The sequence below is a fragment of the Chryseobacterium hilariae genome (assembly GCF_051400735.1).
Taxonomy (GTDB): Bacteria; Bacteroidota; Bacteroidia; order Flavobacteriales; family Weeksellaceae; genus Chryseobacterium.
On sequence record NZ_JBLFFJ010000002.1, the window covers coordinates 1 to 115343 of the forward strand.

Consider the following 115343-nt stretch of genomic DNA (forward strand, 5'->3'; position numbering starts at 1 on the left):
CCTTAACCCCTTCTATCACTCCAATCTTTACTCACTCCTGCGCCCCGTTTAACCGGACTGCAAAGATACAAAAAAAATTAAAACCCACAACTTTTATTTATTAAAATATTGTAAAGCTCTTTTCTCCATATCAAGTAAGCTTTTTCTAAATAGTTATGCTTATCTAAAAGCTCTCCTGCGCTACTGAACAACTAGCGTTTTTCAGTGGGGCAAAGATAACAACTTATTCAAACGCAAAACAAACTTATTTAACATAAATATGACATCCTGTTCATATTGGGGATAAGTAGCAATATACCATCCTAAGTATTAATACTTTATAGAGATACCATAGTTATCCACAAGAGACGTGGAGAAGCGGTGTAAAGATTTAAGCTAGAAAAATCGTCTGATTAATACCTTATATATAAAGTATCCAATCAGGCATCCTATAGTATCTGCTACAATATCCAGAGATTCCATGGATCTGCCCAGGCCCATTTCTTCCTGAAAGATTTCAGTAAGGAAAGCGTATATAAGGATGATCTGAAAGAAATATGAAAATTTAATTTTGGGAAAGGCTGCAACGAAGCAGAAACCCAGCATTGCAAATATGCTCACATGTAAAGCTTTATCAATACCGTTGAACATAAACCAGTACTCGTTATTCTCTTCACCCGGCTTGAGGAGCATATAAGTAAGAAATGCCCAATAAATGGGCAAAATCTTACTAAATATTTTTGAAACCTTATCCAATGATTGCCTGGTATTCTTCTGCAGTAAGCAGTTCTGAATGATCTGCACCATCAGCAATTTCTAATTTAATGATCCATCCGTTTCCATAAGGGTCTGTATTTAAGAGCTCAGGCTGATCTTCCAACTCTGAATTAAACTCAATAACTTTTCCGGCAATAGGCAGGAATAAATCTGAAACAGTTTTTACTGCTTCTACACTTCCGAAAACAGCCGCCCCTTCAAGATCATCATCTACAGTATCAACATCTACATATACGATATCGCCCAATTCTCCCTGTGCGAAGTCTGTAATACCGATTGTAGCAACATTACCTTCAATCTTGATCCACTCGTGATCTTTAGTGTACTTTAATTCTGATGGTGTATTCATTTTAATTTTTATTTTGTACAAATGTATTCAAAATAATAAAAGCTTCAAAGAGGTAATGAATATCTTAATTGAATTTTGAAAACAAAATACTCAATCGTTACCAAAGCAGGGATTGAGTATTGTATAATTATTATTTTTTATTGCTTTTAACTCATCCATTTCTTTCATGAGCTTATCATTATTTTCCTGGAGTTTTTTAAGCTGCTTATTTTGCTCAATCGTATACAGTGTAAGTTCTTCGATTTTTTGAAGCAGCTTAATCTGAAAGTCTCCGATATTAACTCCTTCTTTTTCCATCTGTGCTGCCGATGCAATTTCAGGAAGGTGTTTTTTTTCTTTAATATGTTTTTCTACCTCATCTAATCCTGGCAGCCTATACTCTTCATCAAAAACAAAGTCAGCTGTTGGCGTTAAGATTACTTTTACTTCTTTTGCTTCAAATTTTCCATTTAATAAAGCATTTCCGTTGGCTCCGTTAATTACAAATGATTTCTGCCAATCCCAATCGGTGTTAGCTGTATTTCTTGGTGCAATATGTAAGGACCTCCTAGTATCATCTGGAGTGTGGAATATCCAGGAATTAACTCCACTACTAATAAAGTCACTAAATTTGACATCTCCATTAACATCGGCCATTAATAGTTGATTCCAAACTCCCCATTGACTGTCTGCCTGCGAGGCATTTCTATAGAATACCCCTCCATCATTAAAATTAAGCTGGTGTACTTTATTACCTGAACTATCAATCCAAGGTGCCATGGTAAGCATTGATGAGTAGTTCCCTATTCCAGGCACCTGTACTACGTCCCTGAATTTAAATTCTACTTTTGCTATCTGACTATAAGTGGATGGAGGAGAATTCACATCTCTCGTATCCAAAACAGTTAGGCCTGTAGCTTGTTGTGCATGGATAAGACCTGAAAGCATCAGCCCTGAAATCAATATTATTTTTTTCATATAAATTATTTGACAGCAAAGATATTGTATAAACCAAGCTATTCCAAAAAACATAAATTAAAACTAAAATTCCCTTCTTTTACAGAAAGGGGTTCTTATTTTAGTAATTATGTGTTAATTTCTTTCTTAGAAACCACCACCTGAGTCTCCAAATGTAAATGTTGCAGACAGACCGGCTCTAATGGTAGACAGCGGGAATGCCGTTGATATTTTGTATTTGGAAGTCATCTGCTCATAGAATACTCTCAGGTTCAGATTTTCTGAAACGTTATAATCTGCAGAAAGCTTTATATTCATGAGTTTCTGTCCTCCGGTGATCTGTGAATCATTCAACAGGATATTCATGATGGAAGTTTTGCTGTCTCTCAGTGAGATGTCTCCTCTGATGTTCAGGTCACTTCCTTTCCCTCTGGATCCTCTTGTATTGGCCATACCAAGCCTGAAATTTTTAACGATATACCCAAGTCTTACTACATATTCTGTATTGGAATCTTCGGTAAGCGTGTGGTTGACCAACCCTAATAGCATCATCCTGTTTCTGTTATACTGAAGTCCAAACTGCATGTTATTTCTCATAGTAACATCTATACCGATAAGTGGTGAGAAAGACTCTACATAACCAACCTGGGAGAATGTAAACGGATTGATGTAATCATTATTCACATCGAATGCATTTCCACCTGAAATCCTGTTGAAGTAATCAATACTTGACTGGATACCGGTTGCTGTATAGGTAGCCGTATATCCGTGCAGAATATCAAATTTAGAGAACTGACCATTAACGATCGGAATATTTCTTAAACCTGAATAGGTGATCTTCCAGTTTGGAATCGGAAGCCCGGCTTTTTTAGCATTCCCCATCTGCTTAACGGATTTTCCTTCGACTGCCGCCCGGAATGCAGGAATCAATACGTAAGCATTGGCAATACTATAATGATCCGCAAAGCCGTCGCTGTTCAGGACTTCTCCCAGCCCCATCTGCTGAGAAAGTATCATTGCATTTTCCCTGATCGCCTGATAAACGGCCTGAGTTTCTTTGAATGACGTTTTAAGAAGCACAACAGAGTTGGAATACGTTACTTGATCATTGGCAAATGCATAATCATGGTTTGCTGTTCCGAGGTTATTCCGGTTATTAAATCCGGACTGAGAAAAGTTTCTGTTGTAATTATGCAGTGCATTAAGATCAATTCTAAAATCATTGATCGGAACAATCTGTAAATTGGCCCGTAATTCTTTTGTTGACATTTTCACATAAGGATCAGTCATGTAAGGAGAATCACTTACCCATCCATTTTCCAGCACAGTTCTTCTGATATCAGCCTGTGATCCAAAAAGGAATCCCATCGTAGGACCTCCCAGTGTTTGGCCATAACCATACATATTTGGTGCTGAAAGTAAACCTGGAAGTACCGTTCCGTTATTTTCAGAATAATTAATATCTAACTGTTTGAACGATGTTAATGCAAAAGCTGCGCTCTGCAGTATTGTCAGTTTATTTTTGAATTTATAGCTCTTATATCTGTATCTTTTCTTCTCCCACTGCTGTGTATATACATTGTTCAATGAGTCAATCTCCTGTTTACGCTTCTGCAGTTTTGCAGAAATGTTCTTGAAGTATTTAAACTGTCCGAAGAACTTCGGAATATCCGCAGTAGCCGTAGCCTGAATCACGTTTGTATTCTGGCCTACGGAACCTAAGCTTCCTTCAGGACTTGAAAGGAGTGCGGTAGATCTTGCATTCCAGTTGTAAGTAAGCCCATACCCAAGTTCTGCATCAATAAAATCCAAATACGGGAGATACTGGAACGGCAGTTTGTAATTAATCTGTACTCTGTGATTGTACAATACCGGTCTACCTGCTCTGAATACATTTCCAAAGATGGATTTGTCATTCATTCCGTTCACATCTACATTATCATTAAGGGTTCTGGTTGCAGAGTTGATCTCCAGTTTTAATGCTTTTGTAAAGTTGAATCCTAAACCGTACTGCCACCCGAAGAAGAAGTTTCTGTTTTTGATCGCAGCAAAACTGTCACCTGTATTTCCGCTTAGGATTGCTTCTACATTTCTAAACTCAAGCTCATTGTAATTTCTGTCGACTTCAGTTCTGAAAGATAATCTTGTAGGAATCGGGTTGAAATTGAATTCTTTGATCCATCTCAGATATTTTGTAGATTTTGCCGTATCACTGATCATTTTGTTGAACGGCTTAATTACCCACGGTTTGAAAGTATAATTGTAATCAACATAACCTCTCAGATACTGTCTGTAGTTTCTTGAAGTGTAAATATCCCTGTAATAATCATCATTATAAACTGCAGTTACGGAAATGTTCTCAATATCATAGAATTTAGGTTTCTTATTTGGATTTACCCTTTCTTTATGCATATTGACAACGCCAATACTTCTTTGCTGTGTATAAGTTCTCGCTACTTTTTTAAGCTGTTCTTTGTTAGCCGCCTTGCTGAATTCCACATCGGTGTCCAGAGGATTATATTTCGGATCCTCGATAGTCTGTGAGTAGGAATAGTTTAAAGGAATTTTCATTCCGCTTTTTTCAGGAAGGAATTTATCTACATTTACAGCAGTATTAATACTGAATGCAGACTGTGTAGACTGATTTCTTTCTGCCGGCTTTGAATCTATATTACCAAAACCTACAGAGGTATAAGACGCACTCGTATTTACGGTGGCAAAATCTCCAAGGTTAAAATTCAGACTTGCATTACCTGCGTAACCTCCATCATTTTCAATTTCGGAAAGACGGATCTCATTGACCCAGAGAATCCTGGTTACTGGTTCGGTTCGATTTATATTTCTTACTCCGATCATAATGGTCGTGATATTTCCTAAACTTGGACGCCCTTTAATATAAATTCTTTTGGAATTATCTCCGAAAACGGGATCTGGCAACCTATCCGTAATATTCGATGAACTTTTATCTCTACGGATCTTAGCATCTACAAAATTTTGGATTTCAAAGTCTACATTGTTTTCAACAGGCCAGATTTCAAAAGGTGTTGTTGCTATACTTTGAGTCAACATCATATCAGATTCGTACTCGTAATAGTTATCGGTAGCATCACTTCCGAAACGGATGAAGAATTTAGCTTCTTTATCAATACCCTCATCTCTACTGTTTGGAGCCTGATCATGTACAAAAAGTTTAAGTTTCTTGTATCTTCTCATATCCAGGGAAGTATTTTTGAACACCCCTCTTGCTTCTCCTGCAAGATTGTTTACTCTCATGTAAAGTGAAGCTTCGTTCTGTCTCTGTGCCCCTGCATTTCCGCTCAATACCTGTCTGTCAATTCCCGGAGGCAATACATAAGGAGGTTGGTTTAAAGCATTTTCTTCGATATTTACACTACCTACTTCAAAGTTGTTATTATCTGCTAGCCCCGCTCCTTCCTGTTGTGAACTTACTGAAGGACTGGCAATTTTATTTGGATATCTTCTCCAGTCAGATCTTACAAGATCCATTGTCCCGAATCTTAAAGTAGAAGTGTTTTCAAAACCTGCAAGCATTAATCTCGCAAATCTTACGTTGTTAAGGACTGATGCACTTCGCTCACCTTCCGCATCTGTTTCTGCATATTTCGACACAGGAATTCTGAACAGGTACCATTTCACATCAGAAGACTGTCCGTTCTGGAAGGTAGCCTTTACAGTTTTAACGTCTACGATATTGTTCTGTCCTAAGGCAAGGCTCGGCTTATCTAGTTTTACAACATATTCATTATAGCTTTCCGTCTGGTCAAGGTTATAATCTTTGTTGATATCTTCTGCGTCCGGAGTCTGTGAAGCCACTTCCAATGAATTGGCCTGAGAGTTTCCTTCGGGGTTTCTGAAATATTTATATCTCTGAACAAGAGATGCAGCCTGATTCCCTGTAAATTTATCCGACATGAAGAATACAAAATCATCCACAGCAGGGTCAACTAAATTGGTAACCGGGTTAATAAATGTATTTCCGAATCTCATAGATTCCTGATCTGAGTTTAACCCGTCATACCCTAAATCCTGAGATCTTCTGTCATCACCTTCACTTGAAAACGCATAAAGAATTGGTGGCTGTTTCGGCTGTACTCCCCAATTGGAAGTAGTGGTAGTAGAAGGTGCTCCCGGAGTAGGAAGACCATTTTCATACTGCATTTTGCCGTCTTTCAGGATATCTTCTGAAACGTTTCCTAACTGAAGTAAAAGTCTCGCTCTGTCTCCTAAGACAGTTCCATCCGCATAAGGATCCATCATCCAGAATTCAACATATTCTATATTTGAATTAACGAAATTAGAAACACTGATCGGTCTCATAATCCCTGCCCATCTGGAAGCCGCTGTTTCGGAACCAGGATTAACGTTATATGGACCTTTTTCCTGAGGATAGTAAGAAATATCTAAGGTATTGGTGAAGGTCTGCTCACCCGCAACAAAATCTCTGTTATTATAAATTTCGGAATACTGAACTCTTCTGGATGCGTGGTTGGAGACAGACTGCGCTGTAATTCCTGCCGGTGCTCTTCCTCCTACTCCCCAGAATCTTGGGTCAATATTATACCATGATAAAAGCCCTCTTCCGTAACCGCTTGTCACAGCGTCATCACTAGGAGCTCCGTTAAATGGTGCCGCCAGGTTTTTCTCTGGTCTTGAAGCTAAACTCCATGCAGTGGGTTCTTTTAAGGATATTTTAGACGTTGTCTGTTCGAAATCGTCTACATAAGATTGGTCATTTGTTCCTTTATTTAGTCCGGGAAGAAGGTATGCCCCTTCCATTTTAAAGTTCAGGTTCGATGGAGCTTCAGTATTTACAAATGGAATCTTATCTGTAAGCCTTGTCAGGAAAGGAACCTGATTGTTGTACATCATGTTGATCCCGGCCATTGTATTATTAACAGCTTCCTGCCCGTAGTTGACTTTTTGAGTAAGCGGAGATTCGGAATAATTAACAACCGTTCCTCCTATTATAAAGTTTTCATTAAATCTTCTTTCGAGGTTTAATCCTAAGAATCTTTTTCTCTGGGTATTAAAGGTAAGCTGGTTTTCTAATGAGATATTGATAGCCTGTCCGGACTGTTTAACATTTTCATTGATGATTGTCACGGTTCCGAGCATATAATCTACTGTGTAGTCTACCCCTTCTGTCAGCTGAACACCATTCGCGGAAACTTTTACAGATCCCTGCGGAACGTTTACAGCGCCAAGAGAAATCCCTTGTCCCTGTGTTCCTTTGTATCGTCCTTCTATGGTATATCTTTGTGCAAGGTTGCTGGAAGATGCTACCTGCTTCTGTTGTCTGTAAAGATCTGTAAAAACAAACTGCGGATCATTCCCGACCTGTCCCTGCATAAAGCTTCCGAAAGGCTGTACTTTGGTAAAGATAATCCTTCCTGTTTCCGGCCTTATCGTAATTCCGTTAACAAAGTCAAAGATACCGTCTCCCAATACACCACTACTGGCCTGGATATCGCCGTTCATGTTGAGACGGTCCCAGTTAAGCAATTTCAGTAAGTTTTTGTCCTGGACACTGGTTCCGGGAAGATAGTTTACTTTACCACCGGTTTTCGGATCTCTGTAGAACACGTTAAGAATAAAATCATCCTGTGCTACCTGTCCTGCATCCAGAGAATAGATATTTTTCATCATCAGATCCCACATCGGAGATTCTGTATTCACTTTATTGTTAACTCTAAGAACCTTGGTTACCAATACGGGACTTTCTTCGGAGAATTCCCCTACTTTATAGACTTTATTGGTACCATCCGTAAAGGAATACGAAACGGCTAAAAGCTGATTCTCGTTCAGCTTCTGGTTCAGTGAAATATATCCTAACTGAGGTTGTAATGTATATTCATTGGCATTCAGCCTTCTTGCTTTTGTATTAAAAATGAACTGCTCTCCGTTGTCATAAGGCTGCACACTTCCCGGAAACATCTGCCCCTGAAAGGTTGTTGCATAATTTTTACCGGCTTCTCTTGGTCCTATGGCCGCATTAATAGATGGATACAATCCATTCTGAGAGTTGTCCGGCAATCCTGAAGCACCTTCTCCCAAATCTCGGATACCAATAATACTTTTCTGATATGCAAGGTTACTGTTCCCCTGGTCTAGTACCCAGACTTCCAGCCTGGTAATGTTTACCGTGGAATTGATCTGTGGATAATTGGCCAGTGCATTGTCATAACGGTCCAAGAAATAATGTCCCAGGAAAAAGTGTTGGTTATCTTCATAGTCAATAGCATTAACTTTAAAGTTATTCATAACACCGCCGCCCTGTACTACAATATTTCTGGCTTCTCCCTGTTGCTGTGAAAGAACTACTGTTCCATAAGTTTTCCCTAACTGGAATTCTGTTTTTACCCCGAATAATGACTGTGAACCCCGGATAAGACTGGTAGAAAGCGGCATATTAACGTTACCGAATTCTACTCTCTTAATGATTTTATCTTCTCCTCCTTCACTGGGTTTATCTACTTCACCAAGGCCTTTGGTCTGCAGGTCTTTCCAGTTTCCTTTTGCCTGCCAAACAAGATTCATTCTGTTTTCGAATGCAAAACCGCTCTGGGTATCATAGTTGGCTTTCAATTGAAGGTTCTCTCCTACTTTACCCAATAATCCAAGCTGTATTCTCTGGTCTATATCAAAGGTAAAACTGGTCCTGTTCTGTGGCAGGATCAGTGGGTTATCTATTTTCTGGTACAGTCCGGCAAAGTCTAAAGAGGCATATCCTGAAGGAATAATCTCTATTTTATTACTTCCGAAAATAGTTTCAAACAGTCTGTTGTTGATCATTAAAGACGGAATGAGACCTTTCTTACGGGCATCAGTTCTGTCTCTTCTGTAAAGGAGACTGTATTTATCGGATTTTTCCTTGTAGTAAGCTTTTGACTGTGTTGCGAGCATAAATTCTTTATACTCTTCGGGAGACATCGCTGTAGGAGGACCTGTAAATGTATTTCCTATTTTAGGATACACATAATACATCCCTGTTTTTATGTCGTAAAAGGCCTCATATCTTGTAGGATCGGCCAGTTGATAATCTTTCTTTATGATCGCAGTATCACGTACCTGTTGTGCAAAGGCACTTACTGACATGCACAGGAACGACAGGAACAGAAATATTTTCAGATGCTTATTATTCGCCACCAAATGTTAAATGTTTTTTAAAATTTGTTTTATCAATTCTTCTACGGAGATTTCAGGATTTTGCTTCATCATCCTGTCTGCGATCTTCTCGCTCATTCGTTTCGGAATCCCTAAAACTTCTAATGCAGATAACGATTCTTCCTTAACTTTATTATCCGCAAAAGAAGAAATATTTTCTTCTCCAATGCTGAATTTTTGGACTTTATCCTTTAAATCCACGATGATTCTTTCTGCTGTTTTAGCACCTATTCCTTTGGCTTTTTGAATCAGTGCGCTGTTCTTGGAGAGAATGGCCGAAGCGATCTCTTCAAGGCTTAAGGTAGAAAGAAGTATAAGGGCAGAAACAGCTCCTACTCCGTTAACGCTTATTAACAGATTGAACATTTCTTTTTCTGAACGAGTGTTAAATCCAAAGAGAAGATGAGCATCTTCCCGGATGATCTGCTGAGTAAATAAGAATGCCGGCTTATTCAGGGCCAGGGCCTGGGAGGTCATCAAGCTGATACCTACATAGTAACCAACTCCTTGTACATTGATCACTGCGTAAGCGGGTGTAAGTTCTTGAACACTGCCTTGTAAGGAAAATATCATTATTAATTTTTAAAACTCCCAAATATAGCAATTTAAACTAATTAATATTTTCATTTCACGTGCGAATGATTTTTAACTTAAATTTTGATCGTAAATTCAAGGAATTAATATAAAAACAAAAGACTCCAAAATATGGAGCCTTCTGTTATTTGTATGATTATTAAAACTGCCATTAATGACGGTCTTAGAATTTTCAGCTGTTTTTTTCAGAGTTTTTCTTTTCTCTTCTCTGGGCATCAAGAACGGCCACAGTAGCTAAGTTTACAATTTCATCTACACTTGAACGCATCTGTAACACGTGTACCGGTTGTTTTAATCCCATCAGGATTGGCCCGATCACCTGTGCCACTTTCATTCCTCTGATGATCTTGTAAGAAAGGTTGGCACTTTCAAGATTCGGGAAAACGAAGGTATTGGCAGGCGTTGTTCCTAATTTTGAGAAAGGATAATCGCTTAAATGATCTGCATTCATAGCAAAATCCGGCTGGATCTCACCATCAACAACCATTTTAGGATATTTCTCGTGAAGAATGCTTACTGCTTTCGCTACTTTTTTGGATGTATCAGAAATGGCTGCAAAATTTTCAAAACCAAGCATTGCAATTCTAGGCTCTATCGCAAAAGATTTTACTGTAATTTCTGCCATTTTAGCAATATTCACAAGATCTTCTGCCGTAGGATTCTGATTGATGGATGTATCAGCGAAGAAGATAGGTTTCTTTTCTGAAAGTATCATCATCATTGCCGCTATTTTATCTACTCCTTTATCTTTTTCAATAACTTCTAATACAGGACGAAGCACTGAAGTATAGTTTTTAGAGAAGCCTACGATAAGACCGTCTGTATCTCCGTGTCTCAGCATTAACGGACCGAAATAATCTCTCTGACGTACGTATCTTTTCGCTTTGTACTCGTTCATCCCTTTTCTCTGGCGAAGTTTCCAAAGGGTTTCTCTGTATTTTTTTCTGTTTTCTTTCTGATCGTCATCGCTTGGATCTATAATCGGGATATCCAGAGTGATTCCGAAACGTTCCATTTGCTCTTTGATGTATTTTTTATCTCCTAACAGACTTGGGAAAGCAATTCCTTCTTCATAAAGTATCTGCGCAGCTTTCAATACATTGTACTCTTCAGCGTTTCCTAAAGTGATTCTCTTCGGATTAGATTTTGCACGGCTCTGCATCATTCTTACCAGCTTCTCATCTCTTCCCATTCTGTCCAGCAGCTGGTTTTCGTACTCTTCGAAGTCTTCGATGGTTTTTCTGGCAATTCCACTTTCAATAGCTGCTTTTGCTACAGCGCTGGATACTTTGGTGATCAGTCTGTTATCAAACGGTTTTGGAATGAAATATTCCCTTCCGAACTGTAAGTTCTGAACATTATAAGCCAGAATTACAGCTTCTGGTACCGGCTCTTTTGCAAGATCTGCGATAGCATGTACGGCTGCCAGCTTCATTTCTTCGTTGATTCCTTTTGCCTGTACATCCAAAGCACCACGGAAAATATAAGGGAATCCCAATACATTGTTCACCTGGTTAGGATAATCACTTCTACCTGTTGCCATGATCACGTCTTTACGGGTTTCAAGGGCAAGATCGTAAGCAATTTCAGGATCCGGGTTCGCCAAGGCAAAAACGATAGGGTTCTCATTCATGCTGGAAAGCATTTCCGGAGTCATTACGTTTCCTTTTGACAGACCGATGAAAACATCTGAACCTTTTACGGCATCTTCAAGTGTTTCAATATCTGTATTGGCAATAAAATCTATTTTTTCAGGCGTAAGGTTTTCTCTTTTATGATTGATCACTCCTTTGCTGTCGCACATTAAAACATTTTCTCTTTTCAGACCCAAAGAAATATATAGATTGGTACAAGCAATAGCAGCAGCTCCGGCTCCGTTTACCACCATTCTTACTTCTCCGATATTTTTGTTAGCGATCTGAAGAGCATTGATCAATGCAGCAGCTGAAATAATTGCCGTTCCATGCTGATCATCGTGCATTAAAGGAATATCCAGCTCTTCTTTCAATTTTTGCTCGATATAGAATGCTTCAGGAGCTTTAATATCTTCAAGGTTGATTCCTCCGAATGTAGGAGCGATCCCTTTTACAATCTGAATAAATTTATCCGGATCCTTTTCATCGATTTCAATATCAAAAACGTTGATATCTGCAAAGATCTTGAACAAAAGACCTTTTCCTTCCATTACTGGTTTTGAAGCTTCTGCTCCAATATCTCCAAGCCCTAATACTGCCGTTCCGTTGGAAATTACAGCTACAAGGTTTCCTTTACCCGTATAATCGTACACGGTTTCGGGTTTATCATGGATCTCCATACAAGGAACTGCCACCCCCGGTGAGTACGCCAATGACAGATCTCTTTGAGACGAGTGCGGTTTTGAAGGGATAACTTCGATCTTTCCTTTAGGTTCGGCTTTATGATAATCTAACGCGGCCTGATTAAAGTTCTTTTCGTCGCGGTGGGTTTTACTTGACATAGAATTTTGTTTTTTTATTAAAGTATATACTTAATATGGTAGTCTACTAAACTTTCGATAGGTTTCTGGACAACGTGGCCCACATGTAAATGAAGTTCTGCCGCAACAGAGCGGAGAATAGCTTCGTAATAATAAGCGATAGAGCCGATGAAATTGATCTCGGCTTCTTTTGATTCTTCGTAAGGGATTACCTGGTATTCAAAGAAGTTCTTCATTTCTTCGTATACCATATTTTTAAAGTAAGGATGATCCTTTCTTTCAATTACAAATTTGTTGAAATCTGCCAGCCAGGCATTGGGTCTTGGGCTGTGATACATATTGTTCAAAGCATCCTCAATCTTCAGTCCGTAATTCTGCTCGAATTCTGTATGAAGATCTGCAGGCAGTTTTTTCATAAAATACCTGCGCACGAGCTGTTTCCCGATAGCACTTCCGCTTCCCTCATCTCCCATAAGAAAACCCAGGGAGGGCAATTCTATCTTAAGATTTTCTCCATCAAAATAGCAGGAATTCGACCCTGTTCCTAAAATACATACCACTGCCGGCTTTCCACTGTATGCGGCATAAGCTGCGGCCATAAGGTCTTCTTTCACAACGATTTTAGCTTTTGTGAATATCCTTTCAAGCTCTTCTTCAATAGTTTCGCAGTTTTTTTTCACACCGCATCCTGAGCCATAAAAGAAAATCTTCGTTATGGAATTTTTGACTAATATAAGGCTGCTGTTCTTTTCTATTTCAGGAACAATAAGTTCTCTGTTGATAAAATTGGGATTAAAGCCGATGGTTTCTGTTTTTAAAAACACTTTTTTGAAATCATCCAGTATCACCCAATCTGATTTGGTAGACCCACTATCAACAATAGCAACCATATTTTACATTTTAGTTTAAGGATGCTAAATTATGAATTTATCTTCAAATAGCGTTTAAAAACAGACTGGAAGCTTCTAATGTTTTATATCAGCTTTTTGATTATCAAACTTGGTGAGCCAGTCTTCAATTTCATCTTCAAGATAAGAGCTCTGAAGCATAATGGCATTGATAAAATCATCAGGCACGGGTTCATTGGTAGAATTTTCAAGGTTCCACAATTCGTCTGCCATATTTTCATATTCTGAATACACTCTTTTGAAGCGGGAATTTTCTCTCTCAAGAGCTTCAATATTTTTTTGCTGAAGCTGGAATTTTCTGTATTTGTTTTGACTTTTCATACAAATATTGTTATAATTTGGGTCGTAAAAATTATGGTAGTATGCGTTATACCGCACATTACAAGATAGAAAAAACCATCAACACAAGAAGTTGAAAATGAATTTATTATCAGGTTATAATTACATCATTCTGAATATTAAATTTAGAAATTATTTTGGTTCAAAAAAATAATTTAACAACTTTTTTCATTGTTTAACATATGCTTATCGCAATATTATATTTCTCAAACTTTCAGATTCCTTTAGCCATCCCTGTTAGTCTTGTTTTAGGTTTCTAAAATGATAGAAAATATATTTTCTATTCATTATGAATAATGATAATAAACAGATAATCACACGCTTATTTGTTAATAATACATTTCTACACACACTTAAATAACCACCTATTTAACTACAAACCAATCCTTTATATTAATTTTTTATTTTAAAATAACCTTTTATTCTTACATTATTGACATATAGTTATAAATTTGCACCTCATATCTATTGAATGAGAGAATTACTAATACGTCAGAAACAGGTTTTGTTCTTCATTATTGCCGGTGGGCTCAGTGCTATTGTAGAGATCGGAAGCTTTAAAGCATTCAGCACTTACCTTCCGCATATATTCGCCAGAGAAACCAATTTTCATGGCATTCATTATCCTTTAAGTAATATTTTCTCCACGAGCTGCGGGATTATCAGCAACTATTTCCTAAGCATCTGGTTTGTTTTTGAAAGAGGAAAGCATTCTAAAAGAAAAGAGTTTGCTTACTTTATGGGTGTTTCCTTCATTTCAACTTTATTAAGCTTAGGCTTTTTCCAGGTTTTTTACAGCTTTATATTTAAGGACAATATCAATTTAATTTTTTATACCTTAAGCCCTGAAATGATCAGTAAGATTGCAGCGATTCTGCTGGTTTCCATACTTAATTATTCTGTGAAAAAGAAAGTAATTTTTAACGGTTAAGCAGTGACGAAAATTTTAAATTATCTCTGGAGATTATGGCTGCTGATACTGGCGTTTGTTTTAACAGTCACATTGGGGATCCCTGTCTATATTTTATCCTTTAGTAAAAAGCATTACAAATATGCTTATAAATTTATCCGTATCTGGTGTTTCGGAATGTTTTATGGCATGGGTCTGAGATATGATCTCACCAATCTTTCCAGCCAGAAAAAAGACAAAAATAAACAGTACGTTTTCATTTCTAACCATACTTCCATTATGGATATTATGCTTACCTGCATCCTGATGCCTAATCATCCGATCTGTTTTGTAGGCAAAAAAGAACTTGTAAAGATTCCCATCTTCGGTACCATATATAAAAGGATTTGCGTGATGGTAGACAGAGGCAGCGCAAGAAGCCGAGCAGATGTGTACAGAAGATGTGCAGAAAAGATGGAAGAAGGAAACAGCATTGCGATATTTCCTGAAGGCGGCGTTCCGGATGATACTTCTGTTATTTTAGATGAATTCAAAGACGGAGCATTCACTTTATCTTCCAAACATCACTCTCCAATCGCAGTGTATACTTTTGTAGGCTTAAAGGAAATTTTCCCTTTCGACAGTGCAAAAGGATACCCGGGAAAGGTAAAAGTATATTTCAACGGAATCATGGAACCATCAGATTCTCCGAGAGATCTGAAAACAGAAGCTTATAAAGAGATAAAAAAAACATTGCTGGAACATTCTATTTAAAAGAAATAGTTATATTTGTTTGCGAAATTTTTAACAAACATGTCAAATTATTCTAAACAAACCAATTGGGGACAGTTTATTCCCTTGGTTACTGTGTTTTTTTTCTGGGGATTTGTTGCAGCAAGTAATGACATTCTCATACCAGTTTTCCAAAAAGCCTTTAAATTAAGCCAGACTGAAAGTATGCTCGTACAGATTTGCTTTTATGTGGCATATACCGTAGGTTCTTTAATTTATATGGCTGTTTCAAAAGGTTTGAAACAGGATCTTATTAATAAAATAGGTTACAAAAACGGCCTTATTTTAGGTCTCCTTATTTCTGCCTCAGGGACTTTACTGTTCTACCCGGCAGCTAATCTGGCATCGTTTCCGTTAATGATCTCCGGTCTGTTCATTGTGGGGCTTGGCTTCTCATTACAACAGATTGTGGCGAATCCACTCGCTATTGAAGTGGGACCATCTGAAACGGGGTCTCAGAGACTTACAATGGCTGGAGGAATTAATAACCTTGGGACAACCATCGGACCGCTTATCGTATCATTTGCTATTTTTGGTGCTGCGTCTGCAGCCAATACAGAAGCAAGCATCGAAAGTGTAAAGATTCCTTATCTTATGCTTGGAGTTGCATTTGTGCTGGTGGCCATCATGCTTAAGTTCTCCTCTCTTCCTGCAATTACTCCTACCATTATAGAGGATACGGACGATGTTATTCCGGGAGATCACAAAAAATCGGCCTTCCAATACCCTCAGCTAGTGATGGGTATGATCGCAATTTTTGTCTATGTAGGCGTAGAAGTTTCTACAGCAAGTAATCTTCCTGCTTATATGGAAAAAAGCTTAGGTTTCGAAACCAAAGATGTAGCGCCTTATATTTCTTTATACTGGGCTTCATTGATGATTGGCCGTTGGACGGGTGCTGTAGAAGCATTTGACCTGAGTGCCGGATTCAAAAAGATTCTAAGATTCCTTGCCCCTTATCTTGCATTCGGTGTATTCTTGTTGGTGAATGCGATTGCAAAACATGACCTTTCTCCATTCTATGTTTATGGTGCTGTTATCATTGTGATGATCATCTGTGACATTATGAGTAAAGGGAACCCTGCAAGAATGCTTTTGATTTTCTCTGTAGCAGGCATAGCTGCCTTACTGATAGGAATGTTTACAACAGGAATGGTATCCGTATATGCTTTTACCAGTGTAGGCTTGTTCTGTTCTACTCTATGGCCTTGTATTTTCGCCCTTGCCATCAACGGTCTCGGAAAGCATACCAACCAAGGTTCCGGCTATCTGATCATGATGATCATGGGTGGTGGTATTGTAAGCTTTATCCAGGGATATATTGCAGATAAGACCGATATCCAGTTCAGCTATATCGTAGGTGTTGTATGTTTTGCTTATCTTGCATTCTATGCAATCCGTGTAACGGGGATCTTAAAATCCCAGGGCATTGATCTGGATAAAATCTCTAAAGGCAGTGGTCACTAATACAACAAAAATAATATATAAGAAGAGATTTTGGGCAGGTGTATTACTTGCCCAATTTCTTTTGTTCTATGGCTTCTCAAAGTCCAGAACAATGATCTATTTCTTTGATCGTTTTTTTGAATTCCAGAAAAAGATCCATCAGATACTTTTCAGCTGGATTCCTTTTTCTTTCGGGGATCTCATCTATATTCTCTTGGGAATTTACATTGTGTATTGTCTTGTTCTCTGTTTTAAAAAGAAAAGCAGAAATGGGGCTGTTTTGAAGCTTCTGGCTACGATTAATATCTTCTACTTCATCTACCAGATCATTTGGGGAATGCTGTATTTCCAGACTCCTGTTATCAGGAAGCTTTCCAGTCAGAAAGAACCAGAAATCGGCAAAGCAAAGACATTAGCCTTACGCTATTTAGAAAAATGCAAGACTACCCGCCAATCTGTGCAGGAAGATAAAAACGGAGTATTCATTATGACGGACCTTACCTCTATTCAAACAGAAATTTTATCTCAACAGGCACGGTTACCAAAATATATATCGGATAAAAGTGCTCCACAGATCAACGCTTTCAAACCGAGCCTTTTTAAAACTGTAATGAATTTCACCGGCATACTGGGATATTACAATCCTTTTACGGCAGAAGCCCAATATAATGCTGAACTTCCCCACACCTTCATTCCGTTTACCTCTGCACATGAAAGTTCTCACCAGCTTGGTTTTGCCAGAGAGCAGGAAGCCAATTTTATAGGTTATCTGATTGGTGTTAATTCTAAAAATACAGACTTAAGGTACAGTACTGAATATTTTACGTTAAAAAGTCTTTTAAGGTTTATTATTGAGGAAGATCCTGAATTTGTGAAATCAGTCCTCAATCAATATTCTCCGGCAATGAAAAGAGACCGGATGTACGAAAGAAATTTTATTTTCAGGCATCAGGGCTGGCTGGATGATTTCTTCGGGTTTACCAATAATTTGTTCTTAAAAAGCAACCAACAGGAAGGTGCAGTTACCTATTCTTACTTTATTAATCTCCTTTTAAACTACGAAAACTAGTAAATAAAAAAGAATCGTATCAGGCGATACGATTCTAAAAACACAAATGATGAAAAAAAATTTATTACCTTGACTTGTTCCCTCATTCAAGGCGATGTAAAAGTACAACATATTTTATAAATACAAAAACATTTATATTGTTTTTTAAAACTTTAAGAAAACTTTATGACTTTTTAAGTTTTTTTGTGTTCAACACTGAAAACTAGAACTTTAACAAAAGGTAGATTTCAATACCCAATTAGCACCAAAAAACCTGATTAAACTAATAAAAACTATAAAATCAAAACAAAGTTTAGGAATAAAATATTGGATTTTTTACAAATTTTATACATCAAAAAATTAGAGTTATTTTCAAATAAGCAAGATAAAAATGAATAAAAAAGGACGTGAAATTATAGTCTAAAAAATATTCCTTACCATAATAGTCTGTTGCCTCTATTATCTTTCAATTCATACAACCAAAAATTGCCATTTTCACGTCAATCCGTTCAAAAATTAATCAATATTTATTTCTTTATCTTCTCTTTTCAAGTTAAAAACATTCTATTTTAGATTAATGGTTCTGTTTATGTTGTTTTGAACTTAATATTCTGAAGCCAAAATTACAGGGATACTTTACACCACAAAGTATTAAGCAGCTTCACAAAGTCTTTGTTGACATTTCAGTGTTCTTATAACAGAAAATAGATCCCAAGTTTCAGGAACTTATATATTAAACAGGAAAATGTAAGGAAGACTAATTGTTTTATTGAACTTTCTAAGGCAGTACAATATTCTTAGATTAGATTACGAAATCGGCTTCATTTTATACTAGTTAAAAGAAAAAATATAACAATAATTACACAAAATCAAGTATTTAACAATAGTATATCACTAGCAAAAGAAAAAAAACTTGTTTTTTTAAAACATCTACGTATTTTAGTTAAAAATATTACTATGATTTTCGACAAGCTAATTAACTATCTAAAACTCGATAAACAGGAATTTTCTTTCCAGTTTAATTCTCATCCAAATTATCCTTCTGCATTGGCTTTTAGCGATACGCTTAACTTTATGGGCGTAAAAAATGATGCTTACGAACTTGATAAGGAATATTGGGATGAGTTGCCTGAAGAGTTTATCGCGATCGTAGATAACTCCTTTTCTCTGGTAAAGAAATCGGGAGCCAGTTATTTGGTTTATTCTGAAAAAGCTAAGACACTTAATAAAGAAGAGCTTCATAAAAAGTCAACAGATTTCGTGCTGCTTTTTGAAAAAACTGAAAATGCAGAAAATAAGGCAGCATTTAATTTTAAACCTCTTCTGTATGTTGTTTTTGCTATCATTCTGGGCTACTCTTTTTTCACCCAAACGATATTCGAGGCTGTTTTTAATGTCCTTTCTCTGGCTGGTGTCTATATTTCGTTGGAGATTTTCAACCAGAAATTCGGGAATACTTCTACAGTAATTGGAAGTATTTGCGGAGACACCTCTGCCAAACAGACCGCCAATGCATGTGACAAGATCATCAAGCAGGATAAAACAAGTATTTTTGGTTTAAAATTCTCAGATTTTTCTCTGATATATTTTACAGGGCTTGCTGTACTAGGGCTTTTCCTTCCTGCAACTGCTTACATCGTAAAAGGATTTACACTTGTTTCTGTACTGGCAATTGCCTATTCATTATATATCCAAGCTTTTGTGGAAAAGGCTTTCTGCAGAGTCTGCCTTCTGATTATCTCAATTTTAATCGGGCAATTAGCGCTCAGTATTCTGTTTTTCCAGAGCACACCGTTCAGTATAGGAGCATTGTTATTAACAGCTGTTCTGTGGATCCTTGTGTTTTCTGCTGTTTTATATTTCAGCAACATCCTTTCTCAAAAAGAAAGCCTTCAGAAATCAAATGCTAAAAACCTTAGATTTAAAAGAAATTATGAGCTTTTCAAAAGCCAGCTTTTAGAAAATGAAAAAATAGAATTCCAGGATACGGAAACTTTTACATTGGGAAATAAGGACTCCAAGCTTCGCCTTTCAATTGTATCCAACCCCTACTGTGGTTTCTGTAAAGACGGCCATAAGATCATGGAAGGACTTCTTGAAAAATATCCTGATGACATTTCTGTACAGATCCGTTTCAACTATTCTCCGGAAAGGGCTGATGAAAAATACACCAAATTACTTTCAGCTTTTAAATACATTTATCACAACAAACCTCAAAAAGAATTTTTGAAAGCTGTTGAAGAATGGTTCGAAACAAGAGATGAAAACAAGATCGTCTCTCTATCAGGATCATCTACAACGGAAGATCTGACACCATTTATTGAAATGACGAAAGATAACAGCAGCTCCGGATTGAACTTCACCCCCATTTTCATTCTGAACGGACACCAGTTTCCGGATAAATATGATCGTGAAGATATTTGGTTTTTCGTTGATGAATTAATGGAAGACGAGGACTTTCAATAAGAATCTTTCCGGAATTGAAAAATTCACTATCTTAGGAAAAAATAAAAGCGGATTCTGAAAAGCTTTAAAAGAGTAAGAAAACAAAACTTAATAACACTATGAAAAATCTAAAGAAACTTTCAAGAGAAAGCTTGAGAATATTTAGAGGAGGTATTACAGAGCAATGTGCCCGTATTCAGTCCTCTGCCAGCTATTGTGTTTTTAAAACGCAGGGCCAGTGCTCAACAGCTGATCAGGAAATGTTCATCTGTGTTGATGCATGCAATAAGTGGTGCTATTATTAGCCGATGATTAGTTAATTATAACAATGAATAAAGTAAAAATGTCGTCATATCGTGGCGGCATTTTATAATGAGTATAAATTTTGAAGAAATTTCCCTTTTATAAACAGCCGGATGCTAAAGACTGCGGACCAACCTGCCTTAGAATCGTAAGTAAATATTACGGCAGAAGTATCTCTCTGCAGCAGATCCGTACACTTTCTGAAACCACCCGTGAAGGAAGCAGCCTTTTAGGACTAAGCGATGCATCAGAAAACCTAGGATTCCGTTCCCTTGGAGTCCAGATCGATTTTAATACCCTTGCGGAAGAAGTTCCGTTCCCGTGTATTGTTCACTGGAACAAGAACCACTTCGTTGTGGTCTATAAAATTGATAAGAATAATAAAGTCTATATTTCAGATCCGAGCTACGGACTGATCACCTATAGCCGTGAAGAATTTATTAAATTATGGATCGGGGAAAATGCCAACGAAAATACAGAAGAAGGCATTGCCCTTATTCTTGAAACAACGCCCTCATTTTTTCAAACGGAATTTGACACTGCGGAAAGTAAAGCCAGTTTCTCTTTCCTTTCGAAATACCTGCTTAAATACAAGTCACTTGTTATACAGCTTGCCGTAGGTCTTTTGGCAGGAAGTTTACTCTCGCTTATTTTTCCGTTTCTTACCCAAAGTATTGTAGATGTCGGGATACAGAACCAGGATCTCAACTTTATTTATGTTGTGCTTCTTGCCCAGATTATGTTATTCTTAGGAAGAATGGGTATTGAGGTGATCCGAAGCTGGATTCTTCTCCATCTTTCCGCAAGGATTAATATTTCAATCATCTCAGATTTCTTCATCAAGCTGATGAAACTCCCTATAAGTTTTTTTGATACGAGAATGACGGGAGATATCATGCAGAGGATCAACGACCATCACAGAATAGAACAGCTTTTAACGAGTTCCTCGTTGAATACCCTGTTTTCGCTTGTCAACCTTATCATCTTCAGTATTGTCCTGCTGTTCTATGATTACAGACTTTTTATTGTTTATCTTGTAGGAGCAGCTTTATATATTGGATGGATCAGTTTCTTTCTTAATAAGAGAAAAGAGCTCGATTATAAAAGATTCTCTCAGGTTTCACAGGAGCAGAGTAAGGTAATTGAACTCATCAACGGTATGCAGGAAATTAAAATGCATAATGCAGAAAAGCAGAAGCGTTGGGACTGGGAATTCCTACAGGTTAAACTGTTTAAAATCAGAATAAAATCTCTATCCCTGGAACAATGGCAGTCTGTAGGAGGAAATTTCATCAACCAGATGAAAGATATTCTGGTTAGTTTCCTTTCTGCCAAATTGGTTTTGAGTGGCAATCTTACCTTGGGGATGATGCTTTCGGTGCAGTACATCATTGGACAGCTGAACAGCCCTTTGCTGCAGCTTATCGATTTTATCAAACAGACCCAGGATGCCAAGATCTCCCTGGAAAGATTGGGCGAGATCCATGACAAAGATGATGAAGAAGACAAAAATGAACAATATGCAAGTGAGATCCCTGAAAAAGACATTGATGTCAGCAATATGTCATTCAGGTACATTGGGTCTGATGTTCCTGTATTTGAAGATCTCAGCCTTACCATTCCTTACCAGAAAACTACAGCTATCGTAGGGGCCAGCGGAAGCGGCAAAACCACTCTTTTAAAGCTTTTGATGAAATTTTACGAACCTAATTCGGGAGAAATTAAGCTTGGAAATACTCAGCTAAGAAATATTTCTCCTAGATTCTGGAGAGATCATTGCGGAGTGGTAATGCAGGAAGGATATGTTTTCAATGATACTATCGCCAATAATATTGCAGTGGGGGAAGATTATGTTGACAAACAGAAACTGAGGCGTGCTGTAGAAATTGCCAATATCAAAGATTTTATTGAAAGCCTTCCGTTAAGCTATAATACAAAGATAGGAAACGAAGGTGTGGGAGTAAGCGGTGGCCAGAAGCAGAGACTTTTCATTGCCAGAGCCGTTTATAAATCCCCGGAATTTATCTTTTTCGATGAAGCTACTTCTGCTTTGGATGCCAATAACGAAAAAGTCATCATGGAGAATCTGGAACAGTTCTTTAAAGGTAAGACAGCGATTGTAATTGCCCATAGATTATCAACAGTAAAACACGCCGACAAAATTATAGTTTTGGATAAAGGCAAAGTAGTAGAGGAAGGCAATCATGCTGAGCTGGTTTCCTTAAAAGGAGAATACTACAGGCTGGTGAAGAACCAGCTGGAATTAGGAAATTAAAATACTCTCCCTGAAAACACAGGGAAAATTCTATCTTAGAAACATGAAAGAAGACATTTTAGACAATATTGAACTTCGCTCCGAAAGTGTTCAGGACATTCTCACTCAGCCGCCTCATTGGATGATTCGTTGGGGAAACAGCATTATATTAATTATACTCCTGCTTATCCTTGTGATGAGCTATATTATCAAGTATCCGGAATTTGTTTCTGCCCCTGTTATCGTTACCTCACAAAATCCGCCTGAAAAAATAGAAGCCAGAACCAACTCGAAAATTGAAAAGATCTTTATTAAGGATCATCAGGAGGTTAAGAAAAATGATGTATTGATGGTGATGCAGTCCACAGCAAATTATAAAGATGTGCTGGAATTGAAAAAGCTTGTGGATTCTATTGCTCCCAATCAGCTCAGCTCTTTTCCGATTGCGCAGACATCCAGGTTCAAACTTGGCGAATTGCAGGGTGATTACAATAGCTTTGCAAAAGCTTTTCAGGATGAAGAACTTTTCACCAGGCTTCAGCCTTATGCCCCGGAAAATATTGCAGCCAATCAAAGTATCTCAGAATACAGGGGAAGAATAGCAACTTTAAAACAACAAAAGAGCCTGGAGTTAGCTAAATATGAGCTATCAAAGAAAAGCTATCAGAGATCTCAGGAACTCTTCAACCAGGGGGTGATCGCTTCCGTAGAACTTGAAAACGAGAAAATAAAATATCTTCAGGCACAGCAGAATCTTGAAAATCTTAATATTTCCATCTCGCAAATGGATGAGGGAATTTCCAATCTGAATAAAACGAAAAGCGGCACAGCCATTAATACCGAAAAAGACAAAATTACTTACTCTTCACAGACTTTACAGCTTTTTGAACAGCTTCGTAAATCTTTAAAACAGTGGGAACAAAATTATCTTGTTATATCATCCACAGATGGTATGGCCAGTTTTCAACAGTTTTTCGGAGAAAATCAATTTGTAAAAGTAGCAGAACCTATTCTTTCCATACTTCCTACTAACAAGGAAAAACTGGTAGGTAGAATGTCTGTTCCTACCGTTAACTCAGGAAAGGTTACTACAGGTCAGAAAGTATTGATTAAGCTTGATAACTACCGGTTCCAGGAATATGGTATCGTAGAAGGAAAGGTTCAGAATATTTCCCTCATTCCAGACGATAAAGGAAATTACTATGTAGATATTACTCTTCCTAAGGGATTAAAAACAAGCTATAATAGAAACCTTACTTTTGATAAAGAGCTTAGGGGTAATGCAGAGATTGTAACACAGGATTTGCGGCTTATTGAGAGATTTTTCTACCAGATCAGAAAATTATTAGGTTACCAAAGTTAGTCCACCCTTTTAAACATATGAATAAAAAACCGTAGCCGTTATAAGCTGCGGTTTTTCTATTTATGATATTTATAACCTGAGTTGGAATAAAGTTTTTTTATGTTGTCAGGAAGTTGGAAGCCAGAAGAATGAAGTTGATAGCATAATTGCCGGTCATTTCTATCTTAAACTACCCGAGACGCTTTGGAACGGAAAAGAAACTGTATTGGAGTAATAAGTCACTGAAAACTTATAGTAAATAGTTTTAATCCATCTCAAAAAAATAGAATTAATGGATTTCATTCAAAATAGAAAAGGGAAAGCAATATGTATTACTTTCCCTTGTATTGTAGCGAAGACGGGAATTGAACCCGTGACCTCAGGGTTATGAATCCTGCGCTCTAACCAACTGAGCTACCTCGCCGTTTTGGTGGTGCAAATATAGAAAATATTTGTTTACCACCAAAATTATTTTAGCTTAAAATATTCCAAAACATTGCCCACGTGGTCTGGCTTATTGATTATCTTATTGTTAGCATCCAAAATAAAATAGGTGGGAGTTGCATGAACATTATAAGTATCTACATAACTGCTGTTCCATCCTCTTAATTCAGAATCATTGATCCAAGGAAATGCAGCAATCTTTTGGGTATAGGAATTCTTATCCGTATCTAAAGACAGCCCAATAATCTGTATATTTTTTGCTTTTAAATCATTGTATTTTGCCAGAAGCTGGGGCATCTCGCTTTCGCAGTGAGAACATGTAGATGACCAGAAAACAATTACTTTCTTATCAGCTTTCACATCATACAACGATTTTGCAGTTGTATTGACCGGTGACTGGAATTTAACATTAGGAAATGCTGCCCCCATCTCCACATTGGCATTGGTTTTTAAAGTTGTTGCCAACCTGTCATTGATGGTGCATTTAAGGTTTTTCGCAAGCGTAAGATATTTGGTTTTGAGCTCTGTCATATCATAGGCATCAAAAATATCAATCAGCTCCGACAAAACAGTCTGTCCCCTTGGAGTTTCGACTTTCAAACGGTCTAAAAGGGTATCTACTGAGCCTGCAACGTTTGTATTACCTCCTGAATTAAGATATGAGACCAAAACAGGCCTTAAAAGCGAAGAAGATTCAAGCATGTCGTTGGATTTATCCAGGAAGTTGACCATATCATCCTGGCTGACTTTTTTAGCAGGATCTGTGGAATTAGATAGAAATTTATTATAGTTGGTATTATAATAAGAAATAAATGGGTGCTGGGCCGCATCAATACTGTTACTCATTCCGGCAAGTTTTTCTATTTCATTTTTCAGCGCTTTTCCGAATTCAGTATTATCTTTATAATATTCTTTGATCTGTGCCAATGCCGGGAGGATAAGCTCTTTTTTTTGCGAACCTTCCTGTTGTTTGCTCATCAGGTCATTAACTTCATCAAGATAAACAACATCTTTGAGTTTATTATTCTGAACATCCATTTTAATACTTACATTTTTGTTTTCCGAAACAAAGCTTACCGCATTATTTGAAGCCGGAAAATATACCTTCATCATTCCCATATAATGATTGGGGTATTTGAAAGTCCATGTATTATTTTTGCTCTGTTCTTTGGTAACGATTATATCCTTCGACCCGTTTAGTGTATATAGAATGGCATCTTGATCTTTAAATTCTGCAGGAGCCTGAATTGTAACAGTAAACTGCGCCTGCAAAGAAAATGCAGATAATACTGCAGATAATATATAAATCTTTTTCATAAAGTAAAAATAAAAAAACTCTCTGACTAATCAGAGAGTTTAATGTTATTTTAATAAAATTTTAGGCTTTTTGGCTCTTCAATTTCTTTGTATAGTATATAATAAATACAACTGCAATAATCGATAACATATAAACATACATGTCAATCGGTGATGCAACCCCTCCGGGTCCTACCCCTCCTGTACCACCATCTTCTGGTGCTGGGGGTATTTCATCAGCTGCCTTGACCAGTAAGGTCCCAAAAAAGAATAGAGCAAGTACTAGTTTATTAATAGTTTTCATAATATTTATTTTAAGATTTTAGTGTTAACAGTTTCTCCTTTATCAGAAACAATTTTTACAACATAAGAATTTTTAATTGCTCCATTAAGCTCAATTACAAAATCCGTAGATGTATCAACTGCCTTTTTAGAGATAACTAGTTTACCGCTCATATCATAAACTTCAATATCTGCTTTTTTCCAGTTTGGATCGAATCTAACAATGTAGTTGGTAATTTCTGGATTGTATACCACCATTGTTCTTGAAGGTGTAGCTGCATCTGTTTGTTTTGCAGCCAGCACTGCATTGCTTGGCTCACCATAATATAAATCATAAGATGCAACAGCATTAGGTGCAATACCATCCTGTATTGCAGGCTGTACAGTACCGTCTGATGCTTTATAGTAAAAGCCAATACCTGCAGATAGCAAGTGCGTTCCTGCTGGAACTAACTCCCCATTTTCTCTTATTTCAAATTTGTAAGACTTTACTTTACCTGTATCATAATTTACAAGTTTAACATTCTTACCTTGAAAATTACTTTCGTTGGCTTCATTAATGTATAACCAATATTTTGCAGTATAGTTTGTATCATAACCACCAGTCAAAGCTTCTTCAAATGTACCGATGATGTTTTTTCCTGCTGTTGCCTGAACTGTAGTTGCTACAGAAGTTTGATGACCTGTAACAGCATTAGGTGAAACTACATAATAAGTTCTTGCAACTTCATTCCCTGAGGCATCTAAGCCAATTACCCCAAGCTGTTTTATTGTACCATCGATTCTTGCTCCGTTTCTAGCAGCAGTAACACTATAGTCAGTAGTTGCAGCTCTAACAGTCGAGCTAAATCTTCTTAGAGTATTAAAATTTAATGTCTGGGAAGAATTGTCTCTCAACTTCAGAACAAAAGTCTGCATCGGCTTGATGATCATACCAACATCTCCAACTGGAACTCCATTTACATCATAAGTCTGAATCAATGCTCCAGTACTATAAGCATTGCCTTGTGAGCCTACAACAACAGTTCCCGGGTCATATCTTACACCCCATATATTAGTAATGTAGTTTCCGTCATTAACTGCACCAACCCCTCCCGGTTCTTGCTGCCCTATTCTTGATAAATCAAGGTTAGTAAAGAAAGGGTTTCCAAACTGGTAAATATTCTTACCATAAGTAAGAGTCCAAGGAGTAATTGAGGTTTCAAACTGATCCTGCAGATAAGTATTGTACCTTTCATTATATCCGTTGATGGCAGTACCACCTGTCCCAAAATTAACATTCCCTGCATTCTGAAGAGTTACATTAGAAGCAAATGCTGCATAAGGACGGCCATTAAGAGTATGCATAGAACTACTTACATCTAAGTTGTTATTGTTAGATCCAAGCATGTAGTACGCAGAACCATTACTGGTTGTAAGGGCTAAATTAGGATAGTGATCAGCTATAGCTGCAGTATTGTTCCATTTTAAAATTTCGTTTTGGCTTCTTCTTATAGTGCCAAATGTTTTACCCAATTCAGTGGATAAAGTGCTCATGGTTTTACCAAAGAAAGGCAAACCAACCTGTTGATAATAATTTCCGGTACCATTCTTTTTGGTCCTGAATTCCTTACTTACGATTCCAGTAATCTGTGCTTGGCTTAAACCATCAACATATAACTGTCCGTAAGTAGACACGTCATCAGTAGCAGTGGGAGTATTTAGCCTTAAAACAATATTTCCACCGTCGGTTTTATCCGTACCTGTGGCAGTAATTGTTTTAAAAGCATCTCCGACTGTACCTACAACCATAACGTTTCCATGTACATCCAAAAGGCCATTACCTCTTGTCTGTACACCTCCACCGCTATAAACAAGGGTGCCTTCGCTCACATACATATTAGCATTAGTGTCAACATGACATAGTATCTGCGCCTGAACAGAGTAACTAATTGCTAAAAGACCTATAGCAAATAAACTTTTTCTCATTGTATAAATTATTTGTGTGTTAATACAATCTCACCTGCAAAGGTAAGATTTTTTTTTAAAGAAAAAAAAATATTTTATTTATTAACAAAAATATTATCTTCCGTTAATATAATTTCTTTCTCTTCACCTATTGAAAACATATAGTCCTCCAATACCTTTTCGGTTGTTCCTCTTAAACCTCTGGCGCCCAATCCTTTTTCGATAGTCTCTTCTACAATCTTTTCGATAGCACCGTCCGTAAATACCAAATTCGTGCCATCCATTTTGAAAAGTTCTACAAACTGATTGATGATCGAATTCTTAGGTTCTTTCATGATTCTTACCATGGTCTCTTTAGTGAGTTTGTCAAGGTAAGTAATGATCGGAAATCTTCCTAAAAGTTCAGGAATTAAACCAAAAGAGCGAAGATCGATTGCGTTAATATGTGTCAGTACATATTCATCTTCATCAGTCTTATTAATTTTTTCCGAACTGAAGCCTATGGCCTGTTTGTTCATTCTTCTTTCGATGATCTCTTTGATTCCGTCAAAAGCACCTCCTGCAATAAACAGAATATTCTGAGTATTTACCTGGATATATTTCTGATCCGGATGTTTTCTGCCTCCCTGAGGCGGGACATTGACAATGCTTCCTTCCAGAAGTTTCAGCAATCCCTGCTGTACACCTTCTCCGGAAACATCTCTTGTAATACTTGGATTATCTGATTTTCTTGCAATTTTATCGATCTCATCAATAAATACAATTCCTCTCTCTGCCTTTTCTACATCATAATCTGCAACCATCAGGAGTCTTGAAAGGATACTTTCCACATCTTCCCCTACATAACCGGCTTCTGTAAGGATAGTAGCATCTACGATACAGAAAGGAACGTTAAGCTCTCTTGCAATGGTTTTTGCCAGAAGAGTTTTTCCTGTACCGGTTTCGCCTATCATAATGATATTTGATTTTTCCAGCTCTACTTCCCTGTTTTCGTCCTGAGCGTGAAGCAGTCTTTTATAATGGTTGTATACCGCGATCGAAAGCTGCTTTTTAGCCTGATCCTGCCCAATTACATATTGGTTAAGGAATTCTTTGATCTCTTTCGGTTTCTTAAGTTCGTCTATATTTGCTGCAGGAGAAGCTCCTGTTTTAGAAACGCTGTCTTTAACAATGACATGCGCCTGTTCGATGCAGTTCTCGCAGATAAAGCCACTCTGCCCGGAAATAAGCATTTGTACTTCATTTCTTTTTCTGCCGCAGAAAGAACATTGGTTTGAATTCATACTAAATAATATATGTTAAAGAAAATCGTAAAAAATTTCTTTTTTACGATTTTATGCTTTTAAGAATTAATAATTGAGTTTTGGATCTCTTTATATTCTTCGTCTGTTAATTTAAGTCTTTCATTTCTGAAGTTCATGTCTTCCATCTTGTTTAAGGGAATAAGATGAATGTGTGCATGGGGAACTTCAAGTCCCACTACAGCTACTCCTACTCTTACGCAGGGAATAGCATTTTTAATCTTTTTGGCGACCTGCTGGGCAAATCCCCAAAGGTTTTTATATTCTTCACTTTCCAGATCAAAGATCAGATCAACTTCTTTTTTAGGAATTACCAGGGTGTGGCCTTTCACCAAAGGCATTGCATCAAGGAGTGCTATGAAATTATCATCCTCAGCAATTGTGTATGAGGGAATTTCACCGTTGATGATCTTTGTGAATATACTGCTCATTTTTATAGAAGTTAGAGGTTAGAAACTAGAAGTTTGATTCAGGATTATAATTAGATTATAGGGTGATGTCTAATACTTCGAAGGAAAGTTTATTTCCGTTCGGCAATGTAATATCGGCCGTTTCGCCTATTACTTTTCCAAGTAATCCTTTTGCGATCGGTGTATTCACAGAAATCCTTCCTGTTTTCAGGTCGCTTTCGTTATCCGGTACTAATGTAAACACCTGCTCCTGATTGGTTGCATTGTTTTTAAGTTTTACAGTAGTAAGGATGGAAACCTTTGAAGTATCTAATTGACTTTCATCTATGATCTTGGAAGTTGCGATAATATCTTTCAGCTTGGAAATTCTCATTTCAAGCATTCCCTGAGCCTCTTTAGCTGCATCATATTCCGCATTTTCAGATAAATCTCCTTTATCTCTTGCTTCTGCGATTTGCTGGGTAATCTTTGGTCTTTCTACAGTTTCTAACTGTTCCAGCTCAGCTTTCATTTTCTCTTGTCCCTCCTTTGTTACATAGCTTGCCATAATTTTCAAAATTTAGGTTTGGTATAAAAAAATAATCCGACATTTGCCGGACAATGTTTTACGTGTTATAATCGTTTAACTTTTACAAATATATAAAAATTTAAATTGAAATGAAAAAAACTTTTTCAATCCTATCTATTTTAACGTTACTGATTTTCAGCAATTTAACCATAAACTCATGTGGAAGCAGAGAAGATACTGTCAGCTGTTTCCCGAACAATCCTGTTAATGTAACCTTAAATCTGAATCTGCCCGCTTATAACAATCTCAACTATGATGGAGGCTGGATTTATGTAAACGAACAGCAGGCCGGAACAAGAGGACTGATTGTGGTCCGAGTAGGAGACTCTTTCAAAGCATACGACAGGAATGCCCCGCATATTTGCCCTGATGTGAATACCACTCTCGAAGTTAAAGACAATATCAGTATTCTGTGTCCTAAAGACAATACCCGCTGGATCCTGAGGACAGGACAGCCTGAATCAGGAGCTGCCACTTCCCTGCCTCCTAAAACATATCCTTACAACTATGATCCTTCCACCAAAACTTTAAATATTTATTATTAAAAAATGAAGATCGTTATACAAAGAGTTTCTGAGGCGCATGTAAAGGTAGATGGAAAAATTGTCGGTAAGATTGGAAAGGGGCTGATGCTCCTTACCGGGATTGACGAAAATGATGAAAAAGCAGATGCAGACTGGCTTGTCCAGAAGATCTTAAATCTAAGGATTTTTGGTGATGAAGATGACAAACTGAATCTTTCTGTGAAGGATATTTCGGGAGAAATCCTGTGCATCAGCCAGTTTACATTAATTGCAGATTACAAAAAAGGCAACCGCCCTTCTTTCATTAAAGCGGCAAAGCCGGATAAAGCGATTCCTCTTTTCGATTATTTCAAAGAGGAGCTTGCCCAATCAGGATTAAAAACTGAGAGTGGAATTTTCGGGGCAGATATGAAGGTTTCCCTGGTCAATGACGGACCTGTAACAATCGTTATGGATTCGATCACAAAAAGCTAAAACAACAGATCATATAAAACTAAACCTTACAATTCATGTTTCCGAATCTTAAATTAATATCAGGCCTTGTCTTAACTGTTAGTATTAATTTTATCAGCTATGCCCAAACCCGTGAAGAACTTTTAAAGTCAAAACTCGATTCTGCATTCTCCCAATTGTTTAAAGCAGACGAGCCAGGTGGTGCTATTCTGATCCAGCAGGGAAATAAGGTATTGTATGAGAATTCTTTTGGGTTGGCGGACCTAAAGACAGGTGAAAAGTTTACCAGTAAAACGGTTTCCAATCTCGGCTCTATCTCCAAGACTTTTGTATCGTATGGAATTTTGATGCTTCAGGAGAAACAAAGGCTTTCAACGGATGACAATCTGCTTAAATTTTTTCCAAATTTTAAAAATAAAGAACTGGCCTCTAAAATTAAACTCCGGCATCTGCTCACCCATACTTCGGGACTTCCTGATCTTAGAAACGTGGATAAGGATAGTGTTTTTTATCTTACGGCAAAAGATGAAGAGAATTTCAGGCCTTTACAGTCTGCGGATTCACTGGAATTTGAACCGGGAACAAAATTCAATTATTCAAATCCGGCTTATAATGGTCTGGCTATGGTGATTGAGAAAACGAGTGGGATGAAATGGCAACATTTTATCAATCAAAATATTTTTAAGCCAGCCGGTATGAAAGCCAGCCGTATTACAGATGGCAGCTTTCCTGATAAAAATGTAGCTCATGGCTATATCCTGAAAGATAAGACTTACCGGGAATATGATTATGGGGAATGCCCTACTTTTACTGCTGCCGGAAACGGAGGTGTCTGGAGCTCTATTGATGACCTGAAAAAATACATTGCTGCGATTAATCAGTGTAAGTTTACTAACTGCTCTGTTATTAAAGTTTCAAAAACAGTATACAGTCCGTCTGACTGGAATGGTAAAAAGTCAGCCTATCATACCGGAACCTGGTTTGTACATACTGGCTTTTATGCTGATACAAAAACAGAAGAAAGCGTAAGCGTCATAGAACATGCCGGTGATCAGGGTGGCTTTAAGTCGCACCTCATCATGATTCCCGAAAGCAATATTTCTATTATCTGGCTCACCAATAATAATCAATTCATTACGGGCCCTATCCGGAGAACGCTTCTGCAACTGAAGTATATTAATTAAAATTCATTATTTTTCTTTTAATTTGAATCTGGAAGCAGTAGGACTAACGGCTGCTTTTTCAAGGCTCTCTCTGAAAATAACATAAGCTGTAATGTAGTAGCCGCTTATTACCATGATCATATTTTCATCAATAAGAAAGATACCGAAAAGGCCATTGAAGTGCTAACAAACTATCAGAATAAGCCGGATGTTTAAGAAATACGATTAAATCAACAAAAAAGGTTGTCTTTTCAGACAGCCTCTTATTTTATTTTGCACAAAAATTACTGCGCAGGAACGCTATTGAAATTAAGTGCTATTTTAAGCGTCATATCTGAACTTGTCTGATTTTTCAGCTCATATACTGTTCTAACTGTAAGACCTGTACTTTTTACCACCTCATCCAAATATCCTGTATCATTAAGATCCAGATTTAAGCTGGAAGAATCTGTTGTAATATTGGAACGTGAAGCAATAAGCTTTTCACCTGTTCCGTTGGAAGAAACATAAACTTTCACGGATTTCAGCGCACTCAGGTTTCCGCCTGAAGGAGAAACCACAGAAATTTTGGCATCAGAGATTCTTACATCTTTAATCTTCGCATTATTATTTCCTCCAAACCATGTCTGTACATTCGTGGCCGTAGCCGTAGATGAAACTTCTTTATTGGCAGGCACTCCCGTAGAAACCAAAACATTGGCTGTATAAGGGAATGTATTCTGAACCAGTGACTGTACAGTTCCACAGCTTACTACTACTGCTGAAACTGCTGCTGTCATTAAAAATATATTTTTCATAATTTTAAACTTTAGTATTGATATTGAGTTTGCAGAAATTATACCAAAATGGTCAATTTTATTCCACACTTACATTAAAACCTCCTTTTGTGTTTCCGGAAGCCATATTACTTTTCCCTATGATCAGCCATACTTCACCTTTTCCTTTGGTTTCATAGGTAATTTCTCTCCCGAATGGCCCGTCATAATCTCCATTTGGAAGCCTGATTTGGTTAAATCTGATATTAAAGTCTTTTTCATTGGTTGAAATTTTTGCTTTAATATTGGGTTTGTCATAATGGGTCAGTTTTAAAACCAGTTCCTGACCATCTTTTGTAAATTCTTCTCCCAATGTGAATGGAAGCTGCGATGCATCTGCCGTTCTTATGATCTGGCCCTCTTTTTCGGTTCTCATCACACCTTTTCGCAGTACTTCTTTGGTGACAGGAGCATTGTTAATGATTGAATCTTTCTTTCTAAGGGCAGCAGAATCTTCTTTATCCGTAGAATCCGGCATTTCTGTGACTATAGCAGAATCCCTGTCAGGGGTTTCAGTTACAGCAGGTTCTTTTTTACATGAAATAATAATCAATGGGATTAACAATAAGGATTTTTTCATAATACTTAATCTTTTAATGTTTCAAAGTAAAGAATCTTTGAAAGGAAAGGTTTTGATTTTTCTTGTTTAGCTTTTTCCAGTACTTTCTTTTTAAGCTGCAGATCATTTTTTTCTTCTGCATACTTCAACAGTCCTCTTTCACTGAAGTTGATTTGTTCAAAGTGATAGTTTACCGCAAAATCTTTACGTTTCATATTCTGGGAGGTAATAATTCCACCCCAGTTCACATAACTGCATGCTAAAATTGTTCCATAAAAATACCAGATCATTGTATTAAAGAGGAATGCATTTCTTTTTTTCTTCTGAATTTTAATGAAGGTAAGTGCCAGCCCGATGAGTGCCAACAGGAGAAAAGCAAATACACCGAGCCTTTTGTAAGTAAATCCGTAACTGATAATATATTCGTAATTTTTCAATGCTGCTGAAAATACAAGAATGACATTCAGGATGATCCAGATCCTGGCCAGAAGCTTCATCAGCTTAGCTTTAGGATCAAAATTAAAACCGGATTTAAAATAGAACATGATCACCAATACAGCCATAATGATAGACATAATCACAGCATTTACTCTTTCATGGGTCTCTTCTGAAAGCTGAACGGGAGTTTTTGAAATTTCATAGAACTGCTCATAATTGTAAGTGATAATAAAAAATACGAGTAAAATATTCAGGCAAAAGAAGGAAATGACACCGCTGGTTCTCTCTGCATCCAGATCAAGAAAAGAATATGTTGATTTCTGCACCTTATAATTATCCGGAAAGTTATCATCCAGCAGGGAGTTCTTTTTGTATATCAATCTTTCTACCGCATAGTTCCAGTAATTGAAAGCAATAAAAAAGCCTAAAACTGAAAGAGCCAGTACCTGCCATATATTAATATCGAGTTCGTAATCTCTGAAAACAGCCGCAAAATGATCACTTCCCACAGAATATATTCCGAAAAATATGGAGATAAACAATAGTGGAATAAGGATGAACGCTAAAGTTTTCTGCCATACCCCTGAAATATTTTTTTTCGGCAGCCATGAGTCAAAGCTGAAAAACCGGAAAAGCGAGGTGAAGCTGTTGATGATAAATACGGGAATGAGGAAAAGTATTTTCAGCTTTCTGTTTCTTGAGCGATAGCCTAATAGCAGAAGGGAACTTACAACCGCCAGCAGGGACGGAAAGTCTCTGAACCATGCAAAAGCGAAACATGACAGAATACTTGTAACGAAAAGTATCAGAAAAGTTCTGGTCCTGTTTCTTTCAGGAGTTTTGAATAAAGTCAGCAATGCATAAACGATACCCAGAATACCGAGATTCAGTCCAATGTCCTGATCATAAAAGACAATGACAAACAAAGCGGCTGTAAGAAATATATGATGATGTGTTTTCATAATTGAGATTTAAGAATTAAATGATTTAAAGATTTAACCATTAAGAAAGAATAAGATTTTCAGAATATTAAGATGAATGAGGAGAAAAGTATTGCTGCCGGGCTATTTTTTTCATAGCCGTTCATTAATATAATACCGGCGTTTCTTTCTGCTGGATATAATCCTTCAGGTGGTCGAAATTCTGCCACAGCAGGCTTTCAAAATCCCAGTGATAAAATGGTTTCATGCTTTGCCCTTTTCTGTATGCTTTCATATATAGTTTCATGTATTCCGGAAGAATAAATGTTCCCAATACAACGGCTGCCAGGAGATGGGCATTGAGCTTACCGTTTCCAAGGAGAAGGTACTGCATGGCGATTTCATCTTCGAATTGGGTTCCGCATCCGGTGATCAGGTGATGTACATCATGGTTTTCCATTTTAGGAATCATAGAGAATCCATGCTTTTTATAGAATTCCCCCAGTTTTCTTCCGAGAGAATCTTCCTGAAATTTCAGCAGCTGCTCTTCATTGAACTGCCATTGTCTCTTTTTCTTTTTAAAATATTTCCTGTAAAGTTTCTGAGTTTTATCATAGACAAAAAGCAGAAATTGAACACGTACTTTTTTCATAAGTTTTTACTATTAGATTATGTTAAGTCCTATTACGGTGTAAAATATGGCTATAGGAATATTGATCATCATTATGCCTATAGATTTGTGACAGCTATCAAACTTTGATTTATAAATAATTCCATAAATCAATAATCCCAGCGCAGTAAGAAGATTTAAAGCAGTTCCGAAAATAAGAAGGAGATAACCTCCTATTGCAAAATCCACATGTTTTGTTATTAAATAGCCGAAAAGACAAATATTTCCGAGCAGAAAGCATAATCCGAAAATATATTTCCCGATGTTTAGTATTTGATGATCTTTCATCTATATTGTATTTTAAGCTTGAGTTAAAGTAAAGACGGTAATTTCCGGGCGTACCATAAATCTTATCTGAAAAGAATGCCCAATAGCCCTGTTGATGTACAACCTTCTTCCATCCTGAAAATCTATTTCCCCTGATATATATTTCTTATTTTCAACGGGGAGTACCGGTGTGATAATACCTGGAATTCTGCACTGTCCTCCATGAGTATGTCCGCTTAAAATCCAGCCCTGATAACCGTTCCATATATCTCTGTCGCAGGCATCCGGATTATGGCAGAGTATAATATTGGCTTTTCCGGGGTCATAATCATTCATTACTTCCTCAGGATGGAAATTAGGCGACCACAGATCTTCAAATCCTATAAAATTCAGTCCGTGACTTTCTTCGCTGCTGTTTTTAAGCATACTGATTCCAAAATCCCTGAGAATTTGACAGATATTTTCTGAGCAAATAATATCGTCCCAGTTCTCTCCGTAGTCATGGTTTCCGAGTATTCCGAAGGTTGCCAGCTTTCCGTAGACTGCCTGCTCCATCACTTTCTTCAGATCTTCCTGGTCTTCTTCAGTTCCATGGTTCACGAAATCTCCCGTGTAGACTACAAAATCCGGATTAAACTGTTGTGCTTTTTGAAAAGATTCGATCAGGAAATTCCAGTCGAAACGGTCTCCGACATGCAGATCTGATATCTGCATCAGGATTTTTCCCTCCAGGGAACCTGGCAGATTCTTTACGGGTAACTTTCTCTGAACAAATTCTACCCAGAAAGGCTCTACCTGCCACGAATACAGAAAAGGGAACGCGCTCACTGCTGAAAGCTGAAAAAGCCGCTTAAGAAAACACCTTCTTGTCATCATTCTTTAATTCAGTTACAATTAACTTCCGGCGAAAGGGGTTCCGAAAATTCCTACTGCCAATTCTGCCCAGACAAGCAACAGCAATATAAGAATGGCTCCGCTTAACAGGATTTTGTATGTTTTGTTTTTAACGATCCGCTGAATCAGATCGATGATAAAAGCCGTTCCAAAAAGCAAAACGGCAGCAATTACAAAATCTACCGGTGACCAGTCGAATTCCTCGGAGAACATATTCCCCAATAACGGAATGCATAATAAAACCGCCGGTGTAGCGTAAATAAGGATTGTTTTTTGTTTTTGTGTCATCATTTTTTTAATTTTAAATTTATAAAGTACTTTGTGTTTCAAAGTTGTTTTTCAAAAAAATATAGCTTTATCTTCCTAATAATTTTTCAAGGGCATCCAAATGTTCGTTAAAAGCCTGTCTCCCGTTCTGTGTAACACGGTAAGAAGTTTTTGGCTTTTTACCTACAAACTCTTTTTTTACTTCGATATATCCGGCTTTTTCCAAAGCATTGCTGTGGCTCGCCAAATTACCATCTGTGATATCTAAAAGCCCTTTCATTTCAGAAAAGTCAACCCAGTCGTTTACCATAAGAACGGACATTATACCCAATCTCACACGGCTTTCGAATTCTTTATTGAGTTGATTTATCTTTATCATAATAGGTCGCTAACTGCAGTTTTAGAGAAGCTGTTCTAACAAAAGCTGCAAATTTAATCTTTATTTATATTTTTTATGCATGATCAGGCCATACACAATATGTAAAATCCCAAAACCGATGGCCCAAAATACAAGCCCCCATCCTAAGAAGAAAAGAGAGATCAATCCCAGAACAATTTGACAATATCCTAAATATTTAATATCTGTTAAAGTATATCTTTCTGCACTGACCAGGGCAATTCCATAAAATATTAACGTAGCCGGGGCTATCCATACAAAAAGATGATGGAAAAGAAGTGCAAGGCAAAAAACTCCGCCAGTTACTAAAGGAACTGCAAAAGTTAAGAGTAAACGTTTTGTCGTACTATCCCAGATCTTAAGGCCTTTCTTTTTGCTTTTATTCGCTGTGAAAATATATCCGCTGAGTACAGCTGCCAGTAAAATTACTATCCCTACAATTACCAGCTCTCTGACCAATGCCGGAGCAAAGAAATTCCTGTCACCATCAAAATAATCAATTCCTTCCCTTTGGAAAATAAAATAAACATATCCTGCACCGATCAGCGCAGCCAAACCGGCAAAAACTCCGGACAGTCCGCTCAATGAAATGAACCTTGAAGACCGCTCCATCATGGAACGGATGTGTGATAAGTCTTCGTGATAGTTTTTTGAATCCATAAAAAGAACTTTGAATTACAAAGTTATAATTTATTTTTAATCTGCCAATTATTTTTTTTACATTTTAATGATAATTTTTCTCAACAAATTCAATACACTTCTTAACTTTAAGAAATGACCTACTATGACTGAAGTTTTAATAGGACTATTCACAAATACAATTACAGGAAAATATTTCTTTAAGTGAGTTGTGATTATCCTACTCGACTCTTCAAATCCAAAATCTTAAAGCATTTACTCAAAAATTCATTTCTTTAACTTGATAGATTTTATTGGTATATACTATTTTCGTAAGCAATAACGCATTTTAAATTTGATTAAAGTGAATAATTTACTTTAAAATAAATTATTTAGCTAAAATTATTCAAAATAACTACATAAAAAACTCATATTCATCAATTATTTAACTTTAAATATTTAATAATTAACATAAATTTAAGATTTAAGGCAAAATACCATTGCAGTTTTAAAAAAAAACAACATATTTGTACAAAATATTTATTAAATTCTGTTAATATGAATGTGAAACTAAAAATCCTATCTACTGCAGTAGTATTTTTTACGGCCCAGGCTGTGACTGCGCAGAAAGACTCGACGAAGACTAAAGACATTGACGAAGTAGTAATTGTTGCCTACGGTAAACAGAAAAAAGGGACCATTACCGGATCAAATGTTCAGGTAGATGCAGCAAAAATTGAAAATCGTCCTATTTCCAATGTTTTACAGGCATTGGATGGAGCTGGAGCAGGTATTCAGATTGCTGCAGGTACAGGCCAGCCAGGTGAAGGCTCATCAATAAGAATTAGAGGAACAGGTTCTTACCTTGTTTCAAACGAACCACTTTTAATTGTTGATGGAGTTCCTTTCCCTGGGAATTTAAACTCATTGAATCCTAATGACATTGAGAGTTTAACTGTGTTAAAAGATGCATCATCAACGGCTCTATACGGCTCAAGTGCTGCTAATGGAGTTATTATGGTAACGACTAAGAGAGGTAAGAAAAATTCCTCAAGATTTACACTTAATTCTAATACAGGTATAGTAAGCAGATTTGTACAGGAATATGACAGAGTAGGAACAGCAGATTATTATGTCCTTGCGTGGGAAGCCATGCGTAATGGCAGAAGGATTACAAATCCTAATGAGACGCTTGCTGCCTCAAACGCATGGGCGAGTACTAATTTAATTTCCGGAAATCTAAAAACCAATGTCTATGATGTACCAAATGCACAGTTAGTTATTGATGGAATACTTAATCCTTCGGCAAAGCTGCGTTACAATGATTTTGACTGGGCCGATCCTTTAATAGGTGTAGGCATAAGACAAGACCATAGTATCAGTTTTTCAGGTGGAAATGATAAAACTACATTGTTCAGTTCATTAGGCTATACCAATGAACAAGGATATATTGTAAAATCAAGTTTTGAACGTCTTAATTTAAGAATCAATGCAGATTCACAGGTTAGAGACTGGTTTAAAATTGGCACAAGCTTAAATGGTGTTATTACGAGCCAAGGTTTAGCAGTTAATGGAGCAGACAATAATTCCGCTTATATAAATCCTTATGCATGGACGCGTGGTATGGGACCAATTTATAGCCCATATCAACATGATCCTGTTACTGGAGAGAGACTGTATGATGTAAATGGAGGGGTTCTTTATGATGATGGTTCTTTACGTGGTGTTGATGCTGCTGCAGGTAGAAATGTTATATGGGAAACATTACTAAATGATGATAAAACCAATTCATACAACCTCCAGTCTAATGTATATGCAGAGTTTAAACTTTTACCGGAATTGATGTTCCGAACCAATGCAGCGTATAATTTTAGAGGAACATTAAACAAAGCATATGGGAACAGACTGATCGGGGATGCTTTGGGAATTGGCTCTGCTTCCAGAACAATGTATCTGACCAGAGATTTTACCTGGAATCAGGTATTAACTTATAATAAAAAATTGGGAGGTCATGATGTAACTGTTCTTGCAGGACATGAAAATTTTGATTATAAACAAGACTACTTATATGGTTATAAACGAAATCAGGTATTGGATAATTTCTACGAATTCGGAAACTTTGTAGATAACAATACCCTTAATTCATATCTTAGGGAAAGGACTAAAGAAAGCTGGTTTACAAGATTGAACTATAATTACAATGAAAAATATCTTTTAGAGGGCTCAGTAAGATGGGATGGTTCTTCCCGTTTTGCCACAGATGTAAGATGGCAATCATTCTGGTCAGCAGGTGCCGGATGGGTAATTTCAAAAGAAAATTTCCTTCAGGATAATAGATTCGTTAATTTCTTAAAACTAAGAGGTTCTTACGGAGAAGTAGGTAACGACGCTTTAGATACAAATTATGCTTATCAAACCTTATTTTCTTTAGGTTACAACAATGGTACAGAACCAGGAATTTTGCTGACTACTGTAGGTGATCCATTGATTACCTGGGAAACTAAAGCGCAATCTGATATTGCCTTAGAATTTGAATTATTTAATAAAAGATTGCGTGGTACTGTAGAGTATTATAATTCTGAAACGAAAGGATTGCTTTTTCCATTTCAAACTCCTATAAATGCAGGTATTCCTGGTAATAGTATTGACAGAAATGTGGGCAATCTGGTAAATAAAGGATATGAAATCACCTTAAGCGCAGATATTATCAAGAATCAAAACCTGAAATGGACTGTATCAGCCTATGGAACTTCATATAAAAATGAGATTACCGCCCTGTCGCAAAACGAATTCATCAGTGGCACTAAAAAGCTAATGGTAGGTAAAGATTTATATGCCTTCTGGTTGAGATCATGGTATGGAGTGGATCCTTCTGATGGATCACCACTATTTGTCTTAGATCAGGATTTATTTACTGATACTACAGCAGCAGATATTAGAACTGTAAACGGAGTTTTGGTTACCACTAATCAGAATAAAGCAAAATATGAATATCACGGATCTGCCATTCCTGATTTCTTTGGAAATTTTTCAACCACGTTTAATTTCAAGAATTGGGAGCTTTCCGCATCCTTTAATTATCAGTTTGGAGGGAAAATATACGATACTAACTATGCAGGTTTAATGGATGCATTTCCTCAGGGTGGAGCATCACATACTGACATTTATAACCGTTGGACTACTCCCGGGCAGATCACTGATGTACCTGCTCTAAATTCGTCAACAGTGGCTGCTTCAAATGCTGCTTCATCAAGATGGTTGGTAGATGCCAGTTATCTACTGTTGAGAAATGCCTCAATAGGCTATAGCTTTAATCCTGACATTGTAAAAAGTGTAGGAGTCAGCAGTTTAAAATTGTTCGTGAGTGGAGAAAACCTTTGGGTTGCCAGCAAGAGAAAAGGCTTGGAGCCTTACTCTACATTTAACGGTACTGTAAGTAACAGATATTCACCTTCCAGAATTATTACTTTCGGTTTAAGTACAACTTTTTAAAATTATCAAAATGAAATTTATTACAAATAAAACACTTTTAATTTCCGGTCTTTCCATATTAAGTATTCTATCATCCTGTGAAAGAGATGATCTGGAGAAAGATCCAACAGAAGCAGCGAGTGAACTTTTAGTAACCTCAAGTTTGGATAACTTAAATATTGCCATTAATGGGATGCATAGAAATATGTATTACAGACAAAATAGCAGCCAGGGACAGAATGGTGCTACCGGAGTAATGATTTATATGGATGTAATGGGAGAGGACTTGGTTTTTCCTACTACAGGTAACGGATGGTTTGTAACCACTCTACGATGGCTGGATAATGCTAATGCCTCTTCTACAAATTTATTTTATCCATACGATTTTTTCTATGGACAGATAAGAATTGCAAACATTATCATAAAGGCAGCTCCTAATGTTACAGGAGATCAGGCATTGAAAGACAAGGTAATGGGCGAAGCTCATGCTTTCAGGGCATATTGCTATTTTATGCTTGCCCAAATCTATGCAAAAAGATACGTAGAGGGAACAACGAATTCGCAACCTGGAGTGCCGCTTAGGCTGGATGATTCTTTCAATCCCATTCCAAGAGCATCTTTAGAAGAGGTTTATACTTCAATAAATTCAGATTTGGCACAAGCTTACACTTATTTAAACGGTAAAACAAGGTCGGATAAATCTCACTTCAACGCGAATGTTGTAAGAGGTCTAATGGCAAGGGTGGCTTTAGTACAAGGGAAATATGCTAACGCAGCTTTATACGCAAAAGAAGCAAGACAGGGGTTTGCATTGATGAACAATACTCAGTATAAATCAGGCTTCAATAGTTATTCTAATTCAGAATGGGTATGGGGCTACAAACCAATTGATGCCACAACCGACTTTTTTGGAAATTTTATGGGTTATATGTCCAGAAATTATAATTCAACACAAATTAGACAGGCTCCTAAAGTTGTCAATAATTTATTATATGCGCAGTTTCCGTCCACTGATGTGAGAACACAGGTTATTGATCCTACTGGATTGCATCCTACACTGCCGTTAGCTTCTACCTACAGCAAATTTCCTTATACTTCGCAAAAATTTCTTTCTGTAAATGCATCAGGAGCTGTTGATAACAATACAAGCTTAGGTGATATCCCATTTATGAGAGCTGCAGAAATGTATCTTATCGAAGCTGAAGCATTGGCAAAAGACAATAAAGAAGCAGATTCTAAAATTGTATTTAATGAGTTTACAAAAAACAGAAACCCGGCATATACTGGTGCTACAACTACAGGCCAGGCTTATATTACTGAAATTTTAAACAGCAGAAGATTAGAACTTTGGGGAGAAGGCTTCAGATTTCTTGATTTGAAAAGATTAAATCTTCCTTTAGACAGGACGGGTTCCAACCATGTTTCTGCTGTTACTAATAATTTAATGACTGTTCCTGCCGGAGACAAGCGATGGACATGGTTGATTCCTCAGGCAGAGATCAATGCATCTCAAAATTTAGTACAACAAAACGAACTTTAATTCAACATTCATATTAACTGCAGGGGATCCGTTTCGTAATTGAAGCGGATCTCTTTTTTTGTTAAAAATCAAATTTCCAAATTTTTAATAAAAAGAAAGATTAACCTTTTTGGATAACCTTTCTTTTTTTATGTTAAGCAAAAATTATTTTACTCTCAATCTCTCTTTAATAGACTCAATGCTTTTCTTTGCAGAGTCTTCAAGAATAAGACTTGCACTCATATGAATTCTGGCAGGCATCAACTCATTGAAATGATCCGTACCTTCCCAGGATACTTTCTTAATTAATGCTAATGCTTCACTGCTCCTGGAAGCTAAAGTCTGTAAAAATTTTTCCAGCTTGCGATCCATTTCTTCAATATTTTCGGAAACGGAATGATAAACATTGTGCTGTTCTGCCCATTCTGCGGATCTGAAATCCGCATCAATAGCCATTGCGGAGAACTGTGATTTCCCGATTTTTCTTTCTACGTAAGGTCCGATCACGAAAGGTCCGATTCCTAAATTGATTTCTGTAAGTGCTAATGCCGAATCTTTAGTAGCAAAGCAGTAATCTGCACCACAGGCAATTCCCACTCCTCCACCGGTTGTTTTTCCCTGAACTCTTACTACAACTATTTTTCCGCAGTTTCTCATCGCATTCAGAACTTTTGCAAATCCACCGAAAAATTTTGTAGATGCTTCCAGCTCTTCAATAGCTAAAAGCTCATCGAAGCTTGCTCCTGCGCAGAACGCTTTTTCACCATCACTTTTTACTAAAATAGCTTTTACTTGTTCTTTAGCACCTTCATCCAAGATGGTCTGAGCCAGCTTTTCTAAAATGGCACCCGGAAGAGAATTGCTTTTTGGGGTTCCGAAGGTAATTTCGGCAATATTATTTTTGATTTCTGATACTACGAATTCGTTCATTTTTTATTTTAATTAGATTGTTACAAAAATACTAAATACCAATCTTCCTGAGCAAATTATGGGGCCTAAATTACGGATTAAAAGGTACCATATCCTATCGTCTAATGAATTCTCTGTAAAAGGAAATGCAGATATCCGTTACGTATAAATACGGACTTCCCAATTTGGTATTTTCTACTCTAGTACCGCCTTCTTATATATTGTTCCTTTGGCTTAATAAAAAACTAACAACCACAGGCGGAATCCGAAAAGCCAAAAAAGAGTAGGAAAATTTAACAACTGAAAAAACTATTTATCATGGAAGAGTACATAGGAATTGTAAAATTATTTGCAGGAAATTTTGCCCCTAGAGGCTGGATGTTCTGTGACGGAAGTTTATTAAGAATCTCAACTAATTCTGCATTATTTTCAATTTTGGGAACCATTTATGGCGGTGACGGGGTCACTACTTTCGCCCTTCCCAACCTAAAAGGAAGAATGGCCATCGGTGCCGGAAATGTGAATGGTAATGAATATTATCCTCTGGGAGCTGCTGCAGGAACTCCACAAAATACGATCATGGCACAAAATCTTCCAAGCATTGGATCCGGTTTTCAGCTGAAAGTGGCCAATGCCAATGCAACCGTACCTGCCCCATCTGTTAACACCTCTATTGCGATTACAGGAAATCAGATAGGAAGAGATTTTACGGCGATTCCAAGCTTTGTACAGGCTGATCCTGATACAGCGCTTAATCCAAGATCTATATCCTACGTCGGACAGAATCTTCCGATGAACAATATGCCGCCTTATTTAGGGCTTAATTACATCATTTGTGTAGAGGGAATTTATCCTCCACGTGATTAAAAACAACTTATTTAAAACCTAAATCATGAAAAGATCTATTTTTTTTACTATCTGCAGTCTGTTCATATCTTTCTTTTCTTTTGGACAGACGAGCACGGAGCAATTTGAAACGGAATCTCACGGCAGCCCGAGTTTTACCGATAATGGAATAATATTCAATGTTATCTCTCATGTTGGAACTTTTGACATTCAGGCTAACTATCCGGGTACGGGCTGGAATGGAACCTCTGTTGACAACAGGTATATTGACAATTCCAACGATGCTGCATCGCCACCGTCTTTCAGCATTAAAACCACATCGAATCTATTTAAGGTCAACAGGTTTTGGATGTATCTATCTGCTCTTAATCTGGATTTGACGGTACAAGGAACGTTGACTGTTACAGGAAAACTGAGTGGAGTAACCAAATTTACCCAGACAAAAACTACAGGTTTTGCTGCTTCCATGACACCTACGAACGGATATACCCTTATTGATCTTACGAATTTAAACGGCCAGAATTACTCAAATATCATTATTGATGAGCTAAGAATTACATTAGGCGGAAACTACAGATATGCGGGACTCGATGCTTTCACATGGGTAAAAGACACGGGTATCGTATTGGCAACGAATGAAGCTGCTGTTTCAAAAAAAGGTATAAGCATTTATCCTAATCCTACCAGCGGACCTCTTTCTATTAAAACGGAAGATAATGCTCAAGCTGAAATTTACAGTCAGGATGGTAAATTGCTGAAAAATTTTGAAATAAGAAAAGGGACTAACCAGGCAGATATCTCCGAACTTCCGAATGGTGTTTATATCCTCAAAACCTCATCAGGATCGTCAAAGATCATTAAAAAATAAATTCCACAAGTGGTTTGTACTGCGAAAAGATTCTAATGCATAAATGATAAATTTCCCTGAATGATCAGGGAAATTTTGTTTTTTTCAATGCTAAAATATATTTGTCGATATACAGCTGCTTTTCTTTTGTTTTATACTGCTGGATATATCTTGGATGTTCAAGAACAGTCATCTTTTCAAATAACTGAGCCTCTTCATTCAATGCTGAAATAAATTCTGAATTCTTTTTTCCTAGCACAAAAACTTCGGAGGTGTCCACGCCCAGACTGATATGCTTCTTCAGCGAATCGATCATAAAATCTTTTACAGCTGCAAAGAGTTTTTTATCATCATAATAATTTGCGTTCAGCCAGCCGGTTTTTGTTTTTCTTACAATAGCCAGCGGAAAGGGTGAATTGATATAAACATCTTGATAAAATTCTTCTGCACCACCATATTCAGCGATCATGTCGTACATGAAAACCGAAGAAACTTCATGGGTATGAGCCGATTGCATTTTAATTCCACAGACAGCTTCCAGCCTTTTAGTATCGGTAAACGGAACGCCTGTCACTCCCGCTCCATGCCGGCTGGGATTGATCCCAATCATAAATTTCCTTGGATTTCCATCATTGTAATATTTGTGATAAAATCCTTCCATAACTTTCATCGTTTCGGGGTTGTCCAGATACGGATTCATGGCTTCAAAGCCTTCAGGAAGGTTTCCTGGAAACTGCAGGTTTTTATTGAATTCTATGACTTTATCTGCAAATGTTTTATTCATTCTCTTCGTCTTCATCATCAGACAATGCCAATTCTATATCAATAAACTGGATATACAATCCGCAGATCTCTCCTTTTTCATCATATGCAAAATAGACAGGATAACCTCCATCTCCGAAACCGCTTGCAAACATTGGAATTTGATATTCTGTATTGGGAACCGTCCAGTTGATCCAGTCTCCCAGTTCTCTCTGGTTTTGCGGATGCTCTTTGTAACTCTGTGCAAACTGTTCTGCGAAATAATCATCGTAAACATTTTCTACATTCACTTCGGTAAGGAATTTATCAAAATAAGGCAGCAATTCTGCATCGGTGATACATCCCAGACCAGCATCTACCATGAATCCGAAATAATCACCTTCATTTAAATCTTCAAGATTTTCTATCCCGATAAGTGCTTCTCTGTAAAGAACCGGCTTTTCCCTGGTGAATTCCACTTTTACGGCAGCATAGCGATTTCCCCATTCTTCTGATTTTACAACTGCAATTTTTACCGGAAAATCTCCTTTCGGAGCCTGTACGAAATAGGGTTTCTCTCCCGCATTAAGAAATACCAAAGGATCTCTCACGATCACTTTTCCAGACGGAAGGGAAATATTACCAATCTCCATTACTTCCATTTTCTGCTCCATAATTTCATCTGAAGTAAAATAGGTTTCCAAATCCACGGGACATATAAGGATATCTTTTATCTCTTCCCATTTTTGCATCCAGCTTTCGTTCATTGTTTTATTTTTTGTGATCTTGATTTAAAGTTTAAAAATTCCTGTTTAGTTATTCACTGTCAAATTCATCTTCATTTTTGAAAGTTTCAAAGTCTTTGAAAAATTGTAGTTCCATATTTTGTCTTAAATAAATGAGAGTAAAAGTAATTAAAATCCCTTTCAGTAAACCGAAAGGGACTACTATACATTTATATTTTATTTTTAAGAATCAGCACATATATAACATGCTCGTGGAATATCCGGCCATCTTCCAGGAAGACAACAACTTTCCGGCGGGCAAGAATTAGGCAAGCAAGCCCAGTTTGGACCGGCGCCTTTAACAGATCTCAATTCGTTTCTTGAAAGTTTTTTAAATTTTTCATAGCAATTAGTTTTTAATTTTTTTTCCTACTCTATATGCTTTTCGGATTTCGCCTATTAAAGTTAATAAATTTAATATAAACTTTATTTTAAGCCGTTGACTTCTTCAACCCTTGTCAAGGTTTTGAACCTTGACAAGGATCATTAAAAAATCCCTTTCAGTAAAAACCAAAAGGGACTATAAATTTAAATTATTATATTTTGAATCAAATCAATCCAAACTGCTCAAAGTGGTGCGTAAAATGCTTTTTGTGCATCAGCTCCCACATTTCTTTATTCAGTTTTCCGAACACAAAATTCATATGCTCAGCCTGTGGATTTTCTCTGTAATAGACTGTAAATCTCTGTAAGTTATCCAGGAAAGACTGTTTTGCAGCTTCCAGATTTTTATGCTTTAATTCCAGTAAGTTTTCATCCTCAGCCAGGAATGGAGCAGGGAAATCTTTCGGCATTTTTCTGTGGTTATAAAGGGAATCCTGCCATTTTTCCAATTGCTCTTCCGGTGTGAAACATTTATTGGCTTCCGGCTCACCTAAACTTACCAGAACTCCATGTTCCAAGTGTTCAAGCATTTGCTGAGGAGACATTTTACCCCAATTTGACGATGTCATTTCTGTTAAACCACTCAATATCTTCTGAACATTTTTCACATTTAGATCGATGAAAGGAGATTGTTTTGCCACCAATGTTAAGATCGTCGCTACACAAACGATCTCGTCTCTCTGATTAACAACTTCCACCAGCCATTTTACAACACCTGAAGGAATATTTCTTCCTTTTACTCCTCTGTTTATTTTTTCTTTTGCAGTTAAATAAACGGTGATCGTATCTCCTGCATATACCGGTTTAAAGAATGAACAGTTTTCCAAACCGTAGTTTGCAATAACAGGTCCTTTTTTCCCTGAAACGAACAGTCCTGCTGCTGCAGAAAGGATGAAATATCCGTGGGCTACTGTTTTATCAAAGATAGTTCCCGTTAAGCTTGTAGCATCGGTATGAGCGTAAAAATGATCCCAAGAAACATTGGAGAAATTAACGATATCTGCATCAGTAACCGTTCTTCCGGCCGTTTCCAGGGAATCCCCTACTTCCACTTCTTCGAAATATTTCTGGAACGGATGCTTGTCTGAGAATTTTTTCTCGGCACCCTGCTGATATACTTTTGTAATCGCTTTCAACACATCCGGAGAACCCTGAATCGCTGTTTTTTGTAGAAAGAAATGAAGACCGTTCAATCCGCCCATTTCCTCGCCTCCACCAGCTCTACCGGGACCACCATGCATCAATGTAGGCAGCGGTGAACCGTGACCTGTACTTTCTTTGGCATTATCTCTGTTCAAAACAAAAATTCTACCGTGCTGGGAAGCCATTTTCCATGAAGTTTCTGCGATAAAGGTTTCGTCGTGGGAAATAATAGATCCCACCAAGCTTCCTTTTCCTCTTTTAGCAAGAGCCGCTGCCTCTTCGGCATCTTTGTAAGGCATTAACGTAGAAACCGGTCCGAACGCTTCTACATCGTGAGAGATATTTTTCTCGAAAGGTTTATCGTTTAAGAACAGTTTCGGGCTCATAAATGCTCCGTTATCATAGTCTGCATCTACAAGTTCATGTTTTCCGTCGTAAACTAATTCTGTTTCTGATTTTAAAATATTTACTTTTCTAACCACCTCATCATACTGCTGTTTTCCTACCAGGGATCCCATTCTGGTTTCTCTGCTCAACGGGTTTCCGATTTTGGTTTGGTCTAAAGCTTTAGACAAAGCATTCTGAACATCTCCGATCAGGTGCTCAGGTACAATGATTCTTCTGATTGCTGTACATTTCTGACCTGCTTTCGTGGTCATTTCATTACGTACTTCTTTGATGAAGAGATCAAATTCAGGAGTTCCCGGTTTTGCATCCAGACCTAAAATGGAACAGTTCAGGGAATCTGCTTCCATATTGAAACGTACTGCATTTCCAGCGATGGAAGGCATTGATTTCAATTTTCTTCCTGTATGGGCAGAACCTGTAAACAATACTGAATCTCCATCCTGAACATAATCCAGGATATTTCCAGGCTCACCACAAACCAATTGAAGGGCACCTTCCGGAAGGACACCACTTTCGATCATATCCTGAAAAACTGCGTTCGTAAGGTAAGAACCGTAAGGAGATGGCTTTACTATGGAAGGAACACCCGCCAACAGGGATGTTGATAATTTTTCCAACATTCCCCAAACCGGAAAATTATAGGCATTGATCTGGATAGAAACGCCTTCACTTGGTGTCAGAATGTGAGTTCCCAGAAAAGTTCCGTTGGCAGAGATTTTCTGAGTTTCGCCATCCACCCAGAACGGAGTGTTTGGAAGCATTCTTTTTGCCAATCCGGAATAGGTAAAGAAGGTACCGAAACCTCCTTCTATATCTACCCATGAATCTGCGTGGGTAGCTCCGGTTTTATATGATAATTCGTAATATTTTTTCTTTCTTTCCAAAAGATAAAGAGCTACTTTTTTCAGCATCTCTCCTCTGTCATAAAACGTCATGGAAGAAAGGTTTTTGTAGCCTACTGTTCTTCCGTAGTCAAGAGCCTGCTCGAAATTAAGCCCTTCTGTATCGGAAACAGCAACCTGCTCGCCTGTGACGGCGTTGTATAAAGGAATTCCGTTTCCGGAACCTTCTACCCATTCTCCGTAGATGTAATTTTTCAGTTTTTCCATATTATTTTTTACTTTTTACCTGACTTTTATTTTTTAACAATGAGTTGTACTATTTTTCGTCCTGCAACAAACAGTAACAACAGAATAAGGGAAAAATCCAAGATCAGGATTGCATCCATAAACAGGGTATATAAAAAATCCTTCTGTTTCAGCTTTCTGATCACCTGTTCTGATTCTACATGTTCCAGCGCATCGGAAATACCTACTAATTCCCATAACAGACAGAACCCCGCATAATTGATTCCGATAAGGGCAATCAACAGGAAAATCCAATATTTCTTTAGACGGTCTATCATTTATTTCTTTTTCTGAAGCTCCGGTGCTTCTTTATATGTCTGAAATTTTATTATTTGCCTTTGACTTTTAAAACTTCATCCAAAGTATAATTTTTAAAAACAAAACTCTTTCCATAGAGACGCTTTGCATAACTTTCCACCGAATCTTCAAAACCGGCTTCTTTTCTGAGTTTGTTTACGTTTTTAACATCTTTAATAGGCCAGATAATAGGCTCGCTTTCTTTCTCTCCATCGTAAGAAGAAAATCCCTGAGTTCCGTAGATCTGCTCTTTCCCATCATTCATTAGTTGTCTGTCCAGCATCATGGCATACAATCTAAACGGAATTTCTTTATGATCAGCAGCCGTTTTAATAATTGGCATATATTGATTGATTTTTGGAGAATGCTGAATGACAAACCATGCTGTTTCATTTTCAGGTTCTCCTACCAGAGATTTTCCGGGATAGCCATATTCTGATAATTTTTTCAACTTTTTCAAGATTGATCTTATCCTGCTCATCCATCAGTGTCCATAATCTGTCCGTAATATCTTCCTTACTAAGATTTTTTTCTTTCATGACCTTTTCCTTTTGCTCCTGGGAAACGTCAGACTGCATCAGTTCACGGTAGATTTGATCATCTTTTTGAATCGTGGCCAATTCATTTTTAAGCTTTATATTAATTTTCTTATCCTGCTTTTTCTGAGCACTGATCAAAACTGAAAAGAAAATGGCGAAAAATAAATATCTCATGATTCGTGTTTTGATGGTTTACTTTTTGGGTTCTTTATACGGGAATAATTTTACCAGACCTTCATACAAACTTCTGTGAAGAATGGTAGCATGATTGTCTGTTTCCATTATTTTATATTCCACCGTCCAGTTCTTTTTATCTGCCTGTTTCAGTACATCGTAAAGAGATCCTGCATCTTTTACCATTACAGGATGTTCTTCTTTTCCTACAGAAACGTAAATAAATTTCTTAGTATCCGGGCTTTTGGAAAGCCATTGAGGAGCCTGTTTCAACAAACTCTGATCATCCCACCACAAACTTGGGCTGATGATAAAATAATTATTGAACATTTCCGGCTTTTTGAAAAGGATTTCTGTTGCAAGAAGCCCACCCAGTGACTGTCCAAAGATATATTTCTCTGTTGTTTTATACTGCTTTCCTATGTAAGGAAGTAATTCTTTATCCAGAAAATCAATAAACTTATCTGAATGTCCTGTCGTAGGATAATCCTGCTGTAAATCTTTCAGATCTGTATGAAAGGTAAAATCTCTCTTTCTGTCGATATTGGCAATTCCCACCACGATGGTTTCAGGCATGGCATACATTTGATTAAAGAATTGTACCAATCCTGAAACGTGGATAAAGTCTTCATTCATTGAGCCATCCAGCAAATAGATCACCGGGTATGATTTTGTTTTATCAAAACCTTGCGGCAGGTAAATGTTTAAAGTTCTGTCTTCATTTAAGATCTTAGATTTAAATGTTCTGACCTCTCCGATAGTCAACGGTTTTACTGTTTCATTCTGGGCTAAAACCATGAATTGAAAAGCAAACAGCATACTACAGGCAATGAGCATCTTTTTGATCATATTCGTTTTCATTGTATTATAAAACCTTATAATTTTGAAAAGGTTTAAAAGTTTATTTTAAATCCGCCCAGATACTGTAATCCACAGTTTTGGTAGCGGTCTGTTCTACATATTCTGAGAACGGTTCACATGGCAGAATAGCCTCTTTTCCTTCTCTTGCCAGCTGTTGGTACAGTTTGGTTCCTTCTGTTTTCCAGTGGGTCATTTCATCGGAAACATCACGAATGATTTTTGCAGGGCTTCCCACAATCAGTTTTCTCGGTCCGCAGGTGAAATTAGCAGGAACAAAAGCCAATGCTCCGATGATACATTCATCACCGATAACAGCTTTGTCCATCACTACGGAGTTCATACCTACAAGGCAGTTTTTACCGATATGTCCGGAATGGATGATCGCTCCATGCCCGATATGCGCTGATTCCTCAAGAATGGTTTCAATATTCGGGAACACATGAAGGGTACAGTTTTCCTGGACATTGGCTCCGTCTTTAATGATAATTTTTCCCCAGTCGCCGCGGATCACAGCATTGGGTCCGATATATACTTCTTCACCGATTTCCACATTCCCGATGATCACTGCCTGCGGATGAATATAGGCTGAGGGCTTGATGATGGGGCGGATACCGTGGTATGAGTAGATGTTCATAATTTTTTTATTAAAAAATTAATTTAACAATGTATCAGTATAACAATGTAACAATGATTGTTACACTGATAAATTATTATATTGTTACATTTTTATATTGTTACATTATTGAAAAAACTATACTTTTTCAATGACCATTGCATAGCCCTGTCCGACACCGATACAAAGGGTACACAATGCATATTTCTTGTCTTGCTTCTGAAGTTCAATAGCGGCAGAGCCAATGATTCTTGCTCCCGAAACTCCCAGCGGGTGACCGATAGCAATAGCTCCTCCGTTTGGATTCACTCTTGAGTCATCATCTTTCAAACCTAAGCTTCTGGTCACAGCTAATGCCTGTGCTGCAAACGCTTCGTTCAGTTCAATGATATCTATATCATCCAGAGAAAGATTTAATCTTTTTAATAATTTCTGAGTGGCTTCTACAGGTCCTATTCCCATAATTCTTGGTTCCACACCTGCTACGGCAGATCCTAAGATCTTAGCTTTTGGTTTTAAACCATATTTTTTTACGGCTTCTTCACTTGCCAGGATAAGAGCCGCTGCTCCGTCATTCATTCCTGACGCATTTCCTGCCGTTACCGTTCCTTCTTTTCTGAAAGCCGGACGAAGTTTTCCTAAACCTTCCATAGAAGATGTAGGCTTGATGAATTCATCCTGATCAAAAATTTTAGGCTCGCCTTTTTTCTGAGGAATTTCAACTTTTACAATTTCTTCCGCCAGTCTTCCGCTTTGCTGAGCTTTTGTGGCTTTCTGCTGAGACCAAAGGGCAAATTTATCCTGATCTTCTCTGCTGACATTGTGCATATCCGCTAAGTTTTCAGCGGTGTCTCCCATTCCGTCAACCCCGTACATTTCTTTCATTTTCGGGTTAACAAAACGCCATCCGAAAGTGGTATCAAACATCTGGCTGTCTCTTCCGAAAGCAGTACCGGGCTTAGACATTACGTAAGGTGAACGGGTCATATGTTCCACCCCACCGGCAATATAAATTTCACCTTCTCCCGCAGCAATAGAACGGAAAGCATTAGCTACCGCCGACATTCCCGAAGCACAAAGTCTGTTGACCGTCTCTCCACCAATTTTGTAAGGCAATCCAGCCAATAAAAGGGCCATTCTCGCCACGTTACGGTTATCTTCTCCCGCCTGATTAGCGCATCCGAAAATAACGTCCTCAATTTCCTCAGCAGGAACTTCAGGATTTCTGGCCATAACTTCTTTAATAACCACTGCTGCCAGATCATCAGCTCTTACTTCTGATAATCCGCCCTGCAGTTTTGAAATTGGTGTTCTGACGTAGTCTATGATGTATACGTTGTTCATAATACTTTTAATGTAAAAATTTAGCAATGTAACAGTCTAACAATGCTAAATTGATGGATTTTTATTTAAACTTGTACTTAATATTTTATAAATAATTTTTCCCAATTCTATAATTTGACCTTCTAATTTTTCATCAAAAGGATAATTTTTGGAATGCTTACACAGATATAGCCAATATTTGGTTTCTTCCAATTCTTTGGCTGAAATTTTCATCTTATTGATAAAATCATTTTTACTGTGAGGGTTTTGCGCTTCAAATGCATTGGCTCCAATGCTTGTTCCACAACGTAATAATTGTTTCGCAATAACAAATTTCCTTTTTTCTTCTAACAATTCACAATATTCAATAATATCTAATGAAAATTGAATCGTTTTAGTTATTAATGGATTATTTTCAAAATTGATCATCATTGTTAGATTGGTAAATTATTACACTGCTACATTGAGCTTATAGCTCCGTTACTTTTTTTCCGATTTTATAAACGGTTCCGACGAATTTTGCGATCAGCTCATTGTTTTGATTGGTGATCTTGATGTCGTAAACGGCTGTTTTTCTGGTAGCATTGACCAGAATGCTTTCTGCTCTGAAAACATCACCTTCTTTACCGGCTTTGGTAAAATTGATGATACAGTTCAGGGCAACAGCTGCATCTCCTGTATTGTTGGAAGAAAATGCCAGCGCAGAATCTGCAAAAGCAAATGTAACCCCTCCGTGAACCGTTTTCAACCCATTGATCATCTCTTTCTTGATGGGCATTTCTATTAAACAATAATTTTCTCTAATTTCGATCATTTTGATATTCATCCATTGGGAAAAATAATCCTGACCAAACATATAATCTGCAACTTGTCTTGGATTCATCTTATTTCATTAAATCTTTTCGAACGGGCTCTTTTAAATATTTTTTGCCATCTTTATCAAAACTCCAAACATTTGAAATTTCTCTTAACTGATAAAAATTAAAATCACCTTTACGAATTTTTGCTTTATTCAGTTTTCTTAATTTTCTATTAGCTTCTAATTTATCCTTCTTTTCTGTCTCTGCAGTAGTAATTCCTACTATTGGCATTTTTTTTCTTGACCTACTCATAAAATAAACTAATGATAATTATTACATTTTACGAAGTAAAGGACTTTGTCTGTATCTTTCCTCCTGGTATTCTCCATAAAGGTTTTGCAGGGTTTCGGAGATTTTTGAATAACCGATTTCTTTTCCCCATGCCAATAATCCTTTTGGATAATTCACTCCTTTCTGCATCGCCAGCTCGATATCTTCATCATTCGCAACACCTAATCTTTTGGCTTCTACAGCTTCGTTGATCAGCATTGAAATAATTCTTAAAAAGATCTGCTGATATAATGCATCGTCTTTCTGAGCAACTGGTTTCTCCGCACCTTCTGCGTAATCATAAAATCCTTTTCCGGTTTTTCTGCCGTGAAGTTTGGCTTCAGACATTCTTTGCTGAAGCAGAGACGGTTTGTATTTCGGATCGTAGAAATAATCTTTGTAAACGGTTGTAGTTACGGCAAAATTGACATCAACACCAATTAAATCCATGAGTTCAAAAGGTCCCATTTTAAAGTTCCCGAGTGTCCTCATAGCTTCATCTACCTGTTCAGGAGTTGCAATGTTTTCTTCAACAATTCTTAACCCTTCACCATAATAAGGACGGGCAATTCTGTTAACGATAAATCCAGGAATATCCTTAGCAATCACAGGCATTTTCCCCCATTCTTTCATGAGGTTATACATTTTTTGAGCTAATGATTTTTCTGTTAATAATGATGGAATGATCTCAACCAAAGGCATCAATGGTGCCGGATTGAAAAAGTGAATTCCGATGAAACGCTCCGGTTTCTTTAATTCTGCCCCAAGAGAGGTGATAGAGATGGATGATGTATTGGAACCGATGATACAGTCTTCGGAAACATAGGTTTCAAGCTCTGTAAATACTTTAGTTTTTATGTCTTTGTTTTCGATGATGGCTTCTATGACAAGATCTGAGTCTTTCAGATCCTGTAAAGCTTCACCTTTAACGATATTGGTTCTGATTTCTGTGGCTTTTTCCTGAGAAATTTTAGCTTTATCCACTAATTTCTGAAGTGTTTTCTCTAAGCCTGATAATGCTTTATCAATCTGCGGAGCATTTGCATCGAATAAAACGACTTTGCATCCCGCTGTTGCAGCTACCTGAGCAATTCCTACGCCCATGGTTCCTGCCCCAATAATTCCGATATTTTTCATTTTTTATAGATATTAGAAACTAGAAGTTAGAAGTTAGGTCGCATACTTACTAATATCTAACTTCTAATCTCTAGCTTCTATAATTTATTTTCCTTTATAATCAGGTTTTCTTTTCTGTAAAAAGGCGTTTACCCCTTCGATGAAATCTTCTGTCTCTGCAGCTTCCTGTTGTAGATCGCCTTCCAGTTCAAGTTGTTCTTTTAATGTGTTGGTATAAGATTGAGCAAAGGCTTTTTTAGTTAATCTAATAGCAGCAGTCGGCATATTTGACATTTTCTCAAGAATCTCCATAGATTTAGGAGCAAATTCTTCTTCTGTGAACACCTCAGCCACTAAACCGTAAGATTTAGATTCTTCAGCTGATAATCTTTTACCTGTAAATGCTAAATAATTAGCCAATTGTCTGCCTAATAATTTTGGAAGGAAATAAGTTCCACCTGTATCAGGAATCAATCCGATATTTGAAAAAGCCTGAGAAAAATAAGATTTATCTACTGCCAAAACAAAGTCACAGATTAGCGCCAACATCGCACCTGCTCCTACTGCAGGGCCGTTTACCAATGCCACAACAGGTTTTTTACAACGCGTGATTTCTGTAACCAGAGGATTGTAGTAATCCACCACAATTTTTCTGATGATATCGTTATCATGGTGCTCATTACCCTGTACGAAAGCATCATCCAGATTCTGACCGGAGCAGAAAGCTCTTCCTCTTCCCGAAATCGCCACACATCTTACAGTAGGGTCTTCACTACATTCTTTAACAAAATCTTTCAGATCTGATAAAGATGGTTTTGTAAGCGCATTCATCGTTTCAGGCTGATTGAGGTAAGCAATTTTCAGTTTTCCGTCAAAATGCGTTTCGATATCAAGTTGTGTATACATGGTTTAAATTTAAATTAAATGATTAAAGAATTGAAAAATTACACTGCCCTAATTTAACAATATAAAATAATGTGGCAATCGATCAAATGTAACAATCTAACAGTTTAACAATGCTGTAAATAAATCTAACAATGTATCAGTTTAACAATGCCCGAATAATTGTTACATTGTTAAACTGGTACATTGATTTATTGGTACATTAATTAGTGGCATTTAAAATAATCAAACGGCTCCAGACAGTCTAAGCATTGATAAGAGGCCTTACACAAGGTAGAACCAAATCTGCTGATCTGTTTTGAATTCATAGAACCGCAGCGCGGACATTTTTTCGGTTTCCCGATGTGATGTTCGTCTGCTCCTTTTTCGGGAGGTGTGATTCCGTAAACACGAAGTTTTTCTCTCGCCTCATCCGTTAACCAGTCTGTTGTCCATATTGGAAACATTTTGGTGACCACTTTGGCATCCCAGCCGTTTTCCTTCATGATCTTCATGATGTCTTCCTCAATGGTAAACATAGCGGGACAGGCAGAATAAGTAGGTGTAATCGTTATTTCACAAGCATTCTCGCTGGTAACTTTTGCTTCTCTTACAATACCTAATTCCACGATATTGATTACCGGAATTTCCGGATCGGGAACCATTTCTAATATTTCTAAAGGATTTTTCATTTTTAAAATGTACCTATTTATCAATCTAACAGTCTAGCAATTAATTGTTACATTGCTAAACTGCTAGATTGTTACATTTGGAATTACCATGTACATCCCGGATACGCTCTCTGCATATACTGAAGTTCGCAAAGAATAAATCCGAAGTATTCTGTATGATATCCTGTTCTGGATTTAGGCTGCATGAAAGGATTTGCCGGATATTCCAATCCATATTCTGCAAAATCTTTTTGTGTGATGGATAGAAATTCTTTGTACAGTTCGTCTCCGTCCGGAGCAATGTTTAAAGCAATTAAATCATCTTCTCCTTCCACTTTTGCAAATAAACCTTTTGTGTATTCCCAAATATTGTCAAGGGCTTTTACCAAACGTTCACGGCTTTCTTCTGTTCCTTGAGCAAAAATTTTCATCCAGGAAGAAGCATGAGTGTAATGATATCTCACCTCTTTTAAAGATTTCTGTGCCAAAGCTGCAAGCTCTTCATCCGCAGAATTCGACAATGCCTCATACATCAGTTTCTGATATACTGAAAATACATATACTTTAAGAATCGTCTGCGCGTAATCTTCATTAGGAAGTTCAACCCAATGGGCATTGACATATTCGTGCTCGTACCTTAAGAAGGCCAAATCATCTTCACTTTTACCGTTATCGATAACTCTTGATGCGTACACATAAAAGTTATTGGCCTGGCCAAGTTCGTCCAATGCGATGTTTGTCAATGCAATATCTTCCTCCAGGTAAGGACCTTCGCCACACCATGCAGACAGTCTTTGTCCCATGATGAAGCTGTCATCAGCAAACTTTAATAAATAATTATATAATGAATTCATTGTTTAATAGATTTCAGATTTCAGACACTAGATTTCAGATTAGACATTGTCTGGTATCTGATATCTCACATCTTAAAGTCTTTATTAATTACATATTTTTTACATCATTAGGAATATCGTAGAACGTTGGGTGACGGTATAATTTGTCATCTGCCGGATCAAAGAAAGCTTCTTTGTCCACTCCTTCTGAAGTCACGATATATTTACTTGGAACTACCCAAACGGAAGTTCCTTCTTTTCTTCTGGTGTAAACGTCTCTTGCGTTCTGCAAAGCCATTTCTGCTGTTGGCGCCTGTACTATTCCTGCGTGTTTGTGAGATAATCCCGGTTTAGTCTGAATAAACACTTCCCACATATCTAAATTTGCCATAGTCAAATTCTAAATTTAACAATGTATCAGTGTAACAGTTTACCAATGAAATACTTCGACAAGCTCAGCATGACAATGATTGTTACATTTTTACATTGGTATATTGTTACATTATTATATTACTTCTTTTTGTTGTTTCTCTGCAAAAGCTATTGCCGCTTCTTTTACCCAGGAATTTTCTCTTTGAGCTTTTCTCTTGGTTTCGATACGTTTCTTGTTACAAGGTCCATTTCCTTTTAGAATTTCCATGAATTCATCCCAAGGAAGTTCCCCGAAATCGTAATGCTGCCTTTCTTCATTCCACTTCAGATCCTTATCCGGAACGGTTAATCCTAAAAACTCAGCCTGAGAAACGGTAACGTCGATAAATCTCTGACGCAGACTGTCATTACTTTCTCTTTTTACTCTGTAATTCATTGAAATTTTAGAGTTTGGAGAGCTGTCATCATTTGGGCCAAACATCATCAAAGCCGGCCACCAGAAACGGTTTAGAGAAGCCTGAGCCATTTCTTTCTGCTGTTTTGTTCCACGACAAAGTGCCATCAGAATTTCGTAGCCTTGTCTTTGGTGGAAAGATTCTTCTTTACAGATTTTCACCATCGCTCTTGAATAAGGTCCATAAGAATTCCCCATCAGCATCACCTGGTTCATAATGGCTGCACCATCTACCAACCAACCGATCGCACCGATATCTGCCCAACTCAGCGTAGGATAGTTGAAAATACTTGAGTATTTCGCTTTTCCTTCCAACATATCTTCGTAAGTGGCGTCTCTGTCCGCTCTGATGGTTCCGTTTCCTAAAGTTTCGGTTGCAGAATAAAGGTATAAACCGTGACCTGCTTCATCCTGAACTTTAGCTAAAAGAGCCATTTTTCTTCTCAGTGAAGGCGCTCTGGAAATCCAGTTGGCTTCCGGCAGCATTCCCACAATCTCAGAATGTGCATGCTGTGAAATCTGACGAACCAATAGTTTTCTGTAATCATCGGGCATTACATCTTTTGGCTCTACTTTATTCTCGTCGTGAACGTATTGAACAAATTTTTCTAAATCCATAATTTTCAATTTAGCAATGTATCAGTTTAACAATGTACCAATGATTGTTACACTGGTAATTATTACATTGTTACATTAATTTTTACACATCATAATTAAGCATCACCACATTCGTTGTCGGGTGACATTGACACGTCAGAACATAGCCTCTGGCTACTTCATCTTCGGTAAGCGCGAAATTTTTCTCCATGAAAACTTCTCCTTCCAAAACCTGCGCTTTACACGTACAGCAAACTCCTCCCTTACATGCGAAAGGTACCGGAAGATTGTCTTTTAATGCTTTATCTAAGATACTCTCTTTTTTAGAATTAAGGTGGAACGAATATTCATCATCATCAATGATCACAGTTACCATGCTTTCCAAATTGGCAATTGCCTTGAATTCGTCGCTCATTTCCTCCGAATTTTCCTCGTCCGGAGCCGTAAAATATTCAAATAAAACCTGAATAGCAGGGACTTTCTTTTCTTTCTTTAAATAATCTGCGATCCCCTTGATCATTTCAGCAGGCCCACAGATAAAATAAGTAGCTTCCTTTACATCAATCTCTGCATATCTTTCAAATAGCTGCTCTAATTTTTCGGCAGAAATTCTTCCTTCAAATACTGGATCTTCATGCTTTTCACGGCTTACCAAGTAAATAACTTTCAGTCTTCCGTTGAAATGTTCCACCAATTTATCGATCTCAGCTCTTTTCATCACATGGTTCATGCTTCTGTTGCTGTAGAAAAGATAAGCACAGCTGTTCGGCTCCTGATAAAGGCTTTCCTTAAGGTTTGATAAAACAGGGCTGATACCGCTTCCCGCCGCCAAACCTACATAGGTTTTCACATTGGTAGGGTGATAAGAAGTATTGAAACCACCCATAGGAGGCATTACTTCCAGCAGCTCATCCATATGAAGATGCTCATTGAAATATCCTGAAACCTTTCCGCCTTCCAAAAGCTTCACCAAGACTTCCAGTGTATTGCTTTTTTCGCTCGGGGCGTTGCAGATAGAATAAGAACGTCTTTCTTCATTCCCGTTGATCATCATACGGAAATTAAGATACTGCCCCTGCTTGAACCTGAATTTATCCTTCAGCTCCTCAGGAACTTCTACTGCTACGTTCACCGCATCAGGAGTATCTTTCTGAACCTTTACCGTTTTAAGTTTATAAAATGAATTCATTATTTTTTAAGTATTCTATTAATTTTTCCACCTTCACACTTGGGCAGGCTGTCCTGAGCATGAATTGTTACTTTCGTGGTAATCCCTACCCTCTTTTTTATTTCGTTTTCTATGTTTTTTCCAAAGTTGCCGACAAAATTAAAATAATCATCGGTATCAGCATCTATTTTTTGAAGTTTCACCAGCTCATCATCAATTTCTACATCGATATCCAGTGCTATACACATCTGCTCTTTTTCAACCGGGGTAAGATAATAGTTCGGAACCACTCCTTTTACGTGTGAAAATGCTTCTTCAATCTGGCTTGGATACACATTGACACCTCTTACGATCAGCATATCGTCTGCTCTTCCTTTGATAGGTCTCATCTTCACCATGGTCCTTTTGGCGTTTCCATCATAATACAGGCTTGTGATGTCATTCGTCCAATACCGTAAAAGCGGCATGGCTTTTTTCGTTAAAGTGGTAATCACCAAGACTCCTTCTTCTCCGAACGGAACCGGCTGTTTTGTCACCGGATCTAAAATTTCAGGATAAAAATGATCTTCCCAGATATAAGACCCTCCTTTTTCTTCAAAATCTTCCATGGATACTCCTGGCCCGATAATCTCGCTTAATCCGTAGATATTAGTCGCATGAAGTCCCAATCTTTCTTCAATATGGCTCCTGATAATTTCCGTCCATGGCTCTGAGCCTAAAACAGCATATTTCAGACTGATCTGGTCTGCAGTAATTCCTCTTTTAGTAAATTCATCAGCAATAGTCAATGCATATGATGGTGAACAACAAATTACTTCCGGTTTAAAATCGATAATCAAATCGACCTGTCTGGCAGTCATTCCTCCCGAAATCGGAAGAACGCTCATTCCTAATTTTTCTGCTCCGTAATGAAGTCCCAGTCCGCCGGTAAAAATTCCGTACCCATAAGCATTGTGCAATTGCATTCCCGGTCTTGCTCCTGCAGCATATAATGATCTTGCGACTACTTCACTGAAAATATCAACATCTTCTTTCGTGTAGCCAACTACGGTAGGTTTTCCGGTAGTTCCGCTTGAACAATGAATTCTCTGGAGTTCATCTTTCGGAACAGTAAAAAGCCCGAATGGATAATTGTCTCTTAAATCCTGTTTGTAAGTTATAGGAAGTTTCGTGATATCTTCAATGGTCCTTATATCCTGTGGAGATATTCCTGATTCATTAAATTTCCCTCTATAAAATTCTGATCTCTCTCCAAGATAGCCAACCAATTCTGTCAACCGGTCAGACTGAAGCTGTCTCAACCGGTCGAGCTTTACATATTCAACTGAAAAATCCATACCTACTAACTAACATTTGTTAGGTGTAAATTTAAAAAGAATTTCTATGCTGACCAAATTTTTATGATTTTTGTCATTTTTTGAATGATTCTAAATAGACAAGTAGTAATGAGATAAGCTATTTAGTCCTTTAAACAATACAAATATTTAGAGTTGATGGGAAGGAATGAATAAGAGTTAAGCAATATCAAAGGTATTTTTTTAAGCAAAGTTCTAAATCTGCCCGCAGATTCTTAATAAAACTTTTATGCTTTTACAGCAAAAAATATTATTTCTGATTCCCTAATAACCCATACAAAAGCTTCGCCCGTATTTCATCGGTAATTTCAGTAGTAGATTCCGTATTTCTTTTGAACCAGAAATAGGAATTGTTGAGAGTATGAAGAATAAATCTTGTGGTAAAAGTAGGTGATTTCAGCTCCCAGTTTTCTGCTTTGTAAATTTCAGTGATTAATTGCTCCACTTCATTCTGATAATTCTTCCGTAGCTCTATAAATTCCGGAAGCCTTTCTTCAAGATGCCTCCATTCGTTGGAATAGATATGGGTGACATCACGGTTTTGTAAAACGACAGAAAGGTGTTTATCCAGAAATAAGTTGAGCTTTTCTTTTGGAGCGATGTCAGTACTTTTTATTTCCTGGAGCTCATCAAAAAATTTCTGAGCTATTCCGAAGCATATCCACTCCAGGATTTCTTCTTTAGACCGGATATGAGCATACAGTGACGCAGCCTTGATATTAAGCTTTGTGGCAAGATCTCTAACTGAGCTGCCCATATAACCTTTCTCTTTGAAAAGCTCTACGGCTACGTCTAAAATTTTCTTTTGTTTTTCTTTAAGCTCCATCTGGTAAAATGCAAAAGTAATTATTCTGAGGTTAATATGTTAATTTAAAGCTATGATTTTAAACAAAGAAGCGGCAGTTTTTTTTAAACCGCTCCGGCAAATCTTCTATTTCACCCTTCCAGCGAAGGGGAATTTCAGGTTAAGATTATATAAAAAGCCTTCAAATACTAAAATTCCTCCTTCTTTTCATTTTCAGTTTTTCCCAGAATATGACGGTTTTTCCATTATTTCAAAGTTAATATAAGGGAATCGGAAATTTTGTCAAGTTAATTTAACGTTAAAAATAGACAATTCGGAAATTTTGTCCATATTTTTTGTAAATTTAATAATTGAACGATTTTTGAAATAAACTAATCGATTAAATGATTAAATAACTTGATGGCATTAAGAAACCGGGCCTTAAAATTTGGTTTCTTGGTGTCTTTTTAAAACTGAACCAAAAACAATTTATTACCAAAAACATAAAAAATATGAACTTAAACCAATATACTGTAAAATCACAAGAAGCCATCCAGGCAGCACAGCAGACTGCTATGGAATTTGGTAATCAGAGTATTGAACCACAACATATACTTGAAGGAATTTTTCAGGTAGATGAAAATATTTCACCCTTCTTATTAAAAAAATCTGAAGCAGATGCCAATCTGGTAAGGGAAAGAAACAGAGAAAATATTGAGAAGCTTCCAAAAGTTCAGGGAGGGAATATTTATCTTTCACAGTCAGCCAACAAAGTTTTGCTGGACGCCCCGAATATTGCTAAAAAAATGGGTGACGAATATGTCACCATCGAACATCTATGGCTATCATTGCTGGAAACCAGCTCTGAAGTATCCAAAATGCTTAAGGATATGGGAGTCACTAAAAGTCTGTTGGAAGGTGCCATTAAAGAATTAAGAAAAGGAAGCAAGGCTACTTCTGCCAGTTCGGAAGAGACTTACCAATCCTTAAATAAATATGCTAAAAACTTCAACGAATTAGCAGCGGAAGGAAAACTGGATCCGGTAATCGGGCGTGATGAAGAGATCAGAAGAGTGCTTCAGATCCTTTCGAGAAGAACTAAAAACAATCCGATCCTTATCGGAGAACCGGGTGTAGGTAAAACAGCCATTGCTGAAGGTATTGCCCACCGAATTATTTCGGGAGATATTCCTGAAAACCTGATGGACAAAACGCTGTATTCTCTGGATATGGGGGCACTAATTGCCGGAGCCAAATACAAAGGTGAATTCGAAGAACGTTTGAAATCTGTGGTGAATGAGGTAATCAAGTCTGAAGGGCAAATTATTCTTTTCATCGATGAGATCCACACTCTGGTAGGAGCCGGAGGCGGTGAAGGTGCAATGGATGCGGCTAACATCCTGAAACCGGCTTTAGCAAGAGGGGAATTAAGAGCTATCGGTGCGACTACTTTAAATGAATACCAAAAGTATTTTGAAAAGGATAAGGCACTTGAGCGACGTTTCCAGAAAGTAATGGTGGAGGAACCGGATACGGAATCTGCGATTTCTATTCTTCGAGGGATTAAAGATAAATATGAAGCCCACCATAAGGTAAGAATCAAAGATGAAGCGATTATTGCTGCGGTTGAAATGTCTCAGAGATATATTTCAGACCGTTTTTTACCGGATAAAGCGATTGACCTTATCGATGAAGCTTCGGCTAAATTGAGAATGGAAATCAATTCAAAACCTGAAGAACTGGATGTTCTAGACAGAAGGTTAATGCAGCTGGAAATTGAGCTGGCTGCTATTTCGAGAGAAGGCAACCAGACAAAAATTGACCATTTAAAAGAAGATATTTCAAAAATTTCTGAAGAAAGAAATGAAATCAATGCTAAATGGCTAAAAGAAAAACAAAAATCTGAGGATTTAACATCTATTAAAAAAGATATTGAATCTCTGAAACTGGAAGCAGAAAAAGCTTCAAGAGCTGGAGACTATGCCAAAGTAGCAGAAATCCAGTACGGAAAAATAAAGGAAAAGGAGGATGCTTTGCAAAAACTCGAATTAGAGATGCAAAACCATCAGAATGAACTCATTAAGGAGGAAGTTACTTCTGAAAACATTTCTGAAGTGATTGCAAAATGGACAGGAATTCCTGTTACCAAGCTGCTTCAGTCTGAAAGAGAGAAACTTCTGAACCTTGAAACTGAACTTCACCATCGTGTTGTAGGACAGGATGAGGCCATCGGAGCAGTAGCAGATGCCATCAGAAGAAACAGAGCGGGACTAAGCGATGAGAAAAAGCCTATCGGATCTTTCTTATTCTTAGGAACAACTGGTGTTGGTAAAACTGAGCTGGCTAAAGCCCTTGCGGAATATTTATTCGATGATGAGAATAATATGACAAGGATTGACATGAGTGAATACCAGGAAAGACACAGTGTCTCCAGGCTGGTAGGTGCTCCTCCGGGATATGTAGGTTATGATGAAGGCGGACAGCTGACGGAAGCTGTAAGAAGGAGGCCGTATTCCGTGGTTCTTCTGGATGAAATTGAAAAAGCACATCCTGATGTTTTCAACACGCTCCTGCAGGTTTTGGATGACGGACGTCTGACGGATAATAAAGGCCGTGTGGTGAACTTTAAGAATTCGATCATTATTATGACCTCTAATTTAGGTTCGCATCTGATTCAGGAGAATTTTGAAAATATCACTGAGGAGAATCAGGATGAGATCGTCGACAAGACAAAAGATGAAGTCTTTGATCTTCTGAAACAAACCTTACGTCCGGAATTCCTGAACAGAATAGACGAAGTGGTGCTGTTCCAGCCTTTAAATAGAAAAGAGATCGGAAAAATTGTTCAGTATCAGCTGAGAGGTTATAATGAGATGCTTTCCAGACGAAACATCATGATGACCGCTACTCAGGATGCCTTGGATTACCTGATGAACAAAGGATATGATCCTTCTTTTGGAGCCAGACCTCTGAAAAGAGTGATCCAGCAGGAAGTATTAAATAAATTATCCAGAGAGATTCTTGCCGGAAAAGTAAATGATAGCGACAGAATTACTTTAGATTATTTTGAAGAAACAGGTTTGGTGTTCAGGCCGACAGATCAGTAAAGTAGTTTTTTTCATATATATTATTTTTGTAAGTAAGTGGTGCAGCCCAATCTGCATCACTTATTTTTTTTGCCTTTTTATCAAAGGTATGTGAAATATTAGTACATTTATAATTCAAAAAAAATTACTAACTAAAACAAAATCAGTATGAAAAAGTTAAAAAGAAGTTCATTGAAAACTATTTTAGGGGGAAAAATCGACTGCCGTTGCAATATATTAATTTACCCTGACGGTTCTACCAGCGGAACGTGTGCTACGGAAAGATGTTCACAGATTAATATCAATTGCGGTCAGGCCGAATGCAGACCCAGCCTTATTGATTAACCTTTAAAATTATCGTATGAAAAAGTTAAAAAGAAATGATTTGAAGAGGATCAGCGGTGGCTTATCATCTTCACTTACAGAATGCGACATCGATATGAACTGCCCTGTAGGGCTTTGCTGTTCAACAGGATATATCTGCAGGGACCCCAAAAGATATCCTTGCATTTAAATTTAAGCTATAAGCCGGAGTAAATTTCCGGCTTTTTTTGCTTTTTAGCAAACTTATTATTTTTCGACTAATTTAAAAGATATAGTCTATCAATTTACTATATTAATAAAACAATTAAAATATTTCATTTAAATAAACAAATCAACGAATAATATAAACAAACATAAAAATATCAAATAAACAGTAAAAAGTGTTAAAATGATAAATAATAATCAATGAATATATATTTTTTATACATTTGTAACACATTTGAATAACAAAAGATAATTTTATGAAAAAAACAGTATTAGGAGTATTGATTACTCTTTTTGTTTCATGCGCCAATGAAACAGAAAATCTCAACACTGAAAAAGCAAACGCGAACACTGACCAACCTACAATGGCAGATAAAGGAGCGATTTGCGGCTCTGATGTTGTGAGGCAAAAATTCCTTTCAGAGAACCCTGACGCTGCTCAGCGTATGTTTAAGATTGAAAACAGCACGGCTGAATTTATTGAACAAAAAAAGATGGGTAAGGTTCTTGCCGACGGAAGTGTTGAGATTCCTGTAATCTTTAATGTACTTTACACGAACACAAGTAATAATATATCCGATGCAAGAATCAATTCTCAGATTGAAGTACTGAACAAAGCTTTCGCATCGACACACGCTAATGTTTCCAATATTCCGGCAGAATTCCAGACGCTAAACGCCGGAGATACAAAAATCAAATTCAGACTGGCCCAGATCAACAGAAAATCCACCACCAAATCCAGATGGGCCCCTGACGATAAAATGAAAAAAGTAACGACCGGAGGAGTTGATGCTACTGATCCTACAAAATATTTAAATATCTGGGTGGTAGATTACATGCCTTATCAATCCGGATATGTATTAGGATACGCCACTTTCCCTGAATCTGCAGGACTTTGGAATGACGGGGTAGTCATGATGGATGAATATGTAGGTGAAGGCGGACCGATTGCTACTCACAACAAAGGAAGAGTAACGGTACACGAAGTTGGTCATTATCTGAACCTGAGACATATCTGGGGTGACGCTAACTGTGGAAACGATTTCGCAGATGACACTCCACAACAGATCACTCTTCACAGAGGAGTTCCTTCTTATCCTAAAATGGAAACATGCGGAGGCGTATCCCGATCTGTAATGTTCATGAATTATATGGATTATTCTGATGAAACTACTTTATTCATGTTTACAAAAAACCAGAACGACAGGATGCAGGCATCTGTTTCAGCTAACGGACCTAGAGCCGGATTGAGAATATTATAAAGCATAATATCTATAAATACAGAGCCTCCAATGATTTGGGGGCTCTGTTATTTACAGCTTATACACAATCCGTAAAAACACGGAAAATAAACAGGAAAAAACACATCTGTTTACCTCGAAATTTTTACGAGATTTGCACTACTAACTAACATTCTTTTATAAAACTAACGTTATGAAAACAAAAACTACTTCGGAGGCCGGAGCAAGCGAGACTGTTTCAGGTGTAAACACCATTCCTTCAGAGCTTGTTCGGCAGTTAATAGGCAACTACAGAAACAATCAGATGCAGGCTGTTAACAAGGAATTAGGAATTACCGATTCTCATGCCATATGGTTTGACCTTCCTAAACTGAAAAAGTTTATAGCATGTGTAGAAAATGAAGCCAAAAAAGCAAATCCTGATGTTTCTGAAGAGGATTTAGGCATCAGGTTCTATTATGCCGCCTATCCAAAAGCTGAAGACTGGGCCATTATGGAAAGCCATCCTGTAGAAAAGGAATACGCAGAAAGACATACTTTAGTAATGATCCCTACCCTAAAAAAAGCGGATGAAACCGGGGAAATGCTTAACTATGACTTTTGCCCGCCAAATTCAGGATCAATATTAGCTATGGCCTCAAAAAACGGAAAGTCGGCTTGCCCTGAAACTCTTGCGGAAAACCATGGAACACTATCTCCACCGCAGGATCCAAAAGTTGAACAATTCCCTTAATTCAATAATTTATTTTATCCCACAACAAACATGACTGATTTTCAGAAGATACTGCAGGAGTCTCTAATCTGGGTAGAAGGACTTACTGCCATAATATCCATTATTTACTACAACCGTGGTAATACGGACAGATATTGGAAATATTTTTCTTTTTATCTTATTCTTATGTTTTTGTGTGAAGTAGTAGGTAAATGGGGATATCTGCTTATAGAATATAACAAGCCGAAGTTTTTTAATTACTTCGTAATTCCTATTGAGTTTCTTTTCTTTTACTGGCTTTATGCTGCAAAATCCCTAGGCAGGCCAAAATTATTCTACATCATGTCCCTGCTGTATCTTTTGTCATTTTTATCAAGTGAATTCTTCTTCACCACGAAAAAGATCATTTTATCCTTTAACTATACAGTAGGCTGCCTACTTTTAATGGTGTTGGTGATCATGGAATATTACAAACAGATCAATTCTTCTGAAATCCTGAACTTCAGCAGGAACAAGATGTTTTATATTAATCTTGGAGTGACGTTATTCTATATAGGAACGCTTCCATTCTGGACATTCTTTAATCTTATTAGGGAATACAGAGAAATACATGATATTTATTTTTCTTATTTTCTTATGTCAGGAATTATAATGTATCTATTATTTTCAATTTCATTCATATGGGGAAAACAGAGCTCATCATCGTATTAATTTTGTTTAATATCTTCTTTGTATTGTTTGTATCAGCAGTAATAGTTTACATCAGAAAATACAAGCAGCGCAAGAGAGAATATATGAATGAAATTGAAGTAAAAAATGAAGTCCACAAACGGGAACTCCTGGCCACACAGCTTGAAATCCAGCAGGCCACCATGCAGCAGATAGGACGTGAGCTTCATGATAATATCGGCCAGAAACTGACACTGGTAAGCCTCTACACCCAACAGCTTCTTTACGAAAACAGAGTTCCTGAAGTAATTGAAAGAATCGACCAGATTTCACAGATCATTAACCAGTCGCTGCAGGATCTCAGAAACCTCTCAAAAACACTGACGGACGACAATATAAATCAGAAGGAAATCGTAACTTTGATTCAGGAAGAGGTAGACAATACCAATACTTTCAAGAGGTGCCATGTGAGTTTTAAACATAACTTTAGGCAGCTTGATCTTGGATTTGTCCATAAAAATGTACTTCTCAGGATCATACAGGAATTTATCCAGAACAGCATCAAACATGCCAACTGTAAAAATATTTTTATCAACCTGAATACTTCCGAGGAGATACTTTGGGAGCTTAATCTCAGGGATGACGGTATTGGATTCGACAGTACTGAGGTAAAGTCCAACGGTATTGGCCTGACGAATATGAAAAACAGAGCAGCAATCATAGGCGCAGATTTTAATCTTGAAAGCCAGAAAAATACCGGAACTACACTCAATATTATTTTAAAAAAACAGCCATGAAAAAAACAATAGTAATTGTTGATGACCACGTACTCATTGCCAAAGCACTGGAGGGGATTATTGATAATTTTAATGAATTTGAAGTGATCTATGTTTGTGAGAATGGCAAAGATCTGATTCAGAAGCTTGAAGACAACGGTAAAATCCCGGATATCATTCTTCTGGATATCAGCATGCCAATTATGGACGGCTTCGAAACTGCTGCCTGGCTTACTCAAAATCATCCGGAGATTAAAGTAATGGCACTAAGCATGCAGGGTGATGACAACAGTGTTATTAAAATGATTAAAAACGGTGCAAAAGGATATTTATTAAAAAACACCCACCCTAAAGATCTGGAAACCGCATTAACAAAATTAAATTCTGACGGCTTTTTCTATCCGGAATGGGCTTCAAAGATTATATTTTCCAATTTAAACAAAGATAAGGAAACAGCAAGCACCATAAGAATTTCGGACCGCGAAAAAGAATTCCTGAAATACACTGTTACCGAGCTGAGCTATAAGGAAATTGCAGACAGAATGTGCTGCAGCCCGAGAACCGTAGAAAGCTACCGCGACCAGCTCTGCGATAAACTGGACCTGAAAACCCGGGTTGGCCTAGCGGTTTTTGCTATTAAAAATGGTTTTGCAGGGTAATCTGGCGAAAAGAAAAAACTTTAAAATATAAATAATTTTCAATGATTAAATAAATATTTTTAACTACAATAATTTCAATTGAAAAATATTTAAACACAAATTATAAAAACAATTAAAATTCAACCAAAATCAACAAAAACAAAGAAAAACTCAATAAACATCGATATTTGATGTAAATTATTCAAATAATTGTGAATATTTTTTGTGTATTAATTTTTTATAATATAAATTTGGAGAGCAAACCATTTACAATATATTATGAAAAAACTACTATTCGGAGCTCTCGTTCTGGGCTTCATGTCAGCTTGTACCAGTGATAATATTTCCAATCAGGAGGATGTATCTCAGGATCCGGGAAATCTTTCAAGCGCAATGGCATCAAAAAGAGCCTGTCCTTCTGACCTTATAAGGGAAAAGGCACTCAAAAGCGATCCGGCATTAAGAGCCAGATTTGAAGCTAATGAATTACAGTCTGAAAAATTCTCAAGAGACATTATGATGGGTAAGGTGCTCCCAGACGGGACGGTAGAAATTCCGGTTGTTTTCAATGTAATCTATAACACTTCTACACAAAATATTTCTGACGCAAGAATCGCAGAGCAAATCGCAGTATTAAATGCAGACTACTCTGCTACTAATTCTGATATCACTAAAATACCTGCGGCATTTCAACCTGCTGCAGCCGGAAATGTAAAGATCAGTTTTAAGTTGGTAGCGACAAACCGTAAGCAAAGCACAAAAACGGCATGGAGATCTGATCTGGAAGAAATGAAAAAATCGACTACCGGAGGTATTAACGCAACGGATCCAACCAAAAACATGAATATCTGGGTGGTTAATTCTATCCTAGATGAGAATAACCAGCCCGGGACATTGGGATATGCCTATTACCCTGAATCTGCCGGTCTTTGGTATGACGGTCTTGTAATAGGCTATCAGTATATTGGTAAAACAGGCGCTTCCGCTCCGTTCAATTTAGGCAGAACAGTTACACACGAAGTAGGGCATTATTTAAACCTACCTCACCTTTGGGGATCTTCCAATACAGGCTGTCAGACGGATTACTCCAGTGACACACCTACTTCTCCAGGGCCTAACTACGGAACACCATCATATCCTTTAAACAGAGTTTGTGGAGGGGTAAGCCGCTCTCAAATGTTCATGAATTATATGGATTATGTAGATGACAAAGCAATGTTCATGTTCTCTGCCAACCAAAAAACAAGAATGCAGGCAGTAGTGGCTTCAGCTGGTCCAAGAGCAGGATTAAGACAATAGACATCTAATAAACTTAAATAAGATAGTCTGGATTAATTTTTAATTCAGGCTATCTGTTTTATAATAATCCCGTAGTTCCACGATGTATTATATATAAAAATTAAATTCAAAAATATGAAAACGGGAACTTTTTCCAAAAATAACTACTGATTAAAACCAACTCATTATGTTTTATTAATAGCTTAATAATAAATAAAATAATTTATTCAAAAATTACATAATTTAAAATTACGTTATATTTTAAGAAAAATAATTCAATTAATTTAATACTTTATAAATTAACAATAAATCAATATTAATCTATATAACATATGAAATACATAATATTTTAAATGAAATGTTGATGTATTTTTAATAAAATGTTAAAAATATGTTGCATAATAATTTCAAATAATATAAATTCACCGTCAGAAATTATAGAAAAAAAGAGCTTATGAAAAAATTATTATTTGGAGCAATTGTATTAAGCTTCATGTCAGCTTGTAACAGTGACAATATGTCAAACCAAAGCGAAAACCCTGCAAATGAAGAGGTTTCTTCGGCCGACATGTTCAAAAGGGGTTGTGCCTCTGAAGAAGTAAGACAGGAAGCATTAAATAGTGATGCACAACTTAGACAAAAGTTTGTAACACTAGAAGCGAATACAGAAAAATTCGCTAATGAATTAAAACTTGGAAAAGTTCTGGCAGATGGTACTGTTGAAATTCCGGTTGTTGTAAATGTATTATATAAAACTACTGCAGAAAATGTATCTGACGCAAGAATCGCGGAACAAATAGATGTATTAAATGCTGATTTCACAGGAACAAATAGTGATGCCAGTAAAATTCCTGCTGAGTTTCAGACTGTAAGTGCCGGTGATACGAAAGTAAAATTCAGATTGGTAAATACCATAAGAAAAGCTACAAGCAAGACAAGCTGGGCAACCAATGATGATATGAAGAAAGCATCCAAAGGAGGAATTGATGCTACAAGCCCGGCAAATTACTTAAACATCTGGGTTGTAGGTAAAATGACAAGCCAGGGAAGAACTATTCTTGGATACGCTACATTCCCTGAATCTGCAGGATTATGGAATGACGGTGTAGCCATTGCCGCTCCATATTTTGGAAAAACAGGAGCAGCTTCACCATTTAATTTAGGAAGAACCGCAACACACGAAGTGGGACATTATTTAAACCTTAGACACATCTGGGGAGATGCAAGCTGTGGTAACGATCAGGTTACAGACACCCCTACGCAGACTACTGCTAATTATGGAAAACCAACGTATCCATTATACAACACATGTAGCGGTGTTCAAAGATCTGTAATGTTTATGAATTATATGGATTATGTAGATGATGCTGCCATGTTTATGTTCTCAGCTGGACAGAAAGCAAGAGTTCAGTCGGTAATTGCTTCTACAGGAGCAAGATCCGGATTAAGACTTTACTAAAATTTAAATTAACCTCATAAAAAAGCCTGAATTTTCTATTCAGGCTTTTCTTTTTATAATGATTTCGTATTATTTTCAGGTGTATAATCCATAAAAATATCTCCGTCTAAAGTCACCGATTTTACTTTCTTTTTAATAGGAATGGCAAGATCTGCCTGCTTTTGGTTCTTTTCCCACAAAGAAGGTGAAAAATGAAGCTTTTCAACTGATCCGTCTTCGTAATTTAAAACAGCATCAAAAGGAATCGCAAATCCTCCAACATTATCCACATTGACTGTAAGAAGATCGTTTAGCTGTGAAATATCAGTTATTTTCAGGTCAATATAGTTATTGGTATAAAACCAGTTTTGAAAGAACCAGTTCAGGTTTTTTTCGGAACCAGTATTCATTGAGTGAAAATAATCCCACGGTACCGGGTGTTTTCCATTCCAGTTGTTCATATAATGCAGAAGTGCTTTCTTGAACAGTTCGTCTCCTAAATAATCTTTCAAGGCAAGATACGAAAGAGATGCTTTCACATAGGAATTGTTTCCGTATCCGGCTCCGCTTACCTGCGTACTCATTGTAATAATAGGTTGGTCCTGTTCCGCAGAAGGGTCATTAATCCATTTTTTAACCCGGAAATTTTTATAGAATTCTTTGGCTGCAGCTTCACCGTTTTCATCAATGCCGATCAAATACTCAAGGGTAGTTGCCCAGCCTTCATCCATAAAAGCATAACGGGTTTCATTAATTCCCATATAAAAAGGGAAATAGGTATGGGCAATCTCATGATCTGCGGTAAGCCTTGCATCACGAAGATCATCAGGAATACTTGTATCATTAATCATCATTGGGTATTCCATATCGGCATATCCCTGAATCGCAGTCATTACATTATAAGGGTATTCCACGCCAGGCCATTTCTTCGAAAACCAGTCCAGATTATAGCGCATCCAGTCTACATACTGCTCAAAATCTTTAGCTCCGGCTTTATATCCTGCCTGAACACTTGCTCTTTTTGTTTTTAACTGAACACTTGCCGCATCCCAAACATAGTGGCTGCTCAATGCAAAACAGAAATCCGTAATGTGACTGGCTTTGAATTTCCAGACATTCCATTTGTTCTGCTTGGTTACTTTTCCGGACCGCATTTCCTGCTCGGAAGCAATATGAATTACCTTGTCGCTTTTAAGAGAAGCTTTATATCTTTTTAAATATTCCTGCTGAAGTACTGCTTCAGGATTCAGAAAATCACCGGTAGCCCATACTACAAAATTTTTAGGCGCAGAGATGGCAAAGCTGTAATCATTAAAATCATTATAGAACTCCTGTCTATCCGAATGGGGAAGCATATCCCAGCCATTATAATCATCATAAACGGAAATCCTCGGGAAAGAATAAGCTACATAAAAAGTTTCAGGATCTATCTGCCCTTCCCTTCCGCTCTGCACGGAAAGCGGATATTCCCATTCTATTTTCACGTCAGCTTTTGCTCCGGCCTTAAGCGCTTTATTCAACTTTACTTTTTCTACAGTTCCCCAATTATCGCTGTTTACGGTATATTTCTCACCATTGATGATCAATGATTTAATATAAAGCCCTGAAGACAAAAAATCTTGGGATACGAAACCAGATCTCGGAGACTGCGGCTTATGGAGATTATTCACAAATCTGATCGCAAGTTCGTGAAGTTCATCGGGGCTGTTATTAATGTATGTGATCGTTTCTTTACCTGAAACCGTTTTGCTTCCGGCATCCACTTTTACCTCAACATTATAAATCCCTTTATTCTGCCAATAGTTTTTACCCGGAGCGCCGGAAATATCACGGGTTCCCTTTTCATAGGCTTTCTTAATATTTCTTGGCATATACAGCTCCTGGGCAGCGATCTGCTGCATCGAAACAGCGACTACCAAAGCGTAAAGAAATAGTTTCATATCTCTAATTTTAAAAAATAAGTATCAAAATTAGCGAAAATGTCACACAGAAAAGGAATTTCTTTTATAATAATGTTTTATGGATATTAGTTTTATTTTTAGAAAGGAAGACAGATATTGAGAGATGAAACTTATTACATCCTTATGAATTTCTAAATCAATCAGTAACAATAATTTCTACAATCTATCCGCTTCATCTGTTTTCTTAATAGTCCTGGCATTCTTCACCGACTGGTTCCCGAAATTAAATTTCAGAGAAAGTGTGAATCCCTGGGTATCTCCGTAATCCAGGAAATAATTGTCCTGATTGGCATATTTTGTACTTATCTTCTGTCCCATACTCCGGAAAATATCATTAAAAATAAATGAAGCTTCCAGTTTTTTATCAAAGAATTTCCGGTTCATTACAAAATACGCAGACCATGCACTGGAAATTCTGAAAGTTCCCTGTATCCCGGGCGAATAGTATTTGTGACCCACTTCCATTTTCCAGTCATTACTTTTATCTAAGGTAATTGCTGTTGAAACATTAGATACCCAGTTCCAGACCTTATTTTTATACAGGACACCATCAAGCCCTTTGAAATAATTTTCGTTATGTTCCAGGTTTTCTGAAAGAATCATCGTCCACCACGGGTTGATCTGAAAGTTCTTGTACAGGCTGGCTCCAAAAGCCTGACCTTTTTCAATATTGGTAAAATAATAGATCAGATTATTCGTACTGGGTTCCTGATATGAAATTTCCATAGACGGATAGATCTCCTTTCTGTAGTACAAATCCAGATTCCAGCCTTTCCAGGAATAGGTCAGATTGAGATTATGAATAATGGTGGCTTTAAGTTTCGGATCTCCCTGATAATAGGAGAATAAATTGTAATACGACTTCGCCGGATTCAGCCATGAATAAGAAGGCCTGCTGATTCTTTTCCCATAGGAAAACCCAAATTCATGCTTACTTTCTGTAGAATACTGAACATAGAAAGTGGGAAAAAGACTCCAGTATTTATTTTTGTTGCGTTCGTAAGGCTCGGACACTACCCCTTCCAGATCCGTCATTTCAGCGCGAAGGCCACCTTTAAAATTCCACTTTCCGGGATTATAAGCCAGTGAAGAATAGACCGCAAAATTATGTTCCTTGTAATCAAACAGGCTGCTTTTCTCCGGACGCAATTGAAGTGAGCCGTTTTCGTTATCTGAAAAATCCAGTGCGCTCATTGTTTTCACAAAGCTGTACTTCGCTCCGGACTCTATTTCAAACTTTTTATCTTTCCACTGATAATCGGCCTGCGTGGAATACAGCTGAACATCCGTTTTATTTTGAGTGAAAAAATTATCATCCCTTGGCGTCTCCCCTGCAAAATTTAGGTGAGTGAGTACATTCTGATATTTTTCCACATTGTTTCCGGTAAAATAACTGATCCATGAAATACTTGCCTTCTTACCAAGTTTTCTGTCGACCTGAAAGCTCAGTGAATTATTAATCGTCCGGGAATGATGATCGTTAATGGTTGTATAATCCGATTCAGCAATATCCTGGTTATTGTAGATCAATGTGGGCACCACGTAAGTTCCAAAAGACTTCGGGCTGAAATACCCCGAATAATTCAGGCTCAGATTGGTCAGGCTGTCAATTTCATATTCCACATTGAGGTTGATGGTATTCTGTGCTTTGTTCCTGTCCTTTCTGTTCATGGTGCTTACCCATTTCTTCTGGCTTTCCTGGTAATTTACATAATCGGTTCCCTCACGGTAATATGTCCCAAAACCTCTGTAATAACTTCCCATCAATGAAAGTTTATCTTTTTTGTAATACTGGGAGATGCCTACAACCCCTTTTGCATACTGGGTCTGCACATATTTTGATGAAACAATTCCGCGGTAGCCTTCGATCTTATTTTTTTTCATCACAATATTCAGAACTGCGCTTCCGGATGCTTCATATTTTGCAGGTGGATTAGTGATGACTTCTACCGATTTAATTTCGTCTCCCTGTGTGTTTTCAAGAAAATTTTTGAGCTCATCACCAGTCAGCATTACCTTTTTATCATTGATGGTTACCAAAATTCCCGTTCCTCCTTTGATGGCGATCACATCATTGTTTATCGTAACACTGGGCGTCTTCTTCAATATCTCCCATGCATTAAGCGAAGAAACATTACTATTTTCAATATTGAATTCCAGGCGGTCTATTTTTCTGGTGACCATCGGTTTCTGTTTGGTCATGACGACAGCTTCTATTTCCTGAGTTTCCTTCTTAAGAATGATTTTTAAAAATCCGTTATCCTTTTGTAGATCCATTATTCTTTCAAAAGGAGTATAATCTGTTTTTCTAACAATTATTTTTACGGAATCAACAGCTATTCCTTCTAAATGGAACTGCCCGTCAGTATCTGTTTTCAGTGTTTTGATCAGCTCATTTTTTAAATTATAAATTCCGATATCCGCAGAGGATATCTTTCCATTCTCAGTATCCGTCACTGAACCTTTTATAATCTGCAGCTGTGCGGACAAGAGCATTGGGAAAAACAGGAAAAGAAAAACTTTATACATAATTGATTTTGAAAAGCATGGATGTTACTTTACTTGACGGTTCAAAATTCTGTATTTACCGAGAGAATTTCGGTTAATGGAAGGTTAATGATGGGTTAATACCGGCAAGGGAAAGACTAAAGTTTTATCTTTGTTTCAAATGATATCCAAAAGTAAGTATCTTATTGCCCTCTTCGCTGCCCTGTTCCTGCTTCTGCTCGGAATACAGGCGTATTTTATGTACAAAACGTATCAGGTAAAGGAACGGGAGATCTACAGAACCGTACACGAAGGACTTACCAACTACACTGATAAACTGGAAGACCTTGGCGGCATAGCAAATAAAACAGATGATTCTATCCAGAAGATTCTGATCAGATATCATGACAAAAAAATGAGCAAAAAAGACTTTTTAGCTTATTTTGAAAAAAACAGAAAGGCCAACGAAAAACATTTAAGCAATTATGTAGACAGCCGTTTTAAAAAAGAAGGGTATAAAATTGCTACAAAAACAGAATATATTTCTATCATTTATATTCCTGACAGCACCCACCTCATCAATCAACCCATCACAATATACGAAACCAGAAATAAAGTCACTACTCCCAAAATTTCCAATACAGGCAAATGGGAAACAACCTCAAGATCCAGTACTAAAGATGGCGGGCCCGGCCGAAACGATTCTTTTCTTCTAAAAAGCAACACTGGCTTTGAAATCTTAAACATCAAAACAATTATATTTAAAGAGCTTGCCCTGCTTACCATCTGTTGTGCCGGCATTCTTTTAAGTGTACTTTTAATTTATATTTTTACCGTTAAAAATTTAGCCCGTCAACAAAAACAGATAGAAATTCTCCACACCGTGGTGGATAACATATCTCATGAATTTAAAACTCCGATTGCCACTTTAAAGATCGCATCAAAGGCTTTAAAAAAGGAATGGAATCCCGAAACCCTACCACTCATCGACCGGCAGATCAACCGCCTTGAAAACCTGATGTTTCAGCTTCACAAAGATGAAACTGCTGAAGAACTTCTCTCCATAAAGCCTGAAGATTGGAGCTTTTTTGTAAAGGATCTCACCTTCACCTATCCTGAGACAAATTTTGAATTGACCAGCCAGGTTCCGGAAGAGCTTCCTTTTGACAAAAACCTCATGGAAACCCTGATTAAAAATCTTGGCGAAAACAGCGTGAAATATGGAGCCTCTCATATAAAAATTAATATCAGCGATAGTTCTCAACATCTTAAAATAGAAATCAGTGATAACGGTTATGGTATAGAAAAAAAAGAGCTCGATCATATTTTTGAAAAATTTTACAGGATCCAGTCAAATAATATTCATAATACTAAAGGTCTTGGATTAGGACTTTATTTTGTCAGAAAGATTGTAACGAAATACCTTGGCAGCATAGAAGTTTCCAGCCGCCCAAAAACTGGAACTACCTTTAAAATATCTCTTCCCCATGAAAACTAAGATCCTTTTAGCCGAAGACGATCCGGATTTCGGAATAATCCTGAAACAGTATCTGGAGCTGGAAGATTTTGAAGTAACGTGGTTTCAGAATCCGGAAGACATTGTCTGTCTTTTAAGGACAGATTTTCCTTTTCATATCGGCATTCTGGATATTATGATGCCTACAATCGACGGTTTTTCTTTAGCGAAAATGATCTTACAGGAGAAAAACAATTTTCCCTTACTTTTCCTGTCTGCCAAGAACCAGAAAATAGACCGTCTGATGGGACTAAAGATAGGAGCAGATGATTACATCGCCAAGCCCTGTGACCCAGAAGAGCTGGTTTTAAGGATCAAAAATATCCTGAAAAGGACCCAGCCTGCTGTTTCACCACAAATAAAGATCGGAACCTATTCTTTAGATACTGAAAAGCTGCTGCTTTCCCATCCTGAAGGAAATATTCGTCTTACAATTCGGGAACGGGAACTTCTTCTGTATCTTCTGAAACATAATGGTACAATGATTAAAAGAGATGACATCCTGGACAGCCTTTGGGAAACGAATGATTATTTTACGGGAAGAAGCCTTGATGTATTTATCAGCCGGCTCCGAAAATATTTTATGAATGATCCCCAAATAAAAATCCAATCCCTGAGAGGAATTGGATTTGAAGTTGATTTTCCGGTAAGCTAATCCCGAATTAATAAGAAAGCTCTGCCAATACCGGAAAATGATCCGATGGGTACAGCAGATTTCCCCTTCTGTCGTTGATGTGCCTCTGGGACTTTATTTTAAAGCCTTTTACAAAAATATAATCGATTCTGTCTTTAGGAATTTCATTCACATTAAAAGCGGTAAAGGTTCCTTTCGGCCCGTAAGGTTTTGTTTCGGAATGATAAAAGCTGTCATTCAGATTCTGGGAAAGGATCTTTATCGGCTCAGAATCTTCTGTTAAATTAAAATCCCCACATAAAGTTACGGGAAGGTTTTTAGGATTCATCTCTTTGATCTTCTTCAGAATAAGTTCAGAAGATTTCACTCTTGCCACATTTCCGATATGATCAAAGTGTAGATTCATGGCCAGGAATTCTTTCTTGGATTTTTTATCTCTAAAAAAAGCATAGGTACAGATTCTATTAAGAGCTGCATCCCATCCTCTGGAAGGTATTTCCGGTGTTTCCGAAAGCCAAAATGTCCCGGATTTCACCACCTGAAGCCTGTTTGTATCATAAAAAATAGCCGAGAACTCTCCTTTTTCCTTTCCGTCATCTCTTCCTACTCCTACATAATCGTAATTCTTAAGGCCGGCCTTAATATCTTTCATCTGCTCGGGAAGCGCTTCCTGAACTCCGAAATAATCGGGATGATAATAATTTAACAGATCCACAGCATCCTGTTTTCTTTCTGTCCAGGCATTTTCTTTATCTGATGTAACCTGCAGCCTGATATTGAAACTCATTACTTTAAGATCCTGCGAAAATCCCAGTGCAAATAACAGCAGGGATACGATTGAAAATCTGAAATTCATAATCTTATTTTAATTAGAATAACAAAAATAGAATATCTTTTTGAGAGACCATGAAGGTTGGGGAATACATTATTATTAATTAATTTAACTACGAATTCGATAAAGGCTTTAATAAACACATGGATAAACAAAGATTTTAAAGTATAAAGTTGATCAGCCGTTTCACTTATACATAGCAATATGTAGGAAATATTTTGTATTCCTTTGCTGAATGAAATGCCTCTGTTTTCCTTATTATACGTGAACTCAGGTTGAATAAAAAAAGAAATTAAAGCAGATGAAAGTGAAGAATCACAGTTTAATTTTATAAATATTTAATCATATACCCGGCAATCATTGAGCTAAAATCCAACAGTACTTCCACCTATCTTACTTATCAAAAGACCTAAACTTCAAGCGAAGTTCAGGTCTCTCAATAATATTTAAAGCTATGTTTTATTCTTTGGTAAATTTATATTCCCTTCCGGCCTGTTTAAAAATAAGATCCTTTTTATCCTTACTAAATACCAGTGTTATTCCAGCTTCATTAAAAGTAAACTGATTACTTCCTATATATTCTAGGGGAAATTCCGGCTGATTTCCTGCTTTAAGATAAAGCTGGCCGTTTTTATCGGTAAAGACCAATTTGATGGGGTCACTTGCAATTCCATATGTTCCTGCAAAATCTTTTGTATTGATCTTTTCAATGGGCTTTGTCTGTACCGAAGGCCAGATATTATTTTTCGGATTAACATCAGGAACCAGAGAATCCGGATCCAGCATTACCTCACTAATTTCTTTACCTGAGTTTATATTGAACAGCCATTCCGTATTGCGTTTCCAAACTTCGACCGGGATTTTTACAACCTGTTTCGTACCGTCTTTAAATTTCACCTGAACCGTTGTAGGCATGGGAAGCTGTCCAAGATTTTCAACTGTGATCTGGGCTCCGTTTTTAAAATCCCCGTTGATGTATTTTACCTCTTTAATAGACTGATCGATCTTCCATTTATTGATAAACCACCCTCTCCAGAACCAGTTCAGTTCTTCTCCGGAAACATTTTCCATCGTATGGAAGAAGTCCCAAGGTGTAGGGTGCTTGAAAGCCCATCGGTCGATGTAGGTTTTGAATGCTTTATCAAATTTTTCAGGGCCTAAAATTGACTCTCTTAATATCTGTAGCCCCATCCCAGGCTTAAAGTAAGCCAGAACTCCTATGCTTCTCTCCTTCATATTGTCTGGTCCTACCATGACTGGTTCAATATTATCCCCCATCATAAAGCCTCCACTCTTGGCAATATCTTTCTTCTTATAGTATTCTCCGTTATTAAAAGCTTTTGTCGACAGCTCATTGATAAAGGTATTAAAGCCTTCATCCATCCATGCAAACAGTCTCTCATTGGAACCTACAATCATCGGAAACCAATTGTGCCCGAACTCGTGATCCGTAACTCCCCAAAGATCTTCACCGGCGGAATTCATATGACAGAATACAATTCCGGGATACTCCATTCCACCTTCATTTCCTGCTACATTGGTTGCTGCCGGATAGGTGTATTCATACCATTTTTGAGAATAATGCTCGATAGCAGCTTTTGTATATTCTGTAGATCTTCCCCACGCTTTTTCGCCTGCGCTTTCCGCAGGATAAGCAGATATAGCTACAGATTTTTTACCACTCGGAAGGTTTATTTTTGCTGCATCCAGAATAAATGCAGGGGATGAGGCCCATGCAAAATCACGGGTCTGATCAATTTTAAATTTCCATGTTTTTGTCCCTGAAGCCTGATTTTTCCCGATTTCGGATTCCGGACGGATCATGACAGTTTTATCGCTGTTTCTGGCTTGTTCCCAACGGTTATTTTCTTCTTTACTGTATACTTCTTTATAATTCAGAAGTTCTCCGGATGCTACTACATAATGATTGGCAGGAACTGTAATATTAGCGGAAATACGACCATATTCCAGATAAAATTCTGAAGCTCCAATGTAAGGAAGGGTGTTCCAGCCCATAACATCATCATATACACACATCCTTGGATACCATTGGGCTATAGTAAATATTTTACCGTTTTTAGTATTCTGAACTCCCATTCTGTCCGATCCATATTCTGGCGAAGTAAAGGAATATTCAATTTTTATTTTAGCAACACCGCCTTTAGCTTTCAGTTCTTTAGGAAGATCGATCTGCATTCTGGTATCGGTAATCGTGTATTTTACGTCTTTACCGCCAAGCTTTACAGATTTAATTTTATAGCCTCCATCCAGTTCTTCACCGTGAGCTCCGTTTCTGCTTCCTGACGGCGGAACAACTGCGTTGCCACGGGAATCTTTTGCAAATAAATTCTGGTCAAGCTGCAACCATAAGAAACCTAACTGGTCGGGACTGTTGTTGGTATAGGTTATTTCAGCTGTTCCGGTAATTTCGTTTTTTGCATCGTTAAGGCTTACATTCAGGTCATAATCTGCCGAGTTCTGCCAGTAAGCATGCCCCGGCTGTCCACTCGCAGAACGGGTTTCTGTACCGGTCTGGGGATAAAAGAAAGGCTTGAATGCCTCTACATAACTGTATTTCGGAGTCTCCTGTGCTAAAGCAGATCCTGAAAACAGGAAGACTGCTGCCGCTGCGATAAGGCTTGGAAGTTTATAATTCATTGGAATAAGTTATATTATTTCTGTGATAAGTTATAAAAAAACCCGGAATCGTTACAACTCCGGGTTCATTTTATAGATATTTTAATTAGTTTGTTTTTTTAGCTTTAATCATCGCTTCCAGTGCATCCCACATTTCTTTTGGAATATCTTCAAGCATATTGAACTCTCCGGCTCCCTGAAGCCACTCGCCACCGTCAATAGTTACTACTTCCCCATTCATATATGCAGAATAATCTGAAACCAGATAAGCGGCAAGGTTAGCCAGCTCCTGATGTTCCCCTACTCTTCTCAAAGGAACTTTTTTTCTCATATCGAATTTTTCCTGAAGATCTCCCGGAAGAAGCCTGTCCCATGCTCCTTTGGTAGGGAAAGGTCCCGGTGCAATTGCATTGAAGCGGATCCCATATTTTGCCCACTCTACCGCTAAAGATCTGGTCATTGCCAAAACTCCTGCTTTGGCACATGCTGAAGGAACCACATAAGCAGACCCTGTCCATGCATAGGTTGTTACAATATTTAAAACAGTTCCCGGGCTTTTAGAATCAATCCAATGCTTACCGATGGAAAGGGTACAGTTTTTTGTTCCCTTTAAAACAATATCCAAAATAGAATCAAAAGCCGAATGTGTCAGTCTCTCTGTCGGAGAAATGAAGTTTCCAGCTGCATTGTTCAGTAAAATATCTATTCTCCCGAATTCTTTCAATGTAGCTTCTTTCATAGCTTCCACCTCATCCCAGTTTCTCACGTCACAGGCAACACACAGGACTTTACCGCCAGTCTCCTCTTCCAGCTCTTTTGCAGTCCCTTGTAATTTCTCCAAATTACGGGAAGTAATTACCACTTTTGCTCCCAGTTCCAGAAAATATTTGGTCATTGCTTTTCCAAGGCCGCTTCCGCCTCCCGTTACAATCGCGACTTTATCCTGTAATGCACCTTCGCGCAACATTGGCTGTGTATATAAATTCATATGATCTTATTTTTTCCTAAAAATACTAAATATTGAATGGATGCGGTTTAAAATAATGGGATAAATAATAATGTTATAAATAGTTATTCTCCCGCTATATTTAAAATCATAAAAAAATAACCCTGTAACGGATTACAAGGTTATTTTTTATAATGGCCTGGTCGTAAAACTTTTATTATGAAACTACTCCTTTGAACGAAAGTGTTTTCGGAGTTTTGCTCTCGCTGGTCGTAACATTCACTGTTTTCATAAATGCACCTTTGCTTGCCGCATTATAACTGGCTTCTACAAATCCTTTTTTTCCAGGAAGAATTGGTGTTTTAGTATAATCCGCTGTTGTACATCCACATGAAGGAGCTACATTCTCAATAACAATCGGCTTTGAAGAAGTATTGGTAAATTCAAATCTGATTAGCTTAGGTTTTCCCTGAGGAATGGTTCCTACGTCTATAGATTCTGATTTCCATTTAATAGCATCAGCAATCATTTTTACTACTGAATTGCTTTCAACAGGAAATACATTGGCATAAAACGGAGAGAATGCCAAAACTGCCAAAAGGGCTGTGATTTTTAATTTTTTCATGAGTATAAATTTTAAGAGTTACAAGATTTAAAAGAATCAGTTATCATCTTTTGATACAGCAAATGTAAAGCGGATTGTCCATACAACTTGTTAATCACTATCAAACATTTGTTAACGAGTTGTTAATGATAAAAAATTAATAGATATTTTTGGATAATATTGCTCCAGAAATGGAAATTAAAAAACTCAATATTATTATAACGCTCGGGCTCTTTGCTATCATTGGAATTATGACGGCTCAGCTTTTATGGACCCGGCAGGCCTATAATCTTGAAGATAAAAAATTTAACCAGAAGGTTAATATCGCTTTACTGGAAGTTGTGGAAAAATTATCCGGTGGAAAAACTTCTTTTACTGAAAATCCGGTACAGAATATTGCCAACGATTACTACGTAGTGAATATTAACAATGAATTTCATCCCGCAGTTCTGGAACACTATCTGAAGACAGAATTTACCCGTTTTCAAATCAATACAGATTATACGTATGCCTTATACAATTGCCGCAGCGATAAAATGATATACGGGAAATATATTTCGAGCCATCAGGAAAGTCCCGATAATAAGATGATTAATTTTCCAAAACATAAAAACCTGATCTATTACTTTTCCATACGTTTTCCTGATAAAACGACCTACCTGATAAGTTCATTACGGTTTTGGTACTTACTTACACTGGCACTCTTCATCATCCTTCTTGTCTATGTTTATTCTATATACACGATTATCCAGCAAAAAAAATTCTCAGAACTGCAGAGGGATTTCATCAATAATATGACCCACGAGTTCAAAACCCCTTTATCTTCAATACTTTTAGCATCAGAAGCTCTTAATAAACAAAATGTAATTCAGGAAAATCCCAAACTGGAAGCCTACACCTCCATCATTATTAATCAAAGCTACAAGCTCAATAACCACATTGAAAAAATATTGAATATTGCGAAAAATGATGCTTCGGGGTTGTCATTAAAGCCTCAGAAAATTGTATTGCTTCCATTTATTCAGGAAATTGCAGATACCTTACATCAAAAGAATGAAAACCTCACGCTCCATATAGATATTGAAGATAACCTCTCAATTATCGCAGACGAATTTCACTTTACAAATATCATTTACAATATTTTGGACAACTCTATTAAATATTGTGATACGAAGCCCGATATTACCATTTCAGCAAATAAAGATTCAAAAGGTTTATATTTAAAGTTTAAAGATAACGGAATGGGGATTCCTGCTAAAAACATCCCTCATATTTTTGACAAGTTTTACAGGGTCAGCACAAAAAAAAGTGATGAGGTCAATGGTTTTGGGCTAGGCTTATTTTATGTTAAAAAAATTGTTCAGCAGCATCAATGGAAAATTTCGGTTGAAAATAATCCGGATAAAGGAATTACCGTCACTCTGTTTTTTCCGTTTTAAATTAATAATGGTAAGCAATGGAAAAATCTAAAATTTTATATGCAGAAGATGACAAAACTATAGCTTTCCTCATCCAGGACAGCCTGGAAAGCTATTATGATATAGACCATTACCCGGATGGAAAATCTGCCCTTGAAGCTTTCAACAGCCAAAATTTTGATATCTGCCTGCTGGATATTATGATGCCTGAACTCAACGGATTTGAGCTGGCACAGCACATTCGTAATAACAACTCCGAAATCCCTATTATTTTCATTTCTGCAAAAGTGTTGAAAGAAGACAGAATTAAAGGCCTCAAGATAGGCGCTGATGATTATCTGGTAAAACCGTTCAGTATAGAAGAATTAATTTTAAAGATTGAGGTTTTCCTGAAACGCACCAGAAAAACTGATATCTCTCCGCTAAAATACAAGGTGGGGAAATATGATTTTGACCCTAAGAACTACACTCTGAAGGATACAGGAAGTACCATTACCCTTACACAAAGAGAATCTGACCTGCTCTTATATTTTATCCGCCACAAAAACACGGTTGTAAAAAGACAGGATATACTGAAGGCAATCTGGGGAGATGATGATTACTTTATGGGACGCAGTCTGGATGTATTTATTTCCAGATTACGAAAAGTTTTTGCGGACGAACAAAATATAATCATTGAAAATCTACACGGAATTGGTTTCCGGTTTTCTGAAAAATAAATGAAATACACATTTGTCTTACTGATATAAAACGAATTGCCTTGCTTATCTGTAATTGAACGGATTGCTTTCCAAAAATCTTTGCCTATCCTTGCGATAATTAAAACACAAAGCAATACAAAGATTTATAGATTATTCTTTGATTTTGATTACTTTTATCATTCGAAAATTTACTTATTCATGAAAAATTCGGGAACTTCTGTTTTTCTATTATTTTTATTATTTAGTTTAAATTTTAAAGCTCAACAATTCGAAAAGCTCTATCAATATGTAAACCCGTTAATAGGAACTGAAAAAATGGGCCATACCTATCCAGGTGCTACCGTTCCCTTCGGAGCTGTACAGCTGAGCCCGGAAACTGATACCATTTCGTATGAACTCAATGGAAAATACAACGGTGAGGTTTATAAATACTGTGCGGGATACCGCTATGAAGACAAAACCATTGTAGGTTTCAGTTCAACGCATTTCAGCGGAACGGGACATTCTGATCTTGGAGATTTTCTGATTATGCCGACGGTAGGGAAACTACAACTGAATCCGGGAACAGCCTCACACCCTGAAAACGGCTACCGAAGCAAATTCTCCCATGAAAACGAAAAAGCTGAAGCCGGATATTATAAAGTAAAGCTCGACGACCATAATATTCTTGCAGAACTGACTGCCTCAACAAGAACCGGAGTGCACCGGTATACTTTTCCAAAATCTGATCAGGCGCATATTATTTTAGACCTGACCGCAGGAATTTATAATTATAAAGGTAAAAATGTATGGACTTATGTACGTGTAGAAAACGACGGTACTGTTACCGGTTATCGGCAGACGAATGGTTGGGCAAGAACAAGAACGGTTTATTTTGCTATGAAATTCTCAAAGCCATTCAAATCATACGGGCAGAAAAACTTTGACGGACCGCAGGTCTACAGAGGGTTCTGGAGAAAATTCGACCAGAATAAAAACTTTCCTGAGATCGCCGGCAAAAACCTGAAAATGTATTTTGATTTCGATACTCAAGAGAACGAAGCTGTCGAAGTAAAGCTGGCCATTTCTCCCGTAAGCCAGATCAATGCATTGGAAAATCTGGAAAAAGAAACCGGGAATTTATCTTTTGATCAGATAAAAGCAAAAGCCCAGGAAAACTGGGATAAAGAGCTGAATAAAATTGTCATCAAAGGTTCCGAAACAGAAAAGACGAACTTTTATACGGCAATGTACCATACATTTATCAGCCCTACCACTTACATGGATATCAATGGGGAATATAAAGGATTAGACCAGAATATCCACAAAGCAGAAGGCTTTACCAACTATACGACTTTCTCTATCTGGGATACGTACCGTGCCCTTCATCCTTTCTTTAATATCATTCAGCCAAAAAGGAATAATGATATGGTGAAATCCATGATGGCCCATTATGATCAGTTCTCTATGAAAATGCTGCCGATATGGTCCCATTATGCCAACGACAACTGGTGTATGAGCGGATACCACAGTGTAAGTGTAGCAGCCGATGCGGTGATCAAAGGAAATTATAACGGTGACCCCAAAGAAGTATTGAAAGCCTGCATCGCTACAGCTAATAAAAGGGATTATGAAGGCATCGGTTATTATATAGATATGGGGTATATTTCGGCTGAGAAAAACGGAACTTCAGTTTCCAATACCCTGGAATATGCTTATGATGACTGGGCGATCGCTCAGCTCGCAAAACATTTAGGCGAAACCGAAATTTACAATCAATTCATCAAGCGTTCTGAAAACTGGAAAAATAATTTTGATCCGAAAGCCGGTTTTATGCGTCCCCGTCTAGCAGACGGAAGCTTTAAAAAAGATTTTGATGTCCTGAGCACCCACGGGCAAGGCTTCATTGAAGGTAACTCATGGAATTACAGCTTTTTTGTCCCGCAGAACCCTGACGGGCTTATGCAGATGATGGGTGGAAAGAAAAAATTTGCTTCAAAGTTGGACGAACTTTTCACAATGCATCTTCCTGACGAATTTTTTGCAGATACAGAAGATATTACCCGTGAAGGAATCATCGGTGGCTATGTCCACGGAAACGAGCCGGCTCACCACGTCGCGTATTTTTACAACTGGGCAGGACAGCCCTGGAAAACCCAGGCTCAGATCCGACGTATTTTGGAAATGCAGTATAAAGCTACACCCGATGGACTCGGTGGAAACGATGATGCGGGACAAATGAGCGCGTGGTATATTTTAAGCTCGCTAGGATTTTATCCTGTAGCACCGGGTTCTGAAGATTATGCGATTGGAAGTCCAGCCGTAGATCATGCAGTTTTGAATCTGGAAAACGGAAAAACGTTTGAAATTGAAGCCGTTAATCAGGGCCCGAAAAACGTATATGTTGAAAAAATTCTTCTGAATGGTAAAGAGATTAAGAATTTTACCCTAAAACATTCTGAGATTACAGCTGGTGGAAAACTAACGTTTTATATGAATGCCAAGCCTAAGAAATAGATCTTTTTTTTAATCATAAAAAAGGCAATATGCTATACACATTTTGCCCTTTTACTATTTCATTTTTGCCTTTCAATTATGCTTCTGCTTCAAAGAGAAGTCTTTCCCCAAATTTTCCTTCAGCAATTTTTCCGTTGTCATACACAAGATGTCCATTCACAAAAGTCTGGGTCACTTTAGAGTGTAAATTCATTCCTTCCAGCGGGCTCCAACCACATTTGTACAAAAGATTGTCTTTAGCTACAGTCCAGTCTGCATTTAAATCAACCAAAACAAGATCTGCTTTATACCCTTCTCTTACAAAACCTCTTTTCTCAATTCTGAAAAGTATCGCGGGATTGTGGCACATCTTTTCAACGATTTTTTCCAAGGAAATTTTTCTGGAGTGATAATTTTCCAGCATTACCGGTAAGGAATGCTGTACCAAAGGCGCACCGGAAGGGCATTTTGTATATGGATTGAGTTTTTCTTCGGCCGTGTGCGGAGCATGGTCTGTAGCAATTACATCAATTCTGTCGTCCAGAAGAGCTTCCCACAGTGCATCCTTATCTTTCTGAGTTTTTACGGCAGGATTCCATTTGATCAGAGAACCTTTAGTTTCGTAATCATCGTTGGTAAACGTCAAATGATGGACACATACTTCAGCTGTAATTTTTTTATCTTTTAAAGGAATATCATTTCTGAACAGCTCCATCTCTTTTGCTGTTGAAAGATGGAATACGTGAAGCCTCGCTCCTGTTTTTTCCGCCAATTCAATGGCTTTGGAAGAAGATTTATAACAGGCTTCTTCACTTCTGATCAGGTGATGGAACTTTACAGGAATATCTTCTCCATATTCATCAAGATATTTCTGGGTATTGGTTTTGATCGTAGCTTCATCTTCACAATGAACAGCGATCAGCATTTTTGTGCTGCTGAAAATATTTTCAAGAGTTTCCGGATTGTCTACCAGCATATTTCCGGTAGAAGAACCTAAGAATAATTTAATTCCCGGAACATTTCTCGGATTGGTCTTTAGAACTTCCTCAAGATTATCATTCGTTCCGCCCATCATAAAACCGTAGTTCGCGTATGCTTTTTTAGACCCTATTTCATATTTATCGGCCAGTAATTCCTGAGTAACAGCATTAGGAACTGTATTTGGCTGATCTATAAAGCTTGTAACACCTCCTGCAATGGCTGCTCTGGATTCAGTTTCAATATCTCCTTTGTGCGTTAGTCCCGGATCTCTGAAATGCACCTGGTCGTCTATTACACCCGGCAGAAGATATTTTCCGGAACCGTCAATGGTTTGATCTGCTTCCTCAGAAATATTGGGGCTTATTGTAGAGATAAGGTCATTTTCTATTAAGATATCGCTTTCGAAGATCTTACCTTCGTTCACAATCTTTACATTTTTGATTAGGGTCTTCATTTTTACTTTTTATAGAAATTAAGGTTAGATTATTAGAAGTTAAATGTCAGAAAATTTTTAAGCCAAAAATTATAAGTGATTGGTAAACTGCAATCACTAATTTTTAATTTCTGATATCTAACATCTATAAAGAGCAAAATTAAGGTTTATGAATGAATTTTAATGTTGTCGATTATAAATCAATTTCTAAATATTTACATTTGCATAAAATTTTCGAGTTTGTATAAGAAGTTATTCGGCCAGACCGCCGTATATGGGCTTAGTTCAGTATTAGTCCGTATTTTCCCGTTCATCATTGCACCAATTGTTACAAAGGCTTTCGGGCCTGCTGCTTCATCGCCTTTTGTAGACTGGTACTCCATCGCAGGAGTGATTACGGTGCTCCTTACCCATGGTATGGAAACCTCTTTTTTCAGGTTTGCACAAGAGGAAAGCATTGACAAGAAGACATTAATTTCGACATGTTCGGTAAGCATCATCAGCATTGCCTTGATCTATCTTGGTTTAGGATATGTCTTCCGGAACGAACTTGCAGTAGCTTTTGAAACTCCGGATCAGGTCAATTATCTCGTTATATTTTTATTCATCCTCTCCCTGGATGCCTTTTCTACAATTCCTTCGGCTATATTAAGGCTACAGGGGAAAGCATTTAAGTATATGTTTTCCAAAGTGGCCGGATCTGTAGTTTACTTTTTACTGGTTATATTTTTTATCCAGTGGCTGCCGAAACATCCGGAAGGAATTCTCGGTTTAAAATACGATCCGCAATTAGGGGTTGGCTATGTGTTCATCGCCAATCTAGTACAGAGTATTATTACATTATTAATTGTAGGAAAAGAATTTTTCAGTTTCAGTATTTCCAAATTTGATTTTAAATTATGGAAAAGAATCATGAGCTATTCTTGGCCTGTAATGATCGCAGGACTGGCAGGAATCGTTAACCAGACTCTTGACAGACAGTTTCTGAAATATCTGCTTCCTCCTGACGAAGCACGCCACCAGATCGGAGTATATGGGGCAGTTTATAAAATCGCCACCTTTATCACGGTTTTCCGGCAGGCCTATCAGCTGGGTATTGAACCTTATTTCTTTTCAAGTTTTAAGAATAAGGATTCACATAAAACCTATGCTGTATTAATGGATGTTTTTGTGATATGCAGCTGTATCATTTATATGGGACTCATGGTGAATCTTCAGTGGATTTCAGAAAAATACCTGAGTAACCCGCTTTATTATGAAGGCATTGAAATCATACCATTCGTAATGCTGGGTGCTTTATTCCTGGGGATTTATCTTAATCTTTCCATATGGTATAAATTATCCGACCAAACCAGAGTCGGTTTATATATTTCTGTGATAGGAGCCTGTATTACCGTTTTCATTAATTTTTTCTTTATCCCTGAATATGGCTATTGGGCAAGTGCCATGGCTGCGTTGATCACTTTTATGTCAATGATGGTCATTTCATACGTCTGGGGACAGAAGCAATATCCTATTCATTATAATACAGGGAAAATTGCCCTTTATCTGATCTTTACAATCACATGTTCACTGGTATCCTTTTACTTTTTCAGAACCAATTATGTGATAGGAAATTTACTTCTACTTCTTTTTATTGCTTTGGTAGCCTATAAAGAAAAGCCTATTTTATCTAAAATACTGAAGAGATCTTAAGATATGGCCTCTAATTTGATACTATTGAGTTCTTAAAAAAAATTAAACAGAAGATTGATAAAGATGATAAATATTACGATCAGCAATGATTTTAATTATTACCTTTAGCCTAATCAAAATAACAAAATAACAAAATAACAAATAAACATTGTCATATTATTTATGAAAATAATTGTTCCTATGGCTGGACGTGGTTCCAGATTACGTCCACATACACTGACAGTTCCAAAACCTCTTATCCCGATTGCAGGGAAGCCCATTGTACAGAGACTGGTAGAAGATATTGCTAAAGTGGCAGGCGAAAAAATTGAAGAAGTAGCATTTATCATTGGAGATTTCGGACCGGAGATTGAAAAATCTCTCCTTCAGATAGCCGAAAAACTGGGAGCAAAAGGCAGTATATATTACCAGAATGATCCGCTTGGAACAGCACATGCCATTAAATGTGCGGAAGATTCCATGCAGGGAGATGTGGTAATTGCTTTTGCAGACACTCTTTTCCGTGCAGATTTCCAGCTGGATAAAAATTCGGACGGGGTGATCTGGGTAAAAAGTGTAGAAGACCCATCAGCTTTCGGAGTGGTAAAATTAGACAATTACGGTTTTATTACCGATTTTGTTGAAAAACCTCAGACTTTCGTTTCAGATCTTGCCATCATCGGTATTTATTATTTCAACAGTGCTGAAAAACTGATGAACGAAATCAATTATATTATGGATAATAATATAAAAAATGGTGGTGAGTACCAGCTGACAACAGCACTGGAAAACCTTAGAGCAAAAGGAGCAAAATTCACTTTAGGAAAGGTAAATGACTGGATGGACTGCGGAAACAAAAATGCCACTGTAGAAACCAACAGCAAAATCCTTGAGTATGAAAGAGAAGCAATGCTTAATCACCCTGCATCAGCAGTTATTGAGAACTCATTGATCATTCAGCCTTGCTTTATCGGTGAAAACGTACAAATTTCCAACTCAAAGATTGGCCCTGGCGTATCACTGGGAAATAATACAGTTATTGTCAATTCCAATATTGAAAATTCCCTGATCCAGGAAAATACCAGAATCAACCACGGGAATCTTTCCAACTCAATGATTGGAAATTCCGCACAGTATTTTGGAGTTTCCAGAGAAATCTCTTTGGGTGACTACTCAGTTTTAGATTTTTTATCTAAATAAGATCAGAAATAATTAATATAAAATAAGATACATCCAAACCACATAACATCTGTTGTGTGGTTTGGCGTTAATATTGCAGCGTATTTTTTTTAATCGAAAGACAAAATACATGAAAAACTGGATCCCGATACTTCTCCTTTTGCTTACCCTATCATCCTGTAAAACAAGAAATGCAGCTAAAAACAATGGCAGCAATCAGGATAGTACCGCTATAGCAGAAGATAATAGAAATCCCAAAGATGCCAATGAGCCGGTGAGAGACAAGCTTACCTTCTACGAGCATGTACTTCTTCCACCAAAATTTGACCAGATCAAAATCAACAGTAAAGTAAATGTGGAAACCGGAAACTTTATCCCAACCCTTGATGCTGTCATCTATATTGAAAATGATAAAAAAGTATGGATGAATCTTCAGGCATTTTTATTTACTGTAGCAAGAGGTATTGCTACCCCTGAAGGAATCAAAGGACAGGACAAAACCAGTAAGACTTACATTGATTCAGATTTTGATTATTTAAATAACTTGCTAAATGTAAACTTCATCGATTACAAATCGCTGGAAAAAATATTGATGGGGAGAACCTTTGTGAAGATCAGTGATTCCCAGTTTACCCTGACCAAAAACATGCAGGGCTTTAAAATGGTTTCCAATACCAACCAAAAAATTGTCACAGACCAGAAAACCAGGGAGTACAAAATTGAGCTTCAGTATGGTGCCAATTATGATCTGCTGAGTGTGAATTTAAAGGATGTTTTATCTCCTGATGAACTGGAAATCTCTTACAGCAACTGGGATGAATACAATGGAATCCGTCTTCCAAAAAATGTTAAAATAATTATAAAAGGTTCAAAATCTAGCCAAATTTTACTAGAAAACACGAAATTTGACTTTTCGAGGATGGAAACAGCTTATTCTGTACCATCCAGTTACAAGAAAATTGAGATTAAATGATTAAAAAATTTAGCTTTTTAATAGGTATTCTACTGTTTGGCCTGCATCAGGGACAGCAGAACAAGGAACAGCTTCAAAAACAGAATGCCGATCTTAAAAAACAAATTGTACAAATAAATACAGACCTGGCGAAAACCAGAACTGAATCTAAGCTTTCAGTAGCCTATCTTAATAATGTCAATAAAAAATTAACCTTAAGAGAAAAGGTATATACCAACACTCAGAAGGAAAAAAGATTTATTGAAGATGAGATCTATCTGCGTCAGCTGGAAATCAACCGTCAAAACAAAGAACTGGCAGTTCTCAGAAAGAATTATGCTGAAGTTCTTGTCAATGCATACAAAAACAAAGGGGTACAGAACAAGGTAACCTTCATTCTTTCGTCCAAAAATTTGGGTGAAGCCATCAGAAGAGTTCAGTACCTGAAACAGTACGCGGACTATCAGGATAAAAAAGCTGCAGAGATAAGCAATGCAGCTGCACAGATCAAAAAATCAATCGCACAGAAACAGAACTCCGCAAGAGAGAAAGAAAATCTTCTGGCCAACCAGCAGAAAGATCTAGCAACCATTAATGCAGAAAGAGCACAGAAAGAACAGCTGCTGGCAGATTTCAAGAAAAACGAAGCCAAGCTTACCGTGGAGCTTAAGCAGAAGCAGGTTCAGTCTAAAGCCTTAGAAGGTCAGATCAGAGCCATTATCGCAGAAGAAATCAGAATAGCAAAAGCAGAAGAAGAAGCCAGAAGAAAAGCAGAAGCAGAAAAAATCCGTATGGCTAAAATAATTGCGGAAAGAGAAAAAGCCAGAATTGAAGCTGAAGCAAAAGCCAGAGCTGAAGCATTGGAAAGAGAAAGAAAACTCGCTGAAATTGAAGCTAAAAAAGCAGCCGATCTTGCCGCTAAAAGAGCTGAAGAGGAGAAAAAACGTAATGAAGAGGCCGCAAGAGCAGAAGCCAGTGCAAAAGATGAAGCCAGAAGAGTGGCTGCAAAAAAAGCATCGGACGAAGCTAATGCAAGAGCAAAAGAAGCATCTAATAAACTCATTGCAGCAAGAGCAGCAGAAGCCGCACTGAATAAGAAAAAAGAGGAAGAGAAAAAAGCCGCTGAAACCAAAGCAATGACCAGCTATGGAGTGACTACAACTACAGGTAGCAGTTTTGCAGACAGCAGAGGAAAACTTGGCTACCCTGCAGACAGGGCCGGGCAGGTAACCCACCGATTCGGAAGACAGCCACACCCGGTTTTCAAAAATATTGTTGAAGAAAATACAGGTATTAAAATATCAGTGCCATCCGGTACCCGTGCAAAATCTGTATATCCGGGATCCGTCTCCTCCGTATTGGCAAATAGTGACGGAACAAAAACTGTTATGGTAAAACACGGAAGCTATTTTACAATCTATTCCAACTTAGGAAGCGTAAGCGTATCCAAAGGGCAGCAGGTTTCTTCCGGTACTCCCGTAGGTACTGTAGCTCAGGATTTCGATGGTTCTTATACCCTTGACTTCCAGGTATGGAACGGAAATACGCCAGTTGATCCATTAGGTTGGATTTCATATTAAAAAAAGCGTAACTTTGCAAAAATCTTAAGAGATGAACACACTAACAATACTTGCCTTATCTTGGCAGCACATCCTTATCGTAGCTATACTTTTGGTATTGCTGTTCGGAGGAAAGAAAATTCCGGAATTAATGAGAGGAGTTGGTTCAGGAATCAAAGAATTTAAAGATGCGGTGAAGGAAGAAGACAAACCAGGTTCTGAAAGCAAAACCTCTTCTAACAACAATAATAATACTACCAGCAACTAAATTCCTCAGCAATAATGAATTTTACTGAGACTGCATGGAAAGTCTTCAATCAATCTATTGAAGATTATCACGTGTCCGATGACGTTAACACTCTAATTAATAACCCTTTCGAAAAAGACAGTTTGGAACGGATTTTGTATGCAAAGAACTGGATTGATACCGTTCAATGGCATTTGGAAGATATTATTAGAGATGAAAATATTGATCCTGCTGAAGCTCTTCAACTGAAGAGAACAATAGATGAATCCAACCAGAAAAGAACAGATCTGGTAGAATTTATCGACAGCTGGTTCCTTACAAAGTTTGAAAATATAACTCCAAAACCTGATGCAAAAATCAATACAGAAACACCCGCTTGGGCTGTAGACAGATTATCAATTCTTGCATTAAAGGTTTATCATATGTCATTAGAGGCCAATAGGGAATCCGCTTCTGAAGAGCACCGTGCCAACTGCCAGGCTAAACTGGATGTACTGCTTACTCAGAAAGAAGACCTGTCAACTTCTATTAATCAGTTGCTTACTGATATTGAATGCGGTAATGTTAAGATGAAAGTATACAAACAAATGAAAATGTATAACGATGATAGTCTTAACCCGATCCTTTATCAAAAGGGGCAACAGAAATGAGAAAACTATTTTTTTTTGGAGTACTACTATTAATCACAACTTCCTGCGCTACGGAGAAGCTTAATCTTTCCCCGTTGTCAAATAATTTTTATAGCGAAACTAAAGGTTCTGATTCCGACAGAGGGGCAAAAAAAGGCTTTGATATCAATATCAAAGAAAATGTAAACGCTTCTGAAATTTCAAATCTGATTTCTACTTTTCCAAAGTTTAAGAACAACAGTTTGAATGATGAAGTGACAAGCTTGAAATACAGCCTTCAGAATTATTTATATGCCATTGATGCCAACAATTCGCCGGGAAAGGGCAGAGCCATTAAAAGCTTCGAAAAATCATACAAGAAAATTCAGAAACTCAGACAGCAGCTTGACAAAGATGATGATGAAGTTCTTAACAGATACCTGGTCCGTCTAAAAACCAATATTTCTGTAATCGAAGATTCTTTAAAAGGAAATTAAAAACTAACCACTATTAATGATTAAAATTCAGGCAGAAGCCAATGTTCCTACAGAGCACGGCTCTTTCCGAATGATCGCTTTCTCTGAAAACGAAAACGACTGGATGCCACACATGGCCATCGTAGCAGAAAATACAGATTTTTCAAAACCGGTGAACGTACGTTTCCATTCTGAATGCATTACCGGAGAAGTTTTCCATTCAAAAAAATGTGAATGCGGGCAGCAACTGGATGCCGCAATGAAATATACCCAAGAGCACGGAGGAATTATTGTTTATCTCCGTCAGGAAGGAAGAAATATCGGGATTATCAATAAACTGAAAGCATATTCACTGCAGGAAAAAGGTTTTGATACCGTTCAGGCCAATTTAGAGCTTGGACTTCCAGCAGATGACAGAAACTTTGGAGTAGCTATTGAAATCCTTAACCTTTTAGAGGTAAAAGATATTAACCTTCTGACCAACAACCCTGAAAAGGTAAAATATGTGGTCAACAGTAATATTAACCTCAACTCCAGGGTTCCTTTACAGATTCCTGCTAATGAGATGAGTAAGGGCTATTTAAAAACAAAAAAAGACTTCTTTGGCCATCTCCTGGATGACAATGATAACTAAATAAAAAAGCTTCAGAAAATTCTGGAGCTTTTTTTAGCGATTTCTTTTCTTTCTATAATTTTCTCTACACTAAAAAGGACTGATAGCTGAAAGAGTAAGGGCATGAATCCCTATCAAGGTTTAAAACCCTGACAAGGACACTACTCAAACGTTGCCTCTGGATGGTTTATTAAGAGAATAAAACAGTCTTACAAATAATGTTTTTGCACACAATAATTCCAAACTTCTGGCAGTCTTCTTGACGACATTACCTTATCCTGAACAAAGGCTAAATACAATAAAAGCTCCGGAATTTCTCCCGGAGCTTTTTTAATAATTATAAAAAACTGAAAAGATATTCTTATTTAGTGACTTTGGTCTGAATTTTAGACTCGTCAATATTGTAATATTTAATTACGCTGTTGTAATCTTCATAATTAACTGCTGCTTTTGCACTCTTTCCTGTTTTAGCAGGAATCACTACTACTCTGAAGTTTTTCCCCTGGTAATAACTAGGATTAGCTGTTAAGCTAAAAGTAGGTGTAGAATTTATATTAATCGTAATTCCAAATTTGCTGAAATCAAACAAGTAATCTACAGCATCGTTTGTTACATTTCCTACATAATAAGTGTACGGAAGCAGTTTCCAAACCGGTGCGCCGCCATCTGTACCATTTTGCATATAAATAAGCACTACATCAGATTCTACTAACGGGCTGTTAAAATCATCACTGAATCTGTAAAGGTTATCATTTACTCTGGTAAAGCTTGGGCTAATATCATAGGCTGTTGAGTAGGTATCGTAGTCCACTGGATTTTGTACAACAACATCATCGTCATTATTGTCACAGCTATAAGCAGTAAAACCTACAGCGCCCAGGAATAAAAAGAGAAGTATTTTTTTCATTTTTAGAAAAGTTTAGTTATTATTTATAAAGCGTATTCAAATCATATACCAAAAATTGCAAAAACTTTGTTTTCATCATTTTTTTAATTGTATTTTTGTTCTTATTCAAAAGATCATGAAGAAATTGTTATATACTTCCCTCTTTATTTTTTCATTAATAAGCTTTACAGCCCAAGCTCAGTACCAGCCTAAAAACATTTCCGAAGAAGACTTGAAAAAGGCTCATCATTGGGTAAACAAAACCTACAGATCGCTTTCTCAGGATGAAAAGCTGGGCCAGCTGTTTATTGTAGCGCTTTACACAAATAAAGGTGAAGACTATATTAACCAGATCAGAAATATTGTGGTTAATGATAAGATTGGAGGATTAATTTTAATGCAGGACGATGCTGCCAGAGAAATCAACCTGGTTAATGAATTTCAGCAGAAATCAAAAATTCCGATGATGATTGGAATGGATGCAGAATGGGGACTGTTCCAAAGAATCGCCACAGCACATAAATTTCCCTGGGCTATGACCCTTGGAGCCATCCAGGATAAAAGCCTTATTTATCAGATGTCCGCCAAAATAGCAGAAGACTGCCACAGAATGGGAATCAACTGGGATTTCGCACCGGTTGTTGATGTGAATACCAATCCGGATAATCCTATTATCGGAAACAGAAGCTTCGGTTCAGAAGTAGATAATGTGATTAGTTCTGCTTTATCCTATTCCAACGGCCTTCAGGATAATATGATTCTTGCGGCTATCAAACATTTTCCTGGACACGGTGATACCAGTACAGATTCGCATCTGGACCTGCCTGTTGTTTCACATAGTTTAGACAGGTTAAATACCGTTGAGTTGGCGCCTTTTAAAGCCTTAATGAATAAAGGGATCGGCGGTGTGATGGTAGCTCACTTATATGTCCCAAGCCTTGAATCCGGCAAAGGAATTCCTGCCTCAGTTTCTAAAAATATTATTACAGGCGTATTAAAAGACAAGCTAGGCTACAAAGGATTAATCATTACTGATGCTCTGAATATGGGAGCCGTAGCCAATAAGTATAAGCCGGGCCAACTGGATGCCCTTGCTTTTAAAGCTGGAAATGATATTATGCTTTTCTCCCAGGGAGTTTCGGAAGGAAAGAAATTAATTCAGAAAGCTATTGAAAACGGTGAAATTCCACAATCAAGAGTGGAAGAAAGTGTCAAGAAAATTTTACTTACAAAATATTTTTTGGGTCTTAATCAATACACTCCAAAAAACCCCGAAAATATCAACAGCGACCTTAACAATGATTCTCACAAGACATTGATACAGAATCTTTACGCGAATGCACTGACTTTATTAAAAGATGACCAGAAACTGCTTCCTATCACCGGAAAGCAGGTTTATTATGTTCCGCTGGAAGAAGCTCCACATCAAACTTTTGCTAATCAGCTGGGACCAAATATTATGATCAAAAAAGCAAACGAGATTAATACAATTCCTGCAGGATCCACAGTAATCGTAGGATTCCACAAGGATAATTCAACAGCATATAAACCCTATAAAATTTCAGCAGAATCAAAAAGAGTCCTTGCTGAGCTCACCAAAAACCAAAACCTTATCTTAAATGTTTTCGGAAGTGCTTACGCTTTAAAAGACATTGATATCACAAAAGTATCTACCGTCCTTGTCGCTTACGAAAATAATGATGATTCTATGACGGCTGCAGCCAATGCTCTGCAAGGAAAAACAAAAATATGGGGCAGACTGCCTGTTCTGGTCAATGACCAGCTGAAAGCAGGTATGGGAATCGACAGTGTTCCGGCTTCTGCTTCAAACATGAATACAACAGTTTTTACAACACCAAAACAACAATAATCTAATGAAAATAGGCATACTTTGCTATCCAACATACGGCGGAAGCGGAATCGTAGCAACAGAGCTCGGGATGTCTCTGGCCAATAAAGGCTATGAGGTTCATTTTATAAGCTCTGCACTACCCGCAAGGCTAGACATTACCAACCCGAATATTTTCTTTCACAGGGTGAATGTACAAACCTACCCGCTTTTCCAGTATCAGCCTTATGATATTGCATTAAGCTCGATGATCTATCGTGTAGTAAATCTTTATAAGCTTGATCTGCTACATGCCCATTATGCCATTCCCTATGCCTATGCTGCATTTACAGCCAAGCAGATGCTGAAAGAGGATAATAATGATATTCCATTGGTGACCACGCTGCACGGAACAGATATTACCCTTGTAGGGCAGCACCCAAGCTATAAGCACGCTGTAGAATTTTCGATCAATCAATCAGATGCTATTACTTCGGTTTCTGAAAGTCTGAAAAAAGATACACTGCAGTTTTTCAATATTAAGAAGGAAATCCAGGTGATAACCAATTTTATTGACAATTCTGAATTTGATGACTGCACGGAATGCCAGAGAACCCAGTTTGCCAATCCTGACGAGAAAATTTTGATCCATGTTTCTAACCTTCGTCCTGTAAAACGTGTGGAAGAAGTTCTTCAGATCTTCAAGAGCGTTGAAAAAAAGGTAAAATCCAAACTGATTATCATCGGCGAGGGACCTGATATGGAAAAAGTGAATCAGTTTCTGGAAGAAAATCCTGAGCTTATTTCAAAAATCCGTCTGTTAGGGAAAGTGAATGATCTGTATAAGATTCTGCAGCTGTCTGATGTATTCTTACTTCCTTCCGAGCAGGAAAGTTTCGGTCTGGCCGCTCTTGAGGCTATGGCCGCTTATACACCTGTAATCAGCTCCAATGCGGGCGGAATTCCTGAAGTAAATATCCAGGGAGAGACAGGATTCTTAGCTGAAATCGGAAATGTAGAGGCTATGAGCAATTACACTATCAAGCTGCTAAGCAATGATGAGCTTTTAGCCAAAATGAAAAAAAATGCGAAAGATCAGGCTATAAAATTCGATTTGAAAAACATTCTTCCAATATATGAGGAAATGTATAGAACGACTATAGAAAACTTCAAAAAAGAGCCGGCGAAAGTATAATATTTCCATTATATTTATCGTCACTATGACGGAAAAACTGCTTCAATATCTTTGGAACTATAAGGTTTTCAAACATTACAACTTCAGGGATATTGAAGGGCATTCCGTTGAGATTATCAGCTTTGGAAAATGGAATACAAATGCAGGGCCTGATTTTCTTGATGCAAAAATTAAAACAAAAGACCTGGTTATTGCCGGAAATATCGAGCTGCACCTTCGCGCCTCCGACTGGGTATTCCATAATCATTCTCAGGATCCTAATTACCAAAATGTTATCCTTCATGTTGTTTATCAGAATGACATTGAGATCACCGACCTCATCTCTAAAAATATTCCCACTCTGGAACTGAAAGATCATATTGATCAGAATATTCTCTGGAAATACGAAAAAATGATCAATGGGACTCAGTTTATTCCCTGCGAAAATATTTTTGATCCCAATAAAATCCCTCTTCATTTTCACGAAGCCAACGTTCTTAAAAAGCTGGATGAAAAATCTCAGGAACTGGAAAAAAACTTAGAAAAGTATAAGAACAATTTTGAAGCGGTACTTTTTCACAGCCTGGCCTACTCTTTCGGATTAAAAATAAATGCTCACATATTCAGACAGATTGCGGAGTCTATAGATTTCAGTGTCGTCAACAAAATCCGCCAGAATGAATCACAGATTGAAGCCTTATTATTTGGTATCTCAGGGTGGCTAAACCATCCAAAAGATGAAAAAACAGCAATGTGGAAAAGGGAATTTGAATTCATCAGAAAAAAATTCAGCATCCCGGATCTGACATTACATCCGAAGTTTTTAAGGCTTCGTCCTCCAAACTTCCCCACGATCCGTCTTTCACAGCTGGCAGATCTTTATTACAGGCATCAGAATCTGTTTTCAAAGATCATTAAAGCTGATAGCATAGACAAACTGTACGAAGTCTTTGCGCCGGTAAAAGCTTCAGAATATTGGGATTTTCATTTTAATTTTGGAACTGTTTCAAAATTCCAGCCTAAAACATTGAGCAGGGATTTCATTGAACTGGTCATCTTAAATACTGTGCTTCCTTTAAAATATACTTACCACAAATACCATAATGAGGAAATTGCAGAGGAGATACTGGGACTGTACAGAAACATTACCCCTGAAAAAAATTCTATAACCTCCGGGTGGAAAAAGCTTGGGCTCAGGGTTAAAAACGCGCTGGAAAGCCAGAGCCTTATTTATCATCATAAAACCTCGTGTGAAGAAAAAAATTGCTTAAATTGCAGTATTGGATTTAAACTTTTAAAAGAATCTTCAAATGTTTGATAATATCCGCCACAAAATGGAAAGAGAATGGTTTGGTGTCCTTACGAGAACAGGAGCTAAACTGGGGATCCCGGTATCGAAATTAAGGGTCTTCTTCATCTATTCTACTTTTGCAACTGCCGGTTTTTTCTTTCTGATCTATCTTGGACTGGCGTTCACGCTTTGGATCAAAGATATTTTTATTACAAGAAGACCTAGCGTTTTTGATTTATAATTATGGAATTTTTACCGATAACTTCTGCCGAAGACTATAGAGTTCGGGACATCTATACGTCTTACTCCAGCACTTTCCCCACAGATGAGCAAAGGGACTGGAAACAATTTACCACTTTATTTTCAAATCCTCATGTGAAAGTAATTTCAGTGCTTCATGAGTCCCAGGCTATTGGCTATCTTATTATCTGGGAACTGAGTTCATATGTTTTTGTAGAACATTTTGAAGTTTTTGAGGCATTCAGAAGCCAGAAACTGGGATCACATATTACCGGATATCTGTTTAAAAATTATCCGAGGATTATTTTAGAAATAGAACCTGATCATTTGGGTGACGATGCGAAAAGACGATATGCTTTCTATCAGAAAAACGGATTTACCCTGATCGATGAAATGTATGTACAGCCAAGTTATGGTGAAGGAAAAAAGCCTCTTGATCTTTGGCTGCTGGCCAATTATACACCTGAAGATCTGAAACGGGTAAAAGATGAAATTTATGATGTTGTGTATCATTAAAATATAAAAACCGCCGGAAATTCTCCTGCGGTTTATTTTTTTGACCACCCCGTCAGATCTTCGATCTGCCAATCCTCCGGAGGAGGGGAATAGATAGACGGTTATTTACAGAGGTTTTTAGTTGACTTCGTATTCCAGTTTTATCGTAATATTGGCTTCTTTTTCTTTGGAAGAAGTATTGAATGTTCCACCGTAGGAATAATCTTCATTGGAATTTGGCTCGGTAATTTGGATCACACCCATAGTAGCCTTTTTAAGATTTCCCAGGCTGCTTCCTGAGTTTTCTGCAATTTTCTCAGCTCTTTCTTTAGCATCTTTGGTTGCACTGGCGATCATTTCCTGTTTTACTGTGGCCAGTTTAGTATAAAAATATGACGGTGCCGAAGAAGTAAATTCAATACCGCGGTTAATAATCTCCGTGATATTTCTGGAAAGGTTTTCTATCTTTACAACCTCTTTGCTTTCAATAGAAACCTTCTGGGTAAGGTTGTAGCCTGAAAACTCACCCTGCACATAGTTTCCGTTAGAATCATTATAGCTTCTGAACTGTTTTTGTATATCTACAGAAGAAAACACGATCTCATTCTGTTTGATGCCCTTTGAGACAAGATAATCATTGATTACCTTTCTATCTATGGCTAGCTCATCATAAGCCGCTTTTAAATCGGAATTATTCTTGGAAAAACTTCCGGACCACGTAATCAGATCAGAAGTAAATTGCTTAGTCCCCAATCCTGTTACGGAAATAGTGTTTTCAGATTTATTTCTGTTTTTAATGGCATTTCCTAAAAAGCCAAGCCCAAGGACAAATCCCAGTGCTCCGACTGCTACTGCAATAATATTTTTATTCATAAAAATTGTGATGGATTAATTTAAGTAACAGTACATCAATTTCTATTCCGAATTTTAAGAATTTCTTAACATTATTCCTGTATTTTTTTCTGCTTTAATCTTTCCAGATAAACAGGCATGGTTTCTTCCATTCTCAATAATACTCCGGATAAATTTTTTGCTTTTACATAAGTGCGCATCTGGGGCTTAGCCTCAAAGGAATACTGTATAAATTCTGAAATTCTTTCTTCCGGGATTCCCGCCTGAGTAAAGTATTCATTATCCACTCTGTTTCTTACCCATGCAATATGTTCCTGCAGATCATCATACCTGTATTGTCTTTTCTGGCGCCTTGCTTTTCCGCTGATCAGATCATAAGCTCCCTGTACATCCAAGCTCCCTAAAAGTATCGGAATAAGCACCTGCTTTACTTCTGCCGGTTTTTCCCTCATTTTCCCAACGGGTTGGGGTAAGCCTACTGCTTGTCGTATAATCTCACCTTTATCTACTTTTGAAGCCAGCCTGGAATCCGTTTCAAAGTCACCGGTCGGTTTTTTAACTACCTTTACTTCTTCAATTTCTTTTGGGATCGGAATCAAAACAACCAAAAGCTGGGCACTGAATCCATTAGCCGGAACGTTGGCAGAAACCCTTCTGAAATCTGCTTTTACAAATCTCAGTTCATCATTTGGATTGGCTTCAATAGAGAACATTCCCGTGGAATTGGAATACGTTTTTTGGTCAGTAGACATGTTGATAACAATCACTGAACTCAGGTTTTCGCCACTGTCATCGGTAATACGGCCCGTAACTGTCTGCTGTGAGAAGTAAATATTGAACATAAAAACAAGGAGAAACGAAACTTTCTTCCAGTCATTAATGCTTATATTTCCACCTGTAAAGTTCATGTTTTTATTCCTAAGATTAAATATTGTCCAGTTTATGGGTTTTCTTATATTCTGCAAAGGCTACCTTTAATTCATATCCTATAATATCAACCTTAAAGTTTTTCCTGTATTTTTTTGCCATCATACGGGTATCATTGGCATAGATTAAAAAATGATCTATCTGCTCTTCATCCATACCATATTTTCTCAGAAACTGTAAGTCTATTTCTTGCTTGATTCTTTTAAGAAAATCCTGTGTTTCCGTAAAATTGGCTTTGGTGATTTTAAGTTCTGTCGCTTTTTTGAACAGTCCTACAGCAGCATCCAAAACTCCTAAAATGCTTACGTGCCCCGCATTATAATCAGGTTTGAAGGTTCTCGAAACCGTATTATCCGGTAAAGCTTCATTCAGCGGACTTTTCATATAATCATCCAACTCTGATCTTAAAGAAACCACTTTTCTGGATTCATTAAGATGCATGTTATCCCGCTCCAGGTTACCGGTAGGTTTATAGGCAATTTTTACTTCGGGGATCTCTATTTCAGTTTTGTCAAGGCTTATCATCAGAGGAGAACTGAAATCTTCTTTCCTTATTTTTTTATCGAAACGGTAATACCCTTCTTTTACAAATCTAAGTTCATCATTTTCCGATGCTTCTATCGTAAAGTTCCCCGAAGTATCACTCAATGTGCTTTTCCTGTTGGAAATATTGATAATTAAAACAGGGTTTATATTTTTTTTGCTGTTATCTGTAACTATTCCTGCGATCTGCTGTTGGGCTAAAATTTCTGTCGTGACAAAAAACGGAATTACGTAAAGGCTGTTTTTGATATAAGTTCTCATTCCTGCTTATCTTTGAGTCTGTGGGGCGCGGTAAGAGGAAATTCTCGTCAGCACAAAACGCTGAAACCTGTAGAGGTCAACATCACTGCAGAAACCATATTTCAGGATAGCTTTCCTTTCAAAACCGCCTGCGAGAACATAGCTTATAAAATGATCTATCTGAGACTTTTCGATTTTTAAATCCGTAAAATATTCCTCACCAAGAGCTGTTTTCAGATAATTGCCCAAGTCAATATCATCCCACTTGTTTTTCACTTTCCCGATAGAAAAGCCCTCTCCTTTCGGCTGTACAAATTCTCCGGGTTTTGCTGCCAGTATTCTTGGATCTGATTTCTGCGCAATATACCCGTCAATATCTTTTATCAGCTTTTCTACCTTTTTAGGTCTGTTAAGGTTTTTGGCATCAACCTTAAGATCCCCGGTAATTCCTTGCTTGATTTCTACTTCGGGAATCAATATGGTGGCTCTTTCTAAAGTGATATTAATGGGAGATTCTATATTTTCCTTAGAAACTTTTTTAACGAGGCGTTCGTAGCCTGCCTTTACAAAGCGAAGCTCATCCCCTGCTCTTCCGGAAACCATAAAGTGCCCGTCCCGGTTGGTAACCGTTCTTTCATCAGTTCTGATATTAATTACAGTTACATCTGGAATTTCTGACCTGCCCTCAGAGATTACTTTTCCAAAAATATAATTCTGGGCATGAGTATTAACGAAAAAAAGGGTGGTTAAAAAAAAGAGTAGTTTAAATTTCACGGACAGTTTTTTATAGAGCAAATCTAAAATTATTTTTAAATTAAATGGTAAGTTTAACCACAGTTAACGTGTTTTAGGATTTCTTTTTGATTTTTGCTCAGTAAACTGTTAAATCACCACTCTGAATTGTTAAAATTTCACTTAAAAATTAGCTAACTTGCAGTCTCAATTCTAAATTCAGCAATGCAAAATTCTTATACAGTGATCAATGCTTCAGCCGGGTCGGGGAAAACATATGCCCTAGTCCAGAGGCTTTTGATGATCTGTCTCCGCTATCCCAATCAGCAGCAGTCGATCAGGAATATTCTCGCGCTTACCTTTACCAACAAAGCGGCTAACGAGATGAAGGAGAGAATTCTATCCTGGCTGGGGAATTTTTCTGCGGACAATTTTGCGGAAAACAGCGATCTGAAAAACATTCAGAAAGCATTTGAGGCTGATGGACTGAAAATAACGATTGATGAGCTCCATAGCCGTTCCAAAAAATTACTGGATTATGTACTTCACAATTATTCAACGCTGAACATCGGAACGATTGACCGTTTTAATTCAAGGCTGGTGAGGAGTTTCTCATACGAACTGGGTTTAGCAAAAAATTTCAATCTTGAAATCGAGGCTGAACCGTTTCTGATCGAAGCTGTAGATAAAATGCTGGACCAGATTGGTGAGAACGAAAATATCTCTAATTCTTTTATGGATTATGTAGATTACAGCCTGGAAAACAATGAAAGGATCAATCTTAATAAAAACCTTTATGATTCTGCTAAGGAGTTTGTAAAAGATATTCACTACGAACATCTGAAAAGCAACAAAAGCTTTGATGATACGAATTACGAGACTATAAAAAATACGCTCAGAAAAGAAATCGTTCAGAATAAAAAGCGGTCTGCTGAACTTGCTGCTCAATCTATTGATCTGTTCCGGTCCAAAAATATTGACATCGAAGATTTTGCACAGGGTAAAAACGGGATTGGAGGTTTTTTTACCAAGGTTCAGGATTTTTACAATCAGAAAAGGCCCGGGTTTCCGTTTCCCACAACGCTTGAAGAATCTGTAGTCAACAATTACAGAAAGGGAGCCTCTTCAAAATCTAAAAGTAAGGAACCTGAGATCTTTGAGATCCTGGATCAGCTTCTTGATAACAGAATGCAGCTGATTCTTTTATATATTGAAACCCAGAAGAAGGAAAAGATCCTGTCTGCGCTTCTTCCGTTGAAAGTGAATAAAGACATTCAGGATGAGTTAAAAAAAATTGAGGAAGAGAATGATCTTGTCCTGCTCTCAAAATTTAATATCCTGATCAATGAAAATCTTAAAAACGAACCGTCAGCCTTTATTTATGAAAAGGTAGGTTCACAGTTTCAGCATTATTTCTTTGATGAGTTCCAGGATACTTCGGAACTGCAGTGGCAGAATTTTGTTCCGTTGCGCGATCACAGCGTTTCTACGGAAAATACTTCTTTTACGCTTGTAGGAGATCCCAAACAGAGTATCTACAGATTCCGGGGTGGGGAAAGCAAGCTGATGCTGGATATTATTAACAAGAAAGAGTTTTCTCCAAAGGAAGCAGCTCTTCTTGTTTTAAAGGATAACTGGCGAAGTGCTAAAAATATTGTACAGTTCAATAATGAGCTGTACCGGTATCATTCAGAAGGTCTGGAAGATGAACACCGGAATATTTTCGGAGAAGATGCTGAACAAAGCTCAAGATCCCTGATCGAAGGCCGCGTAAAGGTAAGCCTGATCGACAATCTTACGAATGAGGATTTTTACAATGATACTTCGGAAAAAATGAGGAAGGATATTCAGGAAAGCCTGGATAATGGTTTTAAATTTTCTGATATTACGATCTTATGTCGTGGCAACTTTGATATTTTCAGCTATTCTCAAAAACTGGGGAACTTAAAAGTGAATTACCGTGGGGAGGAAACAAATATTAAAACAATTTCCGACAAAGGTCTGACACTGGAACTTTCCAATACTTTAAAAGCGGTTATTGAATTTCTACGGTGGGAAATCAATCCTAAGAACAAGCCCAATCTGATCATGATGATGTATTATCTGAATGCTCTGGGAAGAATTCATATGGCAGATTTCACATTGGAAATGAAGGAAATTCTGGATATAGAAACGCATGAAGAAGTACTTCAGTTCATTCAGAATACCTATTCCCTGAAATTGAAACAGGATAATTTCCCAAGATTCAATCTGTATAATTTTGTGGAATACTACATCAATGAATTCGCTGTGGAAAATAAGGAAACAGATTTTCTCCTGAATTTCCTTGAAATGCTTTTCAATTTCACACAAAATGCAGGAGCCAGCACGAAAGAATTTTTGAAATACTGGGATGAAGAGGCTTCAGCTTATACGATTCAGGCTTCGGAAAATATTGATGCCGTGCAGATTATGACGATTCACAAATCGAAAGGACTGGAATTCCCAATTGTATTTATCCCGATGATGAATAAAAACCGGGACAGCGAATTCACTAACTGGTTTGATACCAATAATGACGATGCATTGAAATCAGTCAACATCAATCAGTTCAGCAAAAACCTTGAAGTCTATGATGAGGAAATCGAGGCATTTAATAAAAAGAATTCCTATAAAAACCTGATCGACAGATTGTGTCTTCAGTATGTAGCAACTACCCGTCCTGTTGAGCAGCTATTTTTCTATCTTCAGAAAGCAAATAAAACATCCAATAATCTGGAGCTCCTTGAATTTTTCAACGCAAAAAATACGGAAGGATCTGATGAATTCGATCTGTATGAAGTGCATCCGGAAATGCTGAAAAAACATTCTAGGGATAGAATATCGTTATTTAAGACCAAGGCTATTCAGAACCTTAAAAATATTAATGAAAACAGAGCGTCTATAAAGATTGCAACTCCTTCCAAAAATTATCAGGTACGAAACGAGAAAGTAAGGATCGGGCTTTTCGTCCATGAGTTACTTTCGAAAATCAATACGGAGAAAGATACAGCCAAAGTTCTGGAAAGCTATGTTCTGGACGGACAGATCACATTGGAAGAGAAAAATGAGATCGAGGAAACTTTAGTTCAGATTATCAGAAAGTATGCTGAATTTTTTGATGAAAAATGGGAAGTAATCAATGAGAAGGATATTATGATCTCGGAAAGAGGACAAAGTCATATTTTCAGGCCCGACCGAATCCTGAAGAGTGAAGAAGGTTATGTAATTGTAGATTTTAAAACAGGTGAAGAAACGGAAAAGAATAAGCAGCAAATTGAGAATTATAAACGTATTCTGGAAAGTCTGGGAAGAAAGGTTTTAAAAACGCAGCTTATTTATTTATAATTCACAATGACCTTTTTATAAAAGACATTGCATTTTGATTTTAAATCTAAAAAACATCATTCTCAATTAAAAAAAATGATATTTATATTTTAACCATTAACCCTTCAAAAGCCGGAATTATTTTCTTTTTTTACTTTCAATATCAATATGGTTAGAATTCAATTCAACTCATTTAATGAATTATATTTTACCTAACCCAACGGCACTTATATTATGATTCTAAAATTTTAACAATCTATATTGCTTAATTATCGCAAAGTATTTCTAATTTTGGTGATATAATCACAAACCAAATAATGAAAAAAAAGACTAGCAATGCAGATAAAATTGCTGAAAATCATATTGCAGGGGTGCAACGGGTGATAAAGCTGGATATTGTTATTGAAGGCAAAATCATCAGGCATTTCAAGCATTTCCGTTTACGGCAAAGCATAAGAAAACACCATCTTTTCGAACTTACACTCGCTCATGACAGCCTGGAAAACCATCAGGATTATAATCTGGAAGAAGCTCAACAGTTCTTAGGAAAACGTTTAACTGTCGTTTTTAAATATAAAGATGCGGAAAATGAGAGCCCTGAAAGAACTTTCGTGGGACTGATCACTCAGGTAGCATTCAGCCAGGAAGAAATGAGTCTGGGAAATATTGTTCTGAAAGGTAAAAGCCCGACCATTCTGATGGATTCTGCTCCCCACACACAGAGTTTTGGAGGGGATCAGTCAGTCAATACATCGATTATTGCTGACAGAGTGATCAAGGAAGCTTTAGGCTCCGGCAAATATGATTTCAAAGTAGACTCAAAAAATCAAAGCTACATCAATTACAGCGCACAATATAAGGAAACGCATTATAACTATCTGGCAAGACTGGCGGAAACCTATGGAGAACAGTTCTATTATGATGGTGAAGTTCTGCACTTTGGGAAATTGCCACCAGGTGAGCAACCCATCAAGCTTATTTACGGAAGTAATGTAAGTGATATCTGCATTGAACTAAAAGCGGTGCATACAAAACCGGAATTTTACGGATACAACAGCAGTAAACATGAAAAGCTGCTTAGTTCAATAGCCAATATCAAACATTTGGGACAGCTTGCGTCAAAGGCCTATGAACTTAATGACAGTATTTATAAAACCCGATCACTGAATCCTTCTCCCGTGAATGCAAATATGTCTTTAAATGTAGATGATGTCCAGCAAAGTGCGGCAGGAAGTGCTGCTGTAGAAGTTTTTACGGTTTCCGGAAATACGACGGTTCCTTTTCTGCATCCCGGTTGTATTGCAGACATCGAAATGAGAAAACCAAACACCAACCAGACGTCTTATTTTACTAAACTTATGATCACAGAAGTTTCCCATGAAGTCAATACACGGGGTTACTACATCGGATCATTTGAAGCAATCGCAGAAGGAACAGGATATATTCCTACTCCGGAATTTCAGCATCCGCAAGCAGAGCCTCAGATCGCCACTGTGATTTCCAATACCGATCCCTTGAATCAGGGTAGAATACAGGTGCAATTTGACTGGCAGTTACATGATACCACCCATTTCATCCGAATGATGAGCCCTGACGCAGGAGGAACTGATGCTATCACCCAAAACAGAGGTTTTGTAGCTGTTCCGGAAGTCGGAGATCAGGTTATGGTAGGTTTTGAATACCATCATCCGGATTTCCCTTTTGCTATGGGAGGAATGTTCCATGGAGCGGTAGGTTTAGGCGGGGGTGTCAATAACCATATCAAATCCATACAAACCCGCAGCGGAAATAAAGTTATTTTTAATGATGCTGAAGGCAGTATTTTTATTGAAGACCCAAGTGGAAACACTTACTTTATGGACGGAAAAGGAAATATTGCTGTAAACGCACCGAAAGATATGACTTTCACTGCCGGTAAGAATATCAAGATGACCGCAGGACACGACATCACTTCTATTGCAGGAAACAGTATGTTCTCCACAGCTAACGTAAATATTGTTTCCAATGCAAGAGTAAATATGATTGATACTGCAGGGAAAGATCTTATGCAGACCGCCACCGGAAACATCCACGAATCTTCTGATATGAGAACGGAAATTTCCGAAAACGAAAGAAATATCCAGGCTAAGAAAAGTGATTCTTATGCTGAAAAGGTAACGGTTGTAAGCACGAAAGAAAATATGATTTTACAAAGTGAAAAAACGGTAAAATCACAAAGCGGCGAACAGGGCAACAGCCACTAAAAGTCTTGATATGGCCATTGTAAAAAAAGCAAACAATATCAACGTACAGGTTACGAATAATTACACCTCTCTAAGCAAGGTTTCTCATGAAGAATCCGGAGAAGTGATTATTGAGGCAACGCAGCAGAATCTGGAACTTTCCAGCCAGAAAAGAGCGATCATGCAGGGGTTTGGGAGGGAAAGTGAAGCCGATCCTGAAGATAAAAAAATACTTATAGACCGTGGAGTTGTAAAAAAGGGATACTGGATCAATGAAAATGGAAAGACGGTCATTGTCAATAGCAGAGGTGACAGAGGTTACGACTGGATGTATGGAGATGCACCATCCGAAGCTTTAATGAAGGCAAACGGAATGACTAAATATGATGTTTTTAATGTAAACCTTACCAAATCATATTCTGAGGCTTATCTTAAAGCTGAGTTAAAGACTATATTAGTTGGTTTTTCTGATATAGAAGATGGCTTTGGAAAAAACGGAAGAATTATTGCGGATCACTTTTTCACGGGAGGAGGGCAACCTTTCACTTTTGCAGCAGGCTCCAATCCTTCTAACGAGGTAAAAGACTCGGACAGATTTAAAACCACTTTTATTACTGCCTTAAAAGCAGAGCTTGAAAAACGCTACAGAGAGAAAAAATACATCAGTGAAAGCCCAACCAAAGTGTATCAGTTTTCTACAAAACTGCCTTACTATTCGGCAGAAGAAGGTCTAAATCCATGGGTCAATGAAATCGCAACTTTTGTAGGAGGAATTCAGGGTTGTATAGCAAGTTATAAACTATTTGAATATCAGGTCAGCAAAAAAATTGAAATCGAAATAGACAAAGTCTCTTTTCTGGATACCTTCGGTGCCGGATGGGAAGACGGAGGAGCCAGCGGGATGAAAAAGCAGTGGATTCCTGGCTTAGTGGCTATGTTCTGCCTGCAACATTTTAAAAATTCGACTGATAAATCTAAATATCAGCCATTCACCGTAGTAATCGACATAGAATTATGAGACCTTATCTTTTAACACTCCTATTATTAATTAATTTTACCTCATGTATGAAACATCTCCCTGCAAAAAACATGGAAATAAAATATACGTCTATCAATGATGTCTATGGCAATTACGTATTCAGTTTTCAGGATAATATCAATGGAATACAAAAGATCAACGACTTTGCAGAAGAGGATATACAAGACTCTAAAAAGGTCACAGATTCTATTAACAGCCATATTGCAGGTCTTACCAAAGAGGAAGCACAAAAATACATAGCTGGGCAAAGCCTTCCAACCTCTGCAGGTAATATCACTTTTTATAATGCTCCCGGAGATTTTGACGGCGAGCCTAAGGCTGATGACATCCTTATTGAATATGATTTAGATGAAGACAATTTTAAAATAAAAAATTTAAATATCCCGAACACAAAAGCGACAGATCTTAACTCTTTAACTGTAATAAATCAGACTCAGGAATCCTGTATTATTAAAATACCAGGATCAGATATTACGTTACAAGGTTTGAATTCTATACTGAAGAAAATCAATGAGACAGGATTTCATCGAAATTCGGAACAATATGTATATATCATAAAAGGAGAAAAAGACCAGTTGATGTCTTTTCTTTATGAACAGAAAGGAAA

The 115343-nt window shown here is 37.4% G+C and carries 105 protein-coding genes, 1 tRNA gene and 1 pseudogene (1 of these 107 running past the window's edge); 48 read left to right on the top strand and 59 right to left on the bottom strand.

Annotated elements, in window-relative coordinates; all coding sequences use genetic code 11:
• Positions 1–375: 375 nt before the first annotated feature.
• From ACMGDK_RS06790 to ACMGDK_RS06825, 8 genes are all read right to left on the bottom strand, one after another.
• On the bottom strand, positions 376–702 hold the full coding sequence (locus ACMGDK_RS06790; protein WP_436807259.1) for a VanZ family protein: 327 nt from the start codon (positions 700–702) through the stop codon (positions 376–378).
• Positions 703–727: 25 nt separating this feature from the next.
• Complete coding sequence (gene gcvH / locus ACMGDK_RS06795) at positions 728–1105, bottom strand: glycine cleavage system protein GcvH (RefSeq protein WP_111957411.1); 378 nt, start codon at positions 1103–1105, stop codon at positions 728–730.
• Positions 1106–1195: 90 nt separating this feature from the next.
• Positions 1196–2062 carry a hypothetical protein gene (locus ACMGDK_RS06800; RefSeq protein ID WP_436807260.1) on the bottom strand — a complete coding sequence of 289 codons (867 nt, stop codon included), beginning with the start codon at positions 2060–2062 and terminating at the stop codon, positions 1196–1198.
• Between the two features lie 126 nt (positions 2063–2188).
• Positions 2189–9157 (bottom strand): T9SS outer membrane translocon Sov/SprA, encoded by a 6969-nt coding sequence (gene sov / locus ACMGDK_RS06805; protein WP_436807712.1) that lies wholly within the window; start codon positions 9155–9157, stop codon positions 2189–2191.
• Between the two features lie 57 nt (positions 9158–9214).
• Entirely contained in the window at positions 9215–9799 is a 585-nt protein-coding gene (ruvA, locus tag ACMGDK_RS06810; RefSeq protein ID WP_436807261.1) for a Holliday junction branch migration protein RuvA, read from the bottom strand.
• Between the two features lie 193 nt (positions 9800–9992).
• The gene (locus ACMGDK_RS06815; RefSeq protein ID WP_436807262.1) at positions 9993–12296 is read right to left on the bottom strand and encodes an NADP-dependent malic enzyme; all 2304 of its coding nucleotides are present in this window, start codon (positions 12294–12296) and stop codon (positions 9993–9995) included.
• Between the two features lie 17 nt (positions 12297–12313).
• Complete coding sequence (locus ACMGDK_RS06820; RefSeq protein WP_436807263.1) at positions 12314–13165, bottom strand: ATPase; 852 nt, start codon at positions 13163–13165, stop codon at positions 12314–12316.
• A gap of 75 nt (positions 13166–13240) precedes the next feature.
• Entirely contained in the window at positions 13241–13504 is a 264-nt protein-coding gene (locus ACMGDK_RS06825; RefSeq protein WP_436807264.1) for a hypothetical protein, read from the bottom strand.
• Between the two features lie 490 nt (positions 13505–13994).
• Between ACMGDK_RS06825 and ACMGDK_RS06830 the strand changes: the two genes are divergently transcribed.
• The 8 genes from ACMGDK_RS06830 to ACMGDK_RS06865 all read left to right on the top strand — a co-directional run bounded on the left by ACMGDK_RS06830 (position 13995) and on the right by ACMGDK_RS06865 (position 24062).
• The gene (locus ACMGDK_RS06830; protein WP_436807265.1) at positions 13995–14453 is read left to right on the top strand and encodes a GtrA family protein; all 459 of its coding nucleotides are present in this window, start codon (positions 13995–13997) and stop codon (positions 14451–14453) included.
• Between the two features lie 3 nt (positions 14454–14456).
• On the top strand, positions 14457–15185 hold the full coding sequence (locus ACMGDK_RS06835) for a lysophospholipid acyltransferase family protein (protein ID WP_436807266.1): 729 nt from the start codon (positions 14457–14459) through the stop codon (positions 15183–15185).
• Positions 15186–15224: 39 nt separating this feature from the next.
• Positions 15225–16670, top strand: a complete 1446-nt coding sequence (locus ACMGDK_RS06840; RefSeq protein WP_436807267.1) for an MFS transporter — start codon at positions 15225–15227, stop codon at positions 16668–16670.
• 91 nt (positions 16671–16761) lie between these two features.
• The gene (locus ACMGDK_RS06845) at positions 16762–17718 is read left to right on the top strand and encodes a DUF3810 domain-containing protein (protein WP_436807268.1); all 957 of its coding nucleotides are present in this window, start codon (positions 16762–16764) and stop codon (positions 17716–17718) included.
• A 936-nt stretch (positions 17719–18654) separates the two neighbouring features.
• Positions 18655–20163: a vitamin K epoxide reductase family protein gene (locus ACMGDK_RS06850; protein ID WP_436807269.1), complete on the top strand. Its 1509-nt coding sequence runs from the start codon at positions 18655–18657 to the stop codon at positions 20161–20163.
• 98 nt (positions 20164–20261) lie between these two features.
• Positions 20262–20447 carry a hypothetical protein gene (locus ACMGDK_RS06855; RefSeq protein WP_436807270.1) on the top strand — a complete coding sequence of 62 codons (186 nt, stop codon included), beginning with the start codon at positions 20262–20264 and terminating at the stop codon, positions 20445–20447.
• 80 nt (positions 20448–20527) lie between these two features.
• Positions 20528–22720: a peptidase domain-containing ABC transporter gene (locus tag ACMGDK_RS06860; protein WP_436807271.1), complete on the top strand. Its 2193-nt coding sequence runs from the start codon at positions 20528–20530 to the stop codon at positions 22718–22720.
• Between the two features lie 43 nt (positions 22721–22763).
• A complete protein-coding gene (locus ACMGDK_RS06865) occupies positions 22764–24062 on the top strand; it encodes an HlyD family secretion protein (RefSeq protein ID WP_436807272.1) in 1299 nt (432 codons plus the stop codon).
• 329 nt (positions 24063–24391) lie between these two features.
• On the opposite strand, the gene ACMGDK_RS06870 is transcribed toward ACMGDK_RS06865, so the two are convergent.
• The 7 genes from ACMGDK_RS06870 to greA form a co-directional block, all read right to left on the bottom strand.
• Positions 24392–24465 (bottom strand) — tRNA-Met (locus tag ACMGDK_RS06870).
• Between the two features lie 44 nt (positions 24466–24509).
• Entirely contained in the window at positions 24510–25802 is a 1293-nt protein-coding gene (locus ACMGDK_RS06875) for a peroxiredoxin family protein (RefSeq protein ID WP_436807273.1), read from the bottom strand.
• Positions 25803–25863: 61 nt separating this feature from the next.
• A complete protein-coding gene (locus ACMGDK_RS06880) occupies positions 25864–26085 on the bottom strand; it encodes a signal peptidase (protein WP_436807274.1) in 222 nt (73 codons plus the stop codon).
• A gap of 5 nt (positions 26086–26090) precedes the next feature.
• Positions 26091–28031 (bottom strand): T9SS type A sorting domain-containing protein, encoded by a 1941-nt coding sequence (locus ACMGDK_RS06885; protein ID WP_436807275.1) that lies wholly within the window; start codon positions 28029–28031, stop codon positions 26091–26093.
• 74 nt (positions 28032–28105) lie between these two features.
• Entirely contained in the window at positions 28106–29293 is a 1188-nt protein-coding gene (gene clpX / locus ACMGDK_RS06890) for an ATP-dependent Clp protease ATP-binding subunit ClpX (RefSeq protein WP_436807276.1), read from the bottom strand.
• Positions 29294–29352: 59 nt separating this feature from the next.
• Entirely contained in the window at positions 29353–29742 is a 390-nt protein-coding gene (locus ACMGDK_RS06895) for an HIT family protein (RefSeq protein ID WP_436807277.1), read from the bottom strand.
• 55 nt (positions 29743–29797) lie between these two features.
• Entirely contained in the window at positions 29798–30268 is a 471-nt protein-coding gene (gene greA / locus ACMGDK_RS06900; RefSeq protein WP_116011920.1) for a transcription elongation factor GreA, read from the bottom strand.
• Positions 30269–30378: 110 nt separating this feature from the next.
• Here greA and ACMGDK_RS06905 point away from each other — a divergent pair, with 110 nt between their 5' ends.
• The 4 genes from ACMGDK_RS06905 (at position 30379) to ACMGDK_RS06920 (ending at position 32645) form a co-directional block, all read left to right on the top strand.
• The gene (locus tag ACMGDK_RS06905) at positions 30379–30834 is read left to right on the top strand and encodes a Rieske (2Fe-2S) protein (protein ID WP_436807278.1); all 456 of its coding nucleotides are present in this window, start codon (positions 30379–30381) and stop codon (positions 30832–30834) included.
• A 3-nt stretch (positions 30835–30837) separates the two neighbouring features.
• Positions 30838–31287, top strand: a complete 450-nt coding sequence (gene dtd / locus ACMGDK_RS06910; RefSeq protein ID WP_436807279.1) for a D-aminoacyl-tRNA deacylase — start codon at positions 30838–30840, stop codon at positions 31285–31287.
• A 35-nt stretch (positions 31288–31322) separates the two neighbouring features.
• Positions 31323–32450 (top strand): serine hydrolase domain-containing protein, encoded by a 1128-nt coding sequence (locus tag ACMGDK_RS06915; protein ID WP_436807280.1) that lies wholly within the window; start codon positions 31323–31325, stop codon positions 32448–32450.
• Between the two features lie 81 nt (positions 32451–32531).
• The gene (locus ACMGDK_RS06920; protein ID WP_436807713.1) at positions 32532–32645 is read left to right on the top strand and encodes a hypothetical protein; all 114 of its coding nucleotides are present in this window, start codon (positions 32532–32534) and stop codon (positions 32643–32645) included.
• Between the two features lie 68 nt (positions 32646–32713).
• On the opposite strand, the gene ACMGDK_RS06925 is transcribed toward ACMGDK_RS06920, so the two are convergent.
• From ACMGDK_RS06925 to ACMGDK_RS06965, 9 genes are all read right to left on the bottom strand, one after another.
• Entirely contained in the window at positions 32714–33226 is a 513-nt protein-coding gene (locus ACMGDK_RS06925) for a hypothetical protein (RefSeq protein WP_436807281.1), read from the bottom strand.
• A gap of 58 nt (positions 33227–33284) precedes the next feature.
• Positions 33285–33824: a hypothetical protein gene (locus tag ACMGDK_RS06930; RefSeq protein WP_436807282.1), complete on the bottom strand. Its 540-nt coding sequence runs from the start codon at positions 33822–33824 to the stop codon at positions 33285–33287.
• A gap of 5 nt (positions 33825–33829) precedes the next feature.
• The gene (locus ACMGDK_RS06935; RefSeq protein ID WP_436807283.1) at positions 33830–35203 is read right to left on the bottom strand and encodes a DUF4153 domain-containing protein; all 1374 of its coding nucleotides are present in this window, start codon (positions 35201–35203) and stop codon (positions 33830–33832) included.
• 124 nt (positions 35204–35327) lie between these two features.
• Positions 35328–35813, bottom strand: a complete 486-nt coding sequence (locus ACMGDK_RS06940) for a Coq4 family protein (protein WP_436807284.1) — start codon at positions 35811–35813, stop codon at positions 35328–35330.
• 12 nt (positions 35814–35825) lie between these two features.
• Entirely contained in the window at positions 35826–36119 is a 294-nt protein-coding gene (locus tag ACMGDK_RS06945) for a hypothetical protein (RefSeq protein ID WP_436807285.1), read from the bottom strand.
• A 12-nt stretch (positions 36120–36131) separates the two neighbouring features.
• On the bottom strand, positions 36132–36971 hold the full coding sequence (locus tag ACMGDK_RS06950) for a metallophosphoesterase (RefSeq protein WP_436807714.1): 840 nt from the start codon (positions 36969–36971) through the stop codon (positions 36132–36134).
• A 21-nt stretch (positions 36972–36992) separates the two neighbouring features.
• Positions 36993–37283 (bottom strand): hypothetical protein, encoded by a 291-nt coding sequence (locus ACMGDK_RS06955; protein WP_436807286.1) that lies wholly within the window; start codon positions 37281–37283, stop codon positions 36993–36995.
• Between the two features lie 64 nt (positions 37284–37347).
• Positions 37348–37638, bottom strand: coding sequence for a winged helix-turn-helix domain-containing protein (locus ACMGDK_RS06960; RefSeq protein WP_436807287.1), 291 nt, complete (start codon positions 37636–37638; stop codon positions 37348–37350).
• 60 nt (positions 37639–37698) lie between these two features.
• Complete coding sequence (locus tag ACMGDK_RS06965) at positions 37699–38316, bottom strand: hypothetical protein (protein ID WP_436807288.1); 618 nt, start codon at positions 38314–38316, stop codon at positions 37699–37701.
• Positions 38317–38832: 516 nt separating this feature from the next.
• Between ACMGDK_RS06965 and ACMGDK_RS06970 the strand changes: the two genes are divergently transcribed.
• Positions 38833–41766, top strand: a complete 2934-nt coding sequence (locus ACMGDK_RS06970; protein ID WP_436807289.1) for a SusC/RagA family TonB-linked outer membrane protein — start codon at positions 38833–38835, stop codon at positions 41764–41766.
• Positions 41767–41776: 10 nt separating this feature from the next.
• The gene (locus ACMGDK_RS06975; protein ID WP_436807290.1) at positions 41777–43285 is read left to right on the top strand and encodes a RagB/SusD family nutrient uptake outer membrane protein; all 1509 of its coding nucleotides are present in this window, start codon (positions 41777–41779) and stop codon (positions 43283–43285) included.
• Positions 43286–43429: 144 nt separating this feature from the next.
• Here the strand turns inward: ACMGDK_RS06975 and ACMGDK_RS06980 are convergent, their stop codons facing one another.
• Positions 43430–44194: an enoyl-CoA hydratase/isomerase family protein gene (locus ACMGDK_RS06980; RefSeq protein ID WP_436807291.1), complete on the bottom strand. Its 765-nt coding sequence runs from the start codon at positions 44192–44194 to the stop codon at positions 43430–43432.
• Between the two features lie 297 nt (positions 44195–44491).
• On the opposite strand from ACMGDK_RS06980, the gene ACMGDK_RS06985 reads away from it, so the two are divergent.
• Together ACMGDK_RS06985 and ACMGDK_RS06990 are read left to right on the top strand one after the other, a co-directional pair.
• On the top strand, positions 44492–45040 hold the full coding sequence (locus ACMGDK_RS06985) for a phage tail protein (protein ID WP_436807292.1): 549 nt from the start codon (positions 44492–44494) through the stop codon (positions 45038–45040).
• A 25-nt stretch (positions 45041–45065) separates the two neighbouring features.
• Positions 45066–45887, top strand: a complete 822-nt coding sequence (locus tag ACMGDK_RS06990; RefSeq protein WP_436807293.1) for a T9SS type A sorting domain-containing protein — start codon at positions 45066–45068, stop codon at positions 45885–45887.
• Positions 45888–45951: 64 nt separating this feature from the next.
• Here ACMGDK_RS06990 and ACMGDK_RS06995 read toward each other — a convergent pair whose 3' ends face one another.
• From ACMGDK_RS06995 to ACMGDK_RS07100, 22 genes and pseudogenes are all read right to left on the bottom strand, one after another.
• Positions 45952–46650: an SMUG2 DNA glycosylase family protein gene (locus tag ACMGDK_RS06995; protein ID WP_436807294.1), complete on the bottom strand. Its 699-nt coding sequence runs from the start codon at positions 46648–46650 to the stop codon at positions 45952–45954.
• The gene (locus ACMGDK_RS07000; RefSeq protein WP_436807295.1) at positions 46643–47374 is read right to left on the bottom strand and encodes a DUF4241 domain-containing protein; all 732 of its coding nucleotides are present in this window, start codon (positions 47372–47374) and stop codon (positions 46643–46645) included. Before ACMGDK_RS07000 ends, ACMGDK_RS06995 begins: the two co-directional genes overlap by 8 nt.
• A 201-nt stretch (positions 47375–47575) precedes the next feature.
• A pseudogene (locus ACMGDK_RS07005) lies at positions 47576–47731 on the bottom strand (bacteriocin-like protein); the annotation flags it as partial.
• A gap of 209 nt (positions 47732–47940) precedes the next feature.
• A complete protein-coding gene (gene paaZ, locus ACMGDK_RS07010; protein ID WP_436807296.1) occupies positions 47941–50436 on the bottom strand; it encodes a phenylacetic acid degradation bifunctional protein PaaZ in 2496 nt (831 codons plus the stop codon).
• 26 nt (positions 50437–50462) lie between these two features.
• Positions 50463–50732, bottom strand: a complete 270-nt coding sequence (locus tag ACMGDK_RS07015) for a hypothetical protein (RefSeq protein ID WP_436807297.1) — start codon at positions 50730–50732, stop codon at positions 50463–50465.
• 50 nt (positions 50733–50782) lie between these two features.
• Positions 50783–51202 (bottom strand): DUF6624 domain-containing protein, encoded by a 420-nt coding sequence (locus ACMGDK_RS07020; protein ID WP_436807298.1) that lies wholly within the window; start codon positions 51200–51202, stop codon positions 50783–50785.
• Positions 51147–51464, bottom strand: coding sequence for a hypothetical protein (locus ACMGDK_RS07025; RefSeq protein ID WP_436807299.1), 318 nt, complete (start codon positions 51462–51464; stop codon positions 51147–51149). The genes ACMGDK_RS07020 and ACMGDK_RS07025 overlap by 56 nt, the downstream gene beginning before the upstream one ends.
• 18 nt (positions 51465–51482) lie before the next feature.
• Complete coding sequence (locus ACMGDK_RS07030; RefSeq protein WP_436807300.1) at positions 51483–52325, bottom strand: alpha/beta hydrolase; 843 nt, start codon at positions 52323–52325, stop codon at positions 51483–51485.
• Between the two features lie 40 nt (positions 52326–52365).
• The gene (locus ACMGDK_RS07035) at positions 52366–52959 is read right to left on the bottom strand and encodes an acyltransferase (RefSeq protein WP_436807301.1); all 594 of its coding nucleotides are present in this window, start codon (positions 52957–52959) and stop codon (positions 52366–52368) included.
• Positions 52960–53076: 117 nt separating this feature from the next.
• Positions 53077–54282: a 3-oxoadipyl-CoA thiolase gene (pcaF, locus tag ACMGDK_RS07040; protein ID WP_436807302.1), complete on the bottom strand. Its 1206-nt coding sequence runs from the start codon at positions 54280–54282 to the stop codon at positions 53077–53079.
• 45 nt (positions 54283–54327) lie between these two features.
• Complete coding sequence (locus ACMGDK_RS07045; RefSeq protein ID WP_436807303.1) at positions 54328–54693, bottom strand: four helix bundle protein; 366 nt, start codon at positions 54691–54693, stop codon at positions 54328–54330.
• A gap of 37 nt (positions 54694–54730) precedes the next feature.
• Positions 54731–55144, bottom strand: a complete 414-nt coding sequence (locus tag ACMGDK_RS07050; RefSeq protein ID WP_436807304.1) for a PaaI family thioesterase — start codon at positions 55142–55144, stop codon at positions 54731–54733.
• Position 55145: 1 nt separating this feature from the next.
• The gene (locus ACMGDK_RS07055) at positions 55146–55352 is read right to left on the bottom strand and encodes a hypothetical protein (protein WP_436807305.1); all 207 of its coding nucleotides are present in this window, start codon (positions 55350–55352) and stop codon (positions 55146–55148) included.
• 42 nt (positions 55353–55394) lie between these two features.
• The gene (locus ACMGDK_RS07060; protein ID WP_436807306.1) at positions 55395–56528 is read right to left on the bottom strand and encodes a 3-hydroxyacyl-CoA dehydrogenase NAD-binding domain-containing protein; all 1134 of its coding nucleotides are present in this window, start codon (positions 56526–56528) and stop codon (positions 55395–55397) included.
• 84 nt (positions 56529–56612) lie between these two features.
• Positions 56613–57413, bottom strand: a complete 801-nt coding sequence (locus ACMGDK_RS07065) for an enoyl-CoA hydratase/isomerase family protein (RefSeq protein WP_436807307.1) — start codon at positions 57411–57413, stop codon at positions 56613–56615.
• 203 nt (positions 57414–57616) lie between these two features.
• Positions 57617–58081, bottom strand: a complete 465-nt coding sequence (gene paaD, locus ACMGDK_RS07070) for a 1,2-phenylacetyl-CoA epoxidase subunit PaaD (RefSeq protein ID WP_436807308.1) — start codon at positions 58079–58081, stop codon at positions 57617–57619.
• 83 nt (positions 58082–58164) lie between these two features.
• Complete coding sequence (paaC, locus tag ACMGDK_RS07075; RefSeq protein ID WP_436807309.1) at positions 58165–58914, bottom strand: 1,2-phenylacetyl-CoA epoxidase subunit PaaC; 750 nt, start codon at positions 58912–58914, stop codon at positions 58165–58167.
• An 88-nt stretch (positions 58915–59002) separates the two neighbouring features.
• Complete coding sequence (gene paaB, locus ACMGDK_RS07080; protein WP_034725794.1) at positions 59003–59284, bottom strand: 1,2-phenylacetyl-CoA epoxidase subunit PaaB; 282 nt, start codon at positions 59282–59284, stop codon at positions 59003–59005.
• Positions 59285–59398: 114 nt separating this feature from the next.
• Positions 59399–60337 carry a 1,2-phenylacetyl-CoA epoxidase subunit PaaA gene (gene paaA, locus ACMGDK_RS07085; RefSeq protein WP_436807310.1) on the bottom strand — a complete coding sequence of 313 codons (939 nt, stop codon included), beginning with the start codon at positions 60335–60337 and terminating at the stop codon, positions 59399–59401.
• Between the two features lie 82 nt (positions 60338–60419).
• The gene (locus tag ACMGDK_RS07090; RefSeq protein WP_436807311.1) at positions 60420–61505 is read right to left on the bottom strand and encodes a 2Fe-2S iron-sulfur cluster-binding protein; all 1086 of its coding nucleotides are present in this window, start codon (positions 61503–61505) and stop codon (positions 60420–60422) included.
• On the bottom strand, positions 61505–62821 hold the full coding sequence (locus ACMGDK_RS07095) for a phenylacetate--CoA ligase family protein (RefSeq protein ID WP_436807312.1): 1317 nt from the start codon (positions 62819–62821) through the stop codon (positions 61505–61507). The genes ACMGDK_RS07090 and ACMGDK_RS07095 overlap by 1 nt, the downstream gene beginning before the upstream one ends.
• A 268-nt stretch (positions 62822–63089) precedes the next feature.
• Positions 63090–63665, bottom strand: a complete 576-nt coding sequence (locus ACMGDK_RS07100; protein ID WP_436807313.1) for a TetR/AcrR family transcriptional regulator — start codon at positions 63663–63665, stop codon at positions 63090–63092.
• 470 nt (positions 63666–64135) lie between these two features.
• On the opposite strand from ACMGDK_RS07100, the gene clpB reads away from it, so the two are divergent.
• The 10 genes from clpB to ACMGDK_RS07150 all read left to right on the top strand — a co-directional run bounded on the left by clpB (position 64136) and on the right by ACMGDK_RS07150 (position 74010).
• Positions 64136–66730 (top strand): ATP-dependent chaperone ClpB, encoded by a 2595-nt coding sequence (gene clpB, locus ACMGDK_RS07105; RefSeq protein WP_436807314.1) that lies wholly within the window; start codon positions 64136–64138, stop codon positions 66728–66730.
• A 147-nt stretch (positions 66731–66877) separates the two neighbouring features.
• Positions 66878–67054, top strand: a complete 177-nt coding sequence (locus tag ACMGDK_RS07110) for a hypothetical protein (protein ID WP_306840338.1) — start codon at positions 66878–66880, stop codon at positions 67052–67054.
• 16 nt (positions 67055–67070) lie between these two features.
• A complete protein-coding gene (locus ACMGDK_RS07115) occupies positions 67071–67223 on the top strand; it encodes a hypothetical protein (RefSeq protein WP_436807315.1) in 153 nt (50 codons plus the stop codon).
• A 271-nt stretch (positions 67224–67494) separates the two neighbouring features.
• A complete protein-coding gene (locus tag ACMGDK_RS07120; RefSeq protein ID WP_436807316.1) occupies positions 67495–68499 on the top strand; it encodes a zinc metalloprotease in 1005 nt (334 codons plus the stop codon).
• Positions 68500–68671: 172 nt separating this feature from the next.
• Positions 68672–69211 carry a hypothetical protein gene (locus ACMGDK_RS07125; RefSeq protein WP_436807317.1) on the top strand — a complete coding sequence of 180 codons (540 nt, stop codon included), beginning with the start codon at positions 68672–68674 and terminating at the stop codon, positions 69209–69211.
• Positions 69212–69241: 30 nt separating this feature from the next.
• Positions 69242–69901 (top strand): hypothetical protein, encoded by a 660-nt coding sequence (locus tag ACMGDK_RS07130; protein ID WP_436807318.1) that lies wholly within the window; start codon positions 69242–69244, stop codon positions 69899–69901.
• On the top strand, positions 69871–70656 hold the full coding sequence (locus ACMGDK_RS07135; protein ID WP_436807319.1) for a sensor histidine kinase: 786 nt from the start codon (positions 69871–69873) through the stop codon (positions 70654–70656). Before ACMGDK_RS07130 ends, ACMGDK_RS07135 begins: the two co-directional genes overlap by 31 nt.
• A complete protein-coding gene (locus tag ACMGDK_RS07140; RefSeq protein WP_436807320.1) occupies positions 70653–71294 on the top strand; it encodes a response regulator in 642 nt (213 codons plus the stop codon). The genes ACMGDK_RS07135 and ACMGDK_RS07140 overlap by 4 nt, the downstream gene beginning before the upstream one ends.
• 258 nt (positions 71295–71552) lie before the next feature.
• Entirely contained in the window at positions 71553–72572 is a 1020-nt protein-coding gene (locus ACMGDK_RS07145) for a zinc metalloprotease (protein WP_436807321.1), read from the top strand.
• Positions 72573–73005: 433 nt separating this feature from the next.
• Complete coding sequence (locus ACMGDK_RS07150) at positions 73006–74010, top strand: zinc metalloprotease (protein ID WP_436807322.1); 1005 nt, start codon at positions 73006–73008, stop codon at positions 74008–74010.
• A gap of 53 nt (positions 74011–74063) precedes the next feature.
• Here ACMGDK_RS07150 and ACMGDK_RS07155 read toward each other — a convergent pair whose 3' ends face one another.
• Both ACMGDK_RS07155 and ACMGDK_RS07160 read right to left on the bottom strand, forming a co-directional pair.
• Positions 74064–75929 carry a M1 family metallopeptidase gene (locus ACMGDK_RS07155; protein WP_436807323.1) on the bottom strand — a complete coding sequence of 622 codons (1866 nt, stop codon included), beginning with the start codon at positions 75927–75929 and terminating at the stop codon, positions 74064–74066.
• A gap of 177 nt (positions 75930–76106) precedes the next feature.
• Positions 76107–78479, bottom strand: coding sequence for an outer membrane beta-barrel protein (locus ACMGDK_RS07160; RefSeq protein ID WP_436807324.1), 2373 nt, complete (start codon positions 78477–78479; stop codon positions 76107–76109).
• Positions 78480–78618: 139 nt separating this feature from the next.
• On the opposite strand from ACMGDK_RS07160, the gene ACMGDK_RS07165 reads away from it, so the two are divergent.
• A complete protein-coding gene (locus tag ACMGDK_RS07165; RefSeq protein WP_436807325.1) occupies positions 78619–79935 on the top strand; it encodes a sensor histidine kinase in 1317 nt (438 codons plus the stop codon).
• The gene (locus tag ACMGDK_RS07170) at positions 79925–80608 is read left to right on the top strand and encodes a response regulator transcription factor (protein WP_436807326.1); all 684 of its coding nucleotides are present in this window, start codon (positions 79925–79927) and stop codon (positions 80606–80608) included. The genes ACMGDK_RS07165 and ACMGDK_RS07170 overlap by 11 nt, the downstream gene beginning before the upstream one ends.
• A 7-nt stretch (positions 80609–80615) precedes the next feature.
• Here the strand turns inward: ACMGDK_RS07170 and ACMGDK_RS07175 are convergent, their stop codons facing one another.
• From ACMGDK_RS07175 to ACMGDK_RS07190, 4 genes are all read right to left on the bottom strand, one after another.
• Positions 80616–81443 carry an endonuclease/exonuclease/phosphatase family protein gene (locus ACMGDK_RS07175; RefSeq protein WP_436807327.1) on the bottom strand — a complete coding sequence of 276 codons (828 nt, stop codon included), beginning with the start codon at positions 81441–81443 and terminating at the stop codon, positions 80616–80618.
• 435 nt (positions 81444–81878) lie between these two features.
• Complete coding sequence (locus tag ACMGDK_RS07180; RefSeq protein ID WP_436807328.1) at positions 81879–84077, bottom strand: M1 family metallopeptidase; 2199 nt, start codon at positions 84075–84077, stop codon at positions 81879–81881.
• A gap of 85 nt (positions 84078–84162) precedes the next feature.
• Positions 84163–85044, bottom strand: a complete 882-nt coding sequence (locus ACMGDK_RS07185) for an SDR family oxidoreductase (RefSeq protein WP_034725829.1) — start codon at positions 85042–85044, stop codon at positions 84163–84165.
• A gap of 175 nt (positions 85045–85219) precedes the next feature.
• Positions 85220–85627: a DUF1573 domain-containing protein gene (locus ACMGDK_RS07190; protein WP_426049330.1), complete on the bottom strand. Its 408-nt coding sequence runs from the start codon at positions 85625–85627 to the stop codon at positions 85220–85222.
• Between the two features lie 170 nt (positions 85628–85797).
• On the opposite strand from ACMGDK_RS07190, the gene ACMGDK_RS07195 reads away from it, so the two are divergent.
• The 3 genes from ACMGDK_RS07195 (at position 85798) to ACMGDK_RS07205 (ending at position 90221) form a co-directional block, all read left to right on the top strand.
• Entirely contained in the window at positions 85798–87045 is a 1248-nt protein-coding gene (locus ACMGDK_RS07195) for a sensor histidine kinase (RefSeq protein ID WP_436807329.1), read from the top strand.
• Positions 87046–87062: 17 nt separating this feature from the next.
• A complete protein-coding gene (locus ACMGDK_RS07200; protein WP_436807330.1) occupies positions 87063–87743 on the top strand; it encodes a response regulator transcription factor in 681 nt (226 codons plus the stop codon).
• A gap of 180 nt (positions 87744–87923) precedes the next feature.
• Positions 87924–90221: a GH92 family glycosyl hydrolase gene (locus ACMGDK_RS07205; protein WP_436807331.1), complete on the top strand. Its 2298-nt coding sequence runs from the start codon at positions 87924–87926 to the stop codon at positions 90219–90221.
• 76 nt (positions 90222–90297) lie between these two features.
• Here ACMGDK_RS07205 and ACMGDK_RS07210 read toward each other — a convergent pair whose 3' ends face one another.
• Complete coding sequence (locus tag ACMGDK_RS07210) at positions 90298–91635, bottom strand: dihydroorotase (RefSeq protein ID WP_436807332.1); 1338 nt, start codon at positions 91633–91635, stop codon at positions 90298–90300.
• A gap of 219 nt (positions 91636–91854) precedes the next feature.
• On the opposite strand from ACMGDK_RS07210, the gene ACMGDK_RS07215 reads away from it, so the two are divergent.
• The 8 genes from ACMGDK_RS07215 (at position 91855) to ribA (ending at position 98943) form a co-directional block, all read left to right on the top strand.
• Positions 91855–93309: a lipopolysaccharide biosynthesis protein gene (locus tag ACMGDK_RS07215; RefSeq protein WP_436807333.1), complete on the top strand. Its 1455-nt coding sequence runs from the start codon at positions 91855–91857 to the stop codon at positions 93307–93309.
• Between the two features lie 162 nt (positions 93310–93471).
• Complete coding sequence (locus ACMGDK_RS07220; protein WP_436807334.1) at positions 93472–94488, top strand: sugar phosphate nucleotidyltransferase; 1017 nt, start codon at positions 93472–93474, stop codon at positions 94486–94488.
• A 109-nt stretch (positions 94489–94597) separates the two neighbouring features.
• Positions 94598–95440 carry a lipoprotein insertase outer membrane protein LolB1 gene (gene lolB1, locus ACMGDK_RS07225; RefSeq protein ID WP_436807335.1) on the top strand — a complete coding sequence of 281 codons (843 nt, stop codon included), beginning with the start codon at positions 94598–94600 and terminating at the stop codon, positions 95438–95440.
• Positions 95437–96999 (top strand): peptidoglycan DD-metalloendopeptidase family protein, encoded by a 1563-nt coding sequence (locus ACMGDK_RS07230; RefSeq protein ID WP_436807336.1) that lies wholly within the window; start codon positions 95437–95439, stop codon positions 96997–96999. Before lolB1 ends, ACMGDK_RS07230 begins: the two co-directional genes overlap by 4 nt.
• Positions 97000–97030: 31 nt before the next feature.
• On the top strand, positions 97031–97246 hold the full coding sequence (locus ACMGDK_RS07235; protein ID WP_436807337.1) for a twin-arginine translocase TatA/TatE family subunit: 216 nt from the start codon (positions 97031–97033) through the stop codon (positions 97244–97246).
• A 14-nt stretch (positions 97247–97260) separates the two neighbouring features.
• Positions 97261–97875, top strand: coding sequence for a DUF4254 domain-containing protein (locus tag ACMGDK_RS07240; protein WP_436807338.1), 615 nt, complete (start codon positions 97261–97263; stop codon positions 97873–97875).
• A complete protein-coding gene (locus ACMGDK_RS07245) occupies positions 97872–98330 on the top strand; it encodes a hypothetical protein (protein WP_436807339.1) in 459 nt (152 codons plus the stop codon). The genes ACMGDK_RS07240 and ACMGDK_RS07245 overlap by 4 nt, the downstream gene beginning before the upstream one ends.
• Before the next feature lie 16 nt (positions 98331–98346).
• The gene (ribA, locus tag ACMGDK_RS07250) at positions 98347–98943 is read left to right on the top strand and encodes a GTP cyclohydrolase II (RefSeq protein ID WP_436807340.1); all 597 of its coding nucleotides are present in this window, start codon (positions 98347–98349) and stop codon (positions 98941–98943) included.
• 340 nt (positions 98944–99283) lie between these two features.
• Here the strand turns inward: ribA and ACMGDK_RS07255 are convergent, their stop codons facing one another.
• Positions 99284–99829: a hypothetical protein gene (locus tag ACMGDK_RS07255; protein ID WP_436807341.1), complete on the bottom strand. Its 546-nt coding sequence runs from the start codon at positions 99827–99829 to the stop codon at positions 99284–99286.
• A 115-nt stretch (positions 99830–99944) separates the two neighbouring features.
• On the opposite strand from ACMGDK_RS07255, the gene ACMGDK_RS07260 reads away from it, so the two are divergent.
• Genes ACMGDK_RS07260 through ACMGDK_RS07280 form a run of 5 tightly spaced genes read left to right on the top strand, consistent with a single transcriptional unit; the run spans position 99945 to position 104857 of the window.
• Positions 99945–101678, top strand: a complete 1734-nt coding sequence (locus tag ACMGDK_RS07260) for a glycoside hydrolase family 3 protein (RefSeq protein ID WP_436807342.1) — start codon at positions 99945–99947, stop codon at positions 101676–101678.
• Positions 101679–101682: 4 nt separating this feature from the next.
• Complete coding sequence (gene bshA / locus ACMGDK_RS07265; RefSeq protein WP_116011979.1) at positions 101683–102831, top strand: N-acetyl-alpha-D-glucosaminyl L-malate synthase BshA; 1149 nt, start codon at positions 101683–101685, stop codon at positions 102829–102831.
• 25 nt (positions 102832–102856) lie between these two features.
• Complete coding sequence (locus ACMGDK_RS07270) at positions 102857–104128, top strand: DUF2851 family protein (protein WP_436807343.1); 1272 nt, start codon at positions 102857–102859, stop codon at positions 104126–104128.
• The gene (locus ACMGDK_RS07275; protein WP_169234843.1) at positions 104121–104342 is read left to right on the top strand and encodes a PspC family transcriptional regulator; all 222 of its coding nucleotides are present in this window, start codon (positions 104121–104123) and stop codon (positions 104340–104342) included. Before ACMGDK_RS07270 ends, ACMGDK_RS07275 begins: the two co-directional genes overlap by 8 nt.
• A 2-nt stretch (positions 104343–104344) precedes the next feature.
• Positions 104345–104857 (top strand): GNAT family N-acetyltransferase, encoded by a 513-nt coding sequence (locus ACMGDK_RS07280; protein WP_436807344.1) that lies wholly within the window; start codon positions 104345–104347, stop codon positions 104855–104857.
• A gap of 117 nt (positions 104858–104974) precedes the next feature.
• Here the strand turns inward: ACMGDK_RS07280 and ACMGDK_RS07285 are convergent, their stop codons facing one another.
• From ACMGDK_RS07285 to ACMGDK_RS07300, 4 genes are all read right to left on the bottom strand, one after another.
• Positions 104975–105709 carry an SIMPL domain-containing protein gene (locus tag ACMGDK_RS07285; RefSeq protein ID WP_111957240.1) on the bottom strand — a complete coding sequence of 245 codons (735 nt, stop codon included), beginning with the start codon at positions 105707–105709 and terminating at the stop codon, positions 104975–104977.
• Between the two features lie 71 nt (positions 105710–105780).
• Complete coding sequence (locus ACMGDK_RS07290; protein WP_436807345.1) at positions 105781–106596, bottom strand: carboxypeptidase-like regulatory domain-containing protein; 816 nt, start codon at positions 106594–106596, stop codon at positions 105781–105783.
• Positions 106597–106612: 16 nt separating this feature from the next.
• Entirely contained in the window at positions 106613–107419 is an 807-nt protein-coding gene (locus ACMGDK_RS07295; RefSeq protein ID WP_436807346.1) for a hypothetical protein, read from the bottom strand.
• A gap of 6 nt (positions 107420–107425) precedes the next feature.
• On the bottom strand, positions 107426–108172 hold the full coding sequence (locus ACMGDK_RS07300) for a carboxypeptidase-like regulatory domain-containing protein (RefSeq protein WP_436807347.1): 747 nt from the start codon (positions 108170–108172) through the stop codon (positions 107426–107428).
• A gap of 168 nt (positions 108173–108340) precedes the next feature.
• Between ACMGDK_RS07300 and ACMGDK_RS07305 the strand changes: the two genes are divergently transcribed.
• The 4 genes from ACMGDK_RS07305 to ACMGDK_RS07320 form a co-directional block, all read left to right on the top strand.
• On the top strand, positions 108341–111496 hold the full coding sequence (locus ACMGDK_RS07305; protein WP_436807715.1) for a UvrD-helicase domain-containing protein: 3156 nt from the start codon (positions 108341–108343) through the stop codon (positions 111494–111496).
• Positions 111497–111792: 296 nt separating this feature from the next.
• A complete protein-coding gene (locus tag ACMGDK_RS07310; RefSeq protein ID WP_436807348.1) occupies positions 111793–113718 on the top strand; it encodes a type VI secretion system Vgr family protein in 1926 nt (641 codons plus the stop codon).
• A 10-nt stretch (positions 113719–113728) separates the two neighbouring features.
• Positions 113729–114715, top strand: a complete 987-nt coding sequence (locus ACMGDK_RS07315; RefSeq protein ID WP_436807349.1) for a hypothetical protein — start codon at positions 113729–113731, stop codon at positions 114713–114715.
• Positions 114716–114786: 71 nt separating this feature from the next.
• Positions 114787–115343: the 5' portion of a hypothetical protein gene (locus tag ACMGDK_RS07320; protein ID WP_436807350.1), read on the top strand. The gene runs 31 nt beyond the window's last position; the window shows 557 of its 588 coding nt (coding positions 1–557); it begins with the start codon at positions 114787–114789; the stop codon falls past the right edge of the window.

Bases quoted from the DNA above. Each gene is read 5' to 3' on its own strand.
- gcvH (WP_111957411.1), bottom strand. From the start codon at position 1,105: ATGAATACACCATCAGAATTAAAGTACACTAAAGATCACGAGTGGATC.
- ACMGDK_RS06800 (WP_436807260.1), bottom strand. From the start codon at position 2,062: ATGAAAAAAATAATATTGATTTCAGGGCTGATGCTTTCAGGTCTTATC.
- sov (WP_436807712.1), bottom strand. From the start codon at position 9,157: ATGTCAGTAAGTGCCTTTGCACAACAGGTACGTGATACTGCGATCATA.
- ruvA (WP_436807261.1), bottom strand. From the start codon at position 9,799: ATGATATTTTCCTTACAAGGCAGTGTTCAAGAACTTACACCCGCTTAC.
- ACMGDK_RS06815 (WP_436807262.1), bottom strand. From the start codon at position 12,296: ATGTCAAGTAAAACCCACCGCGACGAAAAGAACTTTAATCAGGCCGCG.
- ACMGDK_RS06820 (WP_436807263.1), bottom strand. From the start codon at position 13,165: ATGGTTGCTATTGTTGATAGTGGGTCTACCAAATCAGATTGGGTGATA.
- ACMGDK_RS06825 (WP_436807264.1), bottom strand. From the start codon at position 13,504: ATGAAAAGTCAAAACAAATACAGAAAATTCCAGCTTCAGCAAAAAAAT.
- ACMGDK_RS06830 (WP_436807265.1), top strand. From the start codon at position 13,995: ATGAGAGAATTACTAATACGTCAGAAACAGGTTTTGTTCTTCATTATT.
- ACMGDK_RS06840 (WP_436807267.1), top strand. From the start codon at position 15,225: ATGTCAAATTATTCTAAACAAACCAATTGGGGACAGTTTATTCCCTTG.
- ACMGDK_RS06845 (WP_436807268.1), top strand. From the start codon at position 16,762: ATGATCTATTTCTTTGATCGTTTTTTTGAATTCCAGAAAAAGATCCAT.
- ACMGDK_RS06850 (WP_436807269.1), top strand. From the start codon at position 18,655: ATGATTTTCGACAAGCTAATTAACTATCTAAAACTCGATAAACAGGAA.
- ACMGDK_RS06855 (WP_436807270.1), top strand. From the start codon at position 20,262: ATGAAAAATCTAAAGAAACTTTCAAGAGAAAGCTTGAGAATATTTAGA.
- ACMGDK_RS06865 (WP_436807272.1), top strand. From the start codon at position 22,764: ATGAAAGAAGACATTTTAGACAATATTGAACTTCGCTCCGAAAGTGTT.
- ACMGDK_RS06875 (WP_436807273.1), bottom strand. From the start codon at position 25,802: ATGAAAAAGATTTATATATTATCTGCAGTATTATCTGCATTTTCTTTG.
- ACMGDK_RS06880 (WP_436807274.1), bottom strand. From the start codon at position 26,085: ATGAAAACTATTAATAAACTAGTACTTGCTCTATTCTTTTTTGGGACC.
- ACMGDK_RS06885 (WP_436807275.1), bottom strand. From the start codon at position 28,031: ATGAGAAAAAGTTTATTTGCTATAGGTCTTTTAGCAATTAGTTACTCT.
- clpX (WP_436807276.1), bottom strand. From the start codon at position 29,293: ATGAATTCAAACCAATGTTCTTTCTGCGGCAGAAAAAGAAATGAAGTA.
- ACMGDK_RS06895 (WP_436807277.1), bottom strand. From the start codon at position 29,742: ATGAGCAGTATATTCACAAAGATCATCAACGGTGAAATTCCCTCATAC.
- greA (WP_116011920.1), bottom strand. From the start codon at position 30,268: ATGGCAAGCTATGTAACAAAGGAGGGACAAGAGAAAATGAAAGCTGAG.
- ACMGDK_RS06905 (WP_436807278.1), top strand. From the start codon at position 30,379: ATGAAAAAAACTTTTTCAATCCTATCTATTTTAACGTTACTGATTTTC.
- dtd (WP_436807279.1), top strand. From the start codon at position 30,838: ATGAAGATCGTTATACAAAGAGTTTCTGAGGCGCATGTAAAGGTAGAT.
- ACMGDK_RS06915 (WP_436807280.1), top strand. From the start codon at position 31,323: ATGTTTCCGAATCTTAAATTAATATCAGGCCTTGTCTTAACTGTTAGT.
- ACMGDK_RS06925 (WP_436807281.1), bottom strand. From the start codon at position 33,226: ATGAAAAATATATTTTTAATGACAGCAGCAGTTTCAGCAGTAGTAGTA.
- ACMGDK_RS06930 (WP_436807282.1), bottom strand. From the start codon at position 33,824: ATGAAAAAATCCTTATTGTTAATCCCATTGATTATTATTTCATGTAAA.
- ACMGDK_RS06935 (WP_436807283.1), bottom strand. From the start codon at position 35,203: ATGAAAACACATCATCATATATTTCTTACAGCCGCTTTGTTTGTCATT.
- ACMGDK_RS06940 (WP_436807284.1), bottom strand. From the start codon at position 35,813: ATGAAAAAAGTACGTGTTCAATTTCTGCTTTTTGTCTATGATAAAACT.
- ACMGDK_RS06945 (WP_436807285.1), bottom strand. From the start codon at position 36,119: ATGAAAGATCATCAAATACTAAACATCGGGAAATATATTTTCGGATTA.
- ACMGDK_RS06950 (WP_436807714.1), bottom strand. From the start codon at position 36,971: ATGACAAGAAGGTGTTTTCTTAAGCGGCTTTTTCAGCTTTCAGCAGTG.
- ACMGDK_RS06955 (WP_436807286.1), bottom strand. From the start codon at position 37,283: ATGATGACACAAAAACAAAAAACAATCCTTATTTACGCTACACCGGCG.
- ACMGDK_RS06960 (WP_436807287.1), bottom strand. From the start codon at position 37,638: ATGATAAAGATAAATCAACTCAATAAAGAATTCGAAAGCCGTGTGAGA.
- ACMGDK_RS06965 (WP_436807288.1), bottom strand. From the start codon at position 38,316: ATGGATTCAAAAAACTATCACGAAGACTTATCACACATCCGTTCCATG.
- ACMGDK_RS06970 (WP_436807289.1), top strand. From the start codon at position 38,833: ATGAATGTGAAACTAAAAATCCTATCTACTGCAGTAGTATTTTTTACG.
- ACMGDK_RS06975 (WP_436807290.1), top strand. From the start codon at position 41,777: ATGAAATTTATTACAAATAAAACACTTTTAATTTCCGGTCTTTCCATA.
- ACMGDK_RS06980 (WP_436807291.1), bottom strand. From the start codon at position 44,194: ATGAACGAATTCGTAGTATCAGAAATCAAAAATAATATTGCCGAAATT.
- ACMGDK_RS06985 (WP_436807292.1), top strand. From the start codon at position 44,492: ATGGAAGAGTACATAGGAATTGTAAAATTATTTGCAGGAAATTTTGCC.
- ACMGDK_RS06990 (WP_436807293.1), top strand. From the start codon at position 45,066: ATGAAAAGATCTATTTTTTTTACTATCTGCAGTCTGTTCATATCTTTC.
- ACMGDK_RS06995 (WP_436807294.1), bottom strand. From the start codon at position 46,650: ATGAATAAAACATTTGCAGATAAAGTCATAGAATTCAATAAAAACCTG.
- ACMGDK_RS07000 (WP_436807295.1), bottom strand. From the start codon at position 47,374: ATGAACGAAAGCTGGATGCAAAAATGGGAAGAGATAAAAGATATCCTT.
- paaZ (WP_436807296.1), bottom strand. From the start codon at position 50,436: ATGGAAAAACTGAAAAATTACATCTACGGAGAATGGGTAGAAGGTTCC.
- ACMGDK_RS07015 (WP_436807297.1), bottom strand. From the start codon at position 50,732: ATGATAGACCGTCTAAAGAAATATTGGATTTTCCTGTTGATTGCCCTT.
- ACMGDK_RS07025 (WP_436807299.1), bottom strand. From the start codon at position 51,464: ATGAGATATTTATTTTTCGCCATTTTCTTTTCAGTTTTGATCAGTGCT.
- ACMGDK_RS07030 (WP_436807300.1), bottom strand. From the start codon at position 52,325: ATGAAAACGAATATGATCAAAAAGATGCTCATTGCCTGTAGTATGCTG.
- ACMGDK_RS07035 (WP_436807301.1), bottom strand. From the start codon at position 52,959: ATGAACATCTACTCATACCACGGTATCCGCCCCATCATCAAGCCCTCA.
- pcaF (WP_436807302.1), bottom strand. From the start codon at position 54,282: ATGAACAACGTATACATCATAGACTACGTCAGAACACCAATTTCAAAA.
- ACMGDK_RS07045 (WP_436807303.1), bottom strand. From the start codon at position 54,693: ATGATGATCAATTTTGAAAATAATCCATTAATAACTAAAACGATTCAA.
- ACMGDK_RS07050 (WP_436807304.1), bottom strand. From the start codon at position 55,144: ATGAATCCAAGACAAGTTGCAGATTATATGTTTGGTCAGGATTATTTT.
- ACMGDK_RS07055 (WP_436807305.1), bottom strand. From the start codon at position 55,352: ATGCCAATAGTAGGAATTACTACTGCAGAGACAGAAAAGAAGGATAAA.
- ACMGDK_RS07060 (WP_436807306.1), bottom strand. From the start codon at position 56,528: ATGAAAAATATCGGAATTATTGGGGCAGGAACCATGGGCGTAGGAATT.
- ACMGDK_RS07065 (WP_436807307.1), bottom strand. From the start codon at position 57,413: ATGTATACACAACTTGATATCGAAACGCATTTTGACGGAAAACTGAAA.
- paaD (WP_436807308.1), bottom strand. From the start codon at position 58,081: ATGAAAAATCCTTTAGAAATATTAGAAATGGTTCCCGATCCGGAAATT.
- paaC (WP_436807309.1), bottom strand. From the start codon at position 58,914: ATGAATTCATTATATAATTATTTATTAAAGTTTGCTGATGACAGCTTC.
- paaB (WP_034725794.1), bottom strand. From the start codon at position 59,284: ATGGCAAATTTAGATATGTGGGAAGTGTTTATTCAGACTAAACCGGGA.
- paaA (WP_436807310.1), bottom strand. From the start codon at position 60,337: ATGGATTTAGAAAAATTTGTTCAATACGTTCACGACGAGAATAAAGTA.
- ACMGDK_RS07090 (WP_436807311.1), bottom strand. From the start codon at position 61,505: ATGAATTCATTTTATAAACTTAAAACGGTAAAGGTTCAGAAAGATACT.
- ACMGDK_RS07095 (WP_436807312.1), bottom strand. From the start codon at position 62,821: ATGGATTTTTCAGTTGAATATGTAAAGCTCGACCGGTTGAGACAGCTT.
- ACMGDK_RS07100 (WP_436807313.1), bottom strand. From the start codon at position 63,665: ATGGAGCTTAAAGAAAAACAAAAGAAAATTTTAGACGTAGCCGTAGAG.
- clpB (WP_436807314.1), top strand. From the start codon at position 64,136: ATGAACTTAAACCAATATACTGTAAAATCACAAGAAGCCATCCAGGCA.
- ACMGDK_RS07110 (WP_306840338.1), top strand. From the start codon at position 66,878: ATGAAAAAGTTAAAAAGAAGTTCATTGAAAACTATTTTAGGGGGAAAA.
- ACMGDK_RS07115 (WP_436807315.1), top strand. From the start codon at position 67,071: ATGAAAAAGTTAAAAAGAAATGATTTGAAGAGGATCAGCGGTGGCTTA.
- ACMGDK_RS07120 (WP_436807316.1), top strand. From the start codon at position 67,495: ATGAAAAAAACAGTATTAGGAGTATTGATTACTCTTTTTGTTTCATGC.
- ACMGDK_RS07125 (WP_436807317.1), top strand. From the start codon at position 68,672: ATGAAAACAAAAACTACTTCGGAGGCCGGAGCAAGCGAGACTGTTTCA.
- ACMGDK_RS07130 (WP_436807318.1), top strand. From the start codon at position 69,242: ATGACTGATTTTCAGAAGATACTGCAGGAGTCTCTAATCTGGGTAGAA.
- ACMGDK_RS07135 (WP_436807319.1), top strand. From the start codon at position 69,871: ATGGGGAAAACAGAGCTCATCATCGTATTAATTTTGTTTAATATCTTC.
- ACMGDK_RS07140 (WP_436807320.1), top strand. From the start codon at position 70,653: ATGAAAAAAACAATAGTAATTGTTGATGACCACGTACTCATTGCCAAA.
- ACMGDK_RS07145 (WP_436807321.1), top strand. From the start codon at position 71,553: ATGAAAAAACTACTATTCGGAGCTCTCGTTCTGGGCTTCATGTCAGCT.
- ACMGDK_RS07150 (WP_436807322.1), top strand. From the start codon at position 73,006: ATGAAAAAATTATTATTTGGAGCAATTGTATTAAGCTTCATGTCAGCT.
- ACMGDK_RS07155 (WP_436807323.1), bottom strand. From the start codon at position 75,929: ATGAAACTATTTCTTTACGCTTTGGTAGTCGCTGTTTCGATGCAGCAG.
- ACMGDK_RS07160 (WP_436807324.1), bottom strand. From the start codon at position 78,479: ATGTATAAAGTTTTTCTTTTCCTGTTTTTCCCAATGCTCTTGTCCGCA.
- ACMGDK_RS07165 (WP_436807325.1), top strand. From the start codon at position 78,619: ATGATATCCAAAAGTAAGTATCTTATTGCCCTCTTCGCTGCCCTGTTC.
- ACMGDK_RS07170 (WP_436807326.1), top strand. From the start codon at position 79,925: ATGAAAACTAAGATCCTTTTAGCCGAAGACGATCCGGATTTCGGAATA.
- ACMGDK_RS07175 (WP_436807327.1), bottom strand. From the start codon at position 81,443: ATGAATTTCAGATTTTCAATCGTATCCCTGCTGTTATTTGCACTGGGA.
- ACMGDK_RS07180 (WP_436807328.1), bottom strand. From the start codon at position 84,077: ATGAATTATAAACTTCCAAGCCTTATCGCAGCGGCAGCAGTCTTCCTG.
- ACMGDK_RS07185 (WP_034725829.1), bottom strand. From the start codon at position 85,044: ATGAATTTATATACACAGCCAATGTTGCGCGAAGGTGCATTACAGGAT.
- ACMGDK_RS07190 (WP_426049330.1), bottom strand. From the start codon at position 85,627: ATGAAAAAATTAAAAATCACAGCCCTTTTGGCAGTTTTGGCATTCTCT.
- ACMGDK_RS07195 (WP_436807329.1), top strand. From the start codon at position 85,798: ATGGAAATTAAAAAACTCAATATTATTATAACGCTCGGGCTCTTTGCT.
- ACMGDK_RS07200 (WP_436807330.1), top strand. From the start codon at position 87,063: ATGGAAAAATCTAAAATTTTATATGCAGAAGATGACAAAACTATAGCT.
- ACMGDK_RS07205 (WP_436807331.1), top strand. From the start codon at position 87,924: ATGAAAAATTCGGGAACTTCTGTTTTTCTATTATTTTTATTATTTAGT.
- ACMGDK_RS07210 (WP_436807332.1), bottom strand. From the start codon at position 91,635: ATGAAGACCCTAATCAAAAATGTAAAGATTGTGAACGAAGGTAAGATC.
- ACMGDK_RS07220 (WP_436807334.1), top strand. From the start codon at position 93,472: ATGAAAATAATTGTTCCTATGGCTGGACGTGGTTCCAGATTACGTCCA.
- lolB1 (WP_436807335.1), top strand. From the start codon at position 94,598: ATGAAAAACTGGATCCCGATACTTCTCCTTTTGCTTACCCTATCATCC.
- ACMGDK_RS07230 (WP_436807336.1), top strand. From the start codon at position 95,437: ATGATTAAAAAATTTAGCTTTTTAATAGGTATTCTACTGTTTGGCCTG.
- ACMGDK_RS07235 (WP_436807337.1), top strand. From the start codon at position 97,031: ATGAACACACTAACAATACTTGCCTTATCTTGGCAGCACATCCTTATC.
- ACMGDK_RS07240 (WP_436807338.1), top strand. From the start codon at position 97,261: ATGAATTTTACTGAGACTGCATGGAAAGTCTTCAATCAATCTATTGAA.
- ACMGDK_RS07245 (WP_436807339.1), top strand. From the start codon at position 97,872: ATGAGAAAACTATTTTTTTTTGGAGTACTACTATTAATCACAACTTCC.
- ribA (WP_436807340.1), top strand. From the start codon at position 98,347: ATGATTAAAATTCAGGCAGAAGCCAATGTTCCTACAGAGCACGGCTCT.
- ACMGDK_RS07255 (WP_436807341.1), bottom strand. From the start codon at position 99,829: ATGAAAAAAATACTTCTCTTTTTATTCCTGGGCGCTGTAGGTTTTACT.
- ACMGDK_RS07260 (WP_436807342.1), top strand. From the start codon at position 99,945: ATGAAGAAATTGTTATATACTTCCCTCTTTATTTTTTCATTAATAAGC.
- bshA (WP_116011979.1), top strand. From the start codon at position 101,683: ATGAAAATAGGCATACTTTGCTATCCAACATACGGCGGAAGCGGAATC.
- ACMGDK_RS07270 (WP_436807343.1), top strand. From the start codon at position 102,857: ATGACGGAAAAACTGCTTCAATATCTTTGGAACTATAAGGTTTTCAAA.
- ACMGDK_RS07275 (WP_169234843.1), top strand. From the start codon at position 104,121: ATGTTTGATAATATCCGCCACAAAATGGAAAGAGAATGGTTTGGTGTC.
- ACMGDK_RS07280 (WP_436807344.1), top strand. From the start codon at position 104,345: ATGGAATTTTTACCGATAACTTCTGCCGAAGACTATAGAGTTCGGGAC.
- ACMGDK_RS07285 (WP_111957240.1), bottom strand. From the start codon at position 105,709: ATGAATAAAAATATTATTGCAGTAGCAGTCGGAGCACTGGGATTTGTC.
- ACMGDK_RS07290 (WP_436807345.1), bottom strand. From the start codon at position 106,596: ATGAACTTTACAGGTGGAAATATAAGCATTAATGACTGGAAGAAAGTT.
- ACMGDK_RS07295 (WP_436807346.1), bottom strand. From the start codon at position 107,419: ATGAGAACTTATATCAAAAACAGCCTTTACGTAATTCCGTTTTTTGTC.
- ACMGDK_RS07310 (WP_436807348.1), top strand. From the start codon at position 111,793: ATGAAAAAAAAGACTAGCAATGCAGATAAAATTGCTGAAAATCATATT.
- ACMGDK_RS07315 (WP_436807349.1), top strand. From the start codon at position 113,729: ATGGCCATTGTAAAAAAAGCAAACAATATCAACGTACAGGTTACGAAT.